Here is a 115,343-nt window from a genome sequence, read left to right on the forward strand (position 1 = left end):
CACATCCGGTCGCTGAATTTGCAGCGACGCGCGGAGGTTAGCGTGATGCGCGCCCTACAGCAAGCCTCGTCGTGTAGGAGTCCGCCCGTCGCCGCCGGCACCCGGTGTATCAGGTAAACCGCGGTGTGGCCATCGCGGGTGAACCCTGCTCCTACTCCACCCGCGTCTCTCCGCTGTACACCAACGTATGCCGACACCGACGACACAGATACCGGCGCCCCTGGCGTACCAGGTTGTGACGCTGGGCCGAGAACGGGAAGTCGCTGTCTACACAGGGGCAGCGGTAAATGTAGCGTGTGGCGCGGCGGCGCTTGATTTCGTAGGTGTGGCAGCGGTTGGGCGGCAACTCGTAGACCCCGCGCATGATCAGCTGCCATTCCTCTCCATGAGGCGCAATGGTGTCGCCAAACAGCTGGTGGGCCACCAGATGCGCCACTTCATGGGCAACCGTCTGTTTAAGAAAGTCCTCGGTGTTCTCACGGTACAGTTGCGGGTTGAAACGCAGCAGGTTCTCGTGCAGATGGGCCACGCCGGCCTTCTGGCCGCGCAGCTTGAGGCTGACCAACGGGCGCTTGAAGGGGCGTTTGAAAAAAGCTTCGGCTTGCAAAAAACAGGATTCGACGCGGGAACTGAGTTGCTCGGGCATAGACAAAGGCTCTCCATATCCGCCGATTATGCCGTAACTGAATACACCACACAGCAGTGGGCCGCCAGATGGCGGCCCAAGGTTTACAGCGCCTATGCGTTTCTAGTTGGTGTAGACAGGGCCCACGCCCAGTCCCCAGACGATGACTGTAAAGGCCATGATGGCCACGAGCACGACCAGGCCAACGGCCAGGACCGAGCTTGAGAAGAGAAACCCTTCATCGGAGGGGATGTTCATGAACGTGGGCAGCCCGACATACAACAGGTAAACCGTGTAGCAAATGGCGGCAGTGCCAACGATCATCCCTAGCCACAGGTGTGGGTAGAGCGCCGCCAGGCCGCCAATGAAGAGCGGGGTGGCGGTGTAGGTGGCAAATGCGATGCAGCGGGCGAGGGATGGATTGGCGTCGTAGGTGCGAGCCATCCAGTGAATGAACGCACCCATGACCGCGACGCCGCCCAGCATCGCGAGGTACGACATAATGGTCATCCATACCGCGCTTTCTGTGGTCAACATGACCGGAGCGCGGCTACCGATGACCCAACCCACCTGGGTTGTGCCTATAAACGCCGACACGGCCGGAATGGCGGCCAATATCAACGTATGGGTCAGGTACATGTGGCTGATGCTTTCCTCTTCGCCACGAATTTCTCGCCATTCCTGGTCAGGGTGGGTAAAAAGCCCAAAAACATGATGAATCATTGCCAGATACTCCTTACCTTGATGCCATCGCCCCCCAGAGGAGCATTTACTGGCCCAGCGGCCGAAAGGATTGATCAGGCCACGTGTTCGATGTGGTCTTACTTGGCAGTATAGGAAAGGACTTCGCCACAATTAGCCGGTCGTTTAGAGCAAATTGCGCTGTCAGGGGGTGGGTTAATCGCCTTGCAGTATTTGCCACTCATTCACGCATCGCCGACCGGCAGGGCCTACGCCCCACGCCGGTTTATGGGTAAAATAGTCGGCTTTTGTCACACCTCGCGGATCTCAAGCGCTATGGGCACCCTTTCGGTCAATCAGAACAAACTGCAGAAACGCCTTCGCCGCCTGGCGGGGGAAGCCGTCGCCGATTTCAACATGATCGAGGACGGCGACAAGGTCATGGTCTGCCTGTCCGGCGGCAAGGACAGCTACACCATGCTCGACGTTCTGCTGCATTTTCAGAAAGTGGCGCCGATCAAGTTCGACATCGTCGCAGTCAACATGGACCAGAAACAGCCGGGCTTCCCCGAGCATGTGCTGCCGGCCTACCTTAAAGAGCTGGGCGTTGAGTATCACATCGTCGAGAAGGATACCTACTCGGTGGTCAAGGAGCTGATCCCGGAAGGCAAGACCACCTGCTCGCTGTGTTCGCGCCTGCGTCGCGGCACGCTGTACACCTTTGCCGATGAAATCGGCGCGACCAAGATGGCCCTGGGGCATCACCGCGACGATATCGTCGAGACCTTCTTCCTCAATATGTTCTTCAACGGCAGCCTCAAGGCCATGCCGCCCAAGCTACTGGCAGACGACGGCCGCAACGTGGTCATCCGCCCGCTGGCCTACTGCGCCGAGAAGGACATCCAGGCCTACTCCGACTTCAAACAATTCCCGATCATTCCGTGCAACCTGTGCGGCTCGCAGGAAAACCTGCAACGCCAGGTGGTCAAGGACATGCTGGTGGAGTGGGAGCGCAAGTCGCCCGGCCGTACCGAGAGCATCTTCCGGGGTCTGCAGAACGTCGTGCCTTCGCAACTGGCCGACCGCAACCTGTTCGACTTCGCCAACCTGCGCATGGACGAAACCGCCACGCCGCGTTTTCTCAATGTGCTGAACATCTGACGGCGGGGCCGCATGCGCGACTACCAATGGCTGCACGAGTACTGCCTGAATCGCTTCGGCTCGCCAGCGGCTCTGGAGGCTCACTTGCCGGTGCCTGCCACGCCTGCGCAACTGCGCGACTTGCCGGACGACCGCTACCTGTCGACCCTGGCCTTGCGGGTGTTTCGCGCAGGGCTCAAGCACAGCCTGGTGGACGCCAAGTGGCCGGCTTTCGAGCAGGTGTTCTTCGGCTTCGACCCGCAAAAGGTCGTGTTGATGGGCGCCGAGCACCTGGAGCGGCTGATGCAGGACACGCGCATCATCCGCCACCTGGGCAAGCTCAAGAGCGTGCCGCGCAATGCCCAGATGGTGCTGGATGTGGCGAAGGAGAAAGGCAGTTTCGGCAACCTGATTGCCGACTGGCCGGTGACCGACATCGTGGGCCTTTGGAAATACCTGGCCAAGCATGGGCATCAGCTGGGCGGCCTGTCGGCGCCGCGCTTCTTGCGCATGGTCGGCAAGGACACGTTCATCCCCACCGATGACATGGTCGCCGCCCTGATTGCCCAGGACATCATCGACAAGCAGCCCACCAGCCAGCGCGACCTGGCGCTGGTCCAGGGTGCTTTCAACCAGTGGCATGCCGACAGCGGCAGGCCAATGTGCCAGCTGTCATTGATGTTGGCTTATACGGTCAACCACTGACCGGCTCACCTTCGCCCGCCATCCGGCGATCGTGCTGAAAGCGCCAGCGCACATACAGCAGCGCGCTGATGAACAGCCCCAGGCTCAGCAGCACCTCGATCCAGCCGAACAGCGTTCGGCTCGGGTCGAAGGCGGCCAGCACACCCTTGATGAAGTACAGGTTGACCACGAAGCAGGCCCAGGCATGGGCGCGGGCGCTGCCCAGCAGCATGCCGGGCAACAGCAGCGCCAGTGGCACCAGTTCGATCGCCAGGATGACACCGACGCGGGCGCCATGCAGGTCGGCGAACAGCAGGTTGTTGACGATCAACAACCCTATCAGCGCACAGAAAAACACCAGGCTCAGGCCGCGGGTCAGGCGCAGACGGGGCGCCAGCCAGTGCAGCGGTGGCAAAACCTTGGGTTTCTTAGCCACGACCGTTCTCCAGTAATTTGGCCGTGGTGGCCAGGCGTTGGCCCAGGGCGCGGCAAAGACTGACTTCGTGCTCGTCCAGGCCGCGCTTGCCGTCAGCCCCGGCGTGATGGCTGGCGCCATAGGGGGTGCCGCCGCCGCGGGTATCGAGCAGCGCCGACTCACTGTAGGGCAGGCCCATCACCAGCATGCCGTGGTGCAACAGGGGGAGCAGCATCGACAACAGGGTCGTCTCCTGGCCACCGTGCAGGCTGGCGGTGGAGGTAAAGGCCGCTGCGGGCTTGCCGACCAGTTCGCCACTGAGCCACAGGCTGCTGGTGCCATCGACGAAGTACTTGAGGGGTGCGGCCATGTTGCCAAAGCGCGTTGGGCTGCCCAGGGCCAGGCCCGAGCAGTGGCGCAGGTCATCGAGGCTGGCGTACAGCGCACCGGTCGCGGGGATATCCGGGGCCACGGCTTCGCATTCGGTAGAGATCGACGGCACCGTGCGCACGCGCGCCTCCAGCCCAGCCAGCTCGACGCCGCGGGCAATCTGCCGGGCCATTTCGCTGGTGGAGCCGTGGCGGCTGTAGTACAGCACCAGAATGTAGGGAGCCGTCACGCCAGGATCTCCAGCACTTTTTCTGGCGGTCGGCCAATCACTGCCTTGGCGCCTGCGACCAGGATCGGACGCTCGATGAGTTTGGGGTGGGCGACCATGGCGGCGATCAGCGCGGCCTCGTCCAGGTCAGGATTGGCCAGGTTCAGGGCCTTGTATTCCTCTTCGCCCGTGCGCAGCAGTTGGCGGGCACTGATATTCAGCTTGGCCAGCAGGCTCTGGAGGGTGGCGGCATCGGGTGGGGTTTCCAGGTAGCGCACCACGGTTGGGGTCAGGCCACGGGCTTCTAGCAGCTCCAGTGCGCCTCGGGATTTGGAGCAACGCGGGTTGTGATAAAGCGTCAGATCGGTCATGTGCAGGTCGCTTCTGGGCTAAAGTGGCAGCTATTCTAACCATGCCGGGACCTGGCCTGAACCGCAGGCGGTGATTGGTCGCGGTTAATTTGTAATTTTGCTGAAAACTCAGGAAGGATTGAGCCATGACGAGGCGTTTCGCGACAGCATTGGCAGTCACTGCGAGCTTGTTGTTGGGTGGCTGTGGCGCAGACTACGGGGTCGACCAGAACGGCCAGGTGGTCGCGGCCAAGCAATTGGACGGCCAATGGGTGGTGGTCAATTACTGGGCAGAGTGGTGCGGGCCTTGCCGTATCGAAATCCCGGAACTCAATGCGTTCGAGCAGAAGATGCAAGGGCAGGGCGTGAAGGTGGTCGGGGTGAACTTTGACGGTTTGCGTGGCGATGAGCTGAAAAAAGCCAGCGACACCCTGGGTATCCAGTTCACCGTATTGTCGGAAGACCCGGCTGACCGTTTTGAATTGCCGCGTAACGAGGCGTTGCCAGTGACCTATATCATCGATGACAAGGGCAAGCTGCGCGAACAGTTAATGGGCGAGCAGACGGCCGAAGGGCTGGCGGCCAGGGTATCGGCCCTCAAGGGCGCCTGACCCTGTGGGAGCTGGCTTTGCCAGCGAATAGCCGCACTACAGATTCAGAATCTGTGTTGGGGCTATTCGCTGGCAAAGCCAGCTCCCACATCCAGAGGCTGACGGCGGCGATGCTATCGCGATGGTCCGGCATTCCGGCAAGGTCAGCTCCTACCCTCGGGCCAGAAGCGTAGCGGCTTTCCTTGCCCAGGCCAGAAGCGCAGCTGTTCGATGGGCGACACATCCCAGCGTTGCACCGTCTCCAGCGCGGCCAGGAAACGTTGCTCCTGCTCCATCAAGGCGGGCGCACAAAGCTTGCGGGTCTTGCCGACTTTGCCGAAGGTCAGCTTGTCGCCGTCCAGGCTGTAAGGCGCAAACCAGTGGTTACAGCCGGCATTGCCATACGCCCGGCCATCGGCGGCCAGGGTCAGGGTGAGATGGCTGTAATCCATCAGCGGCCGTTCACCGATCCACTCCAGCACATAGCTGCGCTCCTGTTCGAGCTTGAGCGGTTGGTCGGCGCAGCCCAGCAACAGGCTGGCGCAGACACCCAGCAGCACCATGGCTTTCACTGGGCTTGCTCCCGGCATTTCGGGCAGCGGTGTTTATCGCCGTGAAGCGTCCACCCCAATTCCTGAATGCGCGCGCTGGCGGCAGGCTTTTGTGCCTTGGTGCCCAGCTTGGCATCGACCGCGAACTCGAAATCGAGTTCGGCCTGGCACTGGTCGCACTGCACTTGCCACTGGTGGATCGCCAACTCACCGAACACCGGCCCACGGGCCACGGCCACCCATTGCCCGGCCGGGTTGATCAGGTGGCGGACCTTTTCGATGGTCAGGCGCATGGACAAGGTCTTGCTGCCCTTGAGGGTCACCAGCAAGACGTCATCGTTATGAATGGAACCACCGTTGCCTGTGACCTGATAACGGCCTGGCGCCAGGGCGCGGCATTCGATCAGAGTGTGGTGAGGGTTAAGCAGGCTGTAGCGAAAATCGTGTTCGACCATGGGTCCTCCAAAAACTGCGCGCTATGCTAGCACGCCGGCCGGCTCAACTGGCGGGTAGGAGCCGAGCTTGCTCGCGATGACGTCAGCATGAGCACCGCAAAGTGCTGAGACCGAGGGGTTGCCATCGCGAGGTACCAGGGCGCGGGGGTGGTTCAGGCACCCACCCGTGCCTGCATCGCCAATCGGGCGATGGCCTGGTCGAGCTCGGCGAGGGCTTCGGTTGCGTCCGGGTCATCTTGCTTGAGCAGCGTTTCACTGCGCTGGCAGGCTGCTCGCAGCTGCGGTACGCCGCAGTAACGCGTGGCGCCATGCAGGCGGTGGACACGTTCGATAGTGGCGGTGCGGTCGCCGGACTCCCAGGCGCTGCGGATGGCTTCGCGGTCAGCTTCAAGCGAAGCCAGCAACATGGCCAGCATGTCCGCCGCCAGATCGGCCTTGCCGGCGGCCAGGCGCAAGCCCTCATCGTGATCGAGCACCTGCACCATGCCATTGTGCTCAAGCGGTTCGCCCATTCTCTCGCCGCGCTGGCCGCCCAGGTTCAGACCGGTCCATTTGAGCACCACCTGAGCTAACTGGCGATCGCTGATCGGCTTGGTCAGGTAGTCGTCCATGCCGCTGTGCAGCAAGGCGCGCTTTTCGTTGGCCATGGCATGGGCGGTCAGGGCCACAATGGGGACGGGCGCGCTCGACTGGGTGGTTTCCCAGCGGCGGATCGCCTCGGTGGTCTGGCGACCGTCCATGCCGGGCATCTGCACGTCCATCAGAATCAAGTCAAAACGATCCTGCTGCACCGCTGAGACGGCCGCAAAGCCGCTGTCGACGGCCAGCACCCGGGCACCGAGATCTTCCAGCAGGGTTTGCACCAGCAGCAGGTTGGCCGGGTTGTCGTCCACGCACAACACGTGCGCTACCGTGCCGTGATCCTGGTCAGGCTGGCCAATGGCACGGCGCGGTACGGTCAATTCCATCAGGCTGCGGCGCAGTTTGCGCGTGCAGGCAGGCTTGGCTTGAAGTTGGCTGTGGGCATTGGGGACATACGGGTGCAACAACGCCTGCTCAGTGGTCGGGCACAACACCAGCGGCTTGCAGCCTTGCTGCTCAAGGGTGTGCAGGTGCTGGCTGAGGCGCTCAGGGGGCATTTCATACACCGTGATACCCAGTACCGCCAGTTCAAACGGTGTTTCGCTGGCACGGTCGCTCACCACTTGTTTGAGCAGGTGCTCCACGGTGGCGAAGACGCTGACCTGCAAGCCGCAATCTTCCAATTGATGTTGCAGGGCCTGGCGCGCCAATTCATGGCTGTCGACAATGGCGATTCGGCGCCCCACAAGGTTCGGCACTGGCAAGTCTTCGGCATCTTCGCGGGCTCTGGGCAGGCGCAGGCTGATCCAGAATTGCGAGCCTTCCCCGGGCGTGCTGTCGACGCCGATTTCGCCGCCCATCTGCTCGATCAGGCGCTTGGAAATCACCAGCCCCAGCCCCGTCCCTCCAGGTTGGCGAGACAGCGAGTTGTCGGCCTGGCTGAAGGCCTGGAACAGGTTGCGCACATCCTGGGGCGTCAGGCCGATGCCGGTGTCCTGCACACTGATGCGCAATTGCACGCTGTCTTCATGTTCATCTTCAAGCATGGCGCGAGCAACGATAGTGCCCTCGCGGGTGAACTTGATGGCGTTGCTGACCAGGTTGGTCAGGATCTGTTTGAGCCGCAGCGGGTCGCCGATCAAGGCCAATGGTGTGTCGCGGTACACCAGGCTGACCAGCTCCAGCTGTTTGGCATGGGCGGCCGGGGCGAGGATGGTCAGCGTATCTTGCAGCAGGTCACGCAAATTGAACGGGATACTGTCGAGCACCAGCTTGCCAGCCTCGATTTTGGAGAAGTCGAGAATCTCATTGATGATCCCCAGCAGGCTGTCGGCGGATTTTTCGATGGTGCCCAGGTAATCGAGTTGGCGCGGCGTGAGCTCGCTTTTTTGCAGCAGATGAGTGAAACCCAGGATGCCATTGAGCGGTGTGCGGATCTCGTGGCTCATGTTGGCCAAAAATTCAGACTTGATCCGGCTGGCCTCCAGCGCTTCTTTACGGGCCAGGTCCAGTTCGATGTTCTGGATCTCGATGGTTTCCAGGTTCTGGCGTACGTCCTCGGTAGCCTGGTCGATGCTGTGTTGCAGTTCTTCCTGGGCGTTCTGCAGGGTTTCGGCCATGCGATTGATACCGTAGGCCAACTGATCGAGCTCCGGGTTACCGAATAATGGCAGGCGCTTTTCCAGGTTGCCGTCCCGAAGCTGGGTCACGGCGTCCTTGATCTGGCTGATCGGCGCGTTGATGCTGCGGCTCATGCGCAGTGCCAGGCCTGCGGTGGCAATCAGGCCGAATCCGATCAGCATCAGGCTGGCGAACAGGCTGCGATAGCCGCGCAGCAAGGTGCCATTGTGCGACAGCTCCACTTCCACCCAGCCGAGCAACAGGTCGGTTTCGTTGGGGATTCGTTCGCCGGCCAAATCGCGATGATGGCCGAACACCGGTTGCAGGTAACGGGTGGCATCGCTGCCACTGCGCTGTAACAACAAGACACCGCCGCCGCTGGGCGCCGGGTTGAGCATACTGGGGCCTGCGTGGCCGAGGGTGCCGCGATTGGTATCCAGGAACGTGACCGCGCGTACGTCGGCTTGCTCCAGTGCCTGGGCCGCGATACGCGCCAGTTGGGCGCTATTCTTATTCGCCAGGGCGGGTGCTGCCATCGGGGCGAGCTGCTCGGTGATCATTTTGCCACGCTGCAGCAGTTGGGCCTTGAACTCAGACAATTGCGCCCAGGTGAAATACCCCCCCAGTACCAGGGCTATCAGGCTGGCTGGTAACAACGCCAGCAACATGACCCGGCCCTTGATCCCCAGTTTTTTCACACACCACACTCCTGTCCGCATTGGCTGCGCCAGAACACGGCTGGCAACCCTAGCGGGAAATTACAGCGACTGTGTTGTCATTGCACCCTTTGTAAGCGCTTTTGTCGGCCTGGGTTGCTGTATGGCACGGTTATGTTCACTATGTCGCGACTGAGAATGAATCGCGTGCGCTAATGACTCCCATAACGGTCAGTACTCCCAATATCCTTGCCATCGAAGACGATCCGGTACTCGGTGCCTTTGTGCACGACCAACTGGGCCGCTGTGGCTTTGAGGTCACCTGGTGCCAGAATGGCCGGGAAGGGCTTGCCATGGCCGAGCGTGGCAATTTTGATCTGGTGTTGATGGACATTCTGCTGCCCGGTATGAACGGCCTGGATGTCCTGCAGCAATTGCGCGAGAGCAGTGCCACGCCGGTGATTCTGATGTCGGCCCTGGGCGCCGAGGCTGATCGTATTACCGGCTTTCGCCGCGGTGCCGACGACTACCTGCCCAAGCCCTTTAGCATGGTCGAGCTGCACGTGCGTGTCGAAGCGATTCTGCGCCGGGTTGCCCTGGAACGTCGTCATGGGCAGCCCGCCCGCGTCGAATCGGGCGGGTTGCGGTTTGATGAGCAGGCGTGCGATGTGTGTCTTGAAAGTCGTTGGGCAGGGCTGACCCCCAGCGAGTTTCGCCTGCTGGATGTGCTCAACCGCCACGGCGACGAAGTGCTGAGCAAGCCATTCCTTTATCAGCATGTGTTGCAGCGCGGTTATGTGCAGCACGACCGCAGCCTGGACATGCACGTCAGCCAGATTCGTCGCAAGCTCAAGGCCATCGGCTACCTGGAGCGTCAATTGCGTACGGTCTGGGGCAAGGGCTACGTGCTCAGCGCCAGCGAGCCGGAAGCCTGAGGTGCCGGGAAAACAATCGTTATTCTGGAAACTGGCCATCCTCTTGGTGGGCTTTTGCTTGCTGATGATCTGGCTAAGCTGGTCGTGGGGCCGCTATATGGAAGTGCAGAACGCCTTCCTGTCCCGCGAGGCACGCGACGCACTGAGCGACTACGCGGCCAGCGCCGAGCAGGCTTGGCGCAATGGTCGGCAGGCGGGGGCCGATGCTTGGCTTGAGGAGGTTGGCAAGCGTGAGAGGGGTGGGGTCGCACTGGTCGGCAGCGACCTGCAATCGCTCAGCAGCCAACCGCTGTCGCCAGATGAAACCCAGCGCCTGACCTTTCTTCGTCACCTGGATTGGCCCGTCAGCCGCCGTTCCAGGGGTTTGCCGTGGCTGAAAATACCCTTTCCCCAGGACCCCTCGGCGGGCAGCCTGGTGATGCAATTGCCAGAGCGTTTTCGTCCTGGGCGTTATGCGCTGGTCTGGAAAGTGATCACCAATGGTGTGATTCCAGGCGTCTTCACCTTGTTGTTCTGCATGGGGCTTTACCGCGTCCTGATCGTGCCGCTCAATCAGTTGCGCGAGCAGGCCAATGCCTGGCGCGCCGACCAGCTCACCGCCCGCGTACCTGCCGTGACAACCCGGCGTGCCGATGAGTTGGGTGAATTGGCACGGGCCTTCGACCAAATGTCCGAGCGCCTTCAAAGCACGGTGGCCCTGCAACAACAATTGCTGCGCGACCTGTCCCATGAATTGCGTACGCCCTTGAGCCGCCTGCGAGTGGCCTGCGAAACCGAAGGGGAAGCCCAGCGTCTGCGCGAGCGTTTGGAGCGCGAAATCAACGGCATGCAGCGTCTGGTCGATGACACCCTGCAACTGGCCTGGCTGGACACCGAGCGCGCACCGTTGGCCAAAGAGTCCATCGAAGTGCCGGCACTCTGGGACATGCTCTGCGAAAACGCCTGCTATGAAACCGGCTGGCCAGCGGCGCAACTGCACTGCGCGCTGGACACCTCATGCTGGGTCCAGGGCAACCTCAACAGCCTGGCCCAGGCGCTGGAAAACATTCTGCGCAATGCCATCCGTCATTCGCCGCCACACGGCATCGTACGCCTGGATGGCCGTCGTCATGGCGAGCACTGGTTCTTGTGGCTGGAGGATCAGGGTGGAGGCGTGGCCGAAATCGAACTTGAGCGCATTTTCGACCCCTTCACCCGACTGGACGGCTCGCGCCCTGGCGATGGCGGTTTCGGCCTGGGCTTGAGCATCGCGCGTAATGCCTTGCAGCGCCAGGGCGGAACTTTATGGGCGCAGAACACCAGCGTGGGCCTGCGCCTGAACATGCGCCTGTGTGCGGTCGACACTGACTTGGGCGGATTGGGTGGATTGTAGGAGCAGACCTTGGTCGCGATGGCATCACCGCGGTTCATCGGGAAACCGCGTTGGGTATGCCAGATAGACCGCGGTGACGCCATCGCGACCAAGGTCTGCTCCTACAATTACAATTACAATCCCCAGCCCAGTGCAGTACAGGCAGGTAAGGATAGAGGGGTGGCTTATAGCCAACAGCCATAACACCCTTACTTTGCGTGATATGGGCCGCGCGCGTTTGCCGGTATGATAGGGCACCCCCGCAGTCTGGATTGCGAATACGCCATGACCCTGCAGTACCCAACCATCGCCGATTGCGTCGGCAACACGCCTCTGGTCCGCCTGCAACGCTTGCCCGGTGAAACCAGCAACACCATCCTCCTGAAACTCGAAGGCAACAACCCCGCAGGGTCCGTCAAGGACCGCCCGGCGTTGTCGATGATCAGTCGTGCCGAATCCCGCGGCCAGATCGTGCCTGGCGATACCCTGATCGAAGCGACCTCCGGCAACACCGGGATCGCCTTGGCCATGGCCGCGGCGATCAAGGGTTACAAGATGGTCCTGATCATGCCCGACAACTCCACTGCCGAACGCAAGGCGGCAATGACCGCCTACGGCGCCGAGCTGATCCTGGTCAGCAAGGAAGAAGGCATGGAAGGCGCTCGCGACCTGGCTGAGCGGATGCAGGCCGAAGGCCGTGGCAAGGTACTCGACCAGTTCGGCAACGGTGATAACCCAGAAGCCCATTACGTCGGCACAGGCCCTGAAATCTGGCGCCAGACTGAAGGCAGCATCACCCATTTCGTCAGTTCCATGGGCACCACCGGCACCATCATGGGCGTGTCCCGCTACCTGAAAGAGCAGAATCCCGAAGTCCAGATCGTCGGCCTGCAGCCGATGGAAGGCGCTGCCATTCCTGGGATCCGCCGCTGGCCTGAAGAATACCTGCCGACCATTTTCGAGGCCGAGCGCGTGGACCGTATCGTGGATATGTCCCAGGCCGAAGCCGAAGATGTCATGCGTCGCCTGGCCCGTGAAGAAGGCATTTTCTGTGGTGTGTCTTCCGGTGGTGCGGTGGCGGCGGCGTTGCGCCTTTCGCGTGAAGTGGAAAATGCAGTGATCGTTGCGATCATCTGCGACCGGGGCGACCGTTACCTGTCGACCGGCCTGTTCGACGCACCCAACTGATGGCCAAGAAACAAGCATCCGGCCTGCGTTTCCAGCCGGCAGGCGGTAGCCGCGCACCGGCGATTCCCGCGGGCAAGAAGCAGCGCCTGACCATCGAGCGCCTGGCCGGTGACGGTCGTGGTGTCGCCTTTGTCGACGGTCGCACCTGGTTTGTCGCCGGCGCCTTGGCCGGTGAAGAAATCGAAGCCCGGGTGCTCAATGCCCACGGCAAAGTCGTCGACGCGCGCGTAGAGCGAGTATTCACGGCCAGCGCCCTGCGCCGCCCGGCACCCTGCGCCCATGCCGGCACCTGTGGGGGCTGCAGCCTTCAACATGTGCCTCATGGCGAACAGGTTGCCCTGAAACAGCGCATGCTCGCCGAGCAGTTGTCGAGGGTGGCGGGCATCGAACCCGAAGAGTGGGTGGCACCCTTGCAGGGCGCCGAATTCGGCTACCGGCGGCGCGCCCGCGTGGCGGTGCGCTGGAACCCCAAGCGCCGTGCGCTTGAAGTCGGATTTCGCGCTGCGTCGAGCCAAGACATCGTCGCTATCAACGATTGCCCGGTGCTGGTACAACCCTTGCAACCGATCATGCGCCAATTGCCGGCGCTGCTGGGTGGGTTCGCCAAGCCGCAGGTGATCGGCCATGTCGAGTTGTTTGCCGGCACCGCCTTGGCATTGCTGGTGCGCCATACCGCGCCCTTGGCGGATGTCGATCGCGCACGGCTTGATGCGTTTTGCAGTGAGCAAAATGTGCAGCTCTGGCTGCAGGGCGAGGGCGAACCCGAGCCTGCCGATGCCGAGCAACGCTTAGGTTTTGAACTGGAACCGTGGGGCTTGACGCTGGCCTATCGGCCAGGAGATTTCGTCCAGGTCAACGCCCAGGTCAACACCGACATGATTGCCCAGGCGCTGGACTGGCTGGCACCCAAGGCCGATGAGCGGGTGCTCGACCTGTTTTGTGGGTTGGGCAACTTTGCCTTGCCCCTGGCGCAACGCGCCCGTGAAGTGGTGGCGGTCGAAGGTGTGGCGACCATGGTCGAGCGCGCCGCGCAGAATGCGGCCAGCAACAATGTGAATAACGCCCGATTTTTTCAGGCCGATTTATCCCAGCCTCTGGCGAGCGCCGCCTGGGCCAAAGAAGGCTTTTGTGCGGTACTCTTGGATCCACCTCGCGATGGTGCGTTCGAAGTGGTTCGAAACATTGTCTCGCTGGGTGCCAAACGGTTGGTTTATGTGTCCTGCAATCCGGCAACTTTGGCTCGCGACGCAGTCGAATTGTACAGGCAGGGCTACCGGTTGAAGCGTGCCGGAATCCTCGACATGTTCCCGCAGACAGCGCATGTCGAGGCGATGGCTTTATTTGAAGCGAGCTAGGACGCTCGTCTAATCCGACTGGCGCGCAAATGCGCGGCCCCTGCCGGCCAGCAGAGGTCTAGCCAGCGACTTCAGGCGCAGCGCAAAGCGCCGTAGGGAAGGTAAGCAAGATGGTACAGGTGAGAGTACACCAGCCGGTTAACAACGACGGCAGTATCAATCTCGATGCATGGCTAGACCATGTCGTCAGTGTCGATCTGGCGCTGGACCGGGCAGCATTGAAAACGGCTTGCGAGTTCGCTCAGCAGGTCGAGACCCAAGGCAATTTGGCTAAACATTCCTGGGCCGACGGAACCAGCAGCTTCCAGGCTGGGCTCGAAATTGCCGAGATCCTGGCCGACCTCAAGCTCGACCAGGACTCTTTGGTCGCGGCCATCATTTACCGCTCGGTACGCGAAGGCAAAGTGACCCTGGCCGAAGTCGGCCAGCGCTTTGGGAACGTGGTGTCCAAGCTGATCGACGGCGTGCTGCGCATGGCGGCCATCAGCGCCAGCCTGAGCCCGCGCCAGTCACTGGTGCTGGGCTCGCAGGTGCAGGTCGAAAACCTGCGCAAGATGCTGGTGGCGATGGTCGATGACGTTCGCGTGGCGCTGATCAAGCTGGCCGAACGCACCTGCGCCATCCGCGCGGTAAAGAGTGCCGATGACGAGAAGCGCCACCGGGTCGCTCGCGAAGTCTTTGATATCTACGCACCATTGGCTCACCGACTGGGGATCGGTCATATCAAGTGGGAACTTGAAGACCTGTCTTTCCGCTACCTGGAGCCCGATCAATACAAGCAGATCGCCAAGCTCCTTCATGAACGCCGGCTGGATCGCGAGCGCTTTATCAGCGAAGTGATGACCCAGTTGCAGAACGAGCTGCTGGCCACCGGGGTCAAGGCCGACATCAGCGGTCGGGCCAAGCACATCTATTCGATCTGGCGCAAAATGCAGCGCAAGGGCCTGGAGTTCAGCCAGATCTACGACGTTCGCGCTGTGCGTGTGTTGGTGCCGGAAATGCGCGACTGCTACACCGCGCTCGGTATCGTCCACACCTTGTGGCGACACATCCCCAAGGAGTTTGACGACTACATCGCCAACCCCAAGGAAAACGGCTACCGCTCATTGCACACTGCGGTCATCGGGCCTGAGGGCAAGGTGTTGGAAGTGCAGATTCGTACCCATGCCATGCATGAGGAGGCGGAGCTGGGAGTCTGCGCGCACTGGCGCTACAAGGGCACTGACGTCAAGCAGAGCTCCAACCACTACGAAGAGAAAATTTCCTGGCTGCGTCAGGTGCTCGAGTGGCACGAGGAGCTGGGCGATATCGGTGGCCTGGCCGAACAACTGCGGGTCGATATCGAGCCGGACCGGGTCTACGTGTTCACCCCCGATGGCCATGCCATCGACCTGCCCAAAGGCGCCACGCCGCTGGACTTCGCCTACCGGGTGCACACCGAAATCGGCCACAACTGCCGGGGTGCGAAGATCAACGGGCGGATCGTGCCGTTGAACTACAGCCTGCAGACCGGTGAGCAAGTCGAGATCATCACCAGCAAGCACGGCAACCCAAGCCGCGACTGGCTCAACAGCAACCTGGGCTACGTGACCACCTCACGCGCCCGGGCCAAGATCGTGCATTGGTTCAAGCTGCAGGCGCGCGACCAAAACGTTGCGGCCGGCAAGACCTTGCTGGAACGTGAACTCAACCGCCTGGGCTTGCCGCAGGTAGACTTCGAGCGCCTGGCCGAAAAAGTCAATCAGCGCGCTGCCGAAGACATGTTCGCCTCGCTTGGGGCGGGCGATTTGCGCCTGGCCCATCTGGTCAACGCCGCCCAGCAACTGGTCGAACCTGAGCGTGGCAACGAGCAACTGGAGCTGATTCCGCGCCAGGCCAAGGGCTACAGGCCCGGCAAGCGGGGCGATATCCAGATCCAGGGCGTTGGCAACCTGCTCACGCAAATGGCCGGTTGCTGCCAGCCATTGCCAGGCGATGCGATTGTTGGCTATATCACCCAGGGCCGTGGCGTGACCATTCACCGCCAGGACTGCGCCTCGGTGCTGCAACTGGGCGGGCGTGAGCCTGAGCGAATCATCCAGGTAAGCTGGGGGCCGGTGCCGGTGCAGACCTACCCGGTCGACATCATGATCCGCGCCTACGACCGTTCCGGCCTGCTGCGTGACGTCTCCCAGGTGCTGCTCAATGAGCGCATCAACGTACTGGCGGTCAACACCCGCTCGAACAAGGAAGACAACACTGCCCTGATGTCGCTGACCATCGAGATTCCGGGCCTGGACGCATTGGGGCGCTTGCTGGGACGTATCACGCAGCTGCCGAACGTCATCGAAACCAAGCGCAACCGCACGCCGTAACGAGAGCCAATGATGTACAACCTCGAAGACTTGCTGCACCTGATGGCCTGTCTGCGTGACCCGCAGTACGGCTGCCCGTGGGACCTCAAGCAAAATTACGCGAGCATCGTGCCGCATACCCTGGAAGAAGCCTACGAAGTGGCCGACACCATCGAGCGGGGGGATTTCGAGCATCTGCAAGGTGAGTTGGGCGACCTGTTGTTCCAGGTGGTCTATTACGCCCAACTGGCCCAGGAAGAAGGGCGCTTTGAATTTGCCGGGGTGATCGACAGCATCACCCGCAAGCTGATCCGTCGACACCCCCATGTGTTCCCGACTGGCGAGCTGTATGCCCCAGAAGACACCCCGCGCCTGAGTGAAGAACAGGTCAAGCAGCGCTGGGAAGAGATCAAGGCCCAGGAGCGCGCCGAAAAGGCCGCGGCCCCCGAACAGTTGTCATTGCTCGACGATGTACCGGTCACCTTGCCGTCGCTCTCGCGCGCCGCCAAGTTGCAAAAGCGCGCAGCGCAGGTCGGTTTCGACTGGCCAGACGCGCTGCCGGTACTGGACAAGGTCCGCGAAGAGCTCGATGAAGTGCTCCAGGCCATGGCCGACGGCGATCAAGCGGCCCTGGCCGATGAGGTCGGAGACCTGCTGTTTGCCACGGTCAATCTGGCCCGGCACCTGAAGATTGACCCCGAAACGGCCCTGCGTGGCGCCAATGGCAAGTTCGAAAGACGCTTCCGATTTATCGAACAGGCATTGCGCGACCTGGGTCGTCCGATTGAAGATTGCACCCTCGAAGATTTGGACGCTCTGTGGGGCGAAGCCAAACGCCAGGAAAAGAATCTGCCCAGCTGCGGCTGAGCCGTTGCATTAAGTGAGTGAGCATCCATGAGCCTTTCCCTTCGTGACCAGTTGCTGAAAGCCGGCCTGGTCAACCAAAAGCAGGTCAAGCAAGTCAGCAAGGACCAAAAGAAACAAAAGCGCCTGGAGCATAAGGGCCAGGTCGAAGTCGACGACACCCAGCAGCGCCTGGCCAAGGAAGCCATGGCCGAAAAGGCCAAGCGTGATCAGGAGCTCAACCGCCAGCAACAGGAAAAGGCCGAGCAAAAGGCCCGTGCCGCCCAGGTCAAGCAACTGATCGAAGTGTCGCGTCTGCCTAAGCTGAACACCGAGGACTACTACAACTTCGTCGACGACAAAAAGGTCAAGCGCCTGTCGGTCAACGCCCTGATGCGCAGTAAGTTGGCGAGCGGCTCGCTGGCGATCGTCCACCACGGCGGTGGCTACGAAGTCATCCCTCGGGAAGCCGCGCTGAAGATTCAGGAGCGCGCACCTGAGCGTATCGTGCAACTCAATACCCAGGTTGAAGAGCCGGATGCCGATGATCCGTACGCGGCCTACCAGATCCCCGATGATCTGATGTGGTAAAGCAAAACCCCGCCTAGGCGGGGTTTTTCGTTATTGGGGGTGATGTGGCTGGGACCGTTTGCCTAAGTAAATGCTTGGCCGATAAAACTTCTTTCATGAAACTTCACGGGGGCTCTAAGCCCTGACGCGGGATGGGAATGGTGTAGGAGCAGAGCTTGCTCGCGATAGCATCGCTGCGGTCTGTCTAAAAAAACGCGGCGATGCCATCGCGAGCAAGCTCTGCTCCTACACCCCGGCAGGAAAAACAAAACCCCGCACGAGGGCGGGGTTTTGTTTTTGTAGGAGCCGGCCTTGGCCGCGATGGCCGCACCGCGGTATTAGCTGCCTTTCACAGACTTGCCATCCACCGTACCGTCTTTGAGCATGATGTTGTATTCCTTGCCGTCGGTTTCGACCTGTTGCAGGCGAACCAGCAGGTAGTCCCAGTCCTTGGCAAACCACAGCACGGTAATGCGCTTGCTTTGTGTCGGGTCGCGAACGCGCTCGACCTTGGTCGCCTCTACCTGGCCGGCCTGGGTGTCGACCTTCTCGACGCCCAGGACGCGGAAGTCATAGGTGTCCAGTTCGTCACCGTCGACCACCTGGTAGCTCATGCTTTTCTTGCCAGCAGCCACGTCATGTTGCAGCGCCAACTGATAGGTCGACTTGTCGAGGATGCCGCGGTTGAGCGGGATCTTCACCGCGTCGCCACGGTCGGTGCCGGTGATCATTTTCGACGACCAGTCAAAATCCAGGTCGATCTTCTTGGCCTTGCCCAGACCGCTGCGTTCGAAGTGGTAGCTCTGCGGCAGCAAGGTGTCCTTGTCCTGGCGCAGCTTACTTTCTTCGGTGAGGCTGGCGATCATCATCGAGGCCTTGAAGTTCAAGGTCCAGGTGCCATCGGTGTTCTGCTTCAGGCTGCGCTCGGCAGTGCCGCTCATGGGCAGCTGTTTCCAATCCGCCGTATAGCTGGCTGCGAATGGCTTCAAATCGGCCGCGTGGATGGGCAATGCGAGCAAAGCAAGAGCAAAGAGCAGGGCGCGACGCATAATTTCTCCTAGGGTCGAATCAAGTGGCCGCTGGCAGGCAGGGGCTGCCCGTCCAATATTGCACCTTGTTCACCCAGGCTCAATCGACCTTCGGCAAACCAGCGCACGGCCAGCGGATAGATCTGGTGCTCCTGGCCATGGACTCGCTGGGCGAGGCTTTGGGCAGTGTCATCCAGCTCTACAGCAACTACTGCCTGTACGACCAGCGGCCCGCCATCGAGTTCCTCGGTGACGAAATGCACGCTGCAGCCATGCTCCCGGTCGCCGGCGTCCAGCGCCCGCTGATGGGTGTGCAGGCCTTTGTATTTGGGCAGCAAGGAGGGATGGATATTCAGCAGGCGGCCTTGATAGTGGCGCACGAACTCTGCGCTGAGAATGCGCATGAAGCCGGCCAGTACCACCAGTTTGGGCGAGAACTCGTCGATCAGTGCCATCAAGGCGGCGTCGAAGGCTTCGCGACCTTCGAAGCCCTTGTGGTCCAGCACCCGCGCCTCAATGCCAGCATCGCGTGCGCGTTGCAGGCCAAAGGCGTCGGCGCGGTTGGAAATCACCGCGCGAATGCGGGCGGGATTGTCCCCGCCCTGGGTGCTGTCGATCAGAGCCTGCAGATTGCTACCAGTGCCGGAGAGCAGCACTACTACATCACAGGGTGTTGGCATCAGTGCGCCTTGAGGTTTTTCAGCTCGACCTGGGCTGCGCCTTCGGCGGCAGCGGCAATTTGGCCGATGACCCATGGCTGCTCGCCGGCCGCGCGCAGGCAGTTCAGGGCGACATCGACCTGGTCCTGAGCCACGCAGATAACCATGCCAACGCCGCAGTTCAGCACGCGGTGCATTTCGGTCTCATCAACGTTGCCTTGCGCTTGCAGCCAATCGAAGACGGCAGGGCGATTCCAGCTGGCCACGTCGACCACCGCCTGGGCGCCTTTTGGCAGGACGCGCGGGATGTTGTCCAGCAGGCCGCCACCGGTGATGTGAGCCATGGCCTTGACCGCGCCGGTTTCCTTGATCAGTTGCAGCAAGGGCTTGACGTAGATGCGGGTCGGGGCCATCAACAGTTCGGTCAGCGGCTTGCCTTCGAGCTGGATGTTCTCGATATCGGCACCGGCCACTTCGATGATCTTGCGGATCAGCGAGTAACCGTTGGAGTGCGGGCCGGACGATGGCAGGGCGATCAGTGCGTCACCGGTAGCGACCTTGGAGCCGTCGATGATCTCAGCCTTTTCCACGACGCCGACGCAGAAGCCGGCCAGGTCGTAGTCTTCGCCTTCGTACATGCCAGGCATTTCGGCGGTTTCACCGCCGACCAGCGAGCAGCCAGCCAGTTCGCAACCAGCGCCAATGCCGGTGACCACATCTGCCGCAGTGTCGACGTTCAGCTTGCCGGTGGCGTAGTAATCCAGGAAGAACAGCGGCTCGGCACCGCAGACCACCAGGTCGTTGACGCACATGGCGACCAGGTCCTGGCCGATGGTGTCGTGCTTGTTCAGGTTCAGGGCCAGGCGCAGTTTGGTGCCGACGCCGTCGGTGCCAGAGACCAGAACCGGCTGTTTGTAGCCGGCCGGGATCTCGCAGAGGGCGCCAAAACCGCCCAGGCCGCCCATGACTTCAGGGCGCGCGGTGCGCTTGGCGACGCCTTTGATGCGTTCGACCAATGCTTCACCGGCGTCGATGTCTACACCGGCGTCCTTGTAGCTCAGGGAGGGTTGCTTGCTCATGATCCAGGCCTTTAGGGGGGATTCGGGGGGAATCGACCGCGACTTGCCAGGGTTTTCGGAACGTGATCCGAGGCCTGATCGTCGCCGGTCTGCGAAGGCGCGCGATTTTAACAGGGTTGCCCGGCAGCGACCATCCTCAGGCCGACGGGCAGGCGCTGTATTGGCAGAAAAATATCGTCTTACAGTTTCATCACGGTTGCCATACTGATGACGGTATAAGAGAAGTCAGGGTGCTGCGAGCGAAAAACCTGCGCACGCATGGAGCGTTTCAGGCGAACCTATGGTCCCAGCCCCTGTCATTCATTTAGTCATCGGCCTTTGGGGTCGTGTTCTTGCCTCGGGAATCCTATGCGACTGTATAACTACCTGCTGCTCGGCTGCCTGGCCCTGCTTGCCTTGCCAAGCCAGGCCGAAACCCTGAAGAACCTCTATCGGGTCAGTGAACCCGTCAGCGGGCAAAGCCCGGAGGAGCGCACCCAGGCCACCGAGCGTGCCTTGCAGACGCTGGTGTTGCGCCTGACCGGTGACGAAAAGGCGTTCGATAGCCCAGGCCTTGCCGCCGTGCGCAAGGATCCACAGCAAATCATCAGCCGCTACGGCTTCGATGCCGGCCCCCCGGAAACCCTCAAGGTCGATTTCGACCCTGCCAGCACCGAAGCGGCGCTGCGCAAGGCCGGCCTTGCGCTATGGGGCAACAATCGGCCGGCGATCCTCGCTTGGTGGCTCAATGACAACACCGACGGTTCAAGCCTGGTAGGTGACGGCCAGTCAGCGGCCGAACCCCTGCGCACGGCCGCCCGGCATCGTGGCTTGCCATTGCGCCTGCCATTGGCGGACTTGAGCGAGCAGTTGGTCGGCACCGCGCCAAACCTCGAAGGCACCGACCCGGCACCGCTGCGCAGTGCGTCCGAGCGCTACGGCGCCAACGCCCTGCTGGCGGTGCATGCCACCGAGACTGACGACCAGTGGCACGCCCAATGGCGTTTGTGGATGGGGGACCAGAAGGAGCAGGGCAGCGTCCAGGCTGCCGATCAAGCCGCACTGGCCGATGCGGTCATGCTCGCGGTCAGCCAGCGCCTGGCGCCACGATTTGTCGCCAAGCCCGGCGCCGCCAGCAAAATGAAGATCCAGGTCGAAGGGATGAACCTGGCGCGCTACGCCCAATTGGGGCGCACCCTGGAGCCTTTCGGGCCGCGGCTTAAAAGCGTCGATGGCGACAAGATCATCTATCAGGTCACGGCCAGCCCCGAACAGCTTCGGGCGCAATTGGGCCTGGCTCAACTGCAGGAACTGCCAGCCCAAGCGGCACCTGCGCCGGCTCCCATACCCGCCACGGCGGCTACTGGCGCGCCCGTCACACCCCCGGTGCAACCTTTCACTGGCTTGCGTTTTCGTTGGTAAACCATCCTTTTTTCCGGGACAGGGCAGGAGCTCTTGATTAATGAATGACAAGCGTCGCTGGGTCTGGCTGGCCACCGTTTTGGTGTTCGGTGCCTTTGTATATTGGCTGCATCCGATTCTTTCACCGTTTCTGATCGGTATTCTCCTGGCCTATCTGGCTGACCCGCTGGTGGATCGGCTGGAGCGACTTGGCCTGTCACGCACCTGGGGAGTGATCGCGGTCTTTGCGCTGTTCACGCTGATCCTGGCAGTGCTGCTGCTGGTGTTGGTGCCGATGCTGGCCAAGCAGCTGGTGCGCCTTTATGAGCTGGCGCCGCAGATGCTCGACTGGCTCCAGCACACGGCCTTGCCGTGGGTGCAGGGCCGCCTGGGGCTGGTCGACGGATTCTGGAAATTTGACAAAATCAAGGCCACGATCACCGCGCACATGGGGCAGACCACCGACATTGTCAGCATGGTGCTAACCCAAGCCACGGCGTCGGGGCTGGCACTGCTGGCCTGGTTGGCCAATCTGGTACTGATCCCGGTCGTCAGCTTCTATCTATTGCGCGACTGGGACTTGATGATGGCCAAACTGCGCCGTCTGTTACCTCGCCAGCACGAAGAGCAGGTGATGGGTCTCGCCGGTGAGTGCCACGAAGTGCTGGGCGCCTTTATTCGGGGGCAGTTGCTGGTGATGCTCGCCTTGGGTGTCATTTATTCTGCAGGCTTGATGCTGGTGGGCCTGGAGCTGGGCCTGTTGATCGGCATGCTCGCGGGGCTGGCAGCCATTGTGCCGTACATGGGCTTTATCGTCGGCATTGGCGCCGCGATGATCGCCGGGCTCTTCCAGTTCGGTGGTGAATGGTATCCCTTGTTCGGTATCGCCGCGGTGTTCATGGTGGGTCAGGTGCTTGAGGGTATGGTGCTGACACCGTTGCTGGTGGGTGATCGTATCGGCTTGCACCCGGTGGCCGTGATTTTTGCGATTCTTGCAGGCGGTGAGCTGTTCGGGTTTACCGGTGTTTTGCTGGCGTTACCGGTGGCAGCGGTCATCATGGTGTTGTTACGCCATATGCACGACCTGTATAAAGAGTCGGACCTGTACGATGGTGAAATCGATCCACATTTATAACCGTGCCCGTCCCAATGCACTCCCTGTGGCAGCTCTTGAATGCAAACCTTTGATTTTGCTTAGGGTCTGCCACATTGTGCGTCTGCCTCGACGGGTATAGACTTTGCGCACTTCACTCTGAGGCCCCTCGCGGTTCGATTGAACTGTCAAGCCAGCATGAAACCGATTCAGCTGCCCCTGGGTGTTCGTCTGCGAGATGACGCCACCTTTATCAATTACTATCCAGGCGCCAATGCCGCTGCACTCGGCTATGTCGAGCGCCTTTGCGAAGCCGACGCCGGATGGACCGAAAGCCTGATCTATCTCTGGGGCAAGCAGGGCGTGGGGCGTACCCACCTGCTGCAAGCCGCGTGTTTGCGATTCGAGCAAATGGGCGAGCCCGCCGTGTATCTCCCCTTGGCACAGTTGCTCGACCGTGGTGTCGAGCTGCTTGATCACCTGGAGCAATACGAGCTGGTGTGCCTGGACGATCTGCATGTGATTGCCGGCAAGCCAGATTGGGAAGAGGCCATGTTCCACCTGTTCAACCGCCTGCGCGACAGTGGTCGTCGCTTGCTGTTGGCAGCCTCAAGCTCCCCGCGTGAATTGCCCATCAAGCTTGCGGACCTCAAGTCGCGGTTGACCATGGCGTTGATTTTCCAGATGCGCGCCCTGAGTGACGAAGACAAGTTGCGGGCCCTGCAACTGCGTGCTTCGCGCCGTGGCTTGCACATGACCGATGAGGTGGGGCACTTCATCCTTACCCGCGGCACGCGCAGCATGAGTGCGCTGTTCGATTTGCTCGAGCGCCTCGACCAGGCCTCTTTGCAGGCACAGCGCAAGCTGACCATCCCCTTCCTTAAAGAGACCCTCGGTTGGTAGACCCGCTGCGGATTTGCCAGGCCGCAGCCGCGCTGCGCCAGGCGCAACGCATTCTGGTCATCACCGGTGCCGGGTTATCGGCCGATTCGGGCTTGCCGACCTATCGTGGGCTGGGCGGCCTGTATAACGGTGTGACCGCCGAAGGTATACCGATCGAAGAGGCGCTGTCCGGGCCCATGTTGCAACAGGATCCGGCCTTGTGCTGGAAGTACCTGGCGCAGTTGGGTGCGGCCTGCCTCGGGGCCGAGCCCAACGCTGGGCACCTCGCCATTGCCGAGCTTCAGGCTGGAAAGCCCGACTGTTGGGTGCTGACGCAAAATATCGACGGTTATCATCGCAAGGCGGGCAGTGCACCAGAGCGGCTGATAGAGATTCACGGGCACTTGTCGCCGCTGTATTGCCAGAGCTGTGGGGCGATTGACGACAACCTGCAAGCGCATCTGCAGGCGCCATTGCCACCACGCTGCTCGCGTTGCACCGGCATTTTGCGCCCGCCGGTGGTGTTGTTCGAGGAGCGCTTGCCGCAAGCTGCGGTAGAGAGTCTGTACGAGCAGATGGCCCAGGGCTTTGATGCGGTACTGTGCATTGGCACGAGCGCCAGCTTCCCTTACATTCACGAGCCAGTACTGCGCACGCGAGCCATGGGTGGCGTGGCCATCGAAATCAACCCACAACCAACCGTGCTGACGCCCTACATGGACCTGTACATAGAGGGTCGCGCCTTGGATGTTTTGCCGAAATTGAAAAGTCACATTTTTTTCGATTGAATTTGCAAATGAGGATGAACGGAGGCATAGTCGCGGCTTCTTTTTATTCCTGACACGGTCGTGCCCATGCTAAAGCGCTTCGCACCCCTCGTGCCCCTCGCACTTGTTACCTTGCTGTTCGGCTGCGCAGCTCATTCGCCAGTCTCGCAACAGCAGCTGCAGCAATCCACCGCTGCAACCGCCCAAGCCTCCGTTAAAGCCAAGCCGTCCATGGTCAGCGAAGAAGAGCTGCTGTCGGAAAAGGAACTGGCCGAATTCTCCAGCAGCAAGCCTTATCAGTTGCCGGTCCTGGCAGACAGCATTCTTGAGCGCGGTATGTCCCTGATCGGTACCCGCTACCGTTTCGGCGGCACCTCGCAAACTTCTGGTTTCGACTGCAGCGGCTTTATCGGTTACCTGTTCCGTGAAGAAGCCGGCATGACCCTGCCGCGTTCGACCCGTGACATGATCAACCTGGATGCCCCGCTGGTGGCTCGCAACAAACTCAAGCCGGGTGATCTGTTGTTCTTCAGCACCAACAGCCGTCAGCGCGGGCGTGTTAGCCACGCTGGCATCTACCTGGGCGATGACCAGTTCATCCACTCCAGCAGCCGCCGCAGCGGCGGTGTTCGCATCGACAGCCTGGGCGACAGCTACTGGAGCAAGACCTTTATCGAAGCCAAGCGGGCCTTGGCCCTGGCGCCGAATGCGTCGGCAACGGTTATTTCGCGCAAGTAAGCCATCCTTCCTCAAAAACGCCTCCGACTGCAAAGCCGGGGGCGTTTTTGTTTGTGGCGGCTATTACATCCTAGCTCTAGCTCTAGCTCTAGCTTTTGATCTTTATACGCAAATAGTCCAGACACCGCGGATCGTCCCTTCAGGAGGCCGAGCGGAGCGCTTGCGTAGTGGGGCGAGGGCCATGGATGGCCCGAGAGCGCCGTAGGGCCAGGGACGGCCCGTCGGCGCGGTCCCCACGTAGCAAGTGCGGGAGCGAGGGAACCCGGAGCGTAGCGTAGGGCCGTATGCGGGGACGCGGCGTTTTGGTTACTTTTGCGCCAACAAAAGTGACCCGCCGTAAGGGCGGAACTGTGAGTCCGCGTCTATGAATTGTCTGGATATGCTCGCTATCAGTTGAACCAAAACCAAGGTTCTTGAATCGAGTGTTTATCCGTTTGAGAGGGTGACGCTTAGTCACCTTTCCGCCTTTACGGCGTCCTACTTTTGTTGGGGCAAAAGTAGGCAAAACCCCTGGTCCCCGCATACGGCCCTACGCTGCGCTTCGGGTTCCCTCCTTCCGCACCTGCTCCGTGGGGCCGCGCCGACGGGCCGTCCCTGGCCCATCGGCGCTTGCGGGCCATCCATGGCCCTTACCCCACTACGCAGGCGCTCCACTCGGCCTCCTGAAGGGACATCCGTGGTGTCTGTACTTTCTGTGTTCAAAGATCAAGATCAAGATCAAGATCAAGATCAAGATCAAGATCAAGATCAAAAGCCAAAGCCAGCGGCGTCAATGAAAGACACCTGATCGTCACATCGCGGACATGCTTCCATAGTGCTACCATTTATGGTTCGCACCCTCCTGGCCAGCACCTGATGCTCAGTCCAGGGCACCCGGCCTAGGGGCCGGCATCACACCTGGATTGTTCTGCCCATGACCACGACGGCACGCATCGCACTTCTTGCCCTCGCAGCACTGCTCGGTGCCTGCTCAAGTCAGCCACCTGCGCCACAGCCCAAAGTGGTCAGGCCGACAGTGATGGCCCCTCAACACTATTTCTCGCCCGTCGCTGAAGATGTGCTGTTTCGTGCCCTAGGCCTAGTGGGCACACCCTATCGCTGGGGCGGCAACACGCCGGATTCGGGCTTTGATTGCAGCGGTCTGATCGGCTTCGTCTACCGCGATGCGGCGGGCATCTCGCTGCCGCGTTCCACGCGGGAAATGATCACGATCTCGGCGCCGACCATCGACCGCAATGCCTTGCAGTCAGGCGACCTGGTGTTTTTTGCCACCAGCGGCGGCTCGCAGGTCAGTCATGCCGGCATCTATGTGGGCGAGGGCCGTTTTGTCCATGCGCCAGCCACCGGAGGCACGGTTCGCCTGGATTACCTGTCCAATGTCTATTGGCAAAAAGCCTACCTGAACGCCAAGCGAGTCTTGCAGCCAACCAACCTGGCCAGGAACCCCTGACGTCGGTGGCACACGCGAGGTATCGCCATGACCGCGCAAACGCTGTTTCTCAACGACAAACTCTACGATTACCTGCAACGCGTTTCCCTGCGTGAAACGCCCTTGCTGCGCCAGTTGCGCGAGCAGACCCAGGCCATGGCCCAGGCGCATTGGCAGGTCGCGCCCGAGCAAGGACAGTTTCTGGCATTACTGGTGAGTCTGATGGGGGCTCGGCGCCTGATTGAGGTGGGTACTTTCACCGGCTACAGCGCCTTGTGCATGGCCCAGGCCATGGGGGAGGGCGGCAAACTGATTTGCTGTGATCTGCCGGGTGACTACAACCAGATTGCACAGGATTATTGGCAGCAGGCCGCAGTGGCTGAACGCATCGATCTGCGCCTCAATCCCGCCCTTCAAACGCTGGCCCAGTTGGAGCGAGAAGGTGGGGCAGGGCAGTATGACCTGATCTTTATCGACGCCGACAAGGCCAACTACCCCCACTACCTTGAGCACGCCTTGGCATTACTGCGCACAGGCGGCCTGGCTGTGTTCGACAATACCCTGTGGAGTGGTCGGGTCCTGGAAACCCAGCCCGACAGCGCTGACACCCGAGCGATCAAGGCGCTCAACAGCGGCTTGAAGAATGACCCGCGCGTCGACCTGTCCATGCTGCCGCTGGGCGATGGCCTGACCCTGTGCCGCAAACGCTAACGGCACCACCCGTTGTAGGAGCAGACCTTGGTCGCGATGGCATCACCGCGGTCTCCCTATGAACCGCAGTGATGCCATCGCGACCAAGGTCTGCTCCTACATTGAGCACGCCTTGGCATTACTGCGCACAGGCGGCCTGGCTGTGTTCGACAATACCCTGTGGAGTGGTCGGGTCCTGGAACCCCAGCCCGACAGCGCTGACACCCGAGCGATCAAGGCGCTCAACAGCGGCTTGAAGAATGATCCGCGCGTCGACCTGTCCATGCTGCCGCTGGGCGATGGCCTGACCCTGTGCCGCAAACGCTAACGGCACCACCCGTTGTAGGAGCAGACCTTGGTCGCGATGGCATCACCGCGGTCTCCCTATGAACCGCAGCGATGCCATCGCGACCAAGGTCTGCTCCTACATTGAGCACGCCTTGGCATTACTGCGCACTGGCGGCCTGGCTGTGTTCGACAATACCCTGTGGAGTGGTCGGGTCCTGGAAACCCAGCCCGACAGCGATGACACTCGAGCGATCAAGGCGCTCAACAGCGGCTTGAAGAATGATCCGCGCGTCGACCTGTCCATGCTGCCGCTGGGCGATGGCCTGACCCTGTGCCGCAAACGCTAACGGCACCACCCGTTGTAGGAGCAGACCTTGGTCGCGATGGCATCACTGCGGTCCTCCTGAGAAACCGCAGCGATGCCATCGCGACCAAGGTCTGCTCCTACAAGTAGAGAGGCGCGCGATGTCCGAGGTTCAACCGGCTTCATTTGACGCTCCATCCCCAACCCTCTAACCTTCGCGACTTGTTTCAGGTGCTCGGCGGCCATGGCTTTGCCGAGTGAAACAGGGAAGCCGGTGAGCGTGCCAAGCGCGTGATCCCGGCGCTGCCCCCGCAACGGTAAATGAGTGATGAGCATGCTTTGTGCCACTGGGCCCCTTGGCCCGGGAAGGCGCGTGCTCCGGGCCTTGCCCCCTCATGAGCCCGGAGACCGGCCTGAAACGTGAACGGCATCACGGTGGGTGATGCGCGGTTGGCGGCCTGTCCCTTGGCCGTGCTCGCGCCTGCCGTCTGCCTAGACCTGACAGGAGAGCTGCGATGAGTGAATCCCCGGAACGTGACGAACGCCATGTGGCGCGCATGCTGCGCAAAAAGGCGGTGATCGACGAGCGTATCGCCAATTCGCCGAACGAATGTGGACTGCTGCTGGTATTGACCGGCAACGGCAAGGGCAAGAGCAGCTCAGCCTTCGGCATGCTGGCCCGGGCCATGGGCCATGGCATGCAGTGCGGTGTGGTGCAGTTCATCAAGGGCCGCAATGCCACTGGTGAAGAGCTGTTTTTCCGCCGATTCCCCGAACAGGTGCGTTACCACGTCATGGGCGAAGGCTTTACCTGGGAAACCCAGGACCGCCAGCGCGATATCGCCGCCGCCCAAGCGGCCTGGAAAGTCTCCTGCGAACTGCTGGCCAACCCGGATATCGGGCTGGTGGTACTCGATGAGCTGAATATCGCCCTCAAGCACGGCTACCTGGAGCTGGATCAGGTCTTGACTGACCTGCAGGCCCGTCCGCCCATGCAGCACGTCGTGGTGACGGGCCGGGGCGCACCGGCCGACCTGATTGAACTTGCCGATACTGTGACCGAAATGGGCGTGATCAAGCACGCTTTCCAGGCCGGGGTTCGTGCGCAAAAAGGCATCGAACTATGACCGATGCACGGCATTGCCCGGCAGTCTTGATCGCAGCACCCGCTTCTGGCCAGGGCAAGACCACCGTGACCGCCGCCCTTGCTCGCCTGCACCGCAATCAGGGGCGCAAGGTGCGGGTGTTCAAATGCGGGCCGGACTTTCTCGACCCGATGATTCTGGAGCGCGCCAGTGGCGCCCCTGTTTATCAACTCGATTTATGGATGGTCGGCGCCGATGAAAGCCGCCGTTTGCTGTGGGAGGCTGCAGGCGAGGCCGACCTGATCTTGATCGAGGGGGTCATGGGGCTGTTCGATGGCACGCCATCGAGCGCCGACCTGGCGCGCCACTTCGGCGTGCCCGTGCTGGCCGTGATTGATGGCACCGCCATGGCCCAGACCTTTGGTGCGCTGGCCCTGGGCCTGGCGCGCTACCAGCCAGACCTGCCGTTCGCTGGCGTGTTGGCCAACCGTGTCGGCACCTTGCGCCATGCCCAATTGCTTGAAGGCAGCCTGACCGAGGGCCTGCGCTGGTACGGCGGCCTGTCGCGGGAAACCGGTATCGAATTGCCGAGCCGCCATCTGGGCCTGGTACAAGCCAGCGAGCTCAATGACCTGGACGCCCGCCTTGACGCCGCCGCCCAGGCACTGGAGCAGAGCTGCGATGCCGCGCTGCCGCCGGCCGTGGAATTTGCAGCGCCTGTGCCGCGCGCCATCGAGCCGTTGCTTGAAGGTGTACGCATTGCCGTTGCCCGCGATGAAGCCTTTGCATTCACCTATGGTGCAAGCCTGGACTTATTGCGGGCCATGGGCGCGACGCTGAGCTTTTTCTCGCCGATCCATGACCGCGAACTGCCGCCTGCGGACAGCCTTTACCTGCCCGGTGGCTATCCCGAGCTGCATCACCGGGCCTTGGCCGAAAACAGCTCGATGTGTGAAGCCATCCGCGCCCATCACCAAGCCGGCAAGCCGCTGCTCGCAGAATGTGGCGGCATGCTGTACTTGCTCGATGCCTTGACCGATGTCCAAGGTGAGCGCGCCGAATTGCTGGGGCTGCTACCCGGTGAAGCGGTGATGCAAAAACGCCTGGCGGCCTTGGCCCTGCAAGCGGTGGACCTGCCGGAAGGCACCTTGCGCGGGCACACCTATCACCATTCGTTGACCACCACGGCGCTAGAGCCGATTGCCCGTGGCCAAAGCCCTAATGGCGGTCGTGGCGCCGAAGCGGTCTATCGTTGTGGACGCCTGACGGCTTCCTACGTGCATTTCTATTTCCCTTCCAACCCTGAAGCGATGGCGGCGCTGCTGCGACCATGAGTGAACACGCCTACAGTCCGCAAGAGCGGGCGGCGGTCTACCGGGCCATCGGTGAGCGGCGCGACATGCGCCATTTTGCCGGTGGCAGCGTCGAGCCCGAACTGCTCGCACGCCTGCTGGAAGCCGCGCATCAGGCGCCCAGCGTCGGCCTGATGCAACCCTGGCGGTTTATCCGAATCAGCGACCGCAGCCTGCGCCAACGGGTCCGGGAACTGGTGGAAGAGGAACGGATTCGCACGGCCGAGGCGCTGGGCGAACGTTCCGATGAATTCATGAAACTCAAGGTCGAGGGCATCGACGACTGCGCTGAAGTGCTGGTCGCGGCCTTGATGGACAAGCGCGAAAGCCACATTTTCGGGCGCCGCACCTTACCCGAGATGGACCTGGCGTCGTTGTCCTGTGCGATCCAGAATCTCTGGCTGGCGGCCCGCGCCGAAGGCCTGGGCATGGGCTGGGTGTCGCTGTTCGACCCGGTCGCCCTGGCCAACCTTTTGGGCCTGCCGCCAGGGGCCAAGGCGATCGCGGTGTTGTGCCTGGGGCCTGTGAAGGCATTCTACCCGGCCCCGATGCTGGTGCTTGAAGGCTGGGCCGAGCCGCGGCCGTTATCTGAACTGCTGTATGAAAACCAATGGGGAGTGATTCGATGAGTGTGGCGCTATTGAGTGTCGCCGGTGTAGCGCTGGACGCGCTGCTGGGCGAACCCAAGCGCAGGCATCCGCTGGTGGCCTTCGGGCGCATGGCCGATCGTCTCGAACAACGTTTCAATGCTGCAGGCCGAGGCTGGCGCAGCCATGGCGTCACCGCTTGGTTTCTGGCGGTCATCCCGCTGACGTTGCTGGCAACGCTGCTGTCATGGTTGCCCTACATTGGCTGGATCGTCGAAGTGCTGGCGCTGTACTGCGCGCTGGGCATGCGCAGCCTGGGCGAGCATGTGACGCCGGTGGCCGAAGCGCTGCGCCGCGATGACCTGGACGCGGCTCGTCAGCGAGTCGGTTACCTGGTCAGCCGCCAGACCGATGAGCTGGACGCCAATGCCGTGGCCCGCGCCGCGACCGAGTCGGTGCTGGAAAACGGCAGCGATGCGGTGTTCGCAGCGCTGTTCTGGTTCGTTGTCGCCGGGGTGCCTGGCGTGGTGCTGTATCGCCTGAGCAATACCCTGGACGCCATGTGGGGTTATCGCAACGAGCGTTTCGAGCGCTTCGGCTGGGCCGCGGCCCGCATTGATGACGTGCTCAACTACCTGCCCGCGCGCTTGGTGGCCCTGACCTATGCACTGCTGGGCAAGACCCGCCTGGCGCTCAAGTGCTGGCGCACCCAGGCGCCCACCTGGGACAGCCCGAATGCAGGCCCGGTGATGGCTGCCGGCGCGGGTGCCCTGGGGGTCGAGCTGGGAGGGCCTGCGGTGTATCACGGCGAGCTGCATGAGCGTGCAACGCTCGGTGAGGGCGAGCCTGCCAGTGCCGAGTCCATCGAACGCGGCTGGCAATTAGTGCAACGCGGGGTCTGGTTGTGGTTGTTGCTGTTGTGCCTGGGGGCTGAATTCTATGCTTGAACACGGTGGCCGCCTGCGTCAGGCCGCAGAGGATTACGGGATCGAGCTGTCCCACTGGCTGGACCTTTCCACGGGGCTGGCGCCCTGGCCGTTTGCGATCCCGGATATCGCCCCGAGCGCCTGGGCGCGATTGCCGGAAGCCAATGACGGGCTTGAAGAAGCAGCCTGTGACTATTACGGCGTCCACCAGTTGCTGCCGGTGCCGGGTTCCCAGGCGGCGATCCAGGCGCTGCCGCGGCTGCGCCGCACGGGCAAGGTGGGCGTGCTGTCACCCTGTTATGCCGAACATGCCGAGGGCTGGCGGCGGGCGGGGCACCGGGTCCGGGAGATTGGCGAAAGCGAAGTGGACTTCTACCTGGACAGCCTCGATGTGCTGGTGGTGGTCAACCCCAACAACCCGACCGGGCGCCTGCTGAGCGCCCAGCGTCTGCTGGAATGGCATGCGCGGCTGGTCCAGCGGGGTGGTTGGCTGGTGGTGGACGAAGCGTTCATGGACAACACCCCGGGATTGAGCCTGGCGGCCTTTACCGACCGCATTGGCCTGATTGTGCTGCGTTCGTTCGGCAAGTTCTTTGGCCTGGCCGGTGTTCGGTTGGGTTTTGTGCTGGCCGAGCGCAAATTGCTGCAACTGCTGGCCGAGCAGATCGGCCCCTGGGCGGTCAGCGGCCCGACCCGCCAACTGGGCCAGGCTTGCCTGCTGGATCGTGAAGGCCATGCCCGGCAAATCAGCCAGTCGCTTGCGGCCAGCGAACGCTTGGCAACGTTGCTGGAGCGCTTCGGTCAACCGCCCAGCGGTGGCTGCGCGCTGTTTCAGTGGCGAGTCACTGGACAGGCCGAGCGCCTGCACGACTTCATGGCCCGGCGCGGCATTCTGCTGCGCCTGTTCGCCGCCACTTCCAGCCTGCGCTTCGGCCTGCCCGCCACAGAAGCCGATTGGCAGCGGCTGGAGCAGGCCTTTTGTGATTACCTCAAGGAGCACCCATGACCACGTTGATGGTCCAGGGCACCACGTCCGATGCTGGCAAGAGCACCCTGGTCACGGCCCTGTGCCGCTGGCTGGCCCGCCAAGGCATCAGCGTGGTGCCATTCAAGCCGCAGAACATGGCGCTCAACAGCGCGGTCACCGCCGAGGGCGGCGAAATCGGCCGCGCCCAGGCGGTGCAAGCCCAGGCGGCCAACCTTGCGCCGCACACCGACATGAACCCGGTGCTACTCAAGCCCAACAGCGACACGGGGGCGCAGGTCATCATCCATGGCCAGGCGGTCACCAGCATGAACGCGGTGGCCTATCACGGCTACAAGGTCATCGCCATGCAAGCGGTGCTCGACTCCCATCGTCGCCTCAGTGCCGCTTACCCGGTGGTGATGGTCGAAGGGGCAGGCTCGCCTGCCGAGATCAATCTGCGAGCCGGCGATATCGCCAATATGGGCTTTGCCGAGGCGGTGGACTGCCCGGTGCTGCTGATTGCCGACATCAACCGTGGCGGCGTGTTCGCCCATCTGGTCGGTACGCTGGAGCTGCTATCGCCCAGCGAGCAGGCGCGGGTGAAGGGCTTTGTGATCAACCGCTTTCGGGGCGACATCGCCTTGCTCCAGCCCGGCCTGGACTGGCTTGAAGAGCGCACCGGCAAGCCGGTCATCGGGGTGTTGCCCTATGTGCTCGACTTGCACCTGGAAGCCGAAGACGGCCTGGACCAGCGCCAGTCCGACAACAAGGTCGAGCAGTTGCTCAAGGTGATCGTGCCGGTACTGCCGCGCATCAGTAACCACACCGATTTCGACCCGCTGCGCCTGCATCCACAGGTGGACCTGCAATTTATAGGGCCGGGTGAAGCGATCCCGCCGGCCGACCTGATCATCCTGCCTGGCTCCAAGAGCGTGCGCAGCGATCTTGCGCAGTTGCGCGCCCGTGGTTGGGATACCGCCATCGCTCGGCACTTGCGCTACGGCGGCAAAGTGCTGGGTATTTGCGGCGGTTTGCAGATGCTGGGCCAGCAGGTCCACGACCCGTTGGGCCTTGAAGGCGCGCCGGGCTCCAGTGCGGGCTTGGGGTTGTTCGACTTCAGCACGACCCTGGCGGCAGAAAAGCAACTGCGCAACGTCCAGGGTCATTTGACCCTGGATGCAGCAGCGGTCAGCGGCTATGAGATTCATGCCGGTGTCACCGAAGGCCCGGCGCTGAGCAACCCTGCGGTGCGCCTGGACGATGGCCGCTGCGACGGCGCGGTCAGTGAAGACGATCAGGTGCTGGGCACCTATCTGCATGGCTTGTTCGAATCGCCCGCCTCAAGCAGTGCCTTGCTGCGCTGGGCCGGCCTGGCCCAGGTGCAAGCGGTGGATTACCACGCCCTGCGTGAGCTGGATATCGAACGCCTGGCGGACCTGGTGGAAAACCACCTGGACACCAGCCACCTGCGCCAACTGTGTGGCCTGCAACAGGAACCCAACTGATATGTTGCAACTGATCCTCGGCGGTGCCCGCTCGGGCAAGAGCCGCCTGGCTGAACGCCTGGCCGGCGAAAGCGGCCTGGCCGTGATCTACATCGCCACCAGCGAACCGCTGGATGGCGAAATGAACAGCCGCGTGCAACTGCACCGCCAGCGTCGCCCCAGTGAATGGGCGCTGATCGAAGAACCGCTGCAACTGGCCCGTGTGTTGCGCGAACAGGCAAGGCCCGACTGCTGCCTGCTGGTGGACTGTCTGACCCTATGGCTGACCAACCTGCTGATGCTTGAAGACCCCCAGGCGTTGGCCACCGAACGCGATGCGTTGCTCGAGTGCCTGGCTGATCTGCCGGGCGAGATCATTCTGGTCAGCAATGAAACCGGCTTGGGCGTCGTCCCGCTCGGTGAATTGACCCGGCGTTTTGTCGATGAAGCCGGCTGGCTGCATCAGGCCATCGCCGAGCGTTGCCAGCGGGTCGTCCTGACCGTCGCCGGCCTGCCGTTAACCCTCAAAGGATGCGCACTATGAGTCAATCCTGGTGGCTGGCGCCGTGCCGGCCGGTCGATGAAGGCATTCGCGGGCAAGCACTGGCTCGCCAGCAGCAGCTGACCAAACCCGCCGGTTCGCTGGGCCGCCTGGAGCAGGTGGCGGTGCAACTGGCAGGCTTGCAGGGGCAGGTCAAACCCTCGCTCGACCAGGTCTGGATTGCGATCTTTGCAGGTGATCACGGTGTGGTGGCCGAAGGTATTTCGGCTTATCCGCAAGCGGTCACCGGGCAGATGCTGCTCAACTTCGTCAATGGCGGCGCGGCCATCAGTGTGATCGCCCGTCAGTTGGGTGCCCAACTGGAAGTGGTCGACCTGGGTACCGCCACCTTGCACGAGCCGCTGGCCGGCGTGCGTCATTTGAATCTGGGCCCCGGCACGGCGAACTTTGCCCATGGCCCAGCCATGACCGCCGAGCAAGGCGCGCAAGCCTTGCAGGCCGGTCGCGACAGCGCCCAGCGCGCCTTGGCCAGCGGTGCCCAGCTGTTTATCGGTGGTGAGATGGGCATTGGCAACACCACTGCGGCCAGCGCCGTGGCTTGCGCACTGTTCAAGTGCCCGGCCAGCGAACTGGTCGGGCCCGGCACGGGGTTGGACAGTGCGGGTGTGAATCACAAGGCCGAGGTCATCGAGCAAGCGTTGCAGTTTCACGGTGACTTGGCCGATGACGCCTTGCAGCCGTTGCTGTGCTTTGGCGGCTTTGAGATGGCGGCCCTGACCGGCGCCTATCTGGCCTGTGCGCAGGCGGGCATTGCGGTACTGGTCGATGGTTTTATCTGCACAGTGGCCGCGGCAGTGGCGGTGCGCCTGAACCCGTCTTGCCGCCCGTGGCTGCTATTCGGTCATCGTGGCGCGGAGCCTGGACACCGCGTGGTACTGGCCCAGCTTGAAGCCGAGCCGCTATTGGAGCTGGGCCTGCGCCTGGGCGAAGGCAGCGGCGCGGCGCTGGCGGTGCCGCTGTTGCGCATGGCTTGCAGCCTGCACGGCGATATGGCGACCTTTGCCGAAGCTGCCGTGGCGGACCGCTCGGCATGATCTTGCAACTGGACATGCTGCGCCACGGTGAAACCGAGCAGGGCGGCGGCTTGCGCGGCAGCCTCGACGACGCCCTGACTGAGACCGGTTGGGGGCAGATGCAGGCAGCGGTGGAGCAGGGCGGGCCCTGGTCACGAATCGTCAGTTCGCCCTTGCAGCGCTGTGCGCGATTTGGCGAGGCACTTGCGCAGCGGCTGAATGTGCCGCTGGAACGGGCACCTCAGTTGCAAGAGCTGCACTTCGGCGACTGGGAAGGTCGCAGCGCCGCCGAGTTGATGCTGACCGACGAAAAGGGCCTGGGCCTGTTCTGGGCCGATCCCTATGCCTTCACACCGCCCCAGGGTGAGCCGGTGGCAGACTTTGCCGCGCGCGTATTGGCGGGTATCCAGAACTTGCACCAACGGTATGCCGGTGAGCGGATCTTGCTGATCAGTCATGCCGGAGTGATGCGCTTGCTGCTGGCCCAGGCCCGGGGCCTGCCGCGTGAACAGCTGTTGCAAGTTGAAGTGGCGCATGGGGCGTTGTTGGGGCTGTCGGTCGCCGCCGATGGCGTCTTGAGCGAGCGAGGCTGAGCATGTTGCCCTTCTGGATTGCCTTGCAGTTTCTCAGCAGCCTGCCCGTGAAGTTGCCAGGCATGCCCGCGCCTGAGCAGATGGGCCGTTCTTTGCTCTGGTACCCGCTGGTGGGTGTGCTGTTCGGCGGCCTGCTGTTGGCGCTCAATGCCCTGCTGGCCGGAGCCCCCTTGCTGCTGCACGCGGCGTTGCTGCTGGCGGCCTGGGTGCAGCTCAGCGGTGGCTTGCATCTGGACGGGCTGGCCGACAGCGCTGACGCCTGGTTGGGTGGCTTTGGCGATCGGGCGCGCACACTGGAAATCATGAAGGACCCGCGCAGCGGCCCGATTGCCGTCGTCACGCTGGTGGTGGTGCTGCTGCTCAAATTTTGTGCAGTGGTCGCCCTGATCGAGACTGACAACCCTGTGGCCTTGCTGTTGGCGCCGGTGCTGGGGCGGGCAGCGATGCTGGCCTTGTTCATGTCCACGCCCTATGTGCGCGCGGGCGGGCTGGGGCAGGCGTTGGCCGATCACCTGCCGCGCTCGGCAGGGCGTTGGGTGCTGCTGATCGTGGCGGCTGGCAGTGTTTTACTGGGCGGTGCCTGGGCAGTGCTCGCGGCCATTCTGGTGTTTTTCTGGTTGCGCGCGGTGATGGTTCGGCGCTTGGGTGGGGCGACCGGCGACACGGCGGGTGCTCTGCTGGAATTACTGGAATTAGCCGTGGTTGTGGTGCTGGCGCTGATCAAATAAACATTGCGTAACAAATAATGCGGGTATATACACCTAATCATGCTTTCGTCCCCATGCCTCTGCACTCATCTGCGTCGCGCCTCCCGAGGTGTCAGTCGCCACTACGACGAAGCCCTTGAAGGCTTTGGCATCAACGTCGCCCAGTTTTCCCTGTTGCGAAACCTGGAGCGACTGGGCCAGCCCAGTATCTCGTCCCTGGCCGAAGCCGTCGGGCTTGACCGCAGCACCCTGGGTCGCAACTTGCGGGTGCTGGAAGGGCTGGGGCTGGTGAGCCTGGTTGAAGGTGAAGACCATCGCAATCGGCTGGTGATGTTAACCCCTCAGGGGCTGGCCCGGATCGAGGCGGCCAAGCCTGCGTGGACAGCCGCGCAGCAGTCGCTGCTGGAACAGTTGGGTGAAGATCAGCGTGATGTACTGGTGAAGCTGCTGGAGCAGTTGGCGTAATCTTTTTTCGAACCAAAGCGGGTATATACCCGCATGAAGCCGGAGACAACCACAATGACATCGGTATGGCGAACCAGCGGCTGGATCCTGCTGGGCAGTGCGTTGATCCTGGCGCTTTCACTCGGGACTCGACACGGCTTCGGGCTGTTCCTGGCGCCCATGAGCGCCGAATTTGGCTGGGGTCGAGGGGTGTTCGCGCTCGCCATCGCCCTGCAGAACCTGATCTGGGGGCTGGCCCAGCCGTTTGCCGGCGCGCTGGCAGACCGCTTCGGTGCTGCTCGCGTGGTGCTGGTCGGGGGTGTGCTGTACGCGCTGGGCCTGGTGTTCATGAGCATGGCCGATTCCGCCTGGTCGTTATCGCTCAGTGCCGGCTTGCTGATTGGTATCGGCCTGTCGGGTACTTCGTTTTCGGTGATATTGGGCGTCGTTGGGCGTGCCGTACCGGCGGAAAAACGCAGCATGGCCATGGGCATCGCCAGCGCGGCAGGCTCTTTTGGGCAATTTGCGATGCTGCCGGGCACCCTGGGCTTGATCAACGGGCTGGGCTGGTCAGCCGCCTTGCTGGCGCTGGGGCTGATGGTTGCCCTGATCGTCCCTTTGGTGACCATGCTCAAGGACCGGCCGCTGCCCAGCCTGGGTCATGAGCAGACGCTGGGCCAGGCGCTGCGGGAAGCCTGCACGCATTCAGGGTTCTGGCTGCTGGCGCTGGGCTTTTTCGTCTGCGGCTTCCAGGTGGTATTCATCGGCATACACCTGCCGTCGTTCCTGGTAGACCAGCACCTGCCTGCCACAGTCGGCACCACGGTGCTGGCATTGGTGGGGCTGTTCAATATCGTCGGTACTTACGTCGCCGGCTGGCTGGGCGGGCGCATGTCAAAGCCGCGGTTGCTGACGGCGCTGTACCTGGCGCGGGCGGTGGTGATCATGCTGTTCCTGTGGGCGCCGATCACCGTGACCAGCGCCTACCTGTTCGGCATCGCCATGGGGCTGCTGTGGCTGTCTACCGTGCCATTGACCAACGGTACCGTCGCGACCCTGTTCGGCGTGCGCAATCTATCTATGCTGGGAGGAATTGTGTTCCTGTTCCACCAGCTGGGTGCTTTTTTGGGCGGCTGGTTGGGCGGGGTGGTGTATGACCGTACCGGGAGCTACGACATGGTCTGGCAAATTTCCATATTGCTCAGTGTGCTGGCGGCAGCCTTGAACTGGCCCGTGCGCGAGCGCCCGGTGGCACGCCTTCAGGCGTCGGCGACGGCACTGTGAGCAGTCGCGGGCTTGGGGTATGCGTGTTGGTGCTGGGCGCGCTGCTGCTGGCGGCAGCCTGGTGGGGCTGGCAGCGTGGCGGCCTGGCCTTGATGCAACTGGGCATGGGCGCTTGCTAGCCTGGAGATTACGTGGTTAGTTGAGGGAAATTGACGCGAGCAGGAAATAACCATGCGCTGGTGTATTGCCCCTCTGTTATTACTGTTGGCTGGCAATGCGCTGGCCAGTGAATGCCCAGATGTACTGCAAGGCCAGTTACCCAAGCTGCGGTCCAAAGAACAGATCGACCTGTGCCAGAAATTCGCAGGCAAACCGCTGGTGGTGGTCAACACCGCCAGCTACTGCGGCTTTGCCCCACAGTTCGACGGCCTGGAGGCTGTCTATCAGCGCTATCGCGGCCAGGGCCTGGAAATGCTCGGCGTGCCGTCCAACGACTTCAAGCAAGAAGCCAAGGACAGCGCCGAAACCGCCAAAGTCTGCTACGCCAACTACGGCGTCACCTTCACCATGACCGAACCCCAATCAGTCAAAGGCGACAACGCCACCCCCCTATTCAAAGAACTGGCCAGGCAAAGCAACCCACCCCGCTGGAACTTCTACAAATACGTCATAGATCGCCAAGGCAACGTCATCGCCAGCTTCTCAAGCCTCACCAAACCCGACGACCCCGACTTCATCGAAGCCATCGACAAGGCGATAGCCTCCAAGCCGGCTGAGGGGAGCTAAGGCTCTACGCTCGGTTGATAGAGTATCTTTGCTCGACTCCAGCTCCCCCAGCTCTTGATCCTAGTTCGCAGCGATACAAGCGGGCTTTTTATGGCTTTCAAAATACAACATTCTGAAATACGGAAACTTCCCACGTGATAGGTGGGTTTTTTCCGGCATTCATTCTTGCGTCCTCTTGCTAGCTTGCTCGGCCAAACCGCTTGCTCATGCCTTCATGGAATGAAGTTCGCGCGGTTGTCGTTCTCAGCTCAAGGATCAAGCTATGTTCGCGCCGGCCAATGTTGCTCATTTCGAACTGAAAATCCCCACTGTTCGCAACGAATTCAAGTATGCCCGCACGGCCACTCCAGCAGGAGACTGGCCATGACCGCCGAACCACCGCTCAAAGGCGCTGCCAACATCGCCGCCATGGCCAAAAGCGCCCAAGACATCCGTTCACCCCTGGGGCTGTGCCCTTTGATGGGCTCAAAAGTGCAGTTGCTGCCGGTGCGCTACGGCCTGGTCGAACGCCTCGACCCCTCGGCCGAAGTGAGCATGCCGCTCACCCTGGCCAGCCAGCCTTTGGGCTTCCGGCTGCTGCGTGACGGCTACCTGTACATCATCGACAACGGCACCGGCTACCTGCACGAATACCGCGTCGAGCAAGGGCAGATCAACAAGCTGCTGTGGCAGGGCCGGGAAGTGCTTAGCGACACGCGCACCGCGTCGGTGGGCGAGCCGCATTTGATCTTCAGCCGGCAGCACCGGTTGTACGCCAGCTATTCGGAGCTCCAGTGGACCGCCTACAAATGCGCGCAAGTGCTCAAGGACCCCGCCGAGCGTGAACGCTTGATGCAACGCATCGATCTGGCGAGTGCCTGCCCGGCCAGTGGCGGCACTCACTTGTTGAGCCAATACCAGGCCAGGGGCTGGCTGGCGGAGGTCGCGCACAACAACCCGCCATCCGCTGCCAAGGAGCCCGAGCCCTTGCCCGAGGGCGCCCACCCACAAGAGCGCCAACCCTATAGCTGGGAAGCCACGCCCCTGTTCAAGGACACGCCGATCGAAGCGCTCACCAGTCGGGTGCTGGGCGCCTACCAGAACGATTTTCTGTTTTTGGTCTTGCGCGACGATTTTGGCGTGATGCGCGACCTGGCCAGCGCCCAACTGCAAGTGGCGGACTGGCTCAAGCAGTGGAGCGCCGACGAGGTTGCCCAGCGCAAATACCTCACCGGCGCCTACATCCAGTCGTTGTATGAGATGAATCCGGCGGGGCTGGAGGCCTTGACCAGCACGGATGCCGCTGTGAATGCCCTGAAGGCGGACCTCAACCCGCAACAGCAGACAGCGGTGCATGATTATTTACGGGCCAAGCGTGACCATGACGGACAGTCCATCTATGGCGACGAGCAAAATTGGCGCGAGGCGGCGAAAAGCAGTCCTTACGCGCGCGCCTTTGTCAGCCTGCTCGATGGCCTGGGCGAAGGGCTTTGGCAAAAACATCGAGACGCCATCGCCAGCCTCCATCTGCGCACCTGGGAGGCGTTGAATGGTAAGGCCATCGGCGAGCGTGGCATTGATCAGTTGGTCAACCGGGCGGACATGCAAGCGTTCGTCCATCAGCAGCAAACGCTGCTCAGCCATTGGCAAAGGCGCCTTCAGGCCATTCGCGAAGACCGCTTGAACATGATTACCGGCGGCCACTTTCACCGTGCCGCCTGGTATTACGACTTCCAGCACGACGTGCAGATCAAGCATCGTCTGGAAACCGAATTCGTCTGCGTGGCGGCCCTGTGCGGCGATCGCGCCGCGACTGAAAAGCTCGCCGCCTTCCTCGAGCAAAACCCGCTCACCGTCGTACCGGGGCTGGAAACCCTGACCCTCGCCGATCAGTTGGAGGTGAGCAAGAGGCTCTTGGATCTGAGCAGCTTTTGGATCAAGGTCGTCACGGCCCCGGACAGCCTGGCCGGCGTCAATGAACTGGCCAATCAATTCAACAGCCTGATGAGCGAACGGTTGCCCAACTATGCGGATCTGAATACGCGGTTCAAGGGGCTGCAGAGCTTGTTGGATGGGGCGTATAACCCGGCCAGGCAACTCAGCATTGCGGACGAACTAGACACTGCCCATAACGCACTAAAGCAGCGACAGCACATCGACCCCAATAACTTCCTCCGTAACCTCGGCCAGCCGGCGCGCCTGCAACTGTTGCGCGAGTTTTCCCGCAGCGGCTTGACCCTGCGGGCCGCGTCGGCTTCCGAAATCCAGGCCTTCAATAAGACCCGCGATGCCGCCCTCGATCTGCGCCGCCAGCTCAAGCGCACCTACACGCTGCGCCGTCTGGAGTTGTCGCGGCAAACCCACGGCTTGGCCACACCGGGCAGCGAGCAAGTGCATAACCAGCGGATCCATGAGCTCAAGACCGCGCTGCTGCCGTTGGAAGACCGCATCAGCCGGGCGTTGACAGTCGGCAGCGACGGGCGGCGGCAGATCGGTACGGTAATCGATGGTATGCCTGCGGAACTGCGTAGTGAAATGCAGCGCACGGTGCGCGATTTCCGCGCGACGGGGACGTTTGGCAAGCCCCTGAGTAGCGCCCTGAAATCCTGGGGGAACGGGGTTGGGTTGCTGCTGTTTGTTTATCAGGGGCACAAGTTTATTGAGGCGTTGAGTGCGTTTGATAAAAAAACAAGCCGCTCTATTTCAGATGTTTGGACGCTTGTTGAGACTTTCGTTGTGATGTCGGCTGCGGGTTTTGCCGTGGTACAGGGCTTGTCAGTAACGATCTTGCAGGCGCATATAGCACAAATGGACAGTGCCGCTGGCAAGCTCAACACCATGAGTCGATTGGGGCGCTGGACGGGTATTGCCGGGGATGCTGCTTTTGTCCTTGGTGGTCTGGCCGCCGCAATCGACTTAGGCAGGCATTCCCAGCAATGGGGCAAAGCGCTGGCCAAAGGCAATGACCAAGCCTTGGCGGCCACGACCCTGCAAATTGCTGGCGACGCTATTCTCGTGGGCACCAATACCTGGGGCGCCAAACACACGACGTCGATCATCAGTCAGATCCTCAAGAAGCCCGCCGAACTGCGGGCGCTGGCCTGGGCCGAAGCCAGCCCGCGGCTGCTGAGCATCGCCGTCAGAGCCAACCTGGTGGGACTGATCGGCACGGCCCTGCAACTGGTCGGCGAAGGCTTGTACCGCTACTTCAACCTGAGCGACCTGCAAAAATGGCTGCAAGCCAGCGCCTGGGGCACGGCCAACCTGCACCGCAGCCTGCCCGACGACTGGAGCGCCCTGGCCCGGGTGGTGCAACAACCGACCTGTGAGCTGGTCCGCGAAGGCAAGCGCACATACCTGCAACTGCGACTGCCCGGTGTCCGCACCCGGGAAATGGACAGCCGTCAACTGCACCTGCAGGCCTTTCATCAAACCCGTGCTCGGCACATACCCCAGCCCTACAGTCGGCATGCACCGCCCCTCCACTGGCAGGCACACAGCGCGGCATGGGCCGCGGTGACCGTGGTTGCCAGCCAGGAAGACGAGGCGCTGACCCTTCACCTGCCGATCAGCGAAGCCCAGCAAACGACGGATTTCGCCCTGGCCTTCACCATCGGTTACCAACTGGAAGCCGAACGTGACTTGATGCACCGCACCAGTTTTGTCCTGCGCGACCTGCGCATCGCAACGGTGCGGGGCGTACAGTTGCCGGCCCAGGGCCGGTTTATACTCGATGCCGTGGAAACCTTGCCCAGTGGCCTCGACACGACTCGCTTCTGGGGGTTCAAGCGAGAAGAACTGGCGGCGCTCGATGATTAGCACACTGTTCAAACGCAGAAAACAGCCAGAGACCTCAGAGCCGACACCGGACATTCGCAGCCAGCGGCCCCGTGCCGGTGAACTGCGGGTCAGGGGGTTGAATGAAACGTTGTTTCTGGCGCCGTTGCCGGTGTACACCGGGCAGGGGCAGGTGTCGCGGCGTAATTTTTCGGCGATGAACGAGACCTATCTGGAGTTGGGGGGGAGCAACTACGGGATGGTTGAACTGGGGAAAAGACTGGGTGTAATGATCTGGATACCTTTGTTTTTAGCTTTTGTTTTTCCGAGTCTCATAATTATGCAGGGAGTGCTTTTCTATCCAGAAAACTTCAGGAATCCATTACAGGAACTACTCATGTTCTTTGAGGTTACGACTAAAGTTGCTCTTGTTAGTTTGCTACCCATCGGCGCCTTCATCTACGGCATGCTCTCCAACGTCCGAACCCTGGCCAAAAGTTACCCGGTCCGCTTCAACCGCCAACGCCGCGAAGTCTGCTACATCGACGACACCACCCATCGGGTGCTGATCGTGCCGTGGGAGAGCGTGGTGGCCTGGGTCGCCCGCAGCCAGGGGATAACCAGCTACGGCGCGATGCGTGATTACACCTTCGGCATGGGGCTGGAAGACGAAGAGCGCGACACCGTGCAGTTTCTATTGTCGGCGCAACCCAGCGATGCGCATGCGCTGGGCATGTGGGCGTCCATTCGCAACTACATGGAGGAAGGGGAGCTGGTGGATACGCCCAACCCCATGCTTGCCGCGTTGGGCATCACCCTGAGCGAGGATGAGCTCAAACCTTATGAAGGGCTGCACACCTTTGAAATCGAACGGCTCGACGCCAGGGCATTGGGTAGGCTGGACGACGGAGGAGGCCATCTGACTGCCGAAGAGCGCAAGCGTTGGGGATACTCTAAGCGTTCCCCTTGGCCTCTGCGCTGGTGGTACATCAGACGGGTGATAGTGTTCTGGAAAATGCCCTACCTGATCGCCGAGTGGGCCCACCGCAAGGGCCGCCCGACCCTGCCTGAAAGCGTACAAGCCTGGTCGCAACCGCTGCCCCCCGAACAATGGGCCCAGCCCAGCCCCGCCCTGCAAAAAGCCAACGCCCTGGTCAAGACCGCCATGGACAAAAAAGGCGCGAACTTCGTCGACGCGTGCAAGGCGGCGGGGGCATTGAACCCACCGCTGCACACTTCGCCCAGCGGCCGATTGATTTGACGCTAGCGGAACAAATGGTGCGCGAAGCGATCTTGCATCCTGAAGAGACGATCCGTGGTAAGCCTCCAGCCCCACCACCTATGATCTGATCCGCTCTTCTGTGATGTTGTGATTTTTCAAGAGACCCTCTAATGAAATCACTTCAGTCACGCCGTGTTTTCTGGGCAAAACACGTTGAGCAGTGGCAGGCCAGTGGCCTCACTCAAGTCGCTTACTGCCAACTACACGATCTCAAACCCAAGGCATTTGGTTATCGTGTCAGAAGCGGCGAACGTCCCAGCGACGCCCTGACATTAATCCCCATCAAGATCAGCAAACCGATTGGCGCCCCTGAAGTCCTGCTGCGTCATGCCAACGGTTGGCAGCTGGTCTTGTCGCCTTCGGTCGAGCCCGCTTGGCTCGCGCGATTACTGCGGGAGATGGTCTGATGGTGTTGCCTGATCAGGTCTGGCTGGTGCTCGATCCCATGGACATGCGCTTGGGCATCGACGGACTTTCCTCACGCCTTCAACAAACGCTTGGCCGTTCACCCTGCGATGGCACCGCTTATGCTTTTCGCAACCGACGAGGTACTCGGCTCAAGCTTTTGCAATGGGATGGTACCGGCGTCTGGCTGAGCCAGCGGCGCTTGCATCAAGGCTCTTTCGCGTGGCCGAGCAAGGGTGACAAAACCTTCACGCTGACCCAAGCGCAGTGGCAATGGCTGATCACTGGGGTCGACTGGCAGCGCCTGGAAGCCTTGCCGATGGCGCATTGGCAAGTATGAGCGGCCACTGAATGCGCGTATCAGCGTTGTTTTTCCAAGTATGGGCGTGGATTTTTCAGTAAAATCCACGGATGTCTATCGCCCATGAACTTGCCGCATCAAACCTTGATCCCGCTCTGCGGGAACAGGTGTTGGCGGCGCTATCGCAGGTGGGTCGGCTGCAAGCCGAGGCCGAACGTGATGCGTTGAAAATCAAGGCGCTGACCTTTGAGCTGGCGCACTACAAGCGCATCCGTTTCGGCGTCAAAAACGAAGCCTTGTCGCCCGAGCAACGCGATCTGTTTCACGAAACCATGGACGCCGACTGCGCCGCCATCGAGGCCGAAGTCGAGGTGCAAGTACCTGAACTGCGGGCCCAGCGTCCGCGAGCCGGACGTCAGCCTTTACCTGAGCATCTGCCGCGCATCGAACATCGTCACGAACCTGAGGTGTGCGCCTGCGGCGAGTGTGGTGGAGCCTTGGTGAAAATCGGTGAGGACATCACCGAGCAGCTCGATGTTGAACCCGCCAAATTCTTCGTCCACCGACATATCCGCAGCAAGTACGCCTGCCGCCCTTGCGAACGTATCGTCTGCGCCGACGTTGCACCCGCAGTGATTGAGGGTGGTATGGCCGCCCCCGGTTTGATTGCCTGGGTCTTGATCAGTAAATATCTGGATCACCTGCCACTGTATCGACTGGAACAAATCGCCCAACGTGACGGCGTCACGCTAGCCCGTTCAACCTTGTCGGAGTGGGTGGGCCGCTATGGCTTTGCCCTGCAACCCTTGGCCGATCGCTTGCGTGAGTTGCTGCATCAGCGCCTGATTTTGCATGCCGACGAAACCCCGGTGCAGCAACTGGATCCCGGCAAGGGAAAAACCAAACGCGCCTATCTATGGTGCTACCGCAGCAACGACCTGGATGAAGGGCCGGGCCTTACCGTGTTCGACTATCAACCCGGACGCAGCGGTGAACATGCGCGTGCGTTCCTGGAGGGCTGGAAAGGTCATCTGATGGTCGACGACTATGCCGGTTATAAGGCGTTGTTTGGTCTTGGCATCACGGAAGTTGGCTGCATGGCCCACGCACGACGCAAGTTCTTCGAGTTGCATGCGGCCAATCAAAGCCCGGTGGCGGCTGAAGCCTTGCGCAGAATCGCCGAGCTTTACGAGATTGAAGGGCGTGGCCGGGAGCTGGACATACCACAGCGCCAACACCTGCGCGTTCAAGAAGCGGCCCCCAAGCTGCGGTCGCTGCACGACTGGTTGCAGTCGACTCGCCAGGGCGTGGCCAATGGAAGCAGCTTGGCCAAGGCCATTGATTACAGCCTCAAGCGCTGGGTGGCGTTATCGCGCTACGCGCTGAGCGGTGACTTGCCGATTGATAATAATCCCGCCGAGAACGTCATCCGACCGATAGCTATTGGTAAGAATTATCCGCAGTCGGAAATTATGTCGGGTATGCGGCGGCGGTGGCAGCGCAGCCTGGCTGCCCGCCACTGCCGACTTTGCATAATTTCAGAGACTTTCCAGAAGCTTCAGCAGGGCGTCAATCGGACGATAGCGCGTGCGCTTGGTTTCGAGTGGCAAGAAAGTCTCGCCACGTATTGATCCGCAGGCTTGGTGTGCTCATATAGAGGGGGCTGGATCTAAAGGAAACCACTGAAAATTATGGCGTGTCGGAAACTCTCCAGGAGACACGGAAAGCAGGCGGACTATGCGGTCACGAAACCGGGTTGGGGCGAACTGAGCATAATTTCCGACTGCGGATAATTGCGCTTATGCAAAGCTTGGCATAATAAGAAAAACTGGTTATTTACCGGTTCAGAGCGCGCCGGACGCCGTGCGGCGGCGATTCAGGGTTTGCTGGCGACCGCCAAGTTGAACGGCATTGAGCCGAGTGCATGGCTGAAAGATACGCTGGAAAAGCTGCCGACCTGGGCCAATAGCCGGCTGGATGAGTTACTGCCGTTGAGAACGGTTGCTGAGTAAAGGTGGTGGGGTTGGAGGCTTACGATCCGTGGTGTTTGGACCATTTATGTACAAAGATCAAAAGCTAGAAGCAAAAAAACCGATGCCAGTACAAGCATCGGTTTTTTATTTCGGAGCGAACAGCGGCCATCAAATCAGAAGCGGTAAGTCATCCCCAAGCCAAACCCAAAGGCGCTGTTTTCATACTTCAGGTTAGTACGACCCTTAGTAGCACTGGCCAAATTGATATTGACGTCTTCCTCTTTCAAGTACGACAACGCAGCATCGATAGTGACGTCGTCAGTCGGGCTCCAGCCAGCACCAATGCTGACAGCCTTACGATCCCCAGTAGGAATACGAGGCGAGCGATCGACGTTGTTAGTCGGCGACTGGTCCATGCTCAAACCAGCACGCAATACCCATTCCTTGTTCACCTGATAGGCAGCACCAATGGCGTGAGCCCAGGTGTTGTGCCATTTCTGCTCTTCGCTGATCCTGCCGATTGGGCCGGCAGCGCCGCCCAATTGGGCCGGAACACCCACGCTATCGACCGTGATGTCCTCCAGGCGACTCCAGCGGGTGTAGGTGCTGCCCGCATACAGAGTCCACTGCTCATTCAGCTTGTGGGTAATCGACAGGTCGGCAATTTCCGGGGTTTCGACCTTCAGGGTGGCGTCAAATTTACGACCGTTGAAAGGGCCAAAACCCGGGCCGGAAATCTTGGTGTCGCCTTCGAGCTGGTACTTGACCTTGGAGTGATAGGTCAGGCCAATGCGCGTCGCGTCGGTGGCCTGGACCATGATGCCGGCGTTAAAGCCAATGGCAGTGTCATCACCCTTGATCTTCACGCGGCCATCGTTCTGGCCAGGCGTGGCGGCAACCAGCGTGGAAGACGCCAATTCACCCTTAATCTTGTTGATGGTCGGACCGATACCGATCGACACCATATCGTTGAATTTCCACGCCACTGTTGGCTGGAGTGTCACCACTTCGACCTTGCTCTTGTCGCCCCAGTAACGGCCAGCAAAACCGCGTTCGTAGTCAGTCACCAGGCCAAACGGCGCGTAGATGCCGATACCGAACGACAAATTCTCGTTAGCTTCGGGTTTTGTCACCAGAAAGCCCATTGGCACGGCGACTACCGGGACCATGTCCCCGTCGGTGGTACCGCCGAAGGTGCCGGTGCCACTGATATCGGAACTGGCGGAAATGGCGGCGACACCCACCGTGGCTTGGTCGCGCTTGAGGAAGGACATGCCGGCAGGGTTGCCGTAGACAGTGCTCGCATCCTCGGCAGAAGAGGAACGACCCGCGAAACCGGTACCCATGCCGCTAATGCTTTGCTCATTGAGGGCGAAGCCGCTGGCGAAGAGCTGGGTGGACGCCAGGCCAACGGCGAGGCTGAGTGTGGTCTTGAGCATTACTTTTTTCATTATTAGAACTCCGTTGATCACCGGAGGGAAAGCTACCAACATTTTTCGCACAGCGCTATAGCTCAAATTTCAGGAGTTAGCGCTGTTTTGTAGGACAATCAGACCAACTTTGTAGGAGTTCGCACTTATGACCACTGGGTCATTTAACAGGCTTGTAGGTCAACCGGCGCAATGAACGTTTGCCAGGCATAGGTGAAATCTCGCAGCCTGCCCTGTGGATGGAAAATTTGACGCCAAATTTTTGCCAAACCTAGCAAGTCATCGGCTTCGGGCAGGATGGGGTGCTGCTCTTCCACAAGCATCCAGGCGATGGCGGTGGCGTAGCGCAGGTTGACGGTCAATTCCAGGTGTGGGCCGGTCAGGAAGGCATGCTGGCTGGCGAGGCCGCGAACCAGGCTGGCCAAGTCAGGGTCCAGCGCCAGGTAATGATCCCAGAGGTTCTGGTGGCGGTGTTCGCCGATACGATAGAGGCCGTGGCCACGGCGATCATGCAAGGCTGAACCCAGCGCCGACTGGCTGGCGGCGATGCCAAGGAGCAGGGCCTCGGCGGTGGGGCAGTGGCGGTTCAGATATTTCAGGGTTGGGCGAATGACATATTCGCTCAACTCGCTCGCGGCGATACCCATAGAGCCCTCGCGCTTGAAGATGGCCGGCGAGGTCAGAGGCTTTGGCAGCGATGAAAGAAGTCAGCCTCACCGGAAGCGGATCGCACCGCTTGAGTTGAAGTCTAGTGTCATATTCACGCTGTAAAGGCCTGTTTTTACATCATTTACGGCTTGCGGTTATAGCTGATATGCCGCGCAGTGCTAAGCAAACAAACGCTGTAGCCGCTGCCGATAGGCTGCGATCGCCCGCGGCGCGGGCGCGGGATCGTGAGATCGCATTGGCGCCCCTGACGGGCCGCATCGCAGCCTTCGGCAGCGGCTACAGGTCAGGCCACCAAGGCCTGGCGAGTGCGGTCGATCACGGCTTGCAGCGGTTCATGGCTGGCGTAATGCTCCGGGTACAGGCGTTGGCTGTGGCGGGCAATACCGTGCTCGTTGACCAGGGTGAAGCTGAAGCTGCCATTGCGAGCTGCCAGAATCAGGCAGTCCAGAGGTGCAAAGGCGTTTTCCAGGGTGCGGATAGCATCCCGGACTGGGAGTTGAGTATTCATCTTGTAGGTGTTCCTGCAATAGACACGGATAGGATCCGTGCATGACTAAAACGTTCCAGAAGACACGCAATCGAAGAGATTGAGCGACGAACCCGTCTGGAACACAGCAGTCAGGGTGAAGCGCATTGATCTATGTGGCGCTCGGGCTGACCGGTAGTACACATGAGGACAGGCAACACACCGGGCAAAGGTTCTACAGCGCCGGGGAAGATCCTGATCAAATCTGCAGGTTGGTATGACAGGGTAAAGGGCAGCACACGGCGTATAAGGGAGCCGAGCCTGAGGAAATTACCTGGAAACCATCGAGGAGGCCGGTCCTTTTTTCGACAGGGTTCTACTGCGGTAGAAGCGTGCGATAAGGACTGCGTCGGCCAGAGTTGACTTTCAGCTGGGTACAAACGCCGCTGATTCTAACAGGATGAAAATGTAAAGCAAGCCCAAGGCTGAAATAAGGCGCCTGCCAATTGACGCCCCGAGCGAAAACAGTGCGGTCCCATGCCTTGATTCAGGGCGGTTGTGCACATTCAATGCAAGGGCTGTCACAGGGCCGTAACGCTCCGTCAATCTGGCCTCCATGGCTGGGTTGAAAATTTAAGTCAATGAAAAAAAACGCTTTTTTTTGTTGGTGAAAAAATCGTCAGTTTGTCTGCAGGCCCCGTTCTGTCTGGCTTTGAGCGGGGCGTTGGAAGGTTGTCCACTGAGTTATCCACAGCTTCTGTGGATTGTCCTGAGCGCTTGCTCTAGAACGGGCGTACTGCGCTTTTTTGACTTCTTGGGTAAGAAGGGGAAAGGGCTCGTCGCAAGAATGAATCTCATTGTCGCCCTGCGCTTGACCGTCAAAAGGGTGATCACTGATAGGGCGCGGAAAAAAGACTTCGAACGAAGCGGGCCTTCTTCAAAAAAAAAGAGTAGAGTTGCGCGCCCTGCGATCTGCCCTCCAAGTTTTTATGAAGTTTCGTGCAAAAACATCCTTTGACACGCTCGCGCTCAACGCTGTCATCGAACCCCAGCGATTTTCCCTTCGTGTGGCCTTGTGGCTGCTCGACAGTCCGCGCTTGGGCAACATCCCCAGCATCAAGCATTTTGCCGGGCGCCTGCTCAAGCAGCCGGCACTCCAGGGTGTAGTGGTCGCTCAGAGCCGCCTGGGGCAGTTGCTGTGTCGCGACTGTGGCAATGCTCGAGACCGGCGTATCGGCCACGAACTGCTGCGCCAGGCCGCCCGTGCCGGTGATTGCCAGGCCCAGCAGGCACTGGACCGGCTGTTGCAGCCGTCAGCCGCGCGATAGACACTGGCGCGATCTTCTCGCACAAGGTAACAACGCAGTGGCAATGGCATTGGACGTGACCAGCATCATGCTGGGGGTGTTGCTGGCAGGTTTGCCGGTCTTGGGTTGGGTGGTGGTGCTGCAGCGCCGGTTGGCGACCCGCCAAGCCCAGGCCGAGCTGTTCGATGAGCGCTTGAGTGATGCCCAGCTGAGCATCGACGGCCTGAACGCGCAACTGGAAGCCAGTCGCGACGAAATCAGTGACCTGGGCCAGGCCAACTCGACCAAGCAGGCGCAGTTGGCCGCGCAAGGGCGCGAGCTCGAACTGTTGCAGATCGAGCGCGACAACGCCCGCGATGCTGCCCACGCCTGGGGCCTGGAGCGAGCCACCAAGGAAACCGAACTGCGCCACCTGGACGCCCAATGCGCGGCCCTGAACGCCGAACTGCGTGAGCAGCAGGACAGCCATCAACAGCGCCTGGCCGACCTGCAAGGTTCGCGTGATGAGCTGCGGGCCCAGTTCGCGGAGCTTGCTGGCAAGATCTTCGATGAGCGCGAACAACGCTTTGCCGAGACCAGCCAGCAGCGCCTGGGGCAGTTGCTCGATCCGCTGAAAGAGCGCATCCAATCCTTCGAGAAGCGTGTCGAGGAAAGCTACCAGCAAGAAGCGCGCGAGCGCTTTTCGCTGAGCAAGGAGCTTGAGCGCCTGCAACAGCTCAACCTGCGCCTGAGCGACGAAGCCACTAACCTGACCCAGGCCCTCAAGGGCCAGAAAACCCAGGGCAACTGGGGTGAGTTGATTCTTGAGCGGGTGCTTGAGCACGCAGGCTTGGAGAAGGGTCGCGAGTACCAGACTCAGGTCAGCCTCAAGGGCCCGGATGGCGAGCGTTTTCAGCCAGATGTGCTGATCATGCTGCCCGGCGACAAGCAGGTGGTGGTCGACTCCAAGGTCAGCCTGACCGCTTACCAGCAATACGTGGCCGCCACCGACAGTACTATCGCCCAGGCGGCGCTCAAGCAGCATGTACTGTCGTTGCGCAATCACGTCAAAGGGTTGTCCGCCAAGGATTACAACCGCCTCGAAGGCCTGCACAGCCTGGACTTCGTGTTGTTGTTCGTGCCAATCGAAGCCGCGTTCTCAGCAGCCCTGCAAGCCGAGCCCAACCTGTTTCAAGAAGCCTTCGACCGCCATATCGTCATCGCCAGCCCGACCACCTTGCTGGCCACCCTGCGGGTGATCGACAGCCTGTGGAAACAGGAGCGCCAAGGCCAGAACGCCCGGGAAATTGCTGAGCGCGCCGGCTGGCTGTATGACAAATTCGTGCTGTTTATCCAGGACCTGGATGAAGTGGGTGCGCGCCTGCAGCAGTTGGACAAAGCCTACAGCGCCGCACGTAATAAACTGACCGAGGGGCGAGGTAATCTGGTCAGTCGCAGCGAGCAGCTCAAGCTGCTCGGCGCCCGTGCCAGCAAAAGCCTGCCTGCCGACCTGCTGGAACGTGCCATGCCCGCCGATGAGCAAGCCGAACTGCCCGAGCAGGGATAGTCAGCGGGCTACGTTTCGGGCCATGCTCAAATGCCGGTTCAGCAGGGCGCGCAAAGCGGCCGGCTTGACCGGCTTGGCCAGGTAATCCAGGCCTGCGGCATGCACTTGGGCGACCATTTCGGCACGCCCGTCAGCACTGATGACCACGCCGGGCACCGGCTCACCCAGGCGGGTTCGCAGCCACGCCATCAACTCGGTGCCGGTCTCGCCATCGTCCAGGTGATAGTCCACCAGCGCCAACTGCGGGCGAATGCCATCACTGAGCAACAGGTCGCATTCCTGGCGGTTGCGCGCGGTCCAGACTTGGCAACCCCAGCGGCTGAGCAGGCTGTTCATGCCGATCAGGATGCTGTCTTCGTTATCGATGCACAGCACCTGGGTGCCGGCCAGTTGCTGGGTGTTGGGGGCCTGGCTGCGGGTGGGCACGGTCACCACTGGCGCGCCTGCCAATGGCACGTTGACGCTGAACACGGTGCCCTTGCCAGGCGTTGAGCGCACTGTCAGCGGGTGCTCCAGCACTCGGCACAAGCCATCGGCAATCGCCAGGCCCAGCCCCAGGCCTTTCTCGGCGCGGGTCTGATGGCTGTCGAGGCGTTTGAACTCTTCGAAGATCACCTGCAATTTGTCATTGGCGATCCCTGGGCCGCGATCCCAAACCTCAAGGCTCAGGCACCCGGCCTTGCGACGCACGCCCAGCAGGATAGGGCTTTTACCGTAGCGAAATGCGTTGGTGAGGAAGTTTTGCAGGATGCGACGCAGCAACTTCATGTCGCTATTGACCCGCAGCTGCGTTCCTCTCAGGCGAAAATCAATGCCTTGCTCACGCGCCAGCGCCTTGAACTCCACGCCCAAGGTATCGAACAGCTCATTGAGGGCGAATGGCTTGCTATCAGGGGTGATCTTGCCGTTTTCCAGGCGGGAAATATCCAGTAGATCACTGATTAGCTCTTCCGCTGAGCGCAGGGAGCTGTCCAGGTGTTCGACCAATTGCTGGGCGTCGGCAGACAATCCCTCGCCCTGATGCGACAGCGCGGCAGAAAATAGCCGGGCGGCGTTCAAGGGTTGCATCAGGTCATGGCTGACCGCCGCCAGGAATCGCGTTTTAGACTGGTTGGCTGCCTCGGCGTAGCCCTTGGCGTCGGTCAGCGCCTGATTCAGTTGGGAGAGCTCAAAGGTGCGTTCGGCTACCCGTTGTTCAAGGCTTTCATTGGACTCCTTGAGCATGGCTTCTGCATCCCGGAACGGCGTAATGTCGGTGAAACTCATGACAAAGCCGCCACCGGGCATCGGATTGCCAATCAGCTCAATCACCCGGCCATTGGGGAACAGGCGCTCGGAGGTATGGGCGCGGCCCTGACGCATCCAGTGCAGCCGGCGGGCGATGTGAACCTCTGCTTCGCCCGGGCCGCACAGGCCGCGTTCGGCGTTGTAGCGGATGATGTCGGCAATCGGGCGGCCGACGCTGATCAAGCCGTCCGGGAAATTGAACAGTTCCAGGTAGCGGCGGTTCCAGGCCATCAGGTGCAGCGACTGGTCGACCACGCTGATGCCCTGGCTGATGTTCTCGATGGCACCCTGCAGCAGGGCGCGGTTGAACTGCAGGACTTCGGAAGCTTCGTCGGCGATTCGTACGACGTCCTCAAGCTGCATTTCCCGCCCTTCGATGGCGGCCCGGACCACGGCTCGGGTCGAGGAGCTACCCAGTACGCCCGCCAATAGGCGCTCGGTATGGGCGATCCATTCGCCATCGGCATTCTGGCCGGGGTTGAACCCCTTGCCCCGTTGATCGGCGAAACGGATAAAGCTCTGGCGCGCCCGTTCCTCGCCCACAAAGCGCGAGGCCAACTGCAACAGGTCTTCGATCTGCACCGCCAGTAACGAGCGGCTGTTGGGGCCCCCACTGGTCTCCAGGCCGATAAAACGGCCAGCCTGCCAATGCTCGGATACCCGTGTGCGCGAGATGATCGACACCCAGGCGAACAGGATGAAGTTGCCCGCCAACGACAGCATCACGCCTTGGGTCAGGGGCGAAATCGGCAGGTTCAGCGGGTTGCCGTGCAACCAGGCCAGCCCCGGGAAGGCTTGCAGTGGCAAGCCCAGGCTGCGTGCGGCCAGGGGCAGGACCAGGGTGTAGAACCACAGGAAGGTCCCGGCGGCGAGGCCTGCGAATACGCCGCGACGATTGGCCTGCTTCCAGTACAGCGCGCCGAGCATGGCGGGCGCCAGTTGAGTGACGGCGGCAAAGGCAATCTGGCCGATGGTCGCAAGGCTTGCGGTGGAGCCCAGCAGCCGGTAGCTGACGTAGGCCAGCAGCAGAATCACCACAATGCTGAGTCGGCGTACCGTCAGCATCCAGTGACGGAAGACTTCGAACGGGCTCTCGGCGTTCTGCCGGCGCAGCAGCCAAGGCAACAACATGTCGTTGGAAACCATGGTCGAGAGCGCCACGCTGGCCACGATCACCATGCCGGTAGCCGCCGAAGCGCCGCCGATAAAGGCCAACAAGGCCAGCGCCGGGTGTGCTTCGGCCAACGGCAGGCTGATAACGAAGGAGTCGGGGATCACCGAGGCGGGCAGCAGCATCTGCCCGGCCAGGGCGATGGGCACCACAAACAGCCCGGCCAGGATCAGGTAGGCGGGGAACACCCAGCGCGCCAGGCGCAGGTCCTGAGGTTCGATATTTTCGACCACGGTGACATGGAATTGGCGTGGCAGGCAGATGATCGCCATCATTGCTACGCAGGTCTGCACCAGCATGGACGGCCAATTGATGGTTTCCTGCCAGTAGGTTTCCAGGCGAGGGGCGAGGCGGGCCTGGCTGAACAGATCATCGAAACCGTCGTACAGATTGAAGGTCACGAAGACGCCGACGGCCAGAAAGGCAAACAGCTTGACCAGCGATTCGAAGGCAATCGCCAAGACCATGCCGCGGTGGTGTTCGGTCACGTCCAGGCTGCGGGTACCGAACACAATGGTAAACAGCGCCAGGACCAGCGACACCACCAGCGCCGTGTCCTGCACGCGCGGGCCGGTGGCATCGGCACTGGCACCGATCAACAGGTTGACCCCCAGCACGATGCCTTTGAGTTGCAGGGCGATGTAGGGCAACACACCCACCAGGCAGATCAGCGCCACCACCACCGCCAGCGACTGGGACTTGCCATAGCGCGCGGCAATAAAGTCGGCAATCGAGGTGATGTTTTCCTGTTTGCTGATCAGCACCATCTTCTGCAGCACCCAGGGTGCGCCGAGCATCAGCAGCACCGGCCCCAGATAAATAGGCAAGAACGCCCACAGCTGTTCGGCGGCCTGGCCGACGGCGCCGAAGAAGGTCCAACTGGTGCAATAGACCGCCAGGGACAGGCTGTAGACCCAGGCGCGCAAGCGCGGCGGCAACGGTGTGCTGCGGCGGTCGCCGTAGAAGGCAATGGCAAACATGATGGCCATATAGGCCAGGGCGACCGCTGCGATCAGCCCGCTGGACAACGACATGCAACACTCCATCTTTCACCCTGGCCAGACAGTCTCGCATGCCGTCAAGGGTTCGTCAGCGTCGACCAAGGTTGTAGGCGCCAGGTGTCCGCTTTGGTTTTTTCTTTGCTCTTGAGATCGCGCGCCGCCCGCGCGGCGCATCGCGACCAAGGGCTAGGCGCCCCCGTCGCTCCTACATTGGTTGCAACGTGCCATGGCCTGTGAGATTGGTGTTGTCAGCCACGCGCAATCCCACCGAAACCACAAAGATCCAAAGCCGAACCCCCAAGGCTAACAACGCTGATCCTGCAGGCCATGGCACGTTGCAACAAATGTAGGAGCAGGCTTTAGCCGCGATGCGCCGCGCGGGCGGCGCTCGGTTTGGGCAACAGCGCAAAACCCAAGGCAAGCGCCTGGAAGCTTTGATGCGATCCTCTTCATTCTCATGGTGCACCTCTAGAGTGGCTGGCAACAGATCGCATGAGCCCCACGAGGTGTCCGCCTTGGCTTTTTCTTTGCTCTTGAGATCGAGCGCCGCCCGCGCGGCGCATCGCCGGCTAAAGCCGGCTCCCACATTGGTTGCAACGTGCCATGGCCTGTGAGAGTGGAGTTGTCAGCCACGCGCAATCCCACCAAACCCACAAAAATCCAAAGCCGAACCACCAAGGCTAACAACCCCAACTCACAGGCCATGGCACGTTGCAAAAAATGTGGGAGCCGGCTTTAGCCGGCGAATGCGCCGCGCGGGCGGCGCTCGGTTTGGGCAACAGCGCAAAACCCAAGGCAAGCGCCTGGAAGCTTTGATGCGATCCTCTTCATTCTCATGGTGCACCTCTAGAGTGGCTGGCAACAGATCGCATGAGCCCCACGAGGTGTCCGCCTTGGTTTTTTCTTTGCTCTTGAGATCGCGCGCCGCCCGCGCGGCGCATCGCCGGCTAAAGCCGGCTCCCACATTGGTTGCAACGTGCCATGGCCTGTGAGAGTGGAGTTGTCAGCCACGCGCAATCCCACCAAACCCACAAAAATCCAAAGCCGAACCACCAAGGCTAACAACCCCAACTCACAGGCCATGGCACGTTGCAAAAAATGTGGGAGCCGGCTTTAGCCGGCGAATGCGCCGCGCGGGCGGCGCTCGGTTTGGGCAACAGCGCAAAACCCAAGGCAAGCGCCTGGAAGCCTTGATACGATCCCTTCATTCTCATAGCTGACAACAGCCTTCGCCGCTTGGCGGCGCCACGCAGGTACACGATTGATGAGTCACTCCTCGCAATTCGCTCTGTTGGGAAAACGGCGCTTCTTGCCGTTTTTCATCACCCAGTCGCTGGGGGCCTTCAACGACAACATCTTCAAGCAGTCCTTGATCCTGGCCATTCTGTACAAGTTGGCCATCGAGGGTGACCGCTCGATCTGGGTCAATCTGTGCGCCTTGCTGTTTATCCTGCCGTTCTTCCTGTTTTCGGCGCTGGCCGGCCAGTTTGGCGAAAAGTACGCCAAGGACCGTCTGATCCGGCTGATCAAGCTTGGCGAAATCGCGATCATGGTGGTGGGCGCGATCGGTTTTCTGTTCAACCACCTGGCCTTGATGCTGCTGGCGCTGTTTGCCATGGGCACTCATTCGGCGCTGTTCGGCCCGGTCAAATACTCGATCCTGCCCCAGACGCTTCGCGAAGAAGAACTGGTGGGCGGCAACGGCCTGGTGGAGATGGGCACCTTTCTGGCGATCCTGGCCGGTACCATCGGGGCCGGGGTGATGATGTCCAGCGCTCACTACGCGCCCGTGGTATCGACGGCCATTGTCGGGGTGGCCGTGCTCGGTTACCTGGCCAGTCGTGGCATCCCCCGCGCGGCGGCCGATACGCCAGAGGTGCGCATCGACTGGAATATCTTCCGCCAATCCTGGGCCACCCTGCGCCTGGGGCTGGGGCAGGCACCTTCGGTGTCGCGCTCGGTGATCGGCAACTCTTGGTTCTGGTTCGTCGGGGCGATTTACCTGACGCAAATCCCGGCGTATGCCAAAGAGTGGCTGTATGGCGATGAAACCGTCGTCACCCTGATCCTCACTGTGTTTTCGGTGGGCATCGCATTGGGCTCGATGCTGTGCGAGCGCCTATCGGGGCGTAAGGTCGAGATCGGCCTGGTGCCGTTCGGCTCGCTTGGCCTGACTGTGTTCGGGTTGCTGTTGTGGTGGCATTCCGGGGACTTCCCGCAGGGCCTGCTGGCCAACGACTGGCTGACCGTGCTGGGTCATTCGCAAGCCTGGTGGGTGTTGCTCGATATCCTCGGCCTGGGCGTGTTCGGCGGCTTCTATATAGTGCCGTTGTACGCCTTGATCCAGTCACGCACGGCCGAGAACGAGCGGGCGCGGGTGATTGCCGCCAACAACATCCTCAATGCACTGTTTATGGTGGTTTCGGCCATCGTCACCATCGTGTTGCTCAGCGTGGTGGGGCTGTCGATCCCTGAGCTGTTTTTGGTGGTGTCGCTGCTGAACATCGGGGTCAATGCCTATATCTTCAGCATCGTGCCCGAGTTCACCATGCGCTTTATGATCTGGCTGCTCAGCCACTCCATGTACCGCGTGGAGCATCGCGGCTTGCAGCAGATTCCCGATGACGGCGCGGCCTTGCTGGTGTGTAACCACGTCTCGTTTGTCGATGCGTTACTGATTGGCGGTGCGGTGCGTCGGCCGATTCGCTTCGTCATGTACTACAAGATCTATCGCTTGCCGCTGCTCAATTTCGTCTTCCGCACGGCCGGCGCGGTGCCCATTGCCGGGCGCAATGAAGACCCGGTGATCTACGAAAAAGCCTTCGAGCGCATCGCCCGCTACCTGGCTGCTGGGGAGTTGGTGTGCATCTTCCCCGAAGGCAAGCTGACCACGGACGGTGAAATCGATGAGTTCAAGGGCGGGGTCAAGCGCATCCTGGAACAGACGCCCGTGCCGGTGATTCCGCTGGCGTTGCAGGGCTTGTGGGGGAGTTTTTTCAGTCGGGACCCGCAGAAGGGGTTTTTCCGCAGGCTGTGGTCACGGGTGACCTTGGTGGCAGGGCCGGCCGTGGCGGCGGATGCAGTGGAGCCCGGGTTGTTGCGTGAGCAAGTGACCGCGTTGCGTGGCCTCGCCCGGTAATACCGTCTTGACCGGCTGTAGCCGCTGCCGAAGGCTGCGATGCGGCCCGTCAGGGGCGCCAATGCGGTCTTCAGACCCTGCGCCCGCTTCGCGGTCGATCGCAGCCTGGCGGCAGCGGCTACAGATCGCAGCCTAGCGGCAGCGGCTACAGAGATCGCAGCCTAGCGGCAGCGGCAGGATTTGGTTCAGGCGGCGCTGACTTTGAGGCCGACCAAACCGGTAATGATCAGTGCCACGCTGGCCAGTCGCACCAGCGCCATCGATTCGCCAAACAGAATGATCCCGGCGATCACCGTGCCCACGGCACCGACACCGGTCCAGATTGCATAGGCAGTGCCCAGCGGCAATTCCTTCATGGCAATGCCCAGCAAGCCAAGGCTGACCGCCATGGCGGCAATGGTAAGTGCGGTGGGGAGGGGGCGGGTGAAGCCGTCGGTGTATTTGAGCCCGACAGCCCAGCCTACTTCGAACAGGCCGGCGAAAAACAGAATGATCCAGGACATGGTGCCCTCCAATTGCAGAAGGGGTCGTCCCCGGAACAAGCACTCATGGAGTGGTGAGGTCGTCCTCACGATGCGCACTATAGTGCCCAACCTTGTTTCGAGGATCAAGTGTGCGGTCAGTTTCCGGCCGAGCGGGCCTCCCGAAGCAGGAGAGGGCAGTGGCGCGTCAGATACCTTGCGGCATATCTTCACCACCCAGCGCTTCGAACAGTGCCGGCAAGAAATCGCCGAAGGTCAGCATCATCAGCGTGAAGCTGGCGTCCAGTTGGCCCAGGGCTTCTTCGCCGCCGTCTTCGTCAGCCTGATCCTGCAGCAGCTCTTCGAACTTCAAGCGCTTGATGACCATCTTGTCGTCCAGTACGAACGACAGCTTGTCCTGCCAGGCCAGCGACAGTTGCGTCACTTGCTTGCCGGTGCTCAGGTGCAGCTGGATTTCTTCGCTGGTCAGGTCCTGGCGCTTGCAGCGCACGATGCCGCCGTCTTCATGGGTGTCGCGCAGCTCGCACTCATCCAGTACATAGAAGTCATCGGCGGCTTTCTGGGTCTTGACCCATTCAGTCATGGTCGCGGTGGGGGCGATCTTGACGGTGAGCGGGCGAACCGGCAGCGAGCCCATCACTTCACGCAGGGTCGACAGCAGGTCTTCGGCACGCTTGGGGCTCGACGCATTGACCAGCACCAGGCCCTGTTTCGGCGCGATGGCGGCGAAGGTTGCCGAGCGACGAATAAAGGCACGCGGCAGGAAGGCCTGGATGATCTCGTCCTTGATCTGGTCGCGCTCCTTCTTATAGACCTTGCGCATCTGCTCGGCCTCGATCTCTTCGATCTTCTCCTTGACCGCATCGCGCACGACGCTGCCCGGCAGGATACGTTCTTCTTTACGGGCGGCGACCAGCAGGAAGTCCTGGCTGACATGTACCAATGGCGCGTCTTCGCCTTTGCCGAACGGGGCAACGAAACCGTAGGTGGTCAACTCCTGGCTTGCACACGGGCGCGCAGGCTTGGTAGCCAGTGCGGTTTCCAGCGCCTCAGGGTCGAACGGGACGTCTTGGGTCAGGCGATAGATCAGCAGGTTTTTGAACCACATGGGGTGACGCTCTCCTTACATATAAGGAAGGCATTATTCTCCGAGCGGGTGCCTCAGGCCAACCCTCGCTAAGTCTTTGGAAGGCATCGAAAATTTTTTTAAAAAAGTGCTTGCCAGAGGTATGTCTCATCCGTAGAATGCGCGCCACACCGAGAGACAAAGGGTGATTAGCTCAGCTGGTTAGAGCATCTGCCTTACAAGCAGAGGGTCGGCGGTTCGAATCCGTCATCACCCACCAAATCTCCTCAGTGTATCGCGCAGCGGTAGTTCAGTCGGTTAGAATACCGGCCTGTCACGCCGGGGGTCGCGGGTTCGAGTCCCGTCCGCTGCGCCATATTCGCTTCAAGGCACCACTGAACGGTCTTGAAGCAACAAAGAAGCGCCCTTAGGGGCGCTTTTTTGTTTGCCTCGATTTTTATCCCATGGACGTTGCTGACCCTGTAGCCGCTGCCGAAGGCTGCGATGCGGCCCGTCAGGGGCGCCAATGGGGTCTTCAGACTTTGCGCCCGCTTCGCGGTCGATCGCAGCCTGGCGGCAGCGGCTACAACGATCGCAGCCTTTCGGCAGCGGCTACCCTGCCTCTGATTGGGGCTGCCTGCTCCGTCTCGGTGCATTGGCGATTGAAGAATCTCGTCCTGAAAACTCCCCAAGCCCCACACCACAAGGCTTCGCCCATTCTGGCGCGTGCCTTGCAATAGCCCCTGCACTACGCAGTCAACGCTGATTGCACATTTCACGACAAAGGCGCCGTGTTGCCCCGCTTCCAAGAGCGAAGGGCAGCAGGGCGCCTTTTTGTTTTCATGAGGTACGCCAATGGCCAGCACAACGGTGCGAAGCGTCTGCCCTTATTGCGGTGTGGGCTGCGGCATTGTCATGAGCGTGACGGACAACAAGGTGGTCAAGGTCAGTGGCGATGCCAATCACCCCAGCAATTTCGGCCGGCTGTGTACCAAGGGCGCCACTTGCCACCAGCCCATCACCGAATCCGGTCGGATGGAAAGCGCCTATATGCGCAGCGAACGCCAGCGCGACCCGGTGCGCCTGGGCATCGATGAAGCCATCAGCGCAACCGCCGGTAAATTGCGCGCACTGCTGGATGAACACGGCCCGGACGCACTGTCTTTCTACGTCTCCGGGCAAATGTCGCTGGAAGCGCAGTACCTGATCAACAAACTGGCCAAGGGCTTTGTCCGTAGCCGCCACATCGAGTCCAACTCGCGCCTGTGCATGGCCAGCGCCGGCAGTGGCTACAAGCTGTCGCTGGGCGCCGACGGTCCACCGGGTAGCTATCAGGATTTCGACCAGGCTGATCTGTTTTTCGTCACGGGCGCAAACATGGCCGACTGTCACCCGATCCTGTTCCTGCGTTTGCTTGATCGAGTCAAGGCCGGGGCCAAACTGATCGTTGTCGACCCACGGCGCAGCGCCACCGCCGATAAGGCCGACCTGTTTCTGCAAATCAAGCCAGGCACCGATCTGGCCTTGATGAACGGCCTGTTGCACCTGCTGTACAAGCACGGCCACACCGATGCCAACTTCATCAATCGCTACACCGAAGGCTGGGAGGCCCTGGCGGAATGTCTACAGGACTACAGCCCCGACAAAGTGGCCGCCATCACGGGCCTGGCTGAGGCTGATATCCGCAAGGCCGCCGATTGGATTGGCGCGGCCGGCAACTGGATGAGCTGCTGGACCATGGGCCTGAACCAGAGCATCCATGGCACCTGGAACACCAACGCCCTGTGCAACCTGCACCTGGCCACCGGTGCGATCTGCAAGCCCGGCAGCGGGCCGTTTTCGCTGACCGGCCAACCCAATGCCATGGGCGGTCGGGAGATGGGCTACATGGGCCCGGGTTTGCCCGGCCAGCGTTCGGCCCTGGTGGCTGGCGACCGTGCCTTTATCGAAGACCTCTGGCAACTGCCGGCCGGCACGCTGCGCGAAGAAGCCGGCGAAGGGACGGTGGGCATGTTCCAGGCCCTGCGCGAAGGCAGCATCAAGGCGTGCTGGATCATCTGCACTAACCCTGTGGCCAGCGTTTCCAACCGCCAACCGGTCATCGAAGCCTTGCAGGCGGCGGAACTGGTGATCACCCAGGACGCCTTCCTCGACACCGAAACCAATCGCTACGCTGACATCCTCCTGCCCGCCGCGCTGTGGTCCGAAGCCGAGGGGGTGATGATCAACTCAGAGCGCAACCTGACCCTGATGGCCAAGGCCGTCGACGCACCGGGCGACAGTCTGGCGGACTGGCAGATCATCGCCCGCATCGCGTGTGAAATGGGTTTTGCCGATGCGTTTACCTACGCTGACGCCGAGGCGGTGTTCGATGAAATCCGTCGCGCCTGGAACCCGACCACCGGCTACGACATTCGCGGCATCAGCTATTCCAGCCTGCGCGAAGCGCCGCGCCAGTGGCCGTGCGAGCCGGGCCGGGCAGATGACCGCAGCCCGGTTCGCTACCTCAATGACGGCGTCAGCCAAACGGTAAAGCGGGACGCCGAGGGCAACCGCCCGGCCATTGCCTTTGCCACCGCCAACGGCAAGGCGCGTTTTTTCGCCCGCCCGCACCTGCCCGCCGCGGAAATGCCCGATGACGAGTTCCCTTGGGTGTTCAACACCGGCCGCCTGCAGCACCAGTGGCACACCCTGACCAAGACCGGCAAGGTGGCGACGCTGAACAAGCTCAACCCCGGCCCCTTTGTTGAAGTCCACCCGGACGACGCCGCGCGCTTGGGCATCAGCGAGCACGATCAGGTGCAACTGCGCTCCCGTCGGGGCCGGGCTGTGTTACCGGCACGCATCAGCGATCGGGTGATGGTCGGCAACTGCTTTGCGCCGTTTCACTGGAGCGACGTATTTGGCGAAGACCTGGCGGTGAATGCGCTGACCAGCGATGCCGTGGACCCCATCTCGCTACAGCCGGCATTCAAGATCTGCGCGGTTGAATTGAGCCGAGTGAGTGCTGCGCGCATTCCCGCCCTGCAAATCGACAGCGCAGCCGCCGCACCGATTCGTGAATCTCAGGAGCCCGACAGCATGTCGATCGATACTCTGGCCCGTGTACTGGGCCTGGACAGCCGCTTTGAAGTGAGCCTGGCCGACAACGAGCGGCTGTATATGCAAGGCTATCTATTGGGCCTGCGCTCGGAGGCCAGTCGCCTGGACGGTGGCGTGCCGACCTTGCCCGCCGCGGCGCCCATGGCACCTTCCAGCCGCTTGCTGGTGGAGGGGCTGTTGGCCGGCCTGTTTGCCCGAGCGCCAGCAGCCGAATCACAAGTTGCGTTGGCCGCGCCTGCGTCGGTTCATCGGGTGCTCTGGGCCTCGCAGACCGGCAATGCCGAACAGTTTGCGCAGGTCTGCGCCGAGCGTTTGCGCCAAGACGGCCATGAGGTGCTGCTCAATTGCATGGACGACGTCAGCGCGCAGCAGCTGTGCAGCGCTGCCAGCGTGTTGTTGATTGCCAGCACCTTCGGCGACGGCGATGCACCCGATTGCGGGGCCGGCCTGTGGGCGCAACTGCAGGCGCTGGAGCCTGGGAAATGCGCGGGCCTGCGTTACTCGGTGCTGGCCTTGGGTGACTCCAACTACGATCAGTTCTGCGGTTTTGGTCGCCGCCTGGACGAGCACCTGACCGCGTTGGGCGGGCAGCGCCTGCAGGCACGGGTCGATTGCGAGCCAGACTATCAAGCACCCGCCGAGCAGTGGCTGGTGCAGGTTTGCGCCGCCATGGCCGGCGCTACTCAAGCCGTGGCAGTGCCTATCACCACCCTCGACGAGGCGCCCGAAGCACTGCATTACAGCAAGCAGAACCCCTTACCAGCACGGTTGCTCGACAATCGCCTGCTGAACATACCGGGGGCGCAGAAAGAAACCCGGCAAATCGTTTTCGACCTGACCGACACCGGCTTCAGCTACCAGGCCGGCGATGCATTGGGGGTATGGCCAAGCAACTGCACGGCGCTGGTCGATGAGTTATTGACCGCCCTGCAACTGGACGGCGAGCAATCTGTCTGCCTCAAGGGCAAGCCCGACATGCCGTTGGCGCTGGCGCTGCACCAACACCTGGAAATCGCACGCATCACCCCGGATTGGCTCAACCTGTTCGCCCAACGCCATCCGCCGCTCAAGCGCCTGCTGGAGCCGGCCCGCAAGGCCGAGCTCAAGGATTGGCTCTGGGGCCGGCAATTGATCGACCTGCTGCAACAGTTCCCGCTGCAGTTGGCGGCCGATGAACTGCTGGCGCTGCTCAAACCGATGCAGCCGCGGCTGTATTCGATCAGCTCCAGCCCCAAGGTCACCCCGGATCAAGTCCATTTGACCCTTTCGACCGTGCGCTACCGCTGCAACGAACGGCCACGCCAGGGCGTGTGCTCGAGCTTCCTGGCCGACCGCGCCCTGCAAACCCACGTGCCGATTTTCACTCAGGCATCACAGCATTTTCGTGTGCCCAAGGACAGCCAGGCGCCGATGATCATGGTCGGCCCCGGCACGGGCGTGGCGCCGTTTCGGGCCTTTTTGCAGGAGCGCCGGGCAACGGGTGCCAGTGGCAAGAACTGGCTGCTGTTCGGTGAGCAACACGCTGCCAGCGACTTCTACTACCGCGATGAACTGACCGCCTGGGAGCGCGAGGGCCACTTGCGCCTGGACACCGCGTTCTCGCGCGACCAGGCAGACAAAATCTACGTGCAGCACCGCATGATCGAACACGGCGCGCAGCTCTGGCGTTGGCTGGAGGAGGGCGGGCATTTTTACGTGTGCGGGGATGCAGGGCGCATGGCCAAGGATGTCGATCACGCGCTTAAGCACGTGGTGCAACAGCATGGCGGCATGAGCCTCGACAACGCCGAGGCGTACGTGGCCGGCATGAGTCGCGACAAGCGCTACCTGCGCGACGTGTACTAAGCCGGTGCGCAGGCAAGCGCCGCGCACCAATTGTAGGCCTGTAGCCGCTGCCGCTGTAGCCGCTGCCGATAGGCTGCGATGCGGCCCGTCAGGGGCGCCAATGGGGATATCAAGATCCTGCGCCCGCTGTGCGGTCGATCGCAGCCTATCGGCAGCGGCTACAGCGGCAGCGGCTACAGGGTTTTGGTAGCGGTTACAGAGTTTTGGCAGTGAAGTCGGGGGTTGGCACATAACCTGCTTTTAACCCAGTAACACCTGTCCACGGTGGTCAACGGCGATCACATTCAGGACACACATAAACAGACACCAGGCAAAGGCGCCTGGAGCTTCGGCTCCAGGCGCTTTTTTTTGTTTTGGCCACCCGTGATTGGCTGGATGAGGAAGCTTGTATGAATTCGATAGTGACGATCGCGCACCGTGAAACTTTGATCATCGTCGGCAACGGGATGGTCGGCCACCACTGTGTCGAGCAATTGATCGAGCGCGGAGCCCTGGCCCGTTATGACGTGCATGTGTTTGGCGAAGAGCGCCAGCGCGCCTACGACCGGGTGCATCTGTCGGAGTACTTCAGCGGCAGCGATGCAGAAGCCCTGGCCCTGGGCGATGCCCAGCTGTATGCCCGCCACGGCGTCAAGCTGCACCTGGACTGCGCGGTGCTAGAGATCGACCGCGAGCGTCGCCAAGTGGTCACCGCCAATGGCCGGTTTGATTATGACCAACTGATCCTGGCCACCGGCTCCTATCCATTTGTGCCGCCGATTCCAGGCAGCGAAGGCAACGCCAAACTGGTGTACCGCACCCTCGATGACCTGGACGGCATTCGCACCGCCGCAACCTCGGCCCGTCGTGGCGTGGTGGTGGGCGGTGGCCTGCTCGGGCTTGAGGCGGCCAACGCGCTCAAGTCGCTGGGCCTGGAGGCGCATGTGGTCGAATTTGCCCCGCGCCTGATGCCCGTGCAGCTCGACGGCGACGGCGGCGCCGCCTTGAAAGCGCAGATCGAAGCGCTGGGCGTGGGCGTGCATTTGTCGCGTGCCACCCAGGCCATCGTTGCCGGTGAGGACTATGCCTACCGGATGAATTTCGACGGCGGCGAATTTCTGGAGACCGACCTGATCGTGTTCTCCGCCGGCATCCGTCCGCAGGATGCGCTGGGGCGCAGCAGCGGCCTGGAGATCGCGCCGCGCGGTGGGGTGGTGATCGACGAGCACTGCCAGACCTGCGATGCGCGCATTTACGCCATCGGCGAGTGCGCGTCCTGGAGTGGCAGCGTGTTCGGCCTGGTCGCGCCGGGCTACACCATGGCGCGCAATGTCGCCGCCCACTTGATGGGCGAGGGCGGGGCGACCTTCACGGGCGCCGACATGTCCACCAAACTCAAGCTGCTGGGCGTAGACGTCGGCTCCATCGGCGATGCCCACGGTGCCACGCCGGGCTCGCGCAGCTACCGCTTTATCGACGAAGCCAACGCGGCCTATCGCCGGTTGGTGGTGGACGCCAGCGGCAAGCGCGTCCTGGGGGCGGTGCTGGTGGGCGATAACAGCTACTACGACACCCTCCTGCAGTACGCCCAGAACGGCATTGCCTTGCCGGCCGACCCTGCCAGCCTGATTCTGCCGTTGTCCGACGGCGCCCCGGCGTTGGGCGCCGATGCCCTGCCAGACACCGCGACGATCTGCTCCTGCCACAACGTGACCAAGGGCTCGATCTGCTCGGCCATCGACAACGGTTGCAGCGACCTGCCGAGCCTGAAGGCACAAACCAAGGCCTGCACTGGCTGCGGCGGTTGTGCGGCGTTGCTCAAGTCGGTGTTCGAACACGAACTGATCGCCCGTGGCGTCGAAGTCGACAAGAGCCTGTGCGAACATTTCGCCTACACCCGCCAGGAGCTGTATGCCGTGGCCCGTGTCGAAGGCATCGCCAGTTTTGACGAAATGCTCGCCAAGCACGGCCGCGGGCAGGTGGGCTGCGACATCTGCAAGCCGACGGTAGGCAATATCCTCGCCTCGTGCTGGAACCAGCCGATCATGGACGCCTCCCTGGTGCCACTGCAGGACACCAACGACACCTTCATGGCCAACATGCAGAAGAACGGCACCTACTCGGTGGTGCCACGGATTCCGGGCGGTGAAATCACCCCTGAAAAGCTGATCGTGATTGGCCAGGTGGCGCAGAAATACGACCTGTACACCAAGATCACCGGCGGCCAGCGCATCGACCTGTTCGGTGCCCAGCTGCATGAACTGCCGCTGATCTGGGGTGAACTGATCGAGGCGGGTTTCGAAACCGGGCACGCCTACGGCAAGTCGACCCGCACGGTGAAATCCTGTGTGGGCAGTACCTGGTGCCGCTACGGCGTGCAAGACAGCGTGAAGATGGCGCTGGACATCGAAGACCGCTACAAGGGCCTGCGTTCGCCGCACAAGCTCAAGTTCGCGGTGTCGGGCTGCACCCGTGAATGCGCCGAAGCCCAGAGCAAGGACGTGGGCGTGATCGCCACCGAGAACGGCTGGAACCTGTACGTCTGTGGCAACGGCGGCATGCGCCCGCGTCATGCGGAGCTGTTTGCCACCGACCTGGATGACGAAACCCTGATCCGCTACATCGACCGCTTCCTGATGTTCTACATCCGCACCGCCGACAAACTGCAGCGCACCTCGGTCTGGCGCGAAAGCCTGGAAGGCGGGCTGGACTACCTCAAGGCGGTCATCATCGACGACAGCCTGGGCCTGGCCGCGGAGCTGGAGGCGCAGATGCAGCAGGTGGTCGATCGCTACGAATGTGAATGGGCCAACGCCCTGCAAGACCCAGAGAAGCTCAAGCGCTTTCGCACCTTCGTCAACGACCAACGCCCTGACCCGGATATCCACTTCGTCAAGGAGCGTGGCCAGCGTCGCCCGATTACCCATGCACAACTCAACTTGATCCCCGTAGCCCAGGAGGTGGTCTGATGGCCCCGTCAAACAACGCGGTACGTGTACAACAAGCTCAAGCCTGGCAGCCACTGTGCCGCCGCCAGGACCTGGTGGCCCAGTCGGGGGTGGTGGTTTGGCATGAAGGCGCGCAGGTGGCGCTGTTCTACCTGCCTGGCGCCCAGGGGCAAGAGCTGCACGCCATCGACAATCGCGACCCGGAATCGGGAGCCAACGTGATCGGGCGCGGGATTGTCGGCAGCCTCAAAGGCGAATTGGTGGTCGCCGCGCCTTTGTACAAGCAGCATTACCGATTGGCCGATGGCATCTGTGTCGAAACCCCCGCGCAGCACCTGCGCGTATGGCCAGTACGCCTGAACGGCGACACCGTCGAAATCGCCGCCTGATCCTCGTAGGAGCAGACCTTGGTCGCGATGGCATCACCGCGGTCCCTCTTCATGATCGCGGTGCTGCCATCGCGACCAAGGGCTAGGCGCCCCCGTCGCTCCTACAGAGGGGTGGGCCAGGGATGGCTCAGAAGGGGGGTTTGCCTTACCCTTGCCCCATGAACCTCGACTCCCGCATTAAATTCCGCCACCTGCTGTGCTTTCTCGAAATTGCCCGCCAGGGCAGTTTCGCCAAGGCTGCCGACGCCGTTGCGATCAGCCAGCCGGCGATCTCCAAGACCCTCAAGGAGCTTGAAGCGCTGCTCGAGACCCGGTTGTTCGAACGCAACAAAAATGGCGTGCAACTCACCCCGGCCGGTATTCGCTTTATGCGTTACGCCGGCCCTTGCGTACAGGCCCTGCGTGATGGGGTCAGTACCTTGCGCGGCGAGGAGCACGAAGCGCCGCAGGTCAAGGTCGGGGTGTTGTCCACGGTCGAGAGCCTGTTGATGCCAGAAGTGCTGCGCCACCTGCATCAGCGCCATGATGCGCTGGTGGTCAGCGTGGTCACCGGCCCCAGCGCGCACCTGCTGGCGCAATTGCATGTGGGCGAACTGGACCTGGTGATCGGCCGCATGACCGACAGCCCGCAGATCCAGGGTTTGACCTTCGAGCACCTGTACAGCGAGTCCATGGCCCTGGTGGTACGCCCCGGCCATCCACTGCTGGCGCGCGAGCCGGTCGACCGCAGCCAGGTCAACCGTTACCCGTTGGTGCTGCCTCTGGCAGGCACGACCATTCGCAAGCACGCCGACAGCCTGTTCGTGCAGTGCGCCATCACCCCTTCCGAGCAACGTCTGGAAACATTATCCCCGGCCCTCAGCCGCCGCTATGTCCTGAGCAGCGATGCCCTGTGGGTCGCCCCTCGGGACGCGGTGTATGTGGACATCACTCGGGGCGAGTTGAGCGAGCTGAACCTGGGCGTGCGCGAACCCGGTGGGTCGGTCGGCATTTGCAGCAACGCCGCGCTGCCATTGACCCTGCCGGCCCAGTGGCTGTGCGAGGCAGTGCGCGAGGTCGCGGGGCAGTATCGTGAAGGTCGTTACCCCCTTATTTGAGAAACTTGAGCTATCGTTGACTGGTTTACCGACCAAAAGGGCTTTGCAGGCATGAACTTATCTGTGTTTTGTGGCTCTCATGCCGGTAGCCATTGGTCGTGGCGGCCTGATAAGCTCGCGGCTTTACTCGATTGCCCTTTAGGCGCATGAACAAGGAAATAGCATGAAACAGCATCGGTTGGCGGCGGCGGTTGCCCTGGTTAGCCTGGTTCTGGCGGGTTGCGATTCGCAGACCAGCGTAGAGCTCAAGACCCCGGCGCAAAAAGCCTCGTACGGCATCGGCCTGAACATGGGCAAGAGCCTGGCGCAAGAAGGCATGGACGATCTCGACTCCAAAGCCGTCGCCCAAGGCATCGAAGATGCTGTTGGCAAGAAAGAACAGAAACTCAAGGACGAAGAGCTGGTTGAAGCCTTCGCAGCCCTGCAGAAGCGTGCAGAAGAGCGTCTGGTCAAGATGAGCGAAGAGTCGGCGGCTGCCGGCAAGAAGTTCCTCGAGGAAAACGGCAAGAAAGCTGGCATCGTTACCACGGCTTCGGGCCTGCAGTACGAAGTCATCAAGAAAGCCGACGGCCCACAGCCTAAGCCGACTGACGTGGTGACCGTTCACTACGAAGGCAAGCTGACCGATGGCAAGGTATTCGACAGCTCCATCGAGCGTGGCGCCCCGATCGACCTGCCGGTCAGCGGTGTGATCCCGGGTTGGGTCGAAGGCCTGCAACTGATGCACGTCGGCGAGAAGTACAAGCTGTACATCCCGGCAGACCTGGCCTACGGCGCTCAGAGCCCAAGCCCACTGATCCCTGCCAACTCGGTCCTGGTCTTCGACCTGGAGCTGTTGGCGATCAAGGATCCTTCCCAGGCTGCAGCTGATAACCAGGCTGCCCAGGAAGAAGAAGCCAAGTAAGCGAGCAATCGTTTCAGCTTTAGCAACGCCCCGTCTCGACGGGGCGTTGTCGTTTTAACGGCTCGCGAACTGCCGCGCGAGGCTGTAGTCTGAATGCGGTAGCCTCTGCGTGAGGGTGTGTCAAAGCGTTACATGGGTTTTTTATGTGAGTAAAAAACGCCCGATCTAAGGTTGGCCCTTGTAAAACGGGCCCCGCGAGCCCGAAAAAGGGCTCTGTTCACAAGGTTATCCACAATAAATGTGGATAACCCAAGGCCATTTATCCCCCTGGAGGCTTCATGAGCGCACCCTGGAGTTTCGCCCGATTCGTGCCGCTGGCCGAGCGTTTGCTCAGCCGAGGGCGTTTGCCTGCGTTGATCTTCGCTGTGGCTCGCAAAGGTTATCGGCTGGGTAAACTCAAGGAAGACGTCAACCTGTTGCAGGCCCTTTGCCTCGCCTGGTGGCGTGGCGAGTACCGGGCGATCAGCCCCAAGGCGTTGCTGTCGGTGGTGGCGGGGTTGCTTTATTTCGTCAGCCCCATCGATGCGATCCCCGACTGGTTGCTGGGGGTCGGCCTGCTCGATGACATCGCCGTGCTCAGTTGGGTCATCAAGACCCTCGCCGACGAATTGGATGCCTTTCGCCGCTGGCGTAACCTGCAAAGCCCAGAAAAACTGCGGGTGGTGGAGCGTTTGCCGGCCACGCCAGAGGCTCTGGATCTGGAACATAAGTCGTAAACCGATCACAGCAATGCAACATCGGCCTCCCGCGATTGGAATCGGCTGTTAATATAATTGGTATAAGTCTTATACCTACGAATTACATGCCGTAGTCGACCAGGGGGTTTTATGAGTATTCAGGTCATCAGCCGCGAGGGTCAACCAGAGTATGCGGTGGTGCCATGGGCTCAGTACCAGGCGCTGCTGAAAGCAGCAGGGCAGCCCGAGCACGCTGCTCCCGCGCCCGAACAGCCACAGGTTTCGGCCGCAAGCCCGGAGTTACCCGGTTTTGAGGCCTTGGGTGCATTGCGCGAGGCCAAGGGCCTGGCGCTGGAGCAATTGGCACGGGCGGTGGGCATCAGCCCTTCGTACCTGACCATGATCGAAACAGGCGAGCGACAGCCCGACGCGGCCATCCGCCGCAGCCTGGCCTGGGAGCTGGGGGTGCCCGGCTGGAGGGATGCCTCTTGACCGGCGTGCGGATCAGCCGCCAACAGTGGGAAGGCCTGCTGGGTGAACTGGACCTGGCCCGCCGTCAACGCCATCTGTTGACCTACAGGGCCTTGCTCGAACGCCTGCAATTACCCACCCCCGCCATGCAAACCCTGACCGCCGCGCTGGAATACCTGGCCGTGATCGATGCCCGTGCCGAGCAGCCCTTGCGCAGCTCGCTGGTGATCAGCCAAGGCGCCAGCCGCCTGCCGCGCACCGGGTTTTTTGAATGCGTGGAGCGATTGGGGCGGTTTTCCGGGCCGTCGGATGGCGTGGCCGCGGCGTCCTGGCATGCCTCGGAGGTGGTGCGCGTGTTCGAGTACAGCTACCCGGAGTTGATATCGTCTTGACCGCCCTCTGCGATGATTGTAGCCGCTGCCGATAGGCTGCGATCGACCGCGACGCGGGCGCAGGATCTAAGGTCCGCGTTGGCGCCCCTTCGGTCCGCATCGCAGCCTTACGGCAGCGGCTACACGCGGGGGTTGCTCCTGGGGGCGGGCGAGCAGGTAGCCCTGAACCAGGTCCACCCCCATCTCGGTCAATACCGACAATTCTTCCGCCAGTTCGATACCTTCGGCGATCACCTGTGCCCGTGAGGCCTTGGCCATCTGCAAGATGGAGCCGACAAACTCGCGCTTGACCGGGTCCAGATGAATACCGTCGATAAAATACCGGTCGATCTTGACGTAATCAGGACGCAGCTCCGACCACAGGCGCAGGCTCGAATAGCCAGCGCCCAAATCGTCCAGGGCGATGGAAAAACCCATGTCGCGGTAGTGGTGCAGGGCGTTGAACAGCAACTGGAAATCGTCGGTCGGCGTTTGTTCGGTCAGCTCGATAACCACGCGGCTGGGGGCGATATCCAGGCTCTGCAGCATCTTGAGGGTCAGGCCGGGCTGGTGCGTGGGCTCGAGCAGCGTCTCGGGCGAAACGTTGAGGAACAGTTTGCCGTCCAGGTTCTGTTGGCTGAAACCCTTGCAGGCGCTTTCTCGGCAGGCGATCTCAAGCTCGCTCAAGCGCCCGGCCTTGCGGGCCACGGCGAACAGGTTGAGAGGCGAGTGCAGCGGGCTGTTGGACGGGCCGCGGCTCAGGGCTTCATAACCCAGGATGCGTCGTTCACAAAGGCTGACGATAGGTTGGAACAAGCTGTGCAAGCTGCCTTGAGCCAGTATGTTACTCAAGGCACTCAGCTGTTCAGTCATGGTCATGGTGTGCTCTGTCGATAAATAAAGGGCTGGGCACGTAGCGTGCTCAGCCCTTTATTTCACGACAGATCGATGACTGCTTGATGACAGAGTGCCAGCAATTCACCGCTTCGCCAGTCAGTTAATGCGCAACCTGTGGGAGCTGGCTTTGCCGGAATGCCGGACCACAGCGAATGAAGGCAACGCGGTGTGTCAGATACCCTGCGGTGTTCTGTGGGAGCTGGCTTTCCCAGCGAATGCAGGCAACGCGGTGTGTCAGATACCCTGCGGTGTTCTGTGGGAGCTGGCTTTGCCGGAATGCCGGACCACAGCGAATGAAGGCAACGCGGTGTGTCAGATACCCTGAGGTGGCTAGATTCGCGGGTAAACCCGGCTCCTACCCATGTGTATGCCACGGGTTGATGTAGGAGCAGAGCTTGCTCGCGATGGGATCTACGCGGTTTACCAGAGGCACCGCGTTGGCTGCATCGCGGGTAAACCCTGCTCCTACCCGCGATGCAGTCAACGCGGTTTAATGCTTGGCCACCGCGGTATTCAAGCGCAGGTAATCGAGCAGGATTCGGCCGGTTTCGCTCAGGTAAGCGTCATCTTCAGGCTTGGTGTCGTCGGCCTCGGTCGGCAGCGCGTCTTCGTCTTCTTTCTTCAATTCCTTAAGCGGTTCTTCGCCTTTGGCTTTGCGCCGGGTGTTTTCCAGGGCCAGTTGTTGCGCTTCGATACTGGTGTGCTGGGCACGGCGTTCGGCTTCGTTGAGGCTGACGGATTTTTCGTTCATCAGCTTCTGGGTCAGGTCCAGGCGGTCGCGGATGTAGACGAATTCCGGGTCCTTGGCGGTGCGGGTGTCGTGGCTGGCCTTAAGCTGCGCAAGGAACGGCTTGAACGGGTCGGTGGCTGGCTTGATGGCCGGGCGAATGGTGTCCCACGGCATGGCTTCAGGCAGCGCGCTTTCGCCGATTTCCTTGGTGTCGATGATCGATGGGTAGTCGATGTCCGGCAGGACGCCCTGGTGCTGGGTGCTCTGCCCGGAAACACGGTAGAACTTGGCCAGGGTCAGCTTCAGCTCGCCATGGTTGAGCGGCTGGATGGTCTGCACGGTGCCTTTGCCGAAGGTCTGGCCACCGATGATCAGGGCGCGGTGGTAGTCCTGCATGGCGCCGGCGAAAATCTCCGAAGCCGAGGCCGACAGACGGTTGACCAGCAACGCCATCGGGCCTTTGTAGAAGGCGCCAGGGTTTTCGTCTTCGAGCACGTCGACACGGCCGTCGCTGTTGCGTACCAGAACGGTCGGGCCTTTCTCGATAAACAGGCTGGTCAGCTCGGTGGCTTCCTGCAGGGAGCCGCCGCCGTTGTTGCGCAGGTCGATGACCACGCCGTCGACTTTCTCTTTCTGCAGTTCAGTCAGCAGCTTTTTCACATCGCGGGTGGTGCTCTTGTAATCGGGGTCGCCCGCGCGGAAGGCCTTGAAGTCCAGATAGAAGGCCGGGATCTCGATAATGCCGAGCTTGTATTCACGGCCATCTTGAGTGAGCTTGAGCACGGACTTTTTCGCCGCCTGCTCTTCAAGCTTCACCGCCTCTCGGGTGATCGGCACGATCTTGCTGGTCTGATCGTTCGGGGCATTGCTGGCCGGGATGACTTCCAGGCGCACCACCGAGCCTTTCGGGCCGCGGATCAGCTTGACCACTTCGTCCAGGCGCCAGCCGATCACATCGACCATTTCCTTGTCGCCCTGAGCCACGCCGATGATCTTGTCGGCCGGTGCCACTTGCTTGGTCTTGGCAGCAGGGCCGGCCGGTACCAGGCGCACCACCTTGACTTGGTCGTTGTCGCTTTGCAGCACCGCACCGATACCCTCGAGCGACAGGCTCATGTTGATATCGAAGTTTTCTGCGTTGTCGGGCGACAGGTAGTTGGTGTGCGGGTCATACGACTGGGCGAAGGTATTGATGTAGGCCTGGAAGATGTCTTCGCTGCGCGTTTGGTCCAGCCGGTTGAGCTGGTTCTTGTAGCGCTTGGTCAGCAGCTCCTGGATGGCCTTGTCTTCCTTGCCGGCGATTCTCAGGCGCAGGACTTCATCCTTGACGCGCTTGCGCCACAGGTCGTCCATTTGGGCAGGAGTTTTCGGCCAGGCGGCGTCCTTGCGATCCACCAGCAAGGTTTCCTTGGTGGTGAAGTCGAACTTATCGACACCTTTGCTCAGCTCGGCCAGCGCGAAGTCCAGGCGCGATTTGACCCGGTCCAGGTAACGCTTGTAGATCTTGAAGCCTGGGTTCAGGTCGCCGCTTTTCAGGAAGTCGTCGAACTGCAGCTTCCACTTGTCGAACTCAGCGACGTCGCTGGCCAGGAAGTAGCTGCGCGAAGGGTCGAGCAGTTTCAGGTAGCTGTCGTAGATGATGACTGAGCGCGCATCGTTCAAAGGCGGCTTGCTGTAGTGGTGGCGCTTGAGCAGCTCGACCACGTTCAGGCTGGCGACGACTTCGTCGCGGTCTGGCTGGAGTTTTTCCCAGCTGTTGGCGGCCAGGGCATTACCCGACATCGGCAGGACACCGAGGCCAATGCAGAGGGCGAGCGCAGTGCTGGGCAATAAATGCTTCATGCTGATTCGACGTAGGGGTAATTGATAACGCATATTAGGCCGTCTTTGAAGGCGCCGGTTCCATGGAACCGGACACATAATGCAAAAAACCCGGGGCCGAAAGCGCCGGGCTCAGTCATGACTCAACTATGGAGGCACTGTGAAGGCATTGCAAGGCGTTGACGGACATGTGGAGTGGGTCGAGACGACAAGCCCCTCTTGTGATGTAGGCCAAGTGCGCATCCGTGTGGCTGCCGCGGGTCTGAATCGGGCCGATTTGCTACAGCGCGTAGGCCTTTATCCACCGCCTCCAGGGGCCAGCGAATACTTGGGCCTGGAGTGCTCGGGGGTGATCAGCGAAGTCGGCCCGGGCGCGTCCTGGCAGGTCGGCGATCGGGTTTGCGCCCTGCTGGCCGGGGGCGGCATGGCCGAGGAAGTGGTGGTCGATGGCCGCCATGTGCTGCCAGTACCAGAAGGCTTGAGCCTGGCCGAAGCGGCGGCGCTGCCGGAGGTGTACTGCACCGCTTGGCTGAACCTGTTCCAGTTGGCGGCGCTCAAGCCTGGAGAGAAGGTCTTGCTGCACGCCGGGGCCAGTGGCGTGGGGTCGGCCGCCATCCAGCTGTGCAAGGCCTTTGGCAACCCGTGCTGGGTCAGCGTCGGCTCCACCGATCGTCTGGCGTACTGCCAGAGCCTGGGCGCGACCAACGGTGTGGTGCGTACCGAGGGCACCGACAGCCTCAAGCATTTCGGCCCGTTCGATGTGATCCTCGACCCGGTGGGCGCCAACTATGCGCCGCTCAACCTCAAGTTGCTCAACCGTGATGGCCGCTGGGTGATCATTGGCCTGATGGGCGGGCGCGATGCGCAGCTGGACCTGGCGCAGTTGCTGAGCAAACGGGTGCAGATCCTGGGTTCTACCTTGCGCAGCCGCGATGACCAGTTCAAGGCGGACTTGATCAGCGACTTGGGCCAGCAGGTGTGGCCGCTGTTTGCAGAAGGGCGTTTGAAGCCACAACTGGCCAAGGCCTTCCCGATCACAGATGCCGAGGCGGCGTTCGCGGAGTTGGCGGGCAACCAGGTGTCGGGCAAGTTGGTGGTGGTTGTGGACGAAACGTTGGTCTGAGCCTTTATCCAGGCTTCCAGGCGCTTGCCTTGGGTTTTGTGCTGGTGCGTAGATCGAGCGCCGCCCGCGCGGCGCCTCGCGGGTAAAGGCTAGGCGCCCCCCCCCGCTCCTACATTTGTTGCAACGTGCCATGGCCTGTGGGGTTGGCGTTGTTAGCCTTGGTGGTTCGGCTTTGGATTTTTGTGGGCTCGGTGGGGGTTGCGCGATTGCGCGTGGCTGGCAACGCCGATCTCACAGGCCATGGCACGTTGCAACCAATGTAGGAGCCGGGTTTACCCGCGATGCGCCGCGCGGGCGGCGCTCGATCTCAAGAGCAAAAGAAAAACCAAGGCGGGCATCTGTGGGGCTCATGCGATCTGTTGCCAGGCACCCTGAGAATGAAGAGGATCGCATCAAGGCTTCCAGGCGCTTGCCTTGGGTTTTGCGCTGTTGCGTAGATCGAGCGCCGCCCGCGCGGCGCATCGCGGCTAAAGCCGGCTCCTACATTTGTTGCAACGTGCCATTTTCTGTGGGATCGGCGTTGTTAGCCTTGGTGGTTCGGCTTCGCGGACAGAGCCCCACAGGTTTTGTGCCACTCATTGCCTTAACTGACTGGTATTGGGGCAAGACCGGCTCCTACTTCCAGTGCAAGATCGGCCAACCAGCCTTTTCGGCATGCTCCTTCAGCACCGCATCCGGGTTCACGGCCCTGGGAAAATCCACCCGCTGCAACAATGGCAAGTCATTGCGCGAATCGGAATAGAAGGTCGCACCTTCAAGGTTTTCTTCTTCCTGATCCAGCCACTCCAGCAACCGGGTCACCTTGCCTTCGCGGTAGGTCAGGGTACCGCTGGTTTTACCGGTGTAGTAACCGTGCGCCACCTCAAGGTTGATGGCCAGCACTTCATCCACGCCAATGCGCGCGGCAATGGTCTGGACCAGGAAGTCCGCCGACGCGGAGATGATCAGGATCCGGTCACCGGCCTTGCGGTGCTCGGCGATCACCTTGCAACCGTCGCCAACAATGATCGGCTCGATCACGTCCTCAACCCAAGGCTCGACCAGGTGTTGCAACTCTTCAGGGGTACGCCCGGCAAGGGGTTCCAGGCTGAAGGCCATATAGTCTTCCATGGCCAGCTGGCCCTGGCTGTACAACGCCATCAGCTCGTCATTGCGCCGCACGAACGTCTCGTCGACCCAGCCCAACTGCTTCAGGTGACGGCTCCACAGCGTCGGGCAGTCGCCGTGGATCAGGGTTTCATCAAGGTCGAAAATCGCTAACGGCATGCTCGAAACTCTCCTTTAAAGCCCTCAGGCTACCTCACAAAGCGCGCTCGGATCGATACTCAGCGACACCCGTTGTCCATCGGGGTGCAAATCGGCAGCCGAGCGGTTAAGCACATCGACCACCAACACCACTCCCCGGGCTTCGACCCGGTAACGGATCACGTTGCCGAGCAGGCTATGGCTGCTCACAAGGCCCTCCAGTTCGCCGGTAAGGCTCAGCTCAATGGCTTCAGGGCGTATCGCCAGGCGTGAACGGACGGGGCGCTGCAGCAAGCGGCTGGCGCTCTCGACGTCGAGCAGGTTGTAGTTGCCGATAAACCCTGCGGCAAAGACATCCACGGGGGCGGTGTAGAGCGTTTGGGCATCACCGCTCTGGACGATGCGGCCCTGGTTCATCAGGAAGATGCGGTCAGACAGGGTCAGCGCTTCTTCCTGATCGTGGGTGACGAAAATAGTGGTCAGCCCCAGCTCGCGCTGGATCTGGCGGATCTGATCGCGCAGGTGTTTGCGGATACGTGCGTCGAGCGCCGACAACGGCTCGTCGAGCAACAACAGGCGCGGCCTCGTGACCAGTGAGCGAGCCAGCGCCACCCGCTGGCATTGGCCGCCGGAGAGTTGGTGCGGATAGCGGCTGGCAAAATCCTGCAGCTCTACCAGGCCCAGCACTTCGGCCACTCGGCTGCGGCTTTCATCGCCGCTGACCTTTTGCATGCGCAAGCCAAACGCCACGTTCTGCTCCACGGTCATGTTCGGGAACAAGGCATAGCTTTGAAACACCATGCCGATGCCACGCTTTTGCGGGCTGACGGGGACCAGGTCCTGGCCGTCGAGCAGGATACGGCCGCTGTCGACCGGCGTGAGGCCGGCAATGCAACGCAGCAGGGTGGATTTGCCGCAGCCGGAGGGGCCGAGCAAGGTCACGAATTCACCGCGCCCAATCTGGCAGTTGATGTCGCTGAACACCGTGGTTTTTGCGTAGGTTTTCTGTAGATGCTCGACGCTGACGAAAGTCATTTCAGTCTTTGTCCTTGTTCAGTCGATTGGCGGCCCAGGTCAGCACCAGCACAAAAAAGAAATACGAGATCACCAGCGCGCTGTTGAAGTGCCCGCTGGAGTTGCGCATGTTGTTCAGATAGACCTGCAGCGTTTCGTAGCGGGTGCCGACCAACAGGTTGGCAAACACGAATTCCCCGAACAGAAACGAAAACGACAGCAGCAAGGCCACCATCAGGCCCTTGCGCAGGTTCGGCAACACCACCAGGAAGGCTGCCTGCCAGGTATTGGCGCCGAGCAATTGGGCGGCGTCCATCAAGTCGCGCAGGTTGATCGCCTGCAGGTTGTTGGTGATCGCCCGGTACATGAACGGCAGCGCCACGGTGAAGTAACAGCCGATTAGAATCCACGGCGTGCCCACCATTGCCATCGGCCCCGAGCCGTACAGCTGCAACAGCCCCACCGATGACACCACCGGCGGCACCGCAAAGGGCAGCAGGATCAGAATGTTCATCAGCGCATCGAGCCTGGGGAAGTGGTAATGCACCACGAACAGCAGCGGCAGGATCAGCACCACCGACAGCAGCAGCGCCCCGAAACACACCAGCAGCGACTGGCCGAAGGCCGCCAGAAAGCGCGGGTCGCTCCAGAGTTTGAGGTACCAGTCCAGGGTCAGGCCGCTGGGCAGCAGGGTTGCCGACCAACTGGTGGCCACCGAGTAGAGCAGGGTGCCGGCCAGTGGCAGCAGCATGATCAGAAACAACAGATAGACCATCAGCCGATGGTAGACACGGCTGGGGCCGGCGTCAGCGCGCGACATGGTAGCTCCTCTTCAACAACCATTGATGCACCACCGTCACCAGGGTCATCAAGCCCACCAGGATCACGGCCAGGGCGCTGGCAAGGTTCGGGTCCAGGCTGATGTCCCCGGCCACCAGTGCGGCGATGCGGATCGTCATCACGTTGAAGTTACCGGTGGTCAGGGCGTACACCGTGGCATAGGCGCCCAGGGCGTTGGCCAGCAGGATCACGAAGGTGCCCAGCAACGCCGGGGTGAGCACTGGCAAGCCGATATGCCGCCAGTACTGGAACTGGCTGGCACCGAGCAGCGTCGCCGACTCACGCCAATCTTCGCGCAGGGCGTCGAAGGCGGGGTAGAGCAGCAGCACGCCGAGGGGAATCTGGAAGTAGGTGTAGATCAGGATCAGGCCGGTCTTGGAGTAGACGTTGAAGTCTTCGATGATCCCCTGCTGCTTGAGCAGCAGGGTGATCGCGCCATTGAATCCCAGCAGGATGATGAACGCGAAGGCCAGCGGCACACCGGAGAAGTTGCTGGTCATGTTGGCAAAGGCGCTGACGAAATCGCGCAGTCTGGAGTCGACCTTGTGCAGCGAATAACTGCCCAGCAGAGCGATCAGGATGCCGAACACGCTCGACCAGAAACTGATCTCCAGGCTGAACTGGATCGCCTGGCGATAGAACCTGGAGCCGAAGACCTTGCTGAAGTTATCCAGCCCCCAGCCGCTGTCGGCTTGCAGGCTGTGGAAGGTCACCCAGGCCAGCGGGGCGATCTGGAAAACAATGAAAAAGATCGCAAAGGGCAGCAGGCACAAAAGCGCCAGCCATTTACCGCGGGTGACTGAATTCACTTCAACAGCTCCCGGTGATCATTGGACCCCGTATAGACATCTTCCCCCTGTAGGAGCCGACCTTGGTCGCGATGGCATCACCGCGGTCTACCTCAGACACCGCAGCGATGCCATCGCGGGTAAACCCGGCTCCTACAGGACCCCGTAATTACATGGACTCGCCCCAACCGAGGCGTCTATGCGCCACGGTGGCATCTATAAAGAAGCCAACGACAGCGAGGGCGAGCCCATGAAAAAGCATACGACCAACAATCACTCTTTGTCTTCAGCCGACCTAGCAACCTGTTCGACCGTCTCGGTAGATCTTGCCAAGAGGGTCTTCCAGGTGGCCGGGGAAAACGCCCTGGGCCAAGTGGTGTACGAGGACCGAATCAAATCGCGCGAAGCCTTCCAGGCGTTTCTTCGCCAACTGCCCATGAGCGTCATGGTGCTGATGGAAACAGGCCCAGGCGCTCAGGCATGGGCGCGGTTGCTGCAGGCCCAAGGCAACCCGGTGCGGATCCTGCCTGCGCAGCATGTGGCCGATCATCGCAGCGGGCCGAAGAATGATCGCAACGATGCACATGCGATCTTGCGGGCGGGTCGAGATAGTCGGATTGTCTCAGTGCCGGTCAAAAGTGCCGCGGCGCTGGCCATGCAGGCACTGCATCGCGCCCGCCAGGGCTATGTGCGGCGGCGCACGGCCATGGGTAATCAGATGCGTGGCTTGCTGCTCGAGCATGGCGTGGCCTTGGCGCAAGGTGAGGCGGCGATCAGCCGGGTGGTGCCGCGGATACTCGAGGATGCCACCCAGCCGCTGCCGGATCTGCTGCGCGAGCTGATTGCTGAGCTGCTCGGCGAATGGAGCCAGTTGGGCGAGCGCGTCAGCGTGTTGACCGGCCGACTGGAAACGGCCGCACAGCAGGATGAGACGGCGAAAAGGTTGATGACGGTGCGTGGCATCGGTCCGATCATCGCCACCGCGCTGCTGGCCAAGCAGGTCGAGCCTGAGCGCTTCGCCAACGCACGCCAGTTTGCCGCCTACTTTGGTTTGGTGCCCACTCAGCACAGCAGCGGACAGAAAATCCGGCTGGGCAAGATGAGCAAGCAGGGCGACGCCTACCTACGCAGCCTGGCGATCCAGGGCGCGCATGCGGTCTTGAGACAGGTGCGGCCTGATTCGGAACAACCCGATGACCGGCGCTTGCTGCGCTGGCTGTGTCGCTTGGGTCGCAAGGAAACGGCCGTCCGATTGGCCAACCGTACCCTACGCATCGTCTGGGTATTACTGAAAACCGAGCAGACCTATCGTCGCCACATGGGCAATGTCCAGGAGGCGACGATGAGTCACTGATCCACAGAGTTCTGCCACCGGGGCGTTAAAGCGCTCCAACCCTTGCTAAAGAACATTGACCCCAGGTCAGACCGTCGCGGATTGATGCCTGTGCTCCTACTGGCCCTTGAGGCCTTAACGTAATTGGCATACCGCGAGCTTATTGAATGTTGGCCAGAAGCCGATCAGGCTTCCTCGAGTAGGCCTTATACATAGATGCAGCCGGGTAGCAGTGTTCAAAAGCGGGTTGATAGTGGGGGCGAGTCCATACATAGGAGCAGGGTTTACCCGCGATGGCCTCACTGCGGTATCTCAGGCAGACCGCGTCGCGGCGATTCGCGGCTAAAGCCGGCTCCTACAGGGCTGGCGGGGCTGTGGGGATGGACTTCTGTTGGAGCAGAGCTTGCTCGCGATGGCCTCACCGCGGTATCTCAGGCAGACCGCGTCGCGGCGATTCGCGGCTAAAGCCGGCTCCTACAGGGGTTTTCCTGCGCCGGCGGTTACGACTTGCACGCTCATGCGCGGGGTGGCGAGGTCCAGGCCGGCTTCGTCCAGTTGGCGCTTGAGCGCCAGGTTGAAGGCGCGGGAAACTTCCCATTGCTTGATCGGCGCAGTCTTGAAGCGGGCGCGCAGGATGGCGGAGCCGGATTCGAAACTCTCCACCCCCTGAAACTCCAGCGGCGACCAGATGTTGCGCCGTTGCAGCGGGTCGGTGCGCATTTTCTGGCCGACGTCGCGCATCATCTTGATCGCATCGTCGATGTCCATGGTGTGCGGCACCGCCACACGGAAGATCGCATAGCCGAATTCGCGCGAGTAGTTCTTGATGCTCTTGATCTCGCTGAACGGGATGGTATGCACGATGCCGTCGATATCGCGCAGGCGCACGGTGCGGATGGTCAAGCCCTCGACCGTGCCCAGATGCCCGCCCACGTCGACGTAGTCGTCGATCGCCAGCGAGTCTTCGATGATGATGAACAGGCCAGTGATCAAATCCGCCACCAGCGACTGGGCACCAAACCCGATCGCCAGGCCGATCACACCGGCACCGGCCAGCAGCGGCGTGACGTTCATGCCCATATTCGCCAGTGCGACAATCACCGCCACGATAAAGATCAACACGAACAGCACGTTGCGAATCAACGGCATCATGGTCTGGGCGCGGGCATTGGCGAGGCCCTTGCGCGAGCGGGTGAGGGCGTGATGCACGCCGGTATCCGCCACGATCCACACCAGCCAGGCGAACACCAGCGTGCCGACCAGGCCCAGCAGCCGCATGCTGATCTCGTGACCATCGCCTTCGGTATAGCGGATCAGCGACAGCCCCCACACGCGCAGCCCCAGTTCGATGAACACCAGCCAGATAAACAGGTGTACCAGGGTATAGGCGAAGTTTTTCAAGCGCTCCGAATACAGCGCATGGCGCTTTTGCCGCTGGGGCTTGAGCGAGTGGCGGCGCACCAGGCCGTTGATGACCATACACATCACCAGCAACACCGTGCACAGCAGCGCCTGGCGCAGCGCCGTGCTGGTATCGCCGGCGGAAATGAACGTGGCGAACAGCGACACCCCCACCAGCACCAGCGCGGGCAGGTACCAAAAGGTACCGAGGATTTCGATGGTGTCGCTCAGGGCTCGCCGGGTGAGGCGTCGGGACAGTGGCTGGTTGCGGATCAGATGGGCGATCGGCCGGCGAAAGCGCAGGATAAACACGCCGCTGGAAATCGCCGCCAGCACGTTGGCCACCGTGGCGGCCGTGTGGGCCAGGTGTACGCCCAGGGTCTCGACCAGCCGCGGGTCGCTGATCGCCTCGCCAAAGGCGGCGAAGCTGCCGATCAGCCACAGCGGGTGGAAGGCCTGGTGGCGCAGGATGTACAGGGCGCGATGGCGATGGGGGCCATCGAGCAGGGAAAAGGCAATGACGCAGACCGCCGAGAAACAGGTACCGATCACCAGCGCATAAGCCAGCACCATGGCCAGCGACTTGCCCAGTGACGAGGGCAGGGCATAGCTTAAGTACACGGTGAAAAACAGCGCAATCAGCCAGGGCCCTAGCTTGCGCAAGGCAAACAGCACCAAATCCCAGGTGCGCGGGTGTTGCGGCAGGTCCAAAGAGAGGCCAAAGCGCTGGCGTATCCGATGGCCAATCCAGATCAAGCCGTAGGCCAACAGGCTCCAGGCCAGCATGATCAGTACAAAGCCGAAAATGATCGTCGGCCACTGCTCGGTCGGCGCGATCAGCGTCAAGAGCTCATCCTTGGCTTGATTCCACTCGGCTGACCAGCGCACGAATGGGCTGTCATCGCCCACGAACTGATTTTCGAAACTTCTCAGGGTGCTGCCGATCAACCCCAGCACGCCTTGCGCGGCGGCCGGCTGTGCCTGCTTGGTGGTGTCGCGCAGCTTTTTAAGGTCAGCCAGCAGCTTAGTGCGTTGCTGGTCGTTTTCCAGGGTCTGGATGACTTCATCCAACGACTGCCCCAGGGGCTGGGTGGCCTCCGGTTGTGACTTGCTGCCACCGAGCAGTCCGGGCAAGCCGGCGGCCTGGGTGCTGGAAGCGAAGGCCAGCAAGGCCATCAGAAATAAACAAGGCAGGGTCAGCAGGCGGGCGAGTGCGGGCACCGGGTGGTTAACCTCAAAATGGGTGTGAAGCGAGTGTACGAGCCCCTCGTCGGCATGGCGAGGGTAAATGTCAGGACAGTTTTTCGAGGATCTTGAAGACCATCAGGCCCATCATGCCGATCATCCCGAGCCAGATCATCAGCACACCGTAGTTACTCTCCCGATAGCTGAAACCGATGGTCAACAGCAACAGCCCGGCTAGGGCGGGGATAAAGATAGACTGGAACGGTGACATGGCATGGGGCCCTATGCGTGGGGTCGTACCTTAAGCATAGGTGGGATTGGCGGGCTGTAGGAGCTGACCTTGGTCGCGATGGCATCGCCGCGGTGTCTGAGGTAGACCGCGGTGAGGCCATCGCGACCAAGGTCAGCTCCTACGGGGTCTGATCAGGGCAGGTCGTGGCTGGCGTAGAACGCGCCGAGCACTTTGACCAGGTGCGCCAGGTCCTGGCTGCCGCACAGCTCGCGAATCGAGTGCATGCCAAAGGTCGGCAGGCCGATATCGACCGTGCGCACGCCCAGGTGGCTGGCGCTGATCGGGCCGATGGTCGAGCCGCAACCCATGTCGCTGCGTACCACAAAGCTTTGCACCGGCACTTCCACCGCCATGCACAGGTGGCGGAAGAGGCCTGCAGTTTCGCTGTTGGTGGCGTAGCGCTGGTTGTTGTTGACCTTGATCACCGGCCCCGCATTAAGCTTGGGCCCGTGGTTGGCGTCGTGCTTATCGGCATAGTTGGGGTGCACGCCATGGGCGTTGTCGGCCGACACCAGCAGCGAGCGCTGGATGGTGCGCACGTAGTCGTCACCGTTCGGCAGCAGGCGCTGCAGGGTTTGCTCCAGCATCGGGCCGTCGGCGCCGCAAGCCGAGCAAGAGCCGACTTCTTCGTGGTCGTTGCAGACCAGCACGCAGGTTTCGTCGCCTTCGGCATTGAGCAGCGCCTGCAAGCCGGCGTAGCACGACAGCAGGTTGTCTAGGCGAGCGCCGGCGATGAAGTCGCCGTTCAGGCCAATCACGGCAGCGCCTTGAGTGTCGTAGAAACTCAGCTCGTAATCGAGCACCACGTCGGCGTTCAGGCCATGCTCACGGGCCAGTTGCTCGGTCAGCAGAGCGCGGAAATCCATTCGCTCATCACCCGCCACCTGGGCCAGCACGGGTGGCAGCTCGGTTTGCGGGTTGATCATCCAGCCTTCGTTGGCGGTGCGATTGAGGTGGATGGCCAGGTTAGGAATGATCGCAATTGGCGCCTTGAAGTCGATCAGCTGGCTTTCGACCTTGCCGTCACGGCGGAAGGTGACACGGCCGGCCAGCGACAGGTCGCGGTCGAACCAAGGCGCCAGCAGTGCGCCGCCGTACACCTCGACCCCCAACTGGAAAAAGCCCTGGCGCTGCAGCTCGGGCTGCGGCTTGACGCGCAGGCAAGGGCTGTCGGTGTGGGCGCCGACCAGGCGAATACCGTTGATCAACGGCGAATGGCGGCCCAGCTTGATAGCGATAATCGACGAGTCGTTGCGGGTCAGGTAATAGCGCCCACCGGGGCTGGTATTCCAACTGTCGCGTTCGTCCAGGCGCTGGTAGCCGGCGGCTTCCAGGCGCAGCGCCATGCTTGCGGTGGCGTGGAAGGGGGTAGGAGAAGCCTTGAGAAAATCGATCAGGCCTTGATTCAAAACATCGCGCATAGGTGGCTCCAGACAGCAATGGCGGGAGTTTACCGTATTGGGTCGGGATTGGGGGTGGACCTGCTGTAGGAGCCGGGTTTACCCGCGATGGCCTCACCTCGGTCATCCAGGTATACCGCGGTGTGGCCATCGCGGGTAAACCCGGCTCCTACCCTGGCGCCACGGTCTAGAACGGTGCAGGGCACTCGAATTTCAGGCGCTCGCCGGTCACCGGGTGGGTGAAGCCGAGCATGCAGGCGTGCAGGCAAAGCCGCTCATGGGCCGCCAAGGCTTGTTCATGGGCGTACAAACGGTCGCCCAGCAGCGGATGCCCAATCGACAGCATATGCACCCGCAACTGGTGCGAGCGGCCGGTGATCGGGGTGAGCTCTACGCGGCTGTAATCGCCGCAACGCTCCACCACCCGCCAGAAGGTCAAGGCGTTTTTGCCGAACTCATGGTCCACCACATGTCGAGGCTTGGTCGGCGGGTCGTAGCGCAGGGGCAGGTCGATGCTGCCGCTGTCCAATTCCGGGCTGCCCCAGCACAAGGCGGTGTAGGCCTTCTCGGTTTCGCGGTCGTGGAACTGGCGAGACAACTCGCGATGAGCGTCCGGGTTGCGGGCGAGCAGGATAATGCCGGAAGTTTCCCAGTCCAGACGGTGAACGATCAGCGCCTCGGGGTAGCCGTTTTCTTGCAGGCGAGTGATCAGGCAGTCCTTGTTGTCCTCGGCACGGCCGGGGACGGACAGCAGCAGGGTGGGTTTGTCGATGACCAGGAACGCGGGGTCCTGGTGAATGACACGGATGTTCGACAACGGCATTGAAATCGTCTCGGATACTGAACAATGGGGCAATGCAAAACAACTGTGGAAATACTAAACAACTGTGGAGTGCAAAAATAACTGTGGAAATGCAAAACAACTGTGGAGTGCAAAAATAACTGTGGAAATGCAAAACAACTGTGGAGTGCAAAAATAACTGTGGAAATGCAAAACAACTGTGGGAGCTGGCTTTGCCAGCGAATAGCCGCACTACAGATTCAGGATCTGTGTTGAGGCTATTCGCTGGCAAAGCCAGCTCCCACATCCATACATCCCCCACCATGGCCACCATGGGCAGGGGTGTGCCAATCAGCGATCAGGCAGGGTGATGTTGAGTTCCAGAATCGAGCAGCTGCCCTGGTTCTCGAGGGCGACTTGAACCTGGTCGCTCTCGATTTGCACGTACTTGCGGATCACTTCTACCAATTCCTTCTGCAAGGCTGGCAGGTAATCCGGGGTGCTGCGCTGGCCGCGTTCGTGCGCCACGATGATCTGTAGACGCTCTTTCGCCACCGAAGCGGTGTTTACTTTTTTGCTGGCACGAAAGAAGTCAAAAAGGTTCATTTTTTACCACCTCCGAACAGGCGCTCGAAGAACCCTTTCTTCTCCACGTCCAAAAACCGATGCTCCACAGTTTTGCCCAGCAGGCGGTCGACGGTGTCGCTGTAGGCCTGGCCCGCATCGCTCTGGTCATCAAGGATCACCGGCACGCCCTGGTTGGAAGCCTTCAAGACCGCCTGGGACTCAGGAATAACGCCCAGCAGGGCCACCGAGAGGATCTCCTTGACGTCTTCAACACCCAGCATCTCGCCTGCGCTGACGCGCTCGGGGTTGTAGCGGGTGATCAGCAGGTGTTCCTTGATCGGCTCTTCGCTGTTCTCGGCGCGGCGCGATTTGCTAGCCAACAGGCCCAGCATGCGGTCCGAGTCACGTACCGAAGACACTTCAGGGTTGGTCACCACGATGGCTTCGTCAGCGAAGTACATGGCCAGGTGTGCACCCTTCTCGATACCGGCCGGCGAGTCGCAGACCACGAATTCGAAGGTTTTCTTCAGTTCCATCAGGACCTTTTCAACGCCTTCCTGGGTCAGCGCATCCTTGTCACGGGTCTGGCTTGCGGCCAGCACGAACAGGTTTTCCAGGCGCTTGTCTTTGATCAGGGCTTGCTGCAGGTTGGCTTCGCCATTGACGACGTTGACGAAGTCATAAACCACACGGCGCTCGCAGCCCATGATGAGGTCGAGGTTACGCAGGCCGACGTCGAAGTCGACTATTACAGTTTTGTGGCCACGCAGCGCGAGGCCGGTACCGATAGCGGCGCTGGTGGTGGTCTTACCCACACCACCCTTGCCGGATGTAACCACGAGAATCTTGGCCAAGGTGTTTCACCCCTAAAGAAAAAAGGACGATCAGTCCCAAAAAATACAAAATGGCAACATTAACTAAAAATTGCGCGGAAAAAGGCGGCAGTATCCGTTAAAGACGGGTGATATTCAACACGTCACCAGACAGGCTGAACTGCACCGAGGCCCCCCACAATGGGTCGCGGCGTAGATCTTCGGAAACCTTGTACTGCCCGGCAATGGAGACCAGCTCAGCGGTCATTTGCTGGCAGAAAATCCGGGCCTGGGTATTGCCCTTGACACCCGCCAGGGCTCGACCGCGCATGGCGCCATACACATGGATATTGCCATCGGCCAGAAGTTCCGCACCGGGGCTCACTGACGACACCACCACCAGATCGCAGCCTTGAGCATAGATCTGTTGGCCGCCGCGCACAGGCGTGGTGATCACACGGGTGGGCTTGATGGCAGGCTCGGGCGCTGGTTCGGGCTTTTTCTCCACCACCTCGACCACTTCCAGCGGCCGCTCGCGGGCACCGGAGGGCGGCAGCACCGGCAAATCGATGGCAATCGCCGCGGCGATGTCCTCGATACGGCTGGCGCGGATGGCCAGCGTGCGCAAGCCGTGCTGGCGGCAGATGCGCATCATCCCCGGCAGGTCGATGGCGCCTTCCCCGGCGGGGAGCTTGTCCAGCGCCAACACCAAAGGCGTGTTACTGAAGAAGTTCGGCGCCTGGGCGACCTTGGCCGCCAACTGGCGATCCAGGCCCTCCAGGTTGTTGCGGGCCAGCTCAAGCACTGTAATGGCGAGCATGCTGCCCTTAAGCTGGAACACGGGATCTTGGTCTAGCAATTCGGTTTGGCTCATGGTCGGCATCAAGCAGCTTGTAACGAAAAAGTCGCCGTGACTTATAACGAGAACGCCCACAAGCCGCAACCCGCGTCGAACCGTTGTAGAATGCGCGGCCATGTTACCTGCTCGGAATCTGTAATGGATCGCCCGCGTTTTAACCGTTCATTTCTACACCCGCGCTACTGGCCGCTCTGGCTGGGGCTGGGGGTGCTATGGCTGGTCATCCAGCTGCCATACCCTGTTTTGCTGTTGATCGGCCGTGCATTGGGGGCATTGATGTACCTCGTGGCCGGTGAGCGGCGCAAAATTGCGGCGCGCAACCTGGAGCTGTGCTTCCCAAACATGCCGTTCGTCGAACGGCAGCGTTTATTGAAAGAAAATTTTGCCTCCACCGGCATCGCGTTCTTTGAGATGGCCATGAGCTGGTGGTGGCCGAAGGCCCGTTTGGCAAAGCTTGCGCACATCGAAGGGCTGGAACACCTGCAAGCCGCCCAACGAGAAGGGCAGGGTGCCATCCTGATGGCCCTGCACTTCACCACGCTGGAAATCGGCGCTGCCTTGCTGGGCCAGAAACACACCATCGACGGCATGTACCGCGAGCACAACAACGCGGTGTTCGACTTTATCCAGCGCCGCGGCCGTGAACGCCACAACCTCGACTCACTGGCGGTAGAGCGCGAAGACGTCCGCGCCATGCTCAAGCTTCTGCGCAACGGCCGAGCGATCTGGTACGCACCGGATCAGGACTACGGCGCCAAGCAGAGTATTTTTGTGCCGCTGTTCGGCATCCAAGCGGCCACCGTCACCGCCACCACCAAATTTGCCCGCTTGGGCAAGGCGCGGGTCATTCCCTTCACCCAGGAACGATTGGCGGACGGCAGCGGCTATCGGCTGGTCATCCACCCGCCGCTGCAGGATTTCCCGGGAGAGAGCGAAGAAGCCGACTGCCTGCGCATCAACCGGTGGATCGAAGAATCCGTCAGCGAATGCCCAGCGCAATACCTGTGGGCACACCGACGCTTCAAATCACGCCCGCCGGGGGCGCCTAAGCTGTACGACAAGAAACGCCGCTAATGACCGAGCGCGGCCCTGTAGCCGCTGCCGTAGGCTGCGATGCGGCCCGATAGGGGCGCCCGCTTCGCGGTCGATCGCAGCCTACGGCAGCGGCTACAAGATTGTGTCGGACGCTGTAGCCGCTGCCGCAGGCTGCGATCGCCGGAATGCCGGACCACCGCAAAGCGGGCGCAGCGATCTAAGATCCGCATTAGCGGCCCTGACGGACCGCATCGCAGCCTGACGGCAGCGGCTACAGGGTCAAAATGCTATCTACAGGTGATCTGACGCCAGGGAGGCCCTCGCATGCCCGGCATACACCCCATCACAGGCCTGATCCTCTCCGGCGGCGGCGCCCGGGCGGCCTATCAGGTCGGGGTACTGGCCGGCATCGCTGATCTACTGCCACCCGGCGCCGCCAACCCTTTCCCGGTGATCGTCGGCACCTCGGCCGGCGCCATCAATGCCGTGACACTGGCCAGCGGCGCCATGCACTTCGCCGAAACCATCCGCCGCCTCACCGACTTCTGGGAAGGCTTTCGCAGCCACCTGGTGCTGCGCAGCGACTGGCCCGGCGTGATTCGCCAGGCCAGCCGCTTCGTCAGCCACAGCCTGCTTGGCATCGGCCGGCAACTGCCCGTGGCCCTGCTCGACAGCTCCCCACTGCGCACCTTGCTGGACACCCACCTGAACCTCGGTGGCATCAACCAGGCCCTCCACAACCAGCACCTGCGCGCCGTGGCCGTGACCGCCTTCGGCTACGAATCCGGCCACGCCGTCACCTTCTACCAAGGCAAAGACGCCATCCACCCCTGGTTGCGCCACCGCCGCATCGGCGTACCGACCCAACTGTCGGTCGAGCACCTGCTGGCCAGCGCCTCGATCCCGCTGCTGTTCGCGCCGGTCAAAATCGATCAGGAATACTTTGGCGACGGCGCCGTGCGCCAATCCGCCCCCATCAGCCCAGCCTTGCACCTGGGCGCCAACCGCGTGCTGGTAGTGGGCGTCAGCGGCAACCCTCGCGGCCCCGACCAAGTCGAGCCCCGCCAGCGTGTATTCAGCGGCCAACAGCCGAGCCTGGCGAAAATCGGCGGCCACATGCTCAACAGCACCTTCATCGACAGCCTGGAAGACGACATCGAACTGCTGCAGCGGCTCAACCACTTCAGCCAACTGATCCCACCCCAGGACCACCCCAAACCGCTGGGCATCGCCCCGGTAGAAGTGCTGGTCATCGCCCCCAGCCAACCCCTGGACGAAATCGCCGCCCGCCACCGCAGCGAACTGCCGCCCGCGTTGCGACTGTTTCTGCGCGGGTCGGGCGCGACCAAAACCAGCGGGGCAGGGGTGCTGAGTTATTTACTGTTCGAGGCGGGGTATTGCAGCGAATTGATCGAACTGGGGCGGCGAGATGCGCTGGCCAAGAACGAGGAGATTTGCCGCTTTCTGGGGTTACCTCACCCCTAATGTACCGGCCTCGCCTCATTCCCAGGTAGGAGCCAGCCTTGGCTGCGATGGCCACACCACGGTATATCAGGCAAACCGTGGTGATGCTATCGCGAGTAAACTCTGCTCCTACAGCAGCCGATCATCACGAAAATCGCCAGCGAATGCAGCCGCCGCAGGATGTCTGACACCCTGCGTTGCCTTCATTCGCTGGCAGGCCAGCTCCCACAGGGGACTGTCCCACACAGTCCCCCCATCAATGGTCACGCCGTCAACCGATCATCACGAAAATCGCGCAGGGCCTGCTCGATCTCCTCACGGGTGTTCATCACAAACGGCCCATACTGCACAATCGGCTCATTCAACGGCTTGCCCGCAATCAACAACACCCGCGCCCCATTCGGGCTGCTGATACGCAACTCACCCTCATCCCCCAGGCGTACCATACGACCAGCTTCGATCGCCTGCGGATGCCCCGCCAACTCAATGGCCCCCTCAAACACATACAACATCACCCGATGCCCGTCAGGCAAACGCGGCGTCACAACACCACCCGCCGCCAGTCCCAAGTCAAACAAATGCGGCTCAGTGTCCGGCCGCTGCACCACACCCACCTGCTGCACCTGACCATCATCAAAGGTACCGGCAATCGCCACCACCTCAACCCCACCCGGGGTGGTCAGGCGCGGAATCTCATGCGGCTGGATATCCCGATACCCAGCCTTGCCCAGCTTGTTTTTGCCAGGCAGGTTCAGCCACAGCTGAAAGCCACGCATGGCGCCTTCTTCCTGCTCGGGCATCTCGCTATGGATAATCCCGCGTGCCGCCGTCATCCACTGCACACCGCCGCCTTCCAGCAGGCCGACATTGCCCAGATGGTCCTCATGGCGCATACGGCCTTCGAGCATATAAGTGATGGTCTCGAACCCACGGTGCGGGTGCGGTGGGAAACCGGCGATGTAATCATCGGGATTTTCCGAGCCGAACTCATCGAGCATCAAAAACGGATCGAACCGCTCCACACCCTGGCCACCAAACACGCGAGTGAGCCGAACCCCGGCACCATCGGATGTTGGCTGACCCACATGCACGCCAAGCACTTTTCGAAACGAAGACATAGACGTAGACCCTCAATCAGGTTGATATGGGCGCCATGCTATAGGTGAATGGATTGATAGATTAGCGGTTATTTTGGATGTTAATTATCAATAAATCAGATGATTTCGTGGAGGCAGAACATCAGTCTCCCTCCTGCGAGCAGCCATGCTCATGGATGAGCTGCAGCCATGCACATGTGGAAACTGCAGCCATGCTTCATGTGTGTGGCTTGCCAGCGAAGCTGTTGGGGCAGTGACTTCATTCGCAGGCAAGCCGGAATGCCGGACCACTGCTCCCACGTTGCAACGTGCCATGGCCTGTGAGAGTGGAGTTGCCAGCGACGCGCAATCGCGCAAACCCCACCGAGCCTACAAAAATCCAAAGCCGAACCACCAAGGCTAACAACGCCGATCCCACAGAAAATGGCACGTTGCAACGAATGTAATTACATGGACTCGCCCCAACCGAGGCGTCTATGCGCCACGGTGGCATCTATAAAGAAGCCAACGACAGCGAGGGCGAGCCCATGAAAAAGCATACGACCAACAATCACTCTTTGTCTTCAGCCGACCTAGCAACCTGTTCGACCGTCTCGGTAGATCTTGCCAAGAGGGTCTTCCAGGTGGCCGGGGAAAACGCCCTGGGCCAAGTGGTGTACGAGGACCGAATCAAATCGCGCGAAGCCTTCCAGGCGTTTCTTCGCCAACTGCCCATGAGCGTCATGGTGCTGATGGAAACAGGCCCAGGCGCTCAGGCATGGGCGCGGTTGCTGCAGGCCCAAGGCAACCCGGTGCGGATCCTGCCTGCGCAGCATGTGGCCGATCATCGCAGCGGGCCGAAGAATGATCGCAACGATGCACATGCGATCTTGCGGGCGGGTCGAGATAGTCGGATTGTCTCAGTGCCGGTCAAAAGTGCCGCGGCGCTGGCCATGCAGGCACTGCATCGCGCCCGCCAGGGCTATGTGCGGCGGCGCACGGCCATGGGTAATCAGATGCGTGGCTTGCTGCTCGAGCATGGCGTGGCCTTGGCGCAAGGTGAGGCGGCGATCAGCCGGGTGGTGCCGCGGATACTCGAGGATGCCACCCAGCCGCTGCCGGATCTGCTGCGCGAGCTGATTGCTGAGCTGCTCGGCGAATGGAGCCAGTTGGGCGAGCGCGTCAGCGTGTTGACCGGCCGACTGGAAACGGCCGCACAGCAGGATGAGACGGCGAAAAGGTTGATGACGGTGCGTGGCATCGGTCCGATCATCGCCACCGCGCTGCTGGCCAAGCAGGTCGAGCCTGAGCGCTTCGCCAACGCACGCCAGTTTGCCGCCTACTTTGGTTTGGTGCCCACTCAGCACAGCAGCGGACAGAAAATCCGGCTGGGCAAGATGAGCAAGCAGGGCGACGCCTACCTACGCAGCCTGGCGATCCAGGGCGCGCATGCGGTCTTGAGACAGGTGCGGCCTGATTCGGAACAACCCGATGACCGGCGCTTGCTGCGCTGGCTGTGTCGCTTGGGTCGCAAGGAAACGGCCGTCCGATTGGCCAACCGTACCCTACGCATCGTCTGGGTATTACTGAAAACCGAGCAGACCTATCGTCGCCACATGGGCAATGTCCAGGAGGCGACGATGAGTCACTGATCCACAGAGTTCTGCCACCGGGGCGTTAAAGCGCTCCAACCCTTGCTAAAGAACATTGACCCCAGGTCAGACCGTCGCGGATTGATGCCTGTGCTCCTACTGGCCCTTGAGGCCTTAACGTAATTGGCATACCGCGAGCTTATTGAATGTTGGCCAGAAGCCGATCAGGCTTCCTCGAGTAGGCCTTATACATAGATGCAGCCGGGTAGCAGTGTTCAAAAGCGGGTTGATAGTGGGGGCGAGTCCATACATAGGAGCCTTGGTCGCGATGCGCCGCGCGGGCGGCGCTCGATTTACGCAACCCCGCAGAACCCAAGGCAAGCGCCTAGAAGCCTTGATGCGGTCTCTCTCCCTTCATTCTCAGGGTGAACCGCAGAGTGCCTGCCAACAGATCGCATGACCCCCACGAGGTGCCTGCCTTGGTTTTTCCTTTGCTCTTGAGATCGAGCGCCGCCCGCGCGGCGCATCGCCGGCTAAAGCCGGCTCCCACATTGGTTGCAACGTGCCATGGCCTGTGAGAGTGGAGTTGTCAGCCACGCGCCCCCCCGAAACCACAAAAATCCAAAGCCGAACCACCAAGGCTAACAACCCCAACCCCACAGGCCATGGCACGTTGCAACCAATGTGGGAGCCGGCTTTAGCCGGCGATGCGCCGCGCGGGCGGCGCTCGATTTGGGCAACAGCACAAAACCCAAGGCAAGCGCCTGGAGGCCTTGATACGGCCTTCCTCCCTTCATTCCCAGGGAGAACCGCAGAGTGCCTGTCAACAAATCGCATGAGCCCCACGAGGTGCCTGCCTTGGTTTTTCCTTTGCTCTTGAGATCGAGCGCCGCCCGCGCGGCGCATCGCCGGCTAAAGCCGGCTCCCACATTGGTTGCAACGTGCCATGGCCTGTGAGAGTGGAGTTGTCAGCCACGCGCCCCCCCGAAATCACAAAAATCTAAAGCCGAACCACCAAGGCTAACAACCCCCACCCCACAGGCCATGGCACGTTGCAACAAATGTGGGAGCCGGCTTTAGCCGGCGATGCGCCGCGCGGGCGGCGCTCGATCTCGGCAACAGCACAAAACCCAAGGCAAGCGCCTGGAAGCCTTGATACGGTCTCCCTCTCTTCATTCCCAGGGTGATGAACCCGCAGAGTGCCTGTCAGCAGATCGCATGAGCCACATGGTGTCCGCCTTGGTTTCTCCTTTGCTCTTGAGATCGAGCGCCGCCCGCGCGGCGCATCGCCGGCTAAAGCCGGCTCCCACATTGGTTGCAACGTGCCATGGCCTGTGAGAGTGGAGTTGTCAGCCACGCGCCCCCCCGAAATCACAAAAATCTAAAGCCGAACCACCAAGGCTAACAACCCCCACCCCACAGGCCATGGCACGTTGCAAAAAATGTGGGAGCCGGCTTTAGCCGGCGATGCGCCGCGCGGGCGGCGCTCGATTTGGGCAACAGCACAAAACCCAAGGCAAGCGCCTGGAGGCCTTGATAGGGCCTTCCTCTCTTCATTCCCAGGGTGATGAACCCGCAGAGTGCCTGTCAGCAGATCGCATGAGCCACATGGTGTCCGCCTTGGTTTCTCCTTTGCTCTTGAGATCGAGCGCCGCCCGCGCGGCGCATCGCCGGCTAAAGCCGGCTCCCACATTGGTTGCAACGCGCCATGGCCTGTGAGAGTGGAGTTGTCAGCCACGCGCCCCCCCGAAATCACAAAAATCCAAAGCCGAACCACCAAGGCTAACAACCCCCACCCCACAGGCCATGGCACGTTGCAAAAAATGTGGGAGTCGGCTTTAGCCGGCGATGCGCCGCGCGGGCGGCGCTCGATTTGGGCAACAGCGCAAAACCCAAGGCAAGCGCCTGGAGACCTTGAAACGGTCTCTCTCCCTTCATTCCCAGGGAGAACCGCAGAGTGCCTGCCAACAGATCGCATGACCCCCACGAGGTGCCTGCCTTGGTTTTTCCTTTGCTCTTGAGATCGAGCGCCGCCCGCGCGGCGCATCGCGACCAAGGGCTAGGCGCCCCCGTCGCTCCTACATCGGTTGCAACGTGCCATGGCCTGTGAGATTGGAGTTGCCAGCCACGCGCAATCCCCACCGAAACCACAAAAATCAAAAGCCGAACCACCAAGGCTAATAACGCCGATCTCACAGAAAATGGCACGTTGCAAAAGGCGCCCAATGGGCTTTTGATTGTGTGGGGCTTCGCCAGCGAATAGCGTCACCGCGATGCCCCAGGCATACCGCGCCGCGGCCGTTCGCGGGCAAGCACGCTCCCACAAGCCCGCGCAAACAGTTGCTTCTAGCGTTTACGAGCCAACCCGCCATTTAGGCTGCTTGAACGCCTTCTCCTGCCCCGACAGCATCACCGCCACCTTATCCAGCGCACGCTCGGCCGTGTACTTGGTCGTCATCGTATTCAACCCAATAAACACCAGCCCAACCGCCAAAAGGCCCGGAGCAATGCGCCGCCTTGGCAGGCGCCCCATCAGATAAACAAACCCAGACGCCGCCACCGACCCCACCGCCGCCCCGGCAATCGCCTCAGACACCGGATGAATAAACGGCGCCACACACATAATCGAAAACCACCAGCAAGCCACCAGCCCCACCACCACAGCCGGCCAGCGCCACTTGGCCCGGACCTGCTGCGCCAGCAGGCTCACCGCCACCGTGGTCATCAACGTGGTATTCATCGCATGCCCACTGATAACCGCGATATTCAAAGACTCAATCCCGATGCCCCAGCCCTTGAACAAAATCTTGCTGCCACCGACCACGGCGTAAGCCAAAAACAGCGTCACGCCCCACAAGGCCAGCGCAGCCCTGGAGCCCGCACGCCAGGCCCAGAGAGCGATCACCAGCGCGGCGGGCAGCATGACCGTGATACCGCCGTACAAGGCCAATTGCGCCAATGCCATGAATGCCTCCCAAATCAAAACCGCTCAGAAAACTAGCTGACACACCCGCTGTCGTCAGGCTGCGATCGCTGTAGCCGCTGCCGCTAGGCTGCGACCGACCTGTAGCCGCTGCCGATAGGCTGCGATGCGGCCCGAATGGGGCGCCAGTGCGCTGATCGGGGACGATAGAGAAAACGGACAAAATCGTACGCTAAGCATGCGGCCTGTCAGGTTGAGGTCATAGAGGTTGACGCCGAAGCGTCAGGAAATGCAGGAGGCGGCCCTACTCTGACGCGGGGCGGGTGGCTCGCCTGACGTCAGGCAAGGGTGTACTTCAACTGGACGTGACAGCGGGTTACGATGGTTTCAGCGGTAAACTTCTCGACGGTTGCCAAGCTGCACAACCAGTATCCGTAAGGCACCGTCCTGAATCTCGCAGATTACCCGGAAGTCTCCTACGCGATACCGCCACAAGCCACCCAATGGGCCTGTAAGCGCCTTGCCAGTAGTTCTCGGATCATCCCTGCTGGACACCCGCTCATCCATAAAGTCAAGAATGCGCTTCGCTGACTGCTTGTCGAGCTTCCGCAACTGTGTTTTGGCCGTGTCGGTGTAATCAATCGTCCAGGCCAAGGTCTTTCCTTACGTCCGCAGCAGAGTGAACTACCTCTGTATTTTTACGGACACGCTCCAGGACTTCAGCCGCGAGGTAGTAATCCTCAAGGTCAGTCAGGCCATGATCAATGATTTCGCGCAGATAATACGCCTTGGTACGCCCGGTGCTGGTCGCCAAAAAATCTAGGCGCTGCTCGGTTTCGGGTGCCAAGCGAATGGAAGTGGCCATGTCTAAGGCTCCTATGTAATACGTGTATTCACGTTATCACAAATCTACACGGCAGCACTCAATTAAGAGCAGGCCGAATGCTTAGCGTACGATTTTTTCCGAATTCTGCGGGCTCCCCTGATCCGACTCTGCGCCCGCTTTGCGGGCGATCGCAGCCTATCGGCAGCGGCTACAGGTCGGTCGCAGCCTATCGGCAGCGGCTACAGGGCGATCGCAGCCTATCGGCAGCGGCTACAGGTCGGTCGCAGCCTATCGGCAGCGGCTACAGCCCAAAAACCAAAACGGGCAAGCCCACCCCCACAACAACCCCTGTGGGAGCGGGCTTGCCCGCGAATCAAAGCCTCAACGCTACCTAACGCCAAACCCTCAATAAATATCCTTCGACAACAACGTAAACGGCGTCTTGAACAGAATCTTGAAATCCAACCACAACGACCAGTTGTTGATGTAGTCCAGGTCCATCTCAACCCGCTTCTGCATCTTCTCGATCGTCTCGGTCTCGCCCCGGCAGCCGCTGACCTGAGCCAACCCGGTAATCCCCGGCTTGATTCGATGGCGGGCCATGTAGGCGATGATCTTGTCCGAGTAGTAGTTGTTATGCGCCACCGCATGCGGCCGCGGCCCTACCAGCGCCATATGCCCCTGCAGCACGTTGAAGAACTGCGGCAGCTCATCCAGCGAGGTGCGGCGAATAAAGCGCCCCACCGGGGTAATGCGCGAGTCCGTACGGCTGGCCTGGGTCACCTTGGTGTCGTCATGCACATACATCGAACGGAACTTCCAAACCTTGATCACCTTGCCGTTCCAGCCCGTGCGCTTCTGCTTGAACAGCACCGGCCCTTCAGACGTGAACTTGATCGCCGCTGCAATCGCCAGCAGCACCGGGCTGATCGTCACAATCGTCACCAGCGCAATAGCGCGGTCCAGCACAGCCTTGCTCAAGGCGGCAGTCGGGTAACTGGTCAGCGGGCTTTCGTTCAAGTGAATCGCCGCCAGGCCATCCACCTCACTGACCGAGTGGTTCAGCAGGGTCAAACTGTTGAAATCTGGAATCCACACCACATCCACACTGGAGTCGAGCAGGTCGATGTACAGCTCTTCGATCTTCTCGGCATCCTTGAGGGACAGGGCGATATACAGGCGGCTGATGCGATGGGTGGCAATCAGCTCACGCAGCTCTTCCAGCTGGCCCACGATCCGGTGAGTGTTGCTGAAGGCGATCTCATCAGTGCTCGACCCCACCAGGCCTACCAGCGGCGCGTCCTGAACCTTGGCAAGCTTGTCGGCCAGGTTGACGGCCAACTCGTTGGTGCCAACGATCAAAATCTTCTGACGGTTGCTGATGCGGTTGCTGTAGTAGCGCGCCAGCCAGTGCATCGGAACGTACAGCAACGCCTGCAGCACATAACCGAGGGAAGCCCACAACAGAATCACTTCACGGGAGAACGTCTCGCTGGTCTTGCTGATAAAGCCGATCACCGCCATGCCGCCCAGGGTAATGAGCCACCCACACAGCAAACGTGCCAGGCCCGACAAATAGCCCAAGCGCTTGTGATACACCTGCATCATCGAATACGCCGGCACCGAGCCGAGCAGCGTGAGCACCGCCAACACCCGGTAGGCCGAGTCGATCTCGCCATCCTGGTTGTAGGCCAGCACAAACAGCAGCCCGGTGGTCATGGCAATAGCCAAGGCCCATTGCGTCCAGAAGGTCAGCCCTTTGTGAACGCGATTACGATTTACACGAACGTGAACCATGGCGGAATTCCCTTTCGTTATCTTCCGATTACCAACCGCTATATATCGGGCGCTCCGTTTGGAGCGGGGCACGAAATAAGCCTCAGTTGGCGTTTGCCAATCAATCTATTAGCGGGTGTCAGAAACTTGTTGCCGAAGCTCGTCAAAAAAATGTCTAAACAGAAACTTTAGGGCGCCGTGCAACTCCTCGCAACGCAATGGATTTGCGCTGTTGATGGGGCAGAAGTTCAGAGGCAGGAATTAACCGGCCGGGAGGCCAGTGAGAGTAAAAACTCTGCGTTTCCTAAAGGTCGTTTCTTTTTGTGACACGGACTATACCGCGACGAACTAATGGCGTCACCCGAATATTCAAGAAGACTTCTCAAATATGTGGACTCTATCGCACCATCCGCCAAGCGGTCAGAAGGCCTAACAAAACACCCGCGCTATTGGCGAGCATGTCGTAGGGGGAGGCAGTGCGCAGCGGCATCAGCCCCTGCGCGGCTTCGATGGAAATACCGATGACCAGGCAGCCCAAGGCGACCCAGCGCAAACGAATCCTGGGAAAGGCCAGCACACAGGTGAACGACAACGCCATAAACCCCACCAGATGGTGGAGCTTATCTTCCTGATCAAAAACCTGAGGAATGGGTTGCGGGCGTAAGCCCGCATCCAAAAGCACCAGACTCACAACGATAAAAATGGCCGAACGCATCCAAAATGGAAGTTCGGCTATCCGTTTGAATAGGTTAATCACTCGGTAATCTTCTCGAAGTTGGTGTAGAACAAATCGGTGTAACGCCCGTCCGTCAAGTTCTGCAGGCTGTACTGGCGACTCAGGCGAGCGCCACCGTCACGCGTCAGCGGTGCCCAGACCATGTTGGCACGGCGTAGGGTCGAAACAGAGAACACTTCGTCGAATGGGATCGAGATGTAGATGCCTTTGTCGAAGCTACCTTCGCCAAACTCCTCAGCCGAAGCGGTGGTACGGGTGACCCAGGCGCCGAACCGAACGCCGTTGTTGAACAGGCGAGACAGGTCGATGGTGGTGCCCCAGTCCTCGGCCAGGTAACGACCGACGCTGACGGCGCTGGTAATGTCATAGCCCAAGTCAGCATAAGTAGTGATATGGCCGGTCACTGTCTTGTAATCCCGCAAGCCAAAGCCCTGATCAAAGTCGCGTTGGCGAACATAGTTCAAGTCTGCACCGACGGACCAACGTTGGCCCATTGGGCGATAAAGAACTTCGCCACCGACGCCGGCGAACATTGATTCTAAATAGCCACCATATACCATGCCATACCAATCTTGATCCAAACGCTCTGCATGGTTCAATTGAAGTGATGGCATAGTAATATCGGAAGTTGTTACGTACTTACGCAGGTCAGTACGCACGCGTTCCATTTTACTAGGGGCGTCGTATTGGAATTTATCGAAGTTATTCAGCAAGTTGAGGCTTGCGCTGCCGCTGAGCCACGTTTTGGGCGTGAAGCGATATTCCGCACCGTAGTCGGCCGACACCTGGTACATGATGAAGCCGTCCGGGCCACCGATGTTCTGCTTGTAGCCCAAGCCAAAACCGCCGTCGAAGGCATCGCGCTTTTGGGTGTAAAGCGTGGTTTCGGTATGCGGCACTGGTCGATTGACCTCGCTGGTGCGGTGCAGGTCTTTCAGGTCCATGTCGTTGTTGACCACGGCCCGGAACTGCTCACGAGGCACGCTGATTTCTTCGACGGCCATGTCGTATTTGTCCTCGACCACGGTGAACCACTTGATGTCGTCGTTCACGCTGTTGTCGAGGATGCGGCTGGCCCGGCCTACGCCTTTAGCAGGGTAGTAGTACTTGGTTTGTTCGCCGTAGACGAGGAGTTCGTCGCCTTTTTGGGTGATGCGTTCGACGTTGTAGCCGGCGTTTTTCTTCAAGCGCGAAGAAACATCTGCCCAATCCACTTGGTCGGGCGCAGTAGTCGGTGCTTTGGCGGGCAGAGGTTCTGCTGGCGGGTCGAAGGTCTTGGCAGGCGCCTTTCGGCTAACGAAGTTGGTATGGACGGTGATACCAAACATCGCGGTGTTGCCACGTTCCCAGGCAGCGCTCAGATCAACCGAGTCGCCCACCTTGAACACCGCGCCAAAGTTGACCGGTGAATCCTGGATCTGATTGTTGTTCTGCGGCTCTTTCTGGTAATCGTTGCCTTCGTACTCAAGCTTGAGGCTCAGGGGCTTCCAAGGGGTTTGGTACGTCACACCGCCAAAAAGGGCAGGCGAGCCTCTGAAATAGCTGTCGGTGTTGGCCTCACCCGTTCCGGTCGGCGCTGGGCGGGTATCAAATCGATCATCGAGATACCCCAGCGGGTTGTCCAAATCACCGCGGTTACCGATATAGCCCCAGGCAAGGCCCAAGCTGAAGTCGAGCTCTTTATAGCGTTTGTTGGCAACAAAGTATTCGCTGGAGAAAAGACCAGTACCCCCAATGTCGCGAAAGCCCAGCGCTACTTGAGGTAGCCAATGGCTCTCTTGCCATAGCCTGGCTTTGACGTCGACCGCCTTGTCTTTATAGCTTTGGCTACCGCTGAGTGAAGAAGGGCCGTAGTCACGGTTGCTGACCGATGTATAGCGGAAAGAACCTTCGAGCCACTCGAACGGCTGCAACGAAAAGCTGTATCGGCTATAGGGGTCGGTACGGTTGGCGTTAAAGCTCAACTCACCCGCGGGCGCCATGCGCGCCGTAGGCGTTTGTAAAAGGCCTACACCCCCAAAATCACTTTGGGTGTACTGCGGCTCTGCATGAGCCAAACCACAGGGAACAATCAGTACAGCAGCAATACGAAACTTCACCGGGCCATCTCCGCCAACGGTTGGGTGGCAAGAAACTCGGCCAATTGCTGGTTCAAGTCAGGCGTAGGCGGATCAATGTCGCTGGTTTTGATGGGGACCAGAATCTTGCTGCCCGCGGCAACGATAGCGCCGTCTTCACGGTTCCAGCCGCCATTGCCGATGCGCCGGACTTCACCGTAGGGTTGGATGAGCCAGAGGTAATCGCCTTCTGCATCCTTGAGCACGGTGCAGCTTTCCAGGTAATCACGAGCTTGCAGCATGGGGCGAAACGCAACTTCACAAGGCTCCCCTATGGCGCCCAGCACTTCGACTGTGCTGGGGCGGGTGGGGTAGATCAACTGATCACCATCGGCAAGCAAATAGTTACGGGCAAACGAAACTTCCAGGGCAATTGGGTCCAGCATGGCGACCTTGCGACCGGTCACCGGCAACCGGCTAACCTCGTCAAACAGGCGAGCGGCAAGTGCAGCCCGACTCTCTTTACCGTCCAGCAATGCGCCGCGCTCGACCATCTTCAGGTCGAACAGCACACCAACCTTAAGGCGTTGTTGTTTCTCCAGCTCTGGTTTGTGCAGCCAGGTCGCGGCGAGCCAGTAGCTCTCAGCATTAGGGCGGGAAGGGAGAACAACATCGAGTAGGCGAGCATCTGCAGCCATTTCGTACTGACCGGGCTTTAGTACATCACCGCTGACGGTGACAGCCGCATGGCTCAGTGTCGGGCAGGCAAGTAGCACAGCTGCCCCTATCAAATTCTTCATGTTCACCGGGAAACCTCCCGGGTTTTAGGCAAGCGCATGACTCTCAAGGTAAGGTCCGGGCTGAGGTGTTGCACGCTGACTTGGATGACGCCATTGGAGGGGTCAACCCAGTAGCGATTCGTGGCGCTGTAGCCCAGGTCCGGGATTTTCATGCGCTCATCAATGCGCAGGAGTTCGTACTTTTTATCCAGGATCTCTACGGTTTCCAGCGACTTGCGAACAAAACGACTATGAACTGGCAGCCCGGTACGTTGACCTTCATACAGGTCAATCCAGCGGGTGCTGGTGTAGTCGTCTGGTAACTGATGCAAACCGCGTTTGAACGGAGATTCGCCGTCGAAGCGTGTGCCGTCTGTGCCACCCAGCAAACCGATACTGCGGACCACAAAGCCGTTGCGCATCAGAAGGGTTTGCTTGCCCGAAGCGATCCAGAACTCCAATTCACCGCGCTGGCGCGCAAGTGCCATAACACCTTCACTGGAAGGTGTCGTGACCTGGATTTGCGCGTAGGGCAGGGCGTCGACTTGAGCTTGTGTCAGGTCGATTGATTTAGCCCCTTGGAAGGACGCTTTGAAGGTATCGATGGAGGCCGACATCAGCGGGCTACAGCCAGACAACACCGCTGGCAGCGCCAGCAGTGCAAGGTTACGCAGGATTTTCACGAGTCGACTTCGCCTTATCGGGACTGGGCTTCGCTTACGTTGTTCATCGAAGCAGCACCGGTACCCAGAATACTGGCCGAAGGTAACAGTTGGCTGATCAAGCGATTCCAGCGAGTTACGCCGGCCGGGCCAACGTAGACGATGTCTTGCGGTTGGAGGTCAAAGCGAGTAGCCAGCGCAAAGGCTGTAGGCGACTGTGCGTCCAATTGAAAGACTTTGGCGGGTTCTGTTTCCAGGTTTTCAGCGCCTCGGATCACGTAAAGCGCATTACCGTTGGAGGTGGTCTGATTAAGGCCACCTACCGTTCCGACTGCGTCAGCGAGATTCAGCCGGCTCGTTTTGAAGGTGACAGCGCGAGGCACGTTGACTTCGCCCATCAGGTAGACCTTCTTGCGGTCGTTGTACGGAAGGAACAGCTGATCGCCGCCTTGAAGGTACACGTCCTGCAACTGCGAGTTTTGGCTGTTCAATGCGTCCAGATCCAAAACATAGTCCCGGCCATTACGAGTCAACACCAGACCGGAAAGGTCTGCGTTCAACGGATCTGCCCCTGCGGTACCAATGGCTTCTAGAACGCTCAATGGCGAAGTAGTGACAGGCTGTTGGCCAGCTTTGAGTACTGCGCCGGTGACGACAACTTTCTGGCTGGCGAAGCGCAACACGTTGAGGTCGACCTGCGGGCTTTCAATAAACTGAGCCAGGCTGTCGGAGATCTGCTTGCGCAATTCTTCAATAGTTTTGCCAGCAGCTTGGATGTTGCCTACATAAGGATAGAACAGGGTGCCATCTGGACGAACCAAGCGTCCGTTCGCGTCGATCTGCTGCTGAGCGCCAGAAGGTGCGGTCAGCTCAGGGTGATCCCAGACGGTGATATACAACACGTCGTTAGCGCCAATGCGGTAGGCGTCTGGTTTATAGTTTAAAAGTTCTGCTGGCACGGAGGATTTAACCTGAGTGGCAACGTTTTGAGCGATGAGCTTTGGCGTAATCGGGATCAACTCCACTCGGCTGCTCTCAGGCGAACCGTCCCGCACGAGTTGACTGGTGTCCATATTTTGGCCAGGTGAAAACATACAGCCTTGCAGGGCAAAGCCCGCAAGCAGCGCAAGTGAAGTGCTACGAATCATGATGGGACGACGCTTTGAAAATACTGATCGAAACAAAACCACCCAGACGGTTCTGGGTGGTTGAGGGGAGCTAAATCTTCAGGAAGATTTAGTTGGTAGTACCGGTAGTACCGGTAGTGCCAGTAGTACCGGTGGTGCCAGTAGTACCGGTGGTGCCGCCCGAGCCGCTGCCACCGCCACCGCTGTTTGATAGGGCAAGGCCACCGGCTACCACGGCTACGGCTGCGCCTACGACAACGGCAGTGCTCACGCCACCGATCAAACCGGTTTCGGCAGCGGTGGTCAAGGAGGTTTCAGCAGCTGTGCTTTCTGGGGCAGTCGACTTGACTGGGGCTTCGGCAGCGATTGCAGAGGTGCTGAGGGCGACCATCAGAGCGGAGGCGAGAAGCTTGTTCATAGGGAAGTCCTTTTGCGGGAGAATAATTGATTCGTAGATGGATAGCATGGTAAGGGACCGAAGGGTAGCTCTGCAAGCGAAAGCCCTAGAATTTCTAATAAACATATCACCTAATCGGAACTTTTGAATTCTATCCAACCGAGACTACCTCGGTAGTCAGCGATGCTTAAGTTAAAAACTTTTGAATATCAGGTGTTATGGTTTTCGATAGGTGAAGTGACAAGAAATGGCGGAGCTGCTCTCGGCTCTAAAGGAAGCAGTTTTTAAAAAATATAAGCGTGCTAAAACACCACAAAAAACGTGGAATTAATACGACATAAATTTCTTGGTGCCATAATTTTGTCGAGTTCTGCTTGAGTTACCATGGTAAGTAAATTTAGACTAAATTGCTCTGCATCGGCGGAGATACAATTATTCAATATCTATTGGCAAAAGGACTATCCCAATACCGTCTATACATGCTTAACTTTTTCTTTAGCGATAACGGCATAAACTTTTCAAACTGACTGACTTTGTATGCGGCCAGTTTAATAATATTACGTACGATGGAATTTGGTATCCACGATGAGTGATGGGATTTCAAATAGTTTAGTTCTGATTTAACATAGCGAAATCCTTCTCCCCCAGCGCCTCCAAAAGATTTTCGAATCCAAGGCTCTCTTGCATGAAATACACCCATGTCGAAATAGCGGCGAAACTCTTCTACTAATGAATAGTTATGGGAATGGCGGCAGCAGGCATCACCCTCATAGCCAATTTTCCAGCCAGACAATAGCATTTTCGCAGCTACGTACATATCCTCAGCAAAAATAACGTGAGTAGGAAACCCTCCAACGCTTTTTAAAGCTTTGTACCGGTACGCAGCAAAAGAATTGGACATAAAAGCACATTTTATGCCAAGTTCTGATGCGTCGGCCATCTCTTTGATTTTTGATGCTGATGGATAATTGTATATTCTGGCGTGTTGAGCTAAAGGGGTTGCGTCTAAATGAGATAGTTGCCTGCCGCAAACTGCACCTACTTCATCATCTACGAAGGGGGACACCAGCTTTTCGATTGCGTGTGGATCTTCTAAATATGCATCTTGCGTTAGAAATACATAAATATCGTAGCCTGGATTGAGGTCTACCAAAAGTTGGCGGGTTCCGCCGTGGTTAAAATCTTTACTTTGGACGGTATGCACATTATTACAGCGGGAATGCGCAAGCTCTGCTGTTCCATCGTGGGAGCTGGAGTCTACAATAAACAAATCCGCATGGACACTTTGCATGTCCAGAGAGTCTAACAGTCGGGCAAGATCATTTTTGTTATTATAAGTAGGCACTACACAAGCAATTTTAAAGGCGTACATTGTTTCGCACTCTTTGATTTACTGGTTAAGACCATTCTTTTGGATATTCTTTTTTCCAATCCAGAAATGCTGATTCCAACGTGTAAATATAATTGTAATTATTATTGATCAGATAGTCGGGCGATATATTGTTGGATCGCACTAGTTTTCGAATTCGAACTGGGCTGAATGGGTGCTGAATGCCGAGAGGTCGAGCAATCAACTCAATAATATATGAGGTGGTTAATAGTATGTGAAAAGGTACTGCAAAGCTTTTGCGCTGTATGTTGGCGACTTTGCAAACAGTATCAACGTACTCTTTAATGGAGGGCCCTGGATTCATAGACATATTAAAGGTCGTAATGCGTTCGTTTTTTTCAATCTGGTGGTTAAAAACCCATAGCATAGCATTGCAAAGTTCTTTGACATATACACCAGCTTTGCGGGTGTTTTGATTTCCCATGTAGAAAAAATAACGACGCAGAACCGCCTTGATCAATCGAGAGACGTTCCCTCCTTCGCCTGGACCAAAAACAACCCCAGGTCTAGCTATTACGAGATGCCGATCTTTTTCGCCTCTCGCTTGCCAAATCTGATGGATTTTTTCTGCCGCCAGCTTTGACCCCCCATATGGTGTATTCGGAGAAGGGATAGAACTTTCGTTTTTTTGAACTTCACTTGGTCCATATGGGGAAATAGAACTGGTGAAGATTATATTATTGCAACCTACTCGTTCGGCCCAGTTGCAAACATTCTCAGCTCCCAGAAGGTTGGTCTCGTAATACTCTATACCTTCGTGCCCCGGTTCACGATGGACAGCCGCAAAGTTTGCAATGAGTGATACAACTTCTGTTGGCTGCCAGTCAATTGCCTTCCTTACATCTCCAATAACTTCTGTTAGGCCAGGAGTTGAAGTGGTAACTGCCTTTCTATAGCTGCTAATTTTGTTTTTGATTGGCTCTATATCGTAGAGATATACGTGAGTGTATTTTTTTGTGTCAAGAAGGGTTTTAGCGAAAAAAGAGCCGATAAATCCGTTTCCGCCAAATATAACAGCGCACCCCATAAAGCACCTCATTCGAAAAGTTTATTAATGGTCCAATGCAATTTTTATTTGGATGTGATTGCTTTAGTATATGAGCTTTTAATTTTTCTGGTAGATATTTAACTGAGAAGCAAACGAAGTAAATTATGATCTTCCTTCGTCATACCTCCCTGTCCTATATTTTGCTGCATCAATGTAGGCGTGAAGCATGAACTTTAAGTGTTTTTGTTTTTCTTTGCAGCAAAGTACAATCAAAGCTTGGTGTATGGCTGCAAAAAATATTTCTCTCAGAGCAAGAGCTTTAGGAACACTACTTTTTCTAAGAAGTAAAAAAGAGTTCCTGATTCTATAGTAGCGCCTTAAGGGTGTATGAACAGGAACTCGGAAGAAAAAGAAATTTAAGCTTTTCTCACCAATGGAATGAATCATTTCTGCTCTTGGGTTTATCTCGATATTTATACCATGCTGCGCGCACCGCAGGCACCACTCTGTATCGACATAATCTATAAAAAAGTCTTCATCCATGGTGCCTACTTTTTTGAATACGGCTGTTTTAACAACAGTACCTGAAGAAATGGCCGTCGATACCATTCGTGGAAATTGCATGGCGCTTGGATTTATTACTTTTCGGAATCCATGTTTTGAAATGTCTACAATCTTGTAAAAAAAACCCTTCTCCTTATCTCTGAAAACCGGCGCAGCAATCATTGTGTCGCGATTGGTTATGCTGGAGAAAAGTTCTTCAATACATTCTTTTTTAATAATGCTGTCTTGGTCTAGAAATATAACCGCTCCATATTTATTGTCGACCGCGTAATCAATACCTATGTTCTGTGCCTTAGCGATTCCTTTGTTGTCATTTAGCTCAAATAATTTATTTTTGCTTTGAGGGTTCGGGATGTAACACTTGACAGTATTGTCAACTATACAACAATCGACACCGATATTATTTAGGCTATCTATTGTGTGTTGAAGTACTTCGATTTCTGGATTATACGTGACTATCACGGCGCATTTTTTCAATGGTGTAGCCCTCGAGCAGTACTTATATCGGAAAAATAAAAAATAGGACCATCAGTAAACCGCAGTCAGTCGAGAAGCGCGATGCTAATCGCGCCTGCAAAATGGTTACTCCCCCCACAAGGCGCACTTCAACCCATTGATTTGCTTTTGCCATGTGAAGTTAGCTAGAGCGTACTCCCTGATCGACTGATCATTTAGGTCTAGCTTTTTATACCAGGCAATTATGTCTTCAATGCTAAATATATCTTCAGAGGCTGGGACCGTCAGGCAAAACTCCAAATGATCAACTGAATAATCTGAATGACTTTTTATTATGGGGAGGTTTTGAAGGCAATATTCTTTTGACTTAATTGAGCAATTATAGTCAAGGCCGCTTCTATGTCGCCCCAGAGAATCAACTCCTATGTCTGCGAGTAAGTAATAATTAATTAATTCCTCTGGGCTTTTTCGTCCATGAAAAAAAACGTTATTTTCTAGCTTTAATTTGTTGACTAACTGCTGAAGGGTGCTGAACGTAGGCTCGTTATGTCCTATGACATGGAATTCTATTTTTGGCGCTAAAGAGTTTCTATCACTCTGCTTTACATATTCGGCTATAGACTTTATTAGTCTGTCATATCCATGCCAGTAGTTTAAATCAGCTACACCTATAAAAGAAATTTTATTGGCGTCCGTGATTGACTTGGGTATGAATTTATCATTAGGCATGATTCCGTTAATGAGACGGTGTGCTTTAGTGCCCCAAATAGTATCTACTGGTTTTCCCATATAGGTTACAAGATCAATTTTCTTATATAATTGCGCTCTCATTAAGAAATGAGGTATAAGAGATAGCTTCTCTTTTAAGGTTTTCATCTCTTGGTCGTATGGATATGTTGGTATTTCCAATGCAACCTTAGTGCTATTTCTTTTTAGAAGGCTGATGAAATATAAAAGGCCTAAACAGGCTGGGCCTCCTTGAGGGTTGCGGATGTATATTAAATCGTATTGACTACCAGAGGACTTTAAATATTCGCCTATCTTTGGAAAAAAAAGCTTTCTAGATAAGAAGTTGGTCGTAATCGTTACTTTGTGGTTGTTTGTAACGAATACTAGTCCTTCGTTAGAAGGAAAGGCCATGTCAACCGTACAGTCTGGGTAGGTGAACGCCGTTATCTGGTTCCTGATTTTTTTCGCTATTCCATCCTTTTGCCTATCAATAGGGTGCATGGAAATGTATAGTATTTTTTTTGCGCTCAAGGATATCACCGATATATTTATAGGGGGAATTGTATGTTGTATAGCTCAAGATTGGTGGAGCGCCAAAGTGTCAGTGAGCTGAATGCTAAGTAAATAATGGAAGTCGTGACAAGTATGTTTTTGTGGGCTTTTGAAGAGTGATAAGAACCTTTTGATATAAGGTGCGTAATTAAAATCGGAGTGAATGAAAAGGCCCAGTACAGGTTCCGAATAAACCATGCCATGTCAATTAGTAAGGCATTATAAATTGAGAGTGACGCGGTTATACATACAAGAAACAACGAGATTTTTTGTGTTCGGTCGATTTGTGTGTTCGTGGTTATGTTGTAAACAAATAAAGTAGCGCCTAGCAAGACGATTGAAATATCGGTTAAAGATTTTATCCGCCCTAGTAGTGATAAACCGTTGAATAGCGCACCCTCTACGCCATTTCCGACATAGGCATCTAGTTTATTTTGAAAATCGATATTAACTAGTTTGAATATTGGGTTTAGAAAATCAAGTCCGCTCAAGCCCCCTAAAAAACCCTTGGAAAGAAGTATAACAGTTATGTTTAAGCATAGTGCTCCGGCGCATAGCTGCATTGTACTTCTTTTGCTTCTGGAAATAATTAATGATAGAAGTATTACTATTAGGATAGTTATCGCAGACCAATGAAAACCAATGGCTATAAAGGCTGAAACAGAAAATGCCAGATATCGTTTGTTAATTAAATAGTATGAGGCAATTATAATAAATGACGCTGCGACGCCCTGTCGATATACGTTGGTTGCAAACTCAAAATAGCTGAAATTTAAAATGTAAAGTGTCAGGCAAAAGCTTTTTGCAGGGGCTGAAATGTAAAGAGAAATAGCTAAAAGTGTAGATGCAAGTAAAAATGACACGCTGGAGGCGACATAAAAGCTTTCGGAGTGGTCAAAAATACTTAGGAAACGCATCAGTATATAAAATGAATACCCCCAGGAGAAATTCTCAAATGATCCCAATGTTTTAAACTGATGAATATACATTGGCATGTCAGGACTGTAGTTTTCTGACAGAGTGTAGAAAGCAATTGAAACTGCAAAAATTGGTATGATTAGAAATCTATCAAGGGTGTGAGATTTAGCCAGCGCAGTCAGGGTTGAAAGTGCCAAGAGAACGATAAATATTAAGTAGTAAGCCAGAATGTCTGGGTTTGAAAAATTTGACATAAGGCGACCTTCTTAATTTGTTATTCGTAGTTTCTGAAATTTCATATTTTGCTTTTTTAGAAAGAAAAATATTAATAGGTTAAGTTTAGTTCGTTTGTTTGGATTTTAAGGATCTTGCGATTATGGAAAATTATTGTCGAAACTCTAAGGAGACGCTGAACAAATCACCGATTCATACCGAGCCCCATTTTCAAACCGGTTTTTTCGCCCTACCGGTCTTATTCCGCGTTTCTGGGGCCGATTTCAGGCCCCATTTTGCTAATTAGCGGGCCAACCCCGCCTTTCAGACGGATTTATCCCGCCATGCGCTGGAAATACCGCTTGGCCAGCATCAGATTGGCCAACCCGAACAGACTAAACAACTGCGCGGTGTTCTTTTCCAGCCCGCGGTAACGCACCTTGCGATGATTGAAGCGCACTTTGATCACTTGGAACGGATGCTCTACCTTGGCACGCAGTTGCGCCTTGGCGTATTCGATCTTGCGCTTGGCCCTGTACAGCACGCTGTCTTTGCCGTGATGCTGGTAGCTGCTTGGCCGTGCTGCAATCGACCAGATAACGTCCCGTCCAGCATGCTCCGCTCGCTTGGCCGCACCGGTGTATCCAGCATCTCCCGAGACATAGGTTTCGGCACCGTGTAGCAGCTTGTCGACCTGGGTGACATCGGCCACGTTGGCCGCCGTCCCCACCAGGCTGTGCACCAGCCCCGACGTGGCGTCGACGCCAACATGGGCCTTCATCCCGAAGTGCCACTGATTGCCTTTTTTGGCCTGATGCATCTCAGGGTCGCGCTTGCCTTCTCGGTTCTTGACCGAGGGTGGCGCGGCGATCAGGGTGGCATCGACAATGGTGCCTTCCTTAAGCAACAGACCACGACTGGCCAGATGCTGGTTGATCGTTTCAAACAGCACCCGTGTCAGCTGATGGGTTTCCAGCAAACGGCGAAAACGCAGCAAGGTAGTGGCGTCCGGTGCCGACTCTCGGCCCAGATCGATGCCCATAAAGCCACGAATGGCCTGGCTGTCGTAGACAGCATCTTCGGTACCTTCATCGGAGAAACCGAAACACTGCTGCACGACATACATGCGCAGCATGCGCGACAACCCAATCGCGGGGCGCCCGCGCCTGCCTGTGGTGTCGCCGTAAAACGGCGCCACCTGCGCCTCCAATTGCGCCCAGGGCACCAACTGCTCGATATCAGTCAGGAAACGATCACGGCGCGTTCGCTTTTTCTTGCCGGCGTATTCGAGTTCGGAGAAGGTCTTCTGCATGTCGGGTAACGAGGCTCACGAAGAGGATGGCTGGCTGAAGGTGTGCCAAGGGTCGGGGGCGGTTGGCTATTTATGCAGCGTCTCCTTAGGTATCCCCATGCCTTATGCTTTTTTGATTACAATAACCGTAAGTACAGCGTAAATTATTAAGTTGCTCAGGCTAAAAGCAATTACTGCACTCAACGCGGTGCCAGCCCAAAAGTAACCAGCCATTATGGCTGCAGCTCTTACCAGTAAAGCCGCACCCTCAAATAACAAAAATAGCCCTTGAAGCGAGAGTGCAGGAATAGCAGCAATTATAGGTCTTGTAACGAGTACCAAAAAAAGCCAAATTGACATCCAGCGAGCATACTCACCCGCTTCTCTCCAGTCGGCACCAAATATTAATGAGAATAGCCACGGACCACAGGCAATTAGAGTTATATATGGAATGGCACCTACGCTTGCTAGTGAGATACAGGATTTTAGTAATAGATTTTTCCCACTTTCTCCGTTGCGTATGGTGTCTACAAATTTTGGATAAAATACGTCAGCTACTGATGAGCCAATTAAATTTGATGGGACAAAAAGTACTGTGCGAGCTAATATATAAAAGCCGACTGCTGCTGGAGTGAAAAGATTTGCTAGCATTAGAATTGGCAGACTTTGGCCAATGCTGCTTAAAAATATTTGAGGGGTTCGAAAGTATGCAAATTCCTTGTATGTCTTTAATTGTCCAAATAGATTGCTTTTATTCTGGGGTGGGTATTGGTGCTCGCTAGGGTAAGTAGTTCCTTTGTTTGTTATTCTAATGCCCGCCCACAATAGGATTGTGTGGATTAGATAGCCCAAAGAGGTCGTTCCAATTAAAATAATAACGGTTGGATTTATTAGACCTAATCCAGATTTCGCTGTGTTAACTAGCAATGATTGTAATATCGCTGCCCTGGCTTTGAGCCTAAACAGTTTCTTTCTTATCGTCCATTGACCTGCAACGGCCATGGAAACTGAAAAGAACATGGTCAGAGGAAGCAATATGAGATAGGGTTCAATCAATTGAAGGTTAAAAGTATTAACTATAGGTTCTTTAAACAGGGCTAATATAATAGCTGTGATTAAAGACGTAAATAGCGCTATGCTTAATGATAGTTTTCCTAGGGCGATGGCATCAGAATCATTTTTAGGGAGCACCATCGCGATAGGATAACTTAAAGCTGCGAAAGGACTAATTATCTCCAAGATAGCTATAAAAATACCCATTGAGCCAAATACTTCAGGCCCATATATCCTTGTGATGATTGGAGAAAACGCCATTGCGATGGCTTGGGCGCCCGCAGTTCCTGTAGCTACTATGGCAACATTGCGAACGAAGCCGCTTTTGGTAAGTCGATTGACATAATTTAGCAATGGGAGGTTTGCCTCTTTGTTTGTTTTGCTACAGTTGCTGCTAAAATCTATTAATAAATATTTCGACCGATAGAGTAGTAGGCTATGTCTTTTTTGCTCATGCGTTTGGGTTCAAATAAGTTCCGTCCGTCGAATATTAGCGACGTTTTAAGTTGCTGCTTGATATAGTCAAAGTCCGGTGCTTTGAATGCCTGCCACTCTGTAATTATTATAAGAGCTTCTGCATTCTTTAAAGCTGCTTCCTTTGTGCCGCATAGCATAAGATCGTTGCGACTACCGTAAATTCTCTGCGTCTCCTCCATAGCTTCTGGATCATATGCTTGGATACTTGCACCAGCTTTCCACAGAGCCTCCATCAATACACGACTTGGCGCCTCGCGCATATCGTCGGTATTCGGTTTGAAACTAAGGCCCCATAACGCGAAAGTCCTACCTTGTAAATCCCCATTGAAGTGTTTGAGGATTTTTTTAAATAGGGAGCTTTTCTGATCGTTATTCCGATTTTCTACCGATTTAAGAATTTTTGCGTCAAAGCCAATGCTATCTGCCGTTCTAATAAGAGCTTGCACATCTTTTGGAAAGCATGATCCGCCGTAACCAGCACCCGCATAGATAAACTGATATCCAATACGTGGATCTGATCC

The 115,343-nt window shown here is 59.5% G+C and carries 102 protein-coding genes, 2 tRNA genes, 2 pseudogenes and 1 riboswitch (1 of these 107 only partly in view); of the genes and pseudogenes, 57 read left to right on the plus strand and 49 right to left on the minus strand.

Annotation, left to right across the window (positions count from 1 at the left end; genetic code table 11):
* Positions 1-151: 151 nt before the first annotated feature.
* Positions 152-646, minus strand: a complete 495-nt coding sequence (locus AC3IX4_RS06440; RefSeq protein WP_489259757.1) for a SprT family zinc-dependent metalloprotease — start codon at positions 644-646, stop codon at positions 152-154.
* A 102-nt stretch (positions 647-748) separates the two neighbouring features.
* Complete coding sequence (locus AC3IX4_RS06445) at positions 749-1,348, minus strand: Yip1 family protein (RefSeq protein WP_489259758.1); 600 nt, start codon at positions 1,346-1,348, stop codon at positions 749-751.
* A gap of 294 nt (positions 1,349-1,642) precedes the next feature.
* Between AC3IX4_RS06445 and ttcA the strand changes: the two genes are divergently transcribed.
* Together ttcA and AC3IX4_RS06455 are read left to right on the plus strand one after the other, a co-directional pair.
* Complete coding sequence (gene ttcA, locus AC3IX4_RS06450) at positions 1,643-2,467, plus strand: tRNA 2-thiocytidine(32) synthetase TtcA (RefSeq protein ID WP_489259759.1); 825 nt, start codon at positions 1,643-1,645, stop codon at positions 2,465-2,467.
* A gap of 12 nt (positions 2,468-2,479) precedes the next feature.
* Positions 2,480-3,151, plus strand: coding sequence for a DNA-3-methyladenine glycosylase I (locus AC3IX4_RS06455; protein WP_489259760.1), 672 nt, complete (start codon positions 2,480-2,482; stop codon positions 3,149-3,151).
* Here AC3IX4_RS06455 and AC3IX4_RS06460 read toward each other — a convergent pair.
* Genes AC3IX4_RS06460 through arsC form a run of 3 tightly spaced genes read right to left on the minus strand, consistent with a single transcriptional unit; the run spans position 3,141 to position 4,514 of the window.
* Complete coding sequence (locus tag AC3IX4_RS06460) at positions 3,141-3,566, minus strand: DUF2069 domain-containing protein (RefSeq protein WP_489259761.1); 426 nt, start codon at positions 3,564-3,566, stop codon at positions 3,141-3,143. The genes AC3IX4_RS06455 and AC3IX4_RS06460 overlap by 11 nt on opposite strands.
* Positions 3,559-4,164, minus strand: a complete 606-nt coding sequence (wrbA, locus tag AC3IX4_RS06465) for an NAD(P)H:quinone oxidoreductase (protein ID WP_489259762.1) — start codon at positions 4,162-4,164, stop codon at positions 3,559-3,561. The genes AC3IX4_RS06460 and wrbA overlap by 8 nt, the downstream gene beginning before the upstream one ends.
* Positions 4,161-4,514: an arsenate reductase (glutaredoxin) gene (gene arsC, locus AC3IX4_RS06470; protein WP_489259763.1), complete on the minus strand. Its 354-nt coding sequence runs from the start codon at positions 4,512-4,514 to the stop codon at positions 4,161-4,163. The genes wrbA and arsC overlap by 4 nt, the downstream gene beginning before the upstream one ends.
* A 125-nt stretch (positions 4,515-4,639) precedes the next feature.
* On the opposite strand from arsC, the gene AC3IX4_RS06475 reads away from it, so the two are divergent.
* A complete protein-coding gene (locus tag AC3IX4_RS06475) occupies positions 4,640-5,104 on the plus strand; it encodes a TlpA disulfide reductase family protein (protein ID WP_489259764.1) in 465 nt (154 codons plus the stop codon).
* Between the two features lie 143 nt (positions 5,105-5,247).
* Here the strand turns inward: AC3IX4_RS06475 and AC3IX4_RS06480 are convergent, their stop codons facing one another.
* From AC3IX4_RS06480 to AC3IX4_RS06490, 3 genes are all read right to left on the minus strand, one after another.
* A complete protein-coding gene (locus AC3IX4_RS06480) occupies positions 5,248-5,646 on the minus strand; it encodes an META domain-containing protein (protein WP_489261228.1) in 399 nt (132 codons plus the stop codon).
* Between the two features lie 5 nt (positions 5,647-5,651).
* Positions 5,652-6,089, minus strand: a complete 438-nt coding sequence (locus tag AC3IX4_RS06485; protein WP_489259765.1) for a hypothetical protein — start codon at positions 6,087-6,089, stop codon at positions 5,652-5,654.
* 152 nt (positions 6,090-6,241) lie between these two features.
* Entirely contained in the window at positions 6,242-8,959 is a 2,718-nt protein-coding gene (locus AC3IX4_RS06490; RefSeq protein ID WP_489261229.1) for a response regulator, read from the minus strand.
* 203 nt (positions 8,960-9,162) lie between these two features.
* On the opposite strand from AC3IX4_RS06490, the gene AC3IX4_RS06495 reads away from it, so the two are divergent.
* The 7 genes from AC3IX4_RS06495 (at position 9,163) to AC3IX4_RS06525 (ending at position 17,543) form a co-directional block, all read left to right on the plus strand.
* A complete protein-coding gene (locus tag AC3IX4_RS06495) occupies positions 9,163-9,882 on the plus strand; it encodes a response regulator transcription factor (protein ID WP_489259766.1) in 720 nt (239 codons plus the stop codon).
* Position 9,883: 1 nt separating this feature from the next.
* Positions 9,884-11,254: a histidine kinase sensor domain-containing protein gene (locus AC3IX4_RS06500; protein WP_489259767.1), complete on the plus strand. Its 1,371-nt coding sequence runs from the start codon at positions 9,884-9,886 to the stop codon at positions 11,252-11,254.
* A gap of 264 nt (positions 11,255-11,518) precedes the next feature.
* On the plus strand, positions 11,519-12,421 hold the full coding sequence (gene cysM, locus AC3IX4_RS06505; RefSeq protein ID WP_489259768.1) for a cysteine synthase CysM: 903 nt from the start codon (positions 11,519-11,521) through the stop codon (positions 12,419-12,421).
* Positions 12,421-13,776: a 23S rRNA (uracil(1939)-C(5))-methyltransferase RlmD gene (gene rlmD, locus AC3IX4_RS06510; protein ID WP_489259769.1), complete on the plus strand. Its 1,356-nt coding sequence runs from the start codon at positions 12,421-12,423 to the stop codon at positions 13,774-13,776. The genes cysM and rlmD overlap by 1 nt, the downstream gene beginning before the upstream one ends.
* Before the next feature lie 110 nt (positions 13,777-13,886).
* Positions 13,887-16,130, plus strand: coding sequence for a GTP diphosphokinase (gene relA, locus AC3IX4_RS06515; RefSeq protein ID WP_489259770.1), 2,244 nt, complete (start codon positions 13,887-13,889; stop codon positions 16,128-16,130).
* 12 nt (positions 16,131-16,142) lie between these two features.
* Positions 16,143-16,976, plus strand: a complete 834-nt coding sequence (gene mazG / locus AC3IX4_RS06520) for a nucleoside triphosphate pyrophosphohydrolase (RefSeq protein ID WP_489261230.1) — start codon at positions 16,143-16,145, stop codon at positions 16,974-16,976.
* A 27-nt stretch (positions 16,977-17,003) separates the two neighbouring features.
* Complete coding sequence (locus AC3IX4_RS06525; RefSeq protein WP_489259771.1) at positions 17,004-17,543, plus strand: DUF2058 domain-containing protein; 540 nt, start codon at positions 17,004-17,006, stop codon at positions 17,541-17,543.
* A 317-nt stretch (positions 17,544-17,860) separates the two neighbouring features.
* Here AC3IX4_RS06525 and AC3IX4_RS06530 read toward each other — a convergent pair whose 3' ends face one another.
* From AC3IX4_RS06530 to purM, 3 genes are read right to left on the minus strand one after another with little or no spacing between them, the layout of a single operon-like run.
* A complete protein-coding gene (locus AC3IX4_RS06530) occupies positions 17,861-18,571 on the minus strand; it encodes a DUF3108 domain-containing protein (protein ID WP_489259772.1) in 711 nt (236 codons plus the stop codon).
* Positions 18,572-18,579: 8 nt separating this feature from the next.
* On the minus strand, positions 18,580-19,230 hold the full coding sequence (gene purN / locus AC3IX4_RS06535) for a phosphoribosylglycinamide formyltransferase (protein ID WP_489259773.1): 651 nt from the start codon (positions 19,228-19,230) through the stop codon (positions 18,580-18,582).
* Complete coding sequence (gene purM / locus AC3IX4_RS06540) at positions 19,230-20,288, minus strand: phosphoribosylformylglycinamidine cyclo-ligase (protein WP_489259774.1); 1,059 nt, start codon at positions 20,286-20,288, stop codon at positions 19,230-19,232. The genes purN and purM overlap by 1 nt, the downstream gene beginning before the upstream one ends.
* Positions 20,289-20,636: 348 nt before the next feature.
* Between purM and AC3IX4_RS06545 the strand changes: the two genes are divergently transcribed.
* The 29 genes and pseudogenes from AC3IX4_RS06545 to AC3IX4_RS06685 all read left to right on the plus strand — a co-directional run.
* A complete protein-coding gene (locus AC3IX4_RS06545) occupies positions 20,637-21,689 on the plus strand; it encodes a DUF2066 domain-containing protein (protein ID WP_489259775.1) in 1,053 nt (350 codons plus the stop codon).
* A 40-nt stretch (positions 21,690-21,729) separates the two neighbouring features.
* Positions 21,730-22,803 carry an AI-2E family transporter gene (locus AC3IX4_RS06550; protein ID WP_489259776.1) on the plus strand — a complete coding sequence of 358 codons (1,074 nt, stop codon included), beginning with the start codon at positions 21,730-21,732 and terminating at the stop codon, positions 22,801-22,803.
* A gap of 156 nt (positions 22,804-22,959) precedes the next feature.
* Positions 22,960-23,664 carry a DnaA regulatory inactivator Hda gene (hda, locus tag AC3IX4_RS06555; protein WP_489259777.1) on the plus strand — a complete coding sequence of 235 codons (705 nt, stop codon included), beginning with the start codon at positions 22,960-22,962 and terminating at the stop codon, positions 23,662-23,664.
* A complete protein-coding gene (locus AC3IX4_RS06560) occupies positions 23,658-24,431 on the plus strand; it encodes an NAD-dependent protein deacylase (RefSeq protein WP_489259778.1) in 774 nt (257 codons plus the stop codon). Before hda ends, AC3IX4_RS06560 begins: the two co-directional genes overlap by 7 nt.
* Before the next feature lie 66 nt (positions 24,432-24,497).
* On the plus strand, positions 24,498-25,148 hold the full coding sequence (locus AC3IX4_RS06565; protein ID WP_489259779.1) for a C40 family peptidase: 651 nt from the start codon (positions 24,498-24,500) through the stop codon (positions 25,146-25,148).
* A 913-nt stretch (positions 25,149-26,061) separates the two neighbouring features.
* Positions 26,062-26,598, plus strand: a complete 537-nt coding sequence (locus AC3IX4_RS06570) for a C40 family peptidase (RefSeq protein WP_489259780.1) — start codon at positions 26,062-26,064, stop codon at positions 26,596-26,598.
* Positions 26,599-26,625: 27 nt separating this feature from the next.
* Positions 26,626-27,288 (plus strand): class I SAM-dependent methyltransferase, encoded by a 663-nt coding sequence (locus tag AC3IX4_RS06575; RefSeq protein WP_489259781.1) that lies wholly within the window; start codon positions 26,626-26,628, stop codon positions 27,286-27,288.
* Between the two features lie 58 nt (positions 27,289-27,346).
* Positions 27,347-27,595, plus strand: a complete 249-nt coding sequence (locus AC3IX4_RS06580; RefSeq protein ID WP_489259782.1) for an O-methyltransferase — start codon at positions 27,347-27,349, stop codon at positions 27,593-27,595.
* Between the two features lie 58 nt (positions 27,596-27,653).
* Positions 27,654-27,902, plus strand: coding sequence for an O-methyltransferase (locus tag AC3IX4_RS06585; protein ID WP_489259783.1), 249 nt, complete (start codon positions 27,654-27,656; stop codon positions 27,900-27,902).
* A gap of 169 nt (positions 27,903-28,071) precedes the next feature.
* A riboswitch (cobalamin riboswitch) is annotated at positions 28,072-28,290 on the plus strand.
* Between the two features lie 84 nt (positions 28,291-28,374).
* Complete coding sequence (gene cobO / locus AC3IX4_RS06590) at positions 28,375-28,986, plus strand: cob(I)yrinic acid a,c-diamide adenosyltransferase (RefSeq protein WP_489259784.1); 612 nt, start codon at positions 28,375-28,377, stop codon at positions 28,984-28,986.
* Complete coding sequence (locus AC3IX4_RS06595; RefSeq protein WP_489259785.1) at positions 28,983-30,278, plus strand: cobyrinic acid a,c-diamide synthase CobB; 1,296 nt, start codon at positions 28,983-28,985, stop codon at positions 30,276-30,278. The genes cobO and AC3IX4_RS06595 overlap by 4 nt, the downstream gene beginning before the upstream one ends.
* Positions 30,275-30,925: a 5,6-dimethylbenzimidazole synthase gene (gene bluB, locus AC3IX4_RS06600; protein ID WP_489259786.1), complete on the plus strand. Its 651-nt coding sequence runs from the start codon at positions 30,275-30,277 to the stop codon at positions 30,923-30,925. The genes AC3IX4_RS06595 and bluB overlap by 4 nt, the downstream gene beginning before the upstream one ends.
* Positions 30,922-31,830 (plus strand): adenosylcobinamide-phosphate synthase CbiB, encoded by a 909-nt coding sequence (gene cbiB, locus AC3IX4_RS06605; RefSeq protein WP_489259787.1) that lies wholly within the window; start codon positions 30,922-30,924, stop codon positions 31,828-31,830. The genes bluB and cbiB overlap by 4 nt, the downstream gene beginning before the upstream one ends.
* Complete coding sequence (gene cobD, locus AC3IX4_RS06610) at positions 31,823-32,815, plus strand: threonine-phosphate decarboxylase CobD (protein WP_489259788.1); 993 nt, start codon at positions 31,823-31,825, stop codon at positions 32,813-32,815. The genes cbiB and cobD overlap by 8 nt, the downstream gene beginning before the upstream one ends.
* A complete protein-coding gene (locus AC3IX4_RS06615) occupies positions 32,812-34,281 on the plus strand; it encodes a cobyric acid synthase (RefSeq protein WP_489259789.1) in 1,470 nt (489 codons plus the stop codon). Before cobD ends, AC3IX4_RS06615 begins: the two co-directional genes overlap by 4 nt.
* Before the next feature lies 1 nt (position 34,282).
* On the plus strand, positions 34,283-34,804 hold the full coding sequence (gene cobU / locus AC3IX4_RS06620; RefSeq protein ID WP_489259790.1) for a bifunctional adenosylcobinamide kinase/adenosylcobinamide-phosphate guanylyltransferase: 522 nt from the start codon (positions 34,283-34,285) through the stop codon (positions 34,802-34,804).
* On the plus strand, positions 34,801-35,856 hold the full coding sequence (gene cobT, locus AC3IX4_RS06625) for a nicotinate-nucleotide--dimethylbenzimidazole phosphoribosyltransferase (RefSeq protein WP_489259791.1): 1,056 nt from the start codon (positions 34,801-34,803) through the stop codon (positions 35,854-35,856). The genes cobU and cobT overlap by 4 nt, the downstream gene beginning before the upstream one ends.
* Complete coding sequence (cobC, locus tag AC3IX4_RS06630) at positions 35,853-36,428, plus strand: alpha-ribazole phosphatase family protein (protein WP_489259792.1); 576 nt, start codon at positions 35,853-35,855, stop codon at positions 36,426-36,428. Before cobT ends, cobC begins: the two co-directional genes overlap by 4 nt.
* Before the next feature lie 2 nt (positions 36,429-36,430).
* A complete protein-coding gene (locus AC3IX4_RS06635) occupies positions 36,431-37,156 on the plus strand; it encodes an adenosylcobinamide-GDP ribazoletransferase (RefSeq protein WP_489259793.1) in 726 nt (241 codons plus the stop codon).
* Between the two features lie 39 nt (positions 37,157-37,195).
* The gene (locus AC3IX4_RS06640) at positions 37,196-37,600 is read left to right on the plus strand and encodes a MarR family winged helix-turn-helix transcriptional regulator (RefSeq protein WP_489259794.1); all 405 of its coding nucleotides are present in this window, start codon (positions 37,196-37,198) and stop codon (positions 37,598-37,600) included.
* A gap of 54 nt (positions 37,601-37,654) precedes the next feature.
* Positions 37,655-38,863, plus strand: coding sequence for an MFS transporter (locus tag AC3IX4_RS06645; protein WP_489259795.1), 1,209 nt, complete (start codon positions 37,655-37,657; stop codon positions 38,861-38,863).
* On the plus strand, positions 38,860-38,982 hold the full coding sequence (locus AC3IX4_RS06650) for a hypothetical protein (protein WP_489259796.1): 123 nt from the start codon (positions 38,860-38,862) through the stop codon (positions 38,980-38,982). The genes AC3IX4_RS06645 and AC3IX4_RS06650 overlap by 4 nt, the downstream gene beginning before the upstream one ends.
* 46 nt (positions 38,983-39,028) lie before the next feature.
* Positions 39,029-39,589, plus strand: a complete 561-nt coding sequence (locus AC3IX4_RS06655; protein ID WP_489261231.1) for a glutathione peroxidase — start codon at positions 39,029-39,031, stop codon at positions 39,587-39,589.
* Positions 39,590-39,952: 363 nt separating this feature from the next.
* Complete coding sequence (locus tag AC3IX4_RS06660; RefSeq protein WP_489259797.1) at positions 39,953-43,387, plus strand: toxin VasX; 3,435 nt, start codon at positions 39,953-39,955, stop codon at positions 43,385-43,387.
* A 355-nt stretch (positions 43,388-43,742) separates the two neighbouring features.
* Entirely contained in the window at positions 43,743-44,606 is an 864-nt protein-coding gene (locus tag AC3IX4_RS06665; RefSeq protein WP_489259798.1) for a hypothetical protein, read from the plus strand.
* Between the two features lie 131 nt (positions 44,607-44,737).
* Positions 44,738-45,034 carry an IS66 family insertion sequence element accessory protein TnpA gene (gene tnpA, locus AC3IX4_RS06670; protein WP_489259799.1) on the plus strand — a complete coding sequence of 99 codons (297 nt, stop codon included), beginning with the start codon at positions 44,738-44,740 and terminating at the stop codon, positions 45,032-45,034.
* Positions 45,034-45,372, plus strand: coding sequence for an IS66 family insertion sequence element accessory protein TnpB (tnpB, locus tag AC3IX4_RS06675; protein ID WP_489259800.1), 339 nt, complete (start codon positions 45,034-45,036; stop codon positions 45,370-45,372). The genes tnpA and tnpB overlap by 1 nt, the downstream gene beginning before the upstream one ends.
* Positions 45,373-45,443: 71 nt before the next feature.
* Positions 45,444-46,964, plus strand: a complete 1,521-nt coding sequence (gene tnpC, locus AC3IX4_RS06680; protein ID WP_489259801.1) for an IS66 family transposase — start codon at positions 45,444-45,446, stop codon at positions 46,962-46,964.
* A gap of 189 nt (positions 46,965-47,153) precedes the next feature.
* Positions 47,154-47,345, plus strand: a pseudogene (locus AC3IX4_RS06685) (transposase domain-containing protein); the annotation flags it as partial.
* A 134-nt stretch (positions 47,346-47,479) separates the two neighbouring features.
* On the opposite strand, the gene AC3IX4_RS06690 reads toward AC3IX4_RS06685, so the two are convergent.
* The 3 genes from AC3IX4_RS06690 to AC3IX4_RS06700 all read right to left on the minus strand — a co-directional run bounded on the left by AC3IX4_RS06690 (position 47,480) and on the right by AC3IX4_RS06700 (position 49,913).
* Positions 47,480-48,757, minus strand: a complete 1,278-nt coding sequence (locus AC3IX4_RS06690; protein WP_489259802.1) for an OmpP1/FadL family transporter — start codon at positions 48,755-48,757, stop codon at positions 47,480-47,482.
* Between the two features lie 143 nt (positions 48,758-48,900).
* A complete protein-coding gene (locus AC3IX4_RS06695; protein WP_489259803.1) occupies positions 48,901-49,383 on the minus strand; it encodes a hypothetical protein in 483 nt (160 codons plus the stop codon).
* A 305-nt stretch (positions 49,384-49,688) separates the two neighbouring features.
* Complete coding sequence (locus tag AC3IX4_RS06700) at positions 49,689-49,913, minus strand: hypothetical protein (RefSeq protein WP_489259804.1); 225 nt, start codon at positions 49,911-49,913, stop codon at positions 49,689-49,691.
* A 947-nt stretch (positions 49,914-50,860) separates the two neighbouring features.
* On the opposite strand from AC3IX4_RS06700, the gene AC3IX4_RS06705 reads away from it, so the two are divergent.
* Both AC3IX4_RS06705 and AC3IX4_RS06710 read left to right on the plus strand, forming a co-directional pair.
* Positions 50,861-51,199 (plus strand): sel1 repeat family protein, encoded by a 339-nt coding sequence (locus tag AC3IX4_RS06705; protein ID WP_489259805.1) that lies wholly within the window; start codon positions 50,861-50,863, stop codon positions 51,197-51,199.
* Positions 51,200-51,356: 157 nt separating this feature from the next.
* A complete protein-coding gene (locus AC3IX4_RS06710; protein ID WP_489261232.1) occupies positions 51,357-52,724 on the plus strand; it encodes a DNA recombination protein RmuC in 1,368 nt (455 codons plus the stop codon).
* Here AC3IX4_RS06710 and AC3IX4_RS06715 read toward each other — a convergent pair whose 3' ends face one another.
* A complete protein-coding gene (locus AC3IX4_RS06715) occupies positions 52,725-56,216 on the minus strand; it encodes a PAS domain-containing hybrid sensor histidine kinase/response regulator (protein WP_489259806.1) in 3,492 nt (1,163 codons plus the stop codon).
* A gap of 1,231 nt (positions 56,217-57,447) precedes the next feature.
* Between AC3IX4_RS06715 and AC3IX4_RS06720 the strand changes: the two genes are divergently transcribed.
* The gene (locus AC3IX4_RS06720; RefSeq protein ID WP_489259807.1) at positions 57,448-59,322 is read left to right on the plus strand and encodes an MFS transporter; all 1,875 of its coding nucleotides are present in this window, start codon (positions 57,448-57,450) and stop codon (positions 59,320-59,322) included.
* A 185-nt stretch (positions 59,323-59,507) separates the two neighbouring features.
* On the opposite strand, the gene sugE is transcribed toward AC3IX4_RS06720, so the two are convergent.
* Positions 59,508-59,825, minus strand: a complete 318-nt coding sequence (gene sugE, locus AC3IX4_RS06725) for a quaternary ammonium compound efflux SMR transporter SugE (protein WP_489259808.1) — start codon at positions 59,823-59,825, stop codon at positions 59,508-59,510.
* A gap of 166 nt (positions 59,826-59,991) precedes the next feature.
* Positions 59,992-60,912, minus strand: a complete 921-nt coding sequence (gene rdgC / locus AC3IX4_RS06730) for a recombination-associated protein RdgC (RefSeq protein ID WP_489259809.1) — start codon at positions 60,910-60,912, stop codon at positions 59,992-59,994.
* A gap of 161 nt (positions 60,913-61,073) precedes the next feature.
* Here rdgC and AC3IX4_RS06735 point away from each other — a divergent pair.
* The 10 genes from AC3IX4_RS06735 to AC3IX4_RS06780 all read left to right on the plus strand — a co-directional run bounded on the left by AC3IX4_RS06735 (position 61,074) and on the right by AC3IX4_RS06780 (position 72,674).
* Positions 61,074-61,150: transfer RNA gene (locus AC3IX4_RS06735), tRNA-Val, on the plus strand.
* A 19-nt stretch (positions 61,151-61,169) separates the two neighbouring features.
* Positions 61,170-61,246, plus strand: a tRNA-Asp gene (locus tag AC3IX4_RS06740).
* A gap of 479 nt (positions 61,247-61,725) precedes the next feature.
* Complete coding sequence (locus AC3IX4_RS06745; protein ID WP_489259810.1) at positions 61,726-65,817, plus strand: bifunctional nitrate reductase/sulfite reductase flavoprotein subunit alpha; 4,092 nt, start codon at positions 61,726-61,728, stop codon at positions 65,815-65,817.
* Positions 65,818-66,206: 389 nt separating this feature from the next.
* Positions 66,207-68,765 carry a nitrite reductase large subunit NirB gene (gene nirB, locus AC3IX4_RS06750; RefSeq protein WP_489259811.1) on the plus strand — a complete coding sequence of 853 codons (2,559 nt, stop codon included), beginning with the start codon at positions 66,207-66,209 and terminating at the stop codon, positions 68,763-68,765.
* Positions 68,765-69,133, plus strand: a complete 369-nt coding sequence (nirD, locus tag AC3IX4_RS06755; RefSeq protein ID WP_489259812.1) for a nitrite reductase small subunit NirD — start codon at positions 68,765-68,767, stop codon at positions 69,131-69,133. Before nirB ends, nirD begins: the two co-directional genes overlap by 1 nt.
* 158 nt (positions 69,134-69,291) lie before the next feature.
* Positions 69,292-70,230, plus strand: a complete 939-nt coding sequence (gene pcaQ, locus AC3IX4_RS06760; RefSeq protein WP_489261233.1) for a pca operon transcription factor PcaQ — start codon at positions 69,292-69,294, stop codon at positions 70,228-70,230.
* A 163-nt stretch (positions 70,231-70,393) separates the two neighbouring features.
* Positions 70,394-71,134: a BamJ family beta-barrel-assembly machinery protein gene (gene bamJ / locus AC3IX4_RS06765; protein ID WP_489259813.1), complete on the plus strand. Its 741-nt coding sequence runs from the start codon at positions 70,394-70,396 to the stop codon at positions 71,132-71,134.
* A 278-nt stretch (positions 71,135-71,412) separates the two neighbouring features.
* Positions 71,413-71,850 (plus strand): YkvA family protein, encoded by a 438-nt coding sequence (locus tag AC3IX4_RS06770; protein ID WP_489259814.1) that lies wholly within the window; start codon positions 71,413-71,415, stop codon positions 71,848-71,850.
* 111 nt (positions 71,851-71,961) lie between these two features.
* Entirely contained in the window at positions 71,962-72,303 is a 342-nt protein-coding gene (locus tag AC3IX4_RS06775) for a helix-turn-helix domain-containing protein (RefSeq protein WP_489259815.1), read from the plus strand.
* Entirely contained in the window at positions 72,300-72,674 is a 375-nt protein-coding gene (locus AC3IX4_RS06780) for a hypothetical protein (protein ID WP_489259816.1), read from the plus strand. The genes AC3IX4_RS06775 and AC3IX4_RS06780 overlap by 4 nt, the downstream gene beginning before the upstream one ends.
* A 117-nt stretch (positions 72,675-72,791) precedes the next feature.
* Here AC3IX4_RS06780 and AC3IX4_RS06785 read toward each other — a convergent pair.
* Positions 72,792-73,532, minus strand: a pseudogene (locus AC3IX4_RS06785) (EAL domain-containing protein); the annotation flags it as partial.
* A gap of 508 nt (positions 73,533-74,040) precedes the next feature.
* On the minus strand, positions 74,041-76,122 hold the full coding sequence (locus AC3IX4_RS06790) for a carboxy terminal-processing peptidase (RefSeq protein WP_489259817.1): 2,082 nt from the start codon (positions 76,120-76,122) through the stop codon (positions 74,041-74,043).
* 139 nt (positions 76,123-76,261) lie between these two features.
* Here AC3IX4_RS06790 and AC3IX4_RS06795 point away from each other — a divergent pair, with 139 nt between their 5' ends.
* Positions 76,262-77,224 (plus strand): NAD(P)H-quinone oxidoreductase, encoded by a 963-nt coding sequence (locus tag AC3IX4_RS06795; RefSeq protein ID WP_489259818.1) that lies wholly within the window; start codon positions 76,262-76,264, stop codon positions 77,222-77,224.
* Positions 77,225-77,839: 615 nt separating this feature from the next.
* On the opposite strand, the gene AC3IX4_RS06800 is transcribed toward AC3IX4_RS06795, so the two are convergent.
* The 4 genes from AC3IX4_RS06800 to AC3IX4_RS06815 are packed head-to-tail and all read right to left on the minus strand — an operon-like array spanning position 77,840 to position 81,132.
* On the minus strand, positions 77,840-78,490 hold the full coding sequence (locus tag AC3IX4_RS06800; RefSeq protein WP_489259819.1) for an HAD family hydrolase: 651 nt from the start codon (positions 78,488-78,490) through the stop codon (positions 77,840-77,842).
* A 24-nt stretch (positions 78,491-78,514) separates the two neighbouring features.
* Positions 78,515-79,504, minus strand: coding sequence for an ABC transporter ATP-binding protein (locus tag AC3IX4_RS06805; RefSeq protein ID WP_489259820.1), 990 nt, complete (start codon positions 79,502-79,504; stop codon positions 78,515-78,517).
* A 1-nt stretch (position 79,505) separates the two neighbouring features.
* Entirely contained in the window at positions 79,506-80,303 is a 798-nt protein-coding gene (locus AC3IX4_RS06810) for an ABC transporter permease (protein ID WP_489259821.1), read from the minus strand.
* Complete coding sequence (locus tag AC3IX4_RS06815; RefSeq protein ID WP_489259822.1) at positions 80,290-81,132, minus strand: ABC transporter permease; 843 nt, start codon at positions 81,130-81,132, stop codon at positions 80,290-80,292. The genes AC3IX4_RS06810 and AC3IX4_RS06815 overlap by 14 nt, the downstream gene beginning before the upstream one ends.
* A gap of 229 nt (positions 81,133-81,361) precedes the next feature.
* Between AC3IX4_RS06815 and AC3IX4_RS06820 the strand changes: the two genes are divergently transcribed.
* Positions 81,362-82,465: an IS110 family RNA-guided transposase gene (locus AC3IX4_RS06820; protein WP_489261185.1), complete on the plus strand. Its 1,104-nt coding sequence runs from the start codon at positions 81,362-81,364 to the stop codon at positions 82,463-82,465.
* Between the two features lie 453 nt (positions 82,466-82,918).
* Here AC3IX4_RS06820 and AC3IX4_RS06825 read toward each other — a convergent pair whose 3' ends face one another.
* The 7 genes from AC3IX4_RS06825 to minC all read right to left on the minus strand — a co-directional run bounded on the left by AC3IX4_RS06825 (position 82,919) and on the right by minC (position 89,756).
* Positions 82,919-85,021: a mechanosensitive ion channel family protein gene (locus AC3IX4_RS06825; protein ID WP_489261234.1), complete on the minus strand. Its 2,103-nt coding sequence runs from the start codon at positions 85,019-85,021 to the stop codon at positions 82,919-82,921.
* Between the two features lie 115 nt (positions 85,022-85,136).
* Complete coding sequence (locus tag AC3IX4_RS06830; RefSeq protein WP_489259823.1) at positions 85,137-85,301, minus strand: hypothetical protein; 165 nt, start codon at positions 85,299-85,301, stop codon at positions 85,137-85,139.
* Between the two features lie 152 nt (positions 85,302-85,453).
* A complete protein-coding gene (locus AC3IX4_RS06835; RefSeq protein ID WP_489259824.1) occupies positions 85,454-86,743 on the minus strand; it encodes a M18 family aminopeptidase in 1,290 nt (429 codons plus the stop codon).
* A gap of 166 nt (positions 86,744-86,909) precedes the next feature.
* Positions 86,910-87,545, minus strand: coding sequence for an RluA family pseudouridine synthase (locus AC3IX4_RS06840; RefSeq protein ID WP_489259825.1), 636 nt, complete (start codon positions 87,543-87,545; stop codon positions 86,910-86,912).
* A 309-nt stretch (positions 87,546-87,854) separates the two neighbouring features.
* A complete protein-coding gene (gene minE / locus AC3IX4_RS06845) occupies positions 87,855-88,109 on the minus strand; it encodes a cell division topological specificity factor MinE (RefSeq protein ID WP_489259826.1) in 255 nt (84 codons plus the stop codon).
* Complete coding sequence (gene minD, locus AC3IX4_RS06850; RefSeq protein ID WP_489259827.1) at positions 88,106-88,924, minus strand: septum site-determining protein MinD; 819 nt, start codon at positions 88,922-88,924, stop codon at positions 88,106-88,108. Before minD ends, minE begins: the two co-directional genes overlap by 4 nt.
* A gap of 97 nt (positions 88,925-89,021) precedes the next feature.
* Positions 89,022-89,756, minus strand: coding sequence for a septum site-determining protein MinC (minC, locus tag AC3IX4_RS06855; RefSeq protein ID WP_489259828.1), 735 nt, complete (start codon positions 89,754-89,756; stop codon positions 89,022-89,024).
* Between the two features lie 123 nt (positions 89,757-89,879).
* On the opposite strand from minC, the gene AC3IX4_RS06860 reads away from it, so the two are divergent.
* Complete coding sequence (locus AC3IX4_RS06860; protein WP_489259829.1) at positions 89,880-90,815, plus strand: lipid A biosynthesis lauroyl acyltransferase; 936 nt, start codon at positions 89,880-89,882, stop codon at positions 90,813-90,815.
* A gap of 285 nt (positions 90,816-91,100) precedes the next feature.
* Positions 91,101-92,261, plus strand: coding sequence for a patatin-like phospholipase family protein (locus AC3IX4_RS06865; RefSeq protein ID WP_489259830.1), 1,161 nt, complete (start codon positions 91,101-91,103; stop codon positions 92,259-92,261).
* Between the two features lie 242 nt (positions 92,262-92,503).
* Here AC3IX4_RS06865 and AC3IX4_RS06870 read toward each other — a convergent pair whose 3' ends face one another.
* Entirely contained in the window at positions 92,504-93,358 is an 855-nt protein-coding gene (locus tag AC3IX4_RS06870; RefSeq protein ID WP_489259831.1) for a pirin family protein, read from the minus strand.
* Positions 93,359-93,864: 506 nt separating this feature from the next.
* Between AC3IX4_RS06870 and AC3IX4_RS06875 the strand changes: the two genes are divergently transcribed.
* Positions 93,865-94,968, plus strand: a complete 1,104-nt coding sequence (locus AC3IX4_RS06875; protein WP_489261185.1) for an IS110 family RNA-guided transposase — start codon at positions 93,865-93,867, stop codon at positions 94,966-94,968.
* Between the two features lie 2,293 nt (positions 94,969-97,261).
* Here the strand turns inward: AC3IX4_RS06875 and AC3IX4_RS06880 are convergent.
* From AC3IX4_RS06880 to AC3IX4_RS06965, 18 genes are all read right to left on the minus strand, one after another.
* The gene (locus AC3IX4_RS06880; RefSeq protein WP_489259832.1) at positions 97,262-97,873 is read right to left on the minus strand and encodes a hypothetical protein; all 612 of its coding nucleotides are present in this window, start codon (positions 97,871-97,873) and stop codon (positions 97,262-97,264) included.
* A gap of 345 nt (positions 97,874-98,218) precedes the next feature.
* Positions 98,219-98,485: a type II toxin-antitoxin system RelE family toxin gene (locus AC3IX4_RS06885; RefSeq protein ID WP_005730593.1), complete on the minus strand. Its 267-nt coding sequence runs from the start codon at positions 98,483-98,485 to the stop codon at positions 98,219-98,221.
* Positions 98,469-98,696: a type II toxin-antitoxin system RelB family antitoxin gene (gene relB, locus AC3IX4_RS06890; protein ID WP_005730594.1), complete on the minus strand. Its 228-nt coding sequence runs from the start codon at positions 98,694-98,696 to the stop codon at positions 98,469-98,471. Before relB ends, AC3IX4_RS06885 begins: the two co-directional genes overlap by 17 nt.
* 366 nt (positions 98,697-99,062) lie before the next feature.
* Positions 99,063-100,454, minus strand: a complete 1,392-nt coding sequence (locus AC3IX4_RS06895) for an undecaprenyl-phosphate glucose phosphotransferase (RefSeq protein ID WP_489259833.1) — start codon at positions 100,452-100,454, stop codon at positions 99,063-99,065.
* Positions 100,455-100,830: 376 nt separating this feature from the next.
* Positions 100,831-101,190 (minus strand): VanZ family protein, encoded by a 360-nt coding sequence (locus AC3IX4_RS06900; RefSeq protein WP_489259834.1) that lies wholly within the window; start codon positions 101,188-101,190, stop codon positions 100,831-100,833.
* Entirely contained in the window at positions 101,187-103,268 is a 2,082-nt protein-coding gene (locus tag AC3IX4_RS06905) for a YjbH domain-containing protein (protein ID WP_489259835.1), read from the minus strand. Before AC3IX4_RS06905 ends, AC3IX4_RS06900 begins: the two co-directional genes overlap by 4 nt.
* Entirely contained in the window at positions 103,265-104,032 is a 768-nt protein-coding gene (locus AC3IX4_RS06910; RefSeq protein WP_489259836.1) for a capsule biosynthesis GfcC family protein, read from the minus strand. The genes AC3IX4_RS06905 and AC3IX4_RS06910 overlap by 4 nt, the downstream gene beginning before the upstream one ends.
* Positions 104,029-104,688, minus strand: a complete 660-nt coding sequence (locus tag AC3IX4_RS06915; protein WP_489259837.1) for a YjbF family lipoprotein — start codon at positions 104,686-104,688, stop codon at positions 104,029-104,031. The genes AC3IX4_RS06910 and AC3IX4_RS06915 overlap by 4 nt, the downstream gene beginning before the upstream one ends.
* A gap of 14 nt (positions 104,689-104,702) precedes the next feature.
* Positions 104,703-105,815 carry a polysaccharide biosynthesis/export family protein gene (locus AC3IX4_RS06920; protein WP_489259838.1) on the minus strand — a complete coding sequence of 371 codons (1,113 nt, stop codon included), beginning with the start codon at positions 105,813-105,815 and terminating at the stop codon, positions 104,703-104,705.
* Positions 105,816-105,903: 88 nt separating this feature from the next.
* Positions 105,904-106,212, minus strand: coding sequence for a hypothetical protein (locus tag AC3IX4_RS06925; RefSeq protein WP_489259839.1), 309 nt, complete (start codon positions 106,210-106,212; stop codon positions 105,904-105,906).
* 415 nt (positions 106,213-106,627) lie between these two features.
* Positions 106,628-107,563, minus strand: coding sequence for a glycosyltransferase family 2 protein (locus AC3IX4_RS06930; RefSeq protein ID WP_489259840.1), 936 nt, complete (start codon positions 107,561-107,563; stop codon positions 106,628-106,630).
* A gap of 25 nt (positions 107,564-107,588) precedes the next feature.
* Positions 107,589-108,608, minus strand: coding sequence for an NAD-dependent epimerase/dehydratase family protein (locus AC3IX4_RS06935; RefSeq protein WP_489259841.1), 1,020 nt, complete (start codon positions 108,606-108,608; stop codon positions 107,589-107,591).
* Positions 108,609-108,731: 123 nt separating this feature from the next.
* Entirely contained in the window at positions 108,732-109,595 is an 864-nt protein-coding gene (locus tag AC3IX4_RS06940; RefSeq protein WP_489259842.1) for a rhamnosyltransferase, read from the minus strand.
* A gap of 120 nt (positions 109,596-109,715) precedes the next feature.
* Positions 109,716-110,849: a glycosyltransferase gene (locus tag AC3IX4_RS06945; RefSeq protein WP_489259843.1), complete on the minus strand. Its 1,134-nt coding sequence runs from the start codon at positions 110,847-110,849 to the stop codon at positions 109,716-109,718.
* Positions 110,850-110,866: 17 nt separating this feature from the next.
* The gene (locus tag AC3IX4_RS06950; RefSeq protein ID WP_489259844.1) at positions 110,867-112,042 is read right to left on the minus strand and encodes an EpsG family protein; all 1,176 of its coding nucleotides are present in this window, start codon (positions 112,040-112,042) and stop codon (positions 110,867-110,869) included.
* Positions 112,043-112,335: 293 nt separating this feature from the next.
* Positions 112,336-113,313, minus strand: a complete 978-nt coding sequence (locus tag AC3IX4_RS06955; RefSeq protein WP_489259845.1) for an IS5 family transposase — start codon at positions 113,311-113,313, stop codon at positions 112,336-112,338.
* Between the two features lie 102 nt (positions 113,314-113,415).
* Positions 113,416-114,699, minus strand: coding sequence for a lipopolysaccharide biosynthesis protein (locus tag AC3IX4_RS06960; RefSeq protein ID WP_489259846.1), 1,284 nt, complete (start codon positions 114,697-114,699; stop codon positions 113,416-113,418).
* A 50-nt stretch (positions 114,700-114,749) separates the two neighbouring features.
* Positions 114,750-115,343, minus strand: partial view of a UDP-glucose dehydrogenase family protein gene (locus AC3IX4_RS06965; protein WP_489259847.1) — the 3' end only. The gene runs 738 nt beyond the window's last position; 594 of the gene's 1,332 nt are visible here — the last part of the coding sequence; its start codon lies off the right edge, out of view; it ends in the stop codon at positions 114,750-114,752.

Source organism: Pseudomonas sp. KH_021, assembly GCF_057838865.1.

Bases quoted from the DNA above. Each gene is read 5' to 3' on its own strand.
- AC3IX4_RS06440 (WP_489259757.1), bottom strand. From the start codon at position 646: ATGCCCGAGCAACTCAGTTCCCGCGTCGAATCCTGTTTTTTGCAAGCC.
- AC3IX4_RS06445 (WP_489259758.1), bottom strand. From the start codon at position 1,348: ATGATTCATCATGTTTTTGGGCTTTTTACCCACCCTGACCAGGAATGG.
- ttcA (WP_489259759.1), top strand. From the start codon at position 1,643: ATGGGCACCCTTTCGGTCAATCAGAACAAACTGCAGAAACGCCTTCGC.
- AC3IX4_RS06455 (WP_489259760.1), top strand. From the start codon at position 2,480: ATGCGCGACTACCAATGGCTGCACGAGTACTGCCTGAATCGCTTCGGC.
- arsC (WP_489259763.1), bottom strand. From the start codon at position 4,514: ATGACCGATCTGACGCTTTATCACAACCCGCGTTGCTCCAAATCCCGA.
- AC3IX4_RS06475 (WP_489259764.1), top strand. From the start codon at position 4,640: ATGACGAGGCGTTTCGCGACAGCATTGGCAGTCACTGCGAGCTTGTTG.
- AC3IX4_RS06480 (WP_489261228.1), bottom strand. From the start codon at position 5,646: ATGGTGCTGCTGGGTGTCTGCGCCAGCCTGTTGCTGGGCTGCGCCGAC.
- AC3IX4_RS06485 (WP_489259765.1), bottom strand. From the start codon at position 6,089: ATGGTCGAACACGATTTTCGCTACAGCCTGCTTAACCCTCACCACACT.
- AC3IX4_RS06490 (WP_489261229.1), bottom strand. From the start codon at position 8,959: ATGTTGCTGGCGTTGTTACCAGCCAGCCTGATAGCCCTGGTACTGGGG.
- AC3IX4_RS06495 (WP_489259766.1), top strand. From the start codon at position 9,163: ATGACTCCCATAACGGTCAGTACTCCCAATATCCTTGCCATCGAAGAC.
- cysM (WP_489259768.1), top strand. From the start codon at position 11,519: ATGACCCTGCAGTACCCAACCATCGCCGATTGCGTCGGCAACACGCCT.
- rlmD (WP_489259769.1), top strand. From the start codon at position 12,421: ATGGCCAAGAAACAAGCATCCGGCCTGCGTTTCCAGCCGGCAGGCGGT.
- relA (WP_489259770.1), top strand. From the start codon at position 13,887: ATGGTACAGGTGAGAGTACACCAGCCGGTTAACAACGACGGCAGTATC.
- mazG (WP_489261230.1), top strand. From the start codon at position 16,143: ATGTACAACCTCGAAGACTTGCTGCACCTGATGGCCTGTCTGCGTGAC.
- AC3IX4_RS06525 (WP_489259771.1), top strand. From the start codon at position 17,004: ATGAGCCTTTCCCTTCGTGACCAGTTGCTGAAAGCCGGCCTGGTCAAC.
- AC3IX4_RS06530 (WP_489259772.1), bottom strand. From the start codon at position 18,571: ATGCGTCGCGCCCTGCTCTTTGCTCTTGCTTTGCTCGCATTGCCCATC.
- purN (WP_489259773.1), bottom strand. From the start codon at position 19,230: ATGCCAACACCCTGTGATGTAGTAGTGCTGCTCTCCGGCACTGGTAGC.
- purM (WP_489259774.1), bottom strand. From the start codon at position 20,288: ATGAGCAAGCAACCCTCCCTGAGCTACAAGGACGCCGGTGTAGACATC.
- AC3IX4_RS06545 (WP_489259775.1), top strand. From the start codon at position 20,637: ATGCGACTGTATAACTACCTGCTGCTCGGCTGCCTGGCCCTGCTTGCC.
- AC3IX4_RS06550 (WP_489259776.1), top strand. From the start codon at position 21,730: ATGAATGACAAGCGTCGCTGGGTCTGGCTGGCCACCGTTTTGGTGTTC.
- hda (WP_489259777.1), top strand. From the start codon at position 22,960: ATGAAACCGATTCAGCTGCCCCTGGGTGTTCGTCTGCGAGATGACGCC.
- AC3IX4_RS06565 (WP_489259779.1), top strand. From the start codon at position 24,498: ATGCTAAAGCGCTTCGCACCCCTCGTGCCCCTCGCACTTGTTACCTTG.
- AC3IX4_RS06570 (WP_489259780.1), top strand. From the start codon at position 26,062: ATGACCACGACGGCACGCATCGCACTTCTTGCCCTCGCAGCACTGCTC.
- AC3IX4_RS06575 (WP_489259781.1), top strand. From the start codon at position 26,626: ATGACCGCGCAAACGCTGTTTCTCAACGACAAACTCTACGATTACCTG.
- AC3IX4_RS06580 (WP_489259782.1), top strand. From the start codon at position 27,347: ATGAACCGCAGTGATGCCATCGCGACCAAGGTCTGCTCCTACATTGAG.
- AC3IX4_RS06585 (WP_489259783.1), top strand. From the start codon at position 27,654: ATGAACCGCAGCGATGCCATCGCGACCAAGGTCTGCTCCTACATTGAG.
- cobO (WP_489259784.1), top strand. From the start codon at position 28,375: ATGAGTGAATCCCCGGAACGTGACGAACGCCATGTGGCGCGCATGCTG.
- AC3IX4_RS06595 (WP_489259785.1), top strand. From the start codon at position 28,983: ATGACCGATGCACGGCATTGCCCGGCAGTCTTGATCGCAGCACCCGCT.
- bluB (WP_489259786.1), top strand. From the start codon at position 30,275: ATGAGTGAACACGCCTACAGTCCGCAAGAGCGGGCGGCGGTCTACCGG.
- cbiB (WP_489259787.1), top strand. From the start codon at position 30,922: ATGAGTGTGGCGCTATTGAGTGTCGCCGGTGTAGCGCTGGACGCGCTG.
- cobD (WP_489259788.1), top strand. From the start codon at position 31,823: ATGCTTGAACACGGTGGCCGCCTGCGTCAGGCCGCAGAGGATTACGGG.
- AC3IX4_RS06615 (WP_489259789.1), top strand. From the start codon at position 32,812: ATGACCACGTTGATGGTCCAGGGCACCACGTCCGATGCTGGCAAGAGC.
- cobU (WP_489259790.1), top strand. From the start codon at position 34,283: ATGTTGCAACTGATCCTCGGCGGTGCCCGCTCGGGCAAGAGCCGCCTG.
- cobT (WP_489259791.1), top strand. From the start codon at position 34,801: ATGAGTCAATCCTGGTGGCTGGCGCCGTGCCGGCCGGTCGATGAAGGC.
- cobC (WP_489259792.1), top strand. From the start codon at position 35,853: ATGATCTTGCAACTGGACATGCTGCGCCACGGTGAAACCGAGCAGGGC.
- AC3IX4_RS06635 (WP_489259793.1), top strand. From the start codon at position 36,431: ATGTTGCCCTTCTGGATTGCCTTGCAGTTTCTCAGCAGCCTGCCCGTG.
- AC3IX4_RS06640 (WP_489259794.1), top strand. From the start codon at position 37,196: ATGCTTTCGTCCCCATGCCTCTGCACTCATCTGCGTCGCGCCTCCCGA.
- AC3IX4_RS06645 (WP_489259795.1), top strand. From the start codon at position 37,655: ATGACATCGGTATGGCGAACCAGCGGCTGGATCCTGCTGGGCAGTGCG.
- AC3IX4_RS06660 (WP_489259797.1), top strand. From the start codon at position 39,953: ATGACCGCCGAACCACCGCTCAAAGGCGCTGCCAACATCGCCGCCATG.
- AC3IX4_RS06665 (WP_489259798.1), top strand. From the start codon at position 43,743: ATGTTCTTTGAGGTTACGACTAAAGTTGCTCTTGTTAGTTTGCTACCC.
- tnpA (WP_489259799.1), top strand. From the start codon at position 44,738: ATGAAATCACTTCAGTCACGCCGTGTTTTCTGGGCAAAACACGTTGAG.
- tnpB (WP_489259800.1), top strand. From the start codon at position 45,034: ATGGTGTTGCCTGATCAGGTCTGGCTGGTGCTCGATCCCATGGACATG.
- tnpC (WP_489259801.1), top strand. From the start codon at position 45,444: ATGTCTATCGCCCATGAACTTGCCGCATCAAACCTTGATCCCGCTCTG.
- AC3IX4_RS06690 (WP_489259802.1), bottom strand. From the start codon at position 48,757: ATGAAAAAAGTAATGCTCAAGACCACACTCAGCCTCGCCGTTGGCCTG.
- AC3IX4_RS06695 (WP_489259803.1), bottom strand. From the start codon at position 49,383: ATGGGTATCGCCGCGAGCGAGTTGAGCGAATATGTCATTCGCCCAACC.
- AC3IX4_RS06700 (WP_489259804.1), bottom strand. From the start codon at position 49,913: ATGAATACTCAACTCCCAGTCCGGGATGCTATCCGCACCCTGGAAAAC.
- AC3IX4_RS06705 (WP_489259805.1), top strand. From the start codon at position 50,861: ATGAAGTTTCGTGCAAAAACATCCTTTGACACGCTCGCGCTCAACGCT.
- AC3IX4_RS06715 (WP_489259806.1), bottom strand. From the start codon at position 56,216: ATGTCGTTGTCCAGCGGGCTGATCGCAGCGGTCGCCCTGGCCTATATG.
- AC3IX4_RS06720 (WP_489259807.1), top strand. From the start codon at position 57,448: ATGAGTCACTCCTCGCAATTCGCTCTGTTGGGAAAACGGCGCTTCTTG.
- sugE (WP_489259808.1), bottom strand. From the start codon at position 59,825: ATGTCCTGGATCATTCTGTTTTTCGCCGGCCTGTTCGAAGTAGGCTGG.
- rdgC (WP_489259809.1), bottom strand. From the start codon at position 60,912: ATGTGGTTCAAAAACCTGCTGATCTATCGCCTGACCCAAGACGTCCCG.
- AC3IX4_RS06745 (WP_489259810.1), top strand. From the start codon at position 61,726: ATGGCCAGCACAACGGTGCGAAGCGTCTGCCCTTATTGCGGTGTGGGC.
- nirB (WP_489259811.1), top strand. From the start codon at position 66,207: ATGAATTCGATAGTGACGATCGCGCACCGTGAAACTTTGATCATCGTC.
- nirD (WP_489259812.1), top strand. From the start codon at position 68,765: ATGGCCCCGTCAAACAACGCGGTACGTGTACAACAAGCTCAAGCCTGG.
- pcaQ (WP_489261233.1), top strand. From the start codon at position 69,292: ATGAACCTCGACTCCCGCATTAAATTCCGCCACCTGCTGTGCTTTCTC.
- bamJ (WP_489259813.1), top strand. From the start codon at position 70,394: ATGAAACAGCATCGGTTGGCGGCGGCGGTTGCCCTGGTTAGCCTGGTT.
- AC3IX4_RS06770 (WP_489259814.1), top strand. From the start codon at position 71,413: ATGAGCGCACCCTGGAGTTTCGCCCGATTCGTGCCGCTGGCCGAGCGT.
- AC3IX4_RS06775 (WP_489259815.1), top strand. From the start codon at position 71,962: ATGAGTATTCAGGTCATCAGCCGCGAGGGTCAACCAGAGTATGCGGTG.
- AC3IX4_RS06790 (WP_489259817.1), bottom strand. From the start codon at position 76,122: ATGAAGCATTTATTGCCCAGCACTGCGCTCGCCCTCTGCATTGGCCTC.
- AC3IX4_RS06800 (WP_489259819.1), bottom strand. From the start codon at position 78,490: ATGCCGTTAGCGATTTTCGACCTTGATGAAACCCTGATCCACGGCGAC.
- AC3IX4_RS06805 (WP_489259820.1), bottom strand. From the start codon at position 79,504: ATGACTTTCGTCAGCGTCGAGCATCTACAGAAAACCTACGCAAAAACC.
- AC3IX4_RS06810 (WP_489259821.1), bottom strand. From the start codon at position 80,303: ATGTCGCGCGCTGACGCCGGCCCCAGCCGTGTCTACCATCGGCTGATG.
- AC3IX4_RS06820 (WP_489261185.1), top strand. From the start codon at position 81,362: ATGAAAAAGCATACGACCAACAATCACTCTTTGTCTTCAGCCGACCTA.
- AC3IX4_RS06825 (WP_489261234.1), bottom strand. From the start codon at position 85,021: ATGGCCTTGCTGGCCTTCGCTTCCAGCACCCAGGCCGCCGGCTTGCCC.
- AC3IX4_RS06830 (WP_489259823.1), bottom strand. From the start codon at position 85,301: ATGTCACCGTTCCAGTCTATCTTTATCCCCGCCCTAGCCGGGCTGTTG.
- AC3IX4_RS06835 (WP_489259824.1), bottom strand. From the start codon at position 86,743: ATGCGCGATGTTTTGAATCAAGGCCTGATCGATTTTCTCAAGGCTTCT.
- AC3IX4_RS06840 (WP_489259825.1), bottom strand. From the start codon at position 87,545: ATGCCGTTGTCGAACATCCGTGTCATTCACCAGGACCCCGCGTTCCTG.
- minE (WP_489259826.1), bottom strand. From the start codon at position 88,109: ATGAACCTTTTTGACTTCTTTCGTGCCAGCAAAAAAGTAAACACCGCT.
- minC (WP_489259828.1), bottom strand. From the start codon at position 89,756: ATGAGCCAAACCGAATTGCTAGACCAAGATCCCGTGTTCCAGCTTAAG.
- AC3IX4_RS06860 (WP_489259829.1), top strand. From the start codon at position 89,880: ATGGATCGCCCGCGTTTTAACCGTTCATTTCTACACCCGCGCTACTGG.
- AC3IX4_RS06865 (WP_489259830.1), top strand. From the start codon at position 91,101: ATGCCCGGCATACACCCCATCACAGGCCTGATCCTCTCCGGCGGCGGC.
- AC3IX4_RS06870 (WP_489259831.1), bottom strand. From the start codon at position 93,358: ATGTCTTCGTTTCGAAAAGTGCTTGGCGTGCATGTGGGTCAGCCAACA.
- AC3IX4_RS06875 (WP_489261185.1), top strand. From the start codon at position 93,865: ATGAAAAAGCATACGACCAACAATCACTCTTTGTCTTCAGCCGACCTA.
- AC3IX4_RS06880 (WP_489259832.1), bottom strand. From the start codon at position 97,873: ATGGCATTGGCGCAATTGGCCTTGTACGGCGGTATCACGGTCATGCTG.
- relB (WP_005730594.1), bottom strand. From the start codon at position 98,696: ATGGCCACTTCCATTCGCTTGGCACCCGAAACCGAGCAGCGCCTAGAT.
- AC3IX4_RS06895 (WP_489259833.1), bottom strand. From the start codon at position 100,454: ATGGTTCACGTTCGTGTAAATCGTAATCGCGTTCACAAAGGGCTGACC.
- AC3IX4_RS06920 (WP_489259838.1), bottom strand. From the start codon at position 105,815: ATGATTCGTAGCACTTCACTTGCGCTGCTTGCGGGCTTTGCCCTGCAA.
- AC3IX4_RS06925 (WP_489259839.1), bottom strand. From the start codon at position 106,212: ATGAACAAGCTTCTCGCCTCCGCTCTGATGGTCGCCCTCAGCACCTCT.
- AC3IX4_RS06930 (WP_489259840.1), bottom strand. From the start codon at position 107,563: ATGTACGCCTTTAAAATTGCTTGTGTAGTGCCTACTTATAATAACAAA.
- AC3IX4_RS06935 (WP_489259841.1), bottom strand. From the start codon at position 108,608: ATGGGGTGCGCTGTTATATTTGGCGGAAACGGATTTATCGGCTCTTTT.
- AC3IX4_RS06950 (WP_489259844.1), bottom strand. From the start codon at position 112,042: ATGTCAAATTTTTCAAACCCAGACATTCTGGCTTACTACTTAATATTT.
- AC3IX4_RS06955 (WP_489259845.1), bottom strand. From the start codon at position 113,313: ATGCAGAAGACCTTCTCCGAACTCGAATACGCCGGCAAGAAAAAGCGA.